This is a genomic window from Geobacillus sp. G4 (assembly GCF_040327975.1).
Lineage (GTDB): Bacteria > Bacillota > Bacilli > Bacillales > Anoxybacillaceae > Geobacillus > Geobacillus thermoleovorans.
Window position 1 is genome coordinate 224,188 of sequence record NZ_JBEPJY010000003.1, and the last position, 109,325, is coordinate 333,512.

General features: G+C 53.6%; 121 protein-coding genes and 1 rRNA gene (1 of these 122 running past the window's edge). 104 read left to right on the forward strand and 18 right to left on the reverse strand.

Going from position 1 to position 109,325, the window contains the following annotated elements:
• The 11 genes from cobD to ABS784_RS05405 form a co-directional block, all read left to right on the forward strand.
• Positions 1–362 carry the final stretch of a threonine-phosphate decarboxylase CobD gene (gene cobD / locus ABS784_RS05355; protein WP_011231745.1) on the forward strand. 709 nt of this gene lie to the left of the window's left edge, so the window shows 362 of its 1,071 coding nt (coding positions 710–1,071); its start codon lies off the left edge, out of view; the stop codon is at positions 360–362.
• A complete protein-coding gene (locus tag ABS784_RS05360; protein WP_011231744.1) occupies positions 359–916 on the forward strand; it encodes a bifunctional adenosylcobinamide kinase/adenosylcobinamide-phosphate guanylyltransferase in 558 nt (185 codons plus the stop codon). The genes cobD and ABS784_RS05360 overlap by 4 nt, the downstream gene beginning before the upstream one ends.
• Positions 913–1,701, forward strand: a complete 789-nt coding sequence (locus ABS784_RS05365) for an adenosylcobinamide-GDP ribazoletransferase (RefSeq protein ID WP_011231743.1) — start codon at positions 913–915, stop codon at positions 1,699–1,701. The genes ABS784_RS05360 and ABS784_RS05365 overlap by 4 nt, the downstream gene beginning before the upstream one ends.
• Positions 1,659–2,291: a histidine phosphatase family protein gene (locus tag ABS784_RS05370; protein WP_014196225.1), complete on the forward strand. Its 633-nt coding sequence runs from the start codon at positions 1,659–1,661 to the stop codon at positions 2,289–2,291. Before ABS784_RS05365 ends, ABS784_RS05370 begins: the two co-directional genes overlap by 43 nt.
• The gene (locus ABS784_RS05375; RefSeq protein WP_011231741.1) at positions 2,243–2,659 is read left to right on the forward strand and encodes a bifunctional adenosylcobinamide kinase/adenosylcobinamide-phosphate guanylyltransferase; all 417 of its coding nucleotides are present in this window, start codon (positions 2,243–2,245) and stop codon (positions 2,657–2,659) included. The genes ABS784_RS05370 and ABS784_RS05375 overlap by 49 nt, the downstream gene beginning before the upstream one ends.
• Before the next feature lie 14 nt (positions 2,660–2,673).
• Positions 2,674–3,252 (forward strand): cob(I)yrinic acid a,c-diamide adenosyltransferase, encoded by a 579-nt coding sequence (locus tag ABS784_RS05380; protein ID WP_011231740.1) that lies wholly within the window; start codon positions 2,674–2,676, stop codon positions 3,250–3,252.
• The gene (locus ABS784_RS05385; protein WP_011231739.1) at positions 3,249–3,737 is read left to right on the forward strand and encodes an ECF transporter S component; all 489 of its coding nucleotides are present in this window, start codon (positions 3,249–3,251) and stop codon (positions 3,735–3,737) included. The genes ABS784_RS05380 and ABS784_RS05385 overlap by 4 nt, the downstream gene beginning before the upstream one ends.
• Entirely contained in the window at positions 3,730–4,446 is a 717-nt protein-coding gene (locus ABS784_RS05390; protein WP_352511710.1) for an AIR synthase family protein, read from the forward strand. Before ABS784_RS05385 ends, ABS784_RS05390 begins: the two co-directional genes overlap by 8 nt.
• 113 nt (positions 4,447–4,559) lie before the next feature.
• Positions 4,560–5,105: an RNA polymerase sigma factor SigX gene (sigX, locus tag ABS784_RS05395; protein ID WP_011231737.1), complete on the forward strand. Its 546-nt coding sequence runs from the start codon at positions 4,560–4,562 to the stop codon at positions 5,103–5,105.
• The gene (locus ABS784_RS05400) at positions 5,083–6,177 is read left to right on the forward strand and encodes a GerMN domain-containing protein (protein WP_011231736.1); all 1,095 of its coding nucleotides are present in this window, start codon (positions 5,083–5,085) and stop codon (positions 6,175–6,177) included. The genes sigX and ABS784_RS05400 overlap by 23 nt, the downstream gene beginning before the upstream one ends.
• A gap of 308 nt (positions 6,178–6,485) precedes the next feature.
• Positions 6,486–7,298, forward strand: coding sequence for a histidinol-phosphatase (locus tag ABS784_RS05405; protein ID WP_011231732.1), 813 nt, complete (start codon positions 6,486–6,488; stop codon positions 7,296–7,298).
• Positions 7,299–7,559: 261 nt separating this feature from the next.
• Here ABS784_RS05405 and serA read toward each other — a convergent pair whose 3' ends face one another.
• From serA to ABS784_RS05420, 3 genes are all read right to left on the reverse strand, one after another.
• Positions 7,560–9,134, reverse strand: coding sequence for a phosphoglycerate dehydrogenase (serA, locus tag ABS784_RS05410; RefSeq protein ID WP_012820732.1), 1,575 nt, complete (start codon positions 9,132–9,134; stop codon positions 7,560–7,562).
• Positions 9,135–9,355: 221 nt separating this feature from the next.
• Positions 9,356–9,859, reverse strand: coding sequence for an inorganic diphosphatase (locus tag ABS784_RS05415; RefSeq protein ID WP_011231730.1), 504 nt, complete (start codon positions 9,857–9,859; stop codon positions 9,356–9,358).
• A gap of 164 nt (positions 9,860–10,023) precedes the next feature.
• Positions 10,024–10,272 (reverse strand): ferredoxin, encoded by a 249-nt coding sequence (locus ABS784_RS05420; RefSeq protein WP_011231729.1) that lies wholly within the window; start codon positions 10,270–10,272, stop codon positions 10,024–10,026.
• A 254-nt stretch (positions 10,273–10,526) separates the two neighbouring features.
• Between ABS784_RS05420 and ABS784_RS05425 the strand changes: the two genes are divergently transcribed.
• The 5 genes from ABS784_RS05425 to ABS784_RS05445 all read left to right on the forward strand — a co-directional run bounded on the left by ABS784_RS05425 (position 10,527) and on the right by ABS784_RS05445 (position 14,724).
• Positions 10,527–11,573, forward strand: a complete 1,047-nt coding sequence (locus tag ABS784_RS05425; RefSeq protein ID WP_352511714.1) for a YpbB family protein — start codon at positions 10,527–10,529, stop codon at positions 11,571–11,573.
• Positions 11,561–13,084, forward strand: a complete 1,524-nt coding sequence (locus ABS784_RS05430; protein WP_014196219.1) for a RecQ family ATP-dependent DNA helicase — start codon at positions 11,561–11,563, stop codon at positions 13,082–13,084. Before ABS784_RS05425 ends, ABS784_RS05430 begins: the two co-directional genes overlap by 13 nt.
• Entirely contained in the window at positions 13,068–13,652 is a 585-nt protein-coding gene (locus ABS784_RS05435; RefSeq protein ID WP_011231726.1) for a CPBP family intramembrane glutamic endopeptidase, read from the forward strand. Before ABS784_RS05430 ends, ABS784_RS05435 begins: the two co-directional genes overlap by 17 nt.
• A complete protein-coding gene (locus ABS784_RS05440) occupies positions 13,649–14,179 on the forward strand; it encodes a LysM peptidoglycan-binding domain-containing protein (protein WP_011231725.1) in 531 nt (176 codons plus the stop codon). Before ABS784_RS05435 ends, ABS784_RS05440 begins: the two co-directional genes overlap by 4 nt.
• A gap of 98 nt (positions 14,180–14,277) precedes the next feature.
• Positions 14,278–14,724, forward strand: coding sequence for a YpbF family protein (locus tag ABS784_RS05445; RefSeq protein WP_011231724.1), 447 nt, complete (start codon positions 14,278–14,280; stop codon positions 14,722–14,724).
• A 25-nt stretch (positions 14,725–14,749) separates the two neighbouring features.
• Here the strand turns inward: ABS784_RS05445 and ABS784_RS05450 are convergent, their stop codons facing one another.
• From ABS784_RS05450 to ABS784_RS05460, 3 genes are read right to left on the reverse strand one after another with little or no spacing between them, the layout of a single operon-like run.
• Positions 14,750–15,319, reverse strand: coding sequence for a manganese catalase family protein (locus ABS784_RS05450; RefSeq protein ID WP_011231723.1), 570 nt, complete (start codon positions 15,317–15,319; stop codon positions 14,750–14,752).
• A gap of 34 nt (positions 15,320–15,353) precedes the next feature.
• Positions 15,354–15,614: a spore coat protein CotJB gene (locus tag ABS784_RS05455; protein ID WP_014196218.1), complete on the reverse strand. Its 261-nt coding sequence runs from the start codon at positions 15,612–15,614 to the stop codon at positions 15,354–15,356.
• Positions 15,611–15,841, reverse strand: coding sequence for a spore coat associated protein CotJA (locus tag ABS784_RS05460; RefSeq protein ID WP_014196217.1), 231 nt, complete (start codon positions 15,839–15,841; stop codon positions 15,611–15,613). Before ABS784_RS05460 ends, ABS784_RS05455 begins: the two co-directional genes overlap by 4 nt.
• Positions 15,842–15,944: 103 nt before the next feature.
• Here ABS784_RS05460 and ABS784_RS05465 point away from each other — a divergent pair, with 103 nt between their 5' ends.
• The 13 genes from ABS784_RS05465 (at position 15,945) to rpsA (ending at position 27,561) form a co-directional block, all read left to right on the forward strand.
• On the forward strand, positions 15,945–16,337 hold the full coding sequence (locus ABS784_RS05465; protein WP_352511719.1) for a hypothetical protein: 393 nt from the start codon (positions 15,945–15,947) through the stop codon (positions 16,335–16,337).
• A 157-nt stretch (positions 16,338–16,494) separates the two neighbouring features.
• A complete protein-coding gene (locus tag ABS784_RS05470) occupies positions 16,495–17,085 on the forward strand; it encodes a genetic competence negative regulator (protein ID WP_011231720.1) in 591 nt (196 codons plus the stop codon).
• Positions 17,086–17,245: 160 nt separating this feature from the next.
• Positions 17,246–18,517, forward strand: coding sequence for a Glu/Leu/Phe/Val family dehydrogenase (locus ABS784_RS05475; protein ID WP_011231719.1), 1,272 nt, complete (start codon positions 17,246–17,248; stop codon positions 18,515–18,517).
• Between the two features lie 89 nt (positions 18,518–18,606).
• Complete coding sequence (locus tag ABS784_RS05480) at positions 18,607–19,599, forward strand: YpdA family putative bacillithiol disulfide reductase (RefSeq protein WP_011231718.1); 993 nt, start codon at positions 18,607–18,609, stop codon at positions 19,597–19,599.
• 218 nt (positions 19,600–19,817) lie between these two features.
• The gene (locus ABS784_RS05485; protein ID WP_352511722.1) at positions 19,818–20,789 is read left to right on the forward strand and encodes an asparaginase; all 972 of its coding nucleotides are present in this window, start codon (positions 19,818–19,820) and stop codon (positions 20,787–20,789) included.
• 88 nt (positions 20,790–20,877) lie between these two features.
• Positions 20,878–21,555, forward strand: coding sequence for a glutamic-type intramembrane protease PrsW (gene prsW / locus ABS784_RS05490; RefSeq protein WP_012820744.1), 678 nt, complete (start codon positions 20,878–20,880; stop codon positions 21,553–21,555).
• 90 nt (positions 21,556–21,645) lie between these two features.
• The gene (gene sleB, locus ABS784_RS05495; protein ID WP_011231715.1) at positions 21,646–22,440 is read left to right on the forward strand and encodes a spore cortex-lytic enzyme; all 795 of its coding nucleotides are present in this window, start codon (positions 21,646–21,648) and stop codon (positions 22,438–22,440) included.
• A 15-nt stretch (positions 22,441–22,455) separates the two neighbouring features.
• Entirely contained in the window at positions 22,456–23,799 is a 1,344-nt protein-coding gene (ypeB, locus tag ABS784_RS05500) for a germination protein YpeB (RefSeq protein WP_041467891.1), read from the forward strand.
• A 153-nt stretch (positions 23,800–23,952) separates the two neighbouring features.
• The gene (locus ABS784_RS05505; RefSeq protein WP_041468023.1) at positions 23,953–24,621 is read left to right on the forward strand and encodes a flagellar brake protein; all 669 of its coding nucleotides are present in this window, start codon (positions 23,953–23,955) and stop codon (positions 24,619–24,621) included.
• A gap of 53 nt (positions 24,622–24,674) precedes the next feature.
• Positions 24,675–24,854, forward strand: a complete 180-nt coding sequence (locus ABS784_RS05510) for a YpfB family protein (protein ID WP_011231712.1) — start codon at positions 24,675–24,677, stop codon at positions 24,852–24,854.
• Between the two features lie 99 nt (positions 24,855–24,953).
• Positions 24,954–25,628: a (d)CMP kinase gene (cmk, locus tag ABS784_RS05515; RefSeq protein ID WP_011231711.1), complete on the forward strand. Its 675-nt coding sequence runs from the start codon at positions 24,954–24,956 to the stop codon at positions 25,626–25,628.
• Positions 25,625–26,218: a lysophospholipid acyltransferase family protein gene (locus ABS784_RS05520; RefSeq protein WP_011231710.1), complete on the forward strand. Its 594-nt coding sequence runs from the start codon at positions 25,625–25,627 to the stop codon at positions 26,216–26,218. Before cmk ends, ABS784_RS05520 begins: the two co-directional genes overlap by 4 nt.
• Before the next feature lie 179 nt (positions 26,219–26,397).
• Positions 26,398–27,561 (forward strand): 30S ribosomal protein S1, encoded by a 1,164-nt coding sequence (rpsA, locus tag ABS784_RS05525; protein WP_011231709.1) that lies wholly within the window; start codon positions 26,398–26,400, stop codon positions 27,559–27,561.
• Between the two features lie 358 nt (positions 27,562–27,919).
• On the opposite strand, the gene ABS784_RS05530 is transcribed toward rpsA, so the two are convergent.
• The gene (locus tag ABS784_RS05530) at positions 27,920–28,054 is read right to left on the reverse strand and encodes a YpzI family protein (RefSeq protein ID WP_013524139.1); all 135 of its coding nucleotides are present in this window, start codon (positions 28,052–28,054) and stop codon (positions 27,920–27,922) included.
• 125 nt (positions 28,055–28,179) lie between these two features.
• Between ABS784_RS05530 and ABS784_RS05535 the strand changes: the two genes are divergently transcribed.
• From ABS784_RS05535 to ypjB, 36 genes are all read left to right on the forward strand, one after another.
• Positions 28,180–28,776: a YphA family membrane protein gene (locus ABS784_RS05535; RefSeq protein WP_011231708.1), complete on the forward strand. Its 597-nt coding sequence runs from the start codon at positions 28,180–28,182 to the stop codon at positions 28,774–28,776.
• Positions 28,773–29,675, forward strand: a complete 903-nt coding sequence (locus ABS784_RS05540; protein WP_020754085.1) for a YIEGIA family protein — start codon at positions 28,773–28,775, stop codon at positions 29,673–29,675. The genes ABS784_RS05535 and ABS784_RS05540 overlap by 4 nt, the downstream gene beginning before the upstream one ends.
• On the forward strand, positions 29,665–29,850 hold the full coding sequence (locus tag ABS784_RS05545; protein ID WP_011231706.1) for a capping complex subunit for YIEGIA: 186 nt from the start codon (positions 29,665–29,667) through the stop codon (positions 29,848–29,850). The genes ABS784_RS05540 and ABS784_RS05545 overlap by 11 nt, the downstream gene beginning before the upstream one ends.
• A gap of 208 nt (positions 29,851–30,058) precedes the next feature.
• Complete coding sequence (der, locus tag ABS784_RS05550; RefSeq protein ID WP_013144887.1) at positions 30,059–31,369, forward strand: ribosome biogenesis GTPase Der; 1,311 nt, start codon at positions 30,059–30,061, stop codon at positions 31,367–31,369.
• 331 nt (positions 31,370–31,700) lie between these two features.
• Positions 31,701–32,735, forward strand: coding sequence for an NAD(P)H-dependent glycerol-3-phosphate dehydrogenase (locus tag ABS784_RS05555; RefSeq protein ID WP_011231704.1), 1,035 nt, complete (start codon positions 31,701–31,703; stop codon positions 32,733–32,735).
• 181 nt (positions 32,736–32,916) lie between these two features.
• Positions 32,917–33,120 (forward strand): DUF2768 domain-containing protein, encoded by a 204-nt coding sequence (locus tag ABS784_RS05560; RefSeq protein ID WP_011231703.1) that lies wholly within the window; start codon positions 32,917–32,919, stop codon positions 33,118–33,120.
• A gap of 17 nt (positions 33,121–33,137) precedes the next feature.
• The gene (locus tag ABS784_RS05565; protein ID WP_021321982.1) at positions 33,138–33,860 is read left to right on the forward strand and encodes a hypothetical protein; all 723 of its coding nucleotides are present in this window, start codon (positions 33,138–33,140) and stop codon (positions 33,858–33,860) included.
• Between the two features lie 156 nt (positions 33,861–34,016).
• Positions 34,017–35,495 carry a stage IV sporulation protein A gene (gene spoIVA / locus ABS784_RS05570; RefSeq protein ID WP_011231701.1) on the forward strand — a complete coding sequence of 493 codons (1,479 nt, stop codon included), beginning with the start codon at positions 34,017–34,019 and terminating at the stop codon, positions 35,493–35,495.
• Between the two features lie 650 nt (positions 35,496–36,145).
• The gene (locus ABS784_RS05575; RefSeq protein WP_008879623.1) at positions 36,146–36,418 is read left to right on the forward strand and encodes an HU family DNA-binding protein; all 273 of its coding nucleotides are present in this window, start codon (positions 36,146–36,148) and stop codon (positions 36,416–36,418) included.
• Between the two features lie 128 nt (positions 36,419–36,546).
• Positions 36,547–37,113: a GTP cyclohydrolase I FolE gene (folE, locus tag ABS784_RS05580; protein ID WP_011231699.1), complete on the forward strand. Its 567-nt coding sequence runs from the start codon at positions 36,547–36,549 to the stop codon at positions 37,111–37,113.
• A 12-nt stretch (positions 37,114–37,125) separates the two neighbouring features.
• Positions 37,126–37,350: a trp RNA-binding attenuation protein MtrB gene (gene mtrB / locus ABS784_RS05585; RefSeq protein WP_011231698.1), complete on the forward strand. Its 225-nt coding sequence runs from the start codon at positions 37,126–37,128 to the stop codon at positions 37,348–37,350.
• Positions 37,351–37,465: 115 nt separating this feature from the next.
• Entirely contained in the window at positions 37,466–38,245 is a 780-nt protein-coding gene (locus tag ABS784_RS05590; RefSeq protein ID WP_031206406.1) for a heptaprenyl diphosphate synthase component 1, read from the forward strand.
• A gap of 4 nt (positions 38,246–38,249) precedes the next feature.
• A complete protein-coding gene (menG, locus tag ABS784_RS05595) occupies positions 38,250–38,954 on the forward strand; it encodes a demethylmenaquinone methyltransferase (protein ID WP_352511730.1) in 705 nt (234 codons plus the stop codon).
• Positions 38,955–38,969: 15 nt separating this feature from the next.
• Complete coding sequence (hepT, locus tag ABS784_RS05600; RefSeq protein WP_352511732.1) at positions 38,970–39,932, forward strand: heptaprenyl diphosphate synthase component II; 963 nt, start codon at positions 38,970–38,972, stop codon at positions 39,930–39,932.
• Between the two features lie 98 nt (positions 39,933–40,030).
• A complete protein-coding gene (gene ndk, locus ABS784_RS05605; protein WP_066229112.1) occupies positions 40,031–40,480 on the forward strand; it encodes a nucleoside-diphosphate kinase in 450 nt (149 codons plus the stop codon).
• 72 nt (positions 40,481–40,552) lie between these two features.
• Positions 40,553–41,323 carry a CheR family methyltransferase gene (locus tag ABS784_RS05610; RefSeq protein ID WP_352511734.1) on the forward strand — a complete coding sequence of 257 codons (771 nt, stop codon included), beginning with the start codon at positions 40,553–40,555 and terminating at the stop codon, positions 41,321–41,323.
• Positions 41,324–41,416: 93 nt separating this feature from the next.
• The gene (aroC, locus tag ABS784_RS05615) at positions 41,417–42,583 is read left to right on the forward strand and encodes a chorismate synthase (protein WP_352511736.1); all 1,167 of its coding nucleotides are present in this window, start codon (positions 41,417–41,419) and stop codon (positions 42,581–42,583) included.
• A 2-nt stretch (positions 42,584–42,585) separates the two neighbouring features.
• Positions 42,586–43,686: a 3-dehydroquinate synthase gene (gene aroB / locus ABS784_RS05620; protein ID WP_352511737.1), complete on the forward strand. Its 1,101-nt coding sequence runs from the start codon at positions 42,586–42,588 to the stop codon at positions 43,684–43,686.
• Complete coding sequence (aroH, locus tag ABS784_RS05625) at positions 43,683–44,063, forward strand: chorismate mutase (RefSeq protein ID WP_015375269.1); 381 nt, start codon at positions 43,683–43,685, stop codon at positions 44,061–44,063. Before aroB ends, aroH begins: the two co-directional genes overlap by 4 nt.
• Before the next feature lie 235 nt (positions 44,064–44,298).
• Complete coding sequence (gene trpE, locus ABS784_RS05630) at positions 44,299–45,825, forward strand: anthranilate synthase component I (RefSeq protein WP_011231689.1); 1,527 nt, start codon at positions 44,299–44,301, stop codon at positions 45,823–45,825.
• Complete coding sequence (gene trpD, locus ABS784_RS05635) at positions 45,819–46,838, forward strand: anthranilate phosphoribosyltransferase (protein WP_352511741.1); 1,020 nt, start codon at positions 45,819–45,821, stop codon at positions 46,836–46,838. The genes trpE and trpD overlap by 7 nt, the downstream gene beginning before the upstream one ends.
• Positions 46,831–47,607 carry an indole-3-glycerol phosphate synthase TrpC gene (trpC, locus tag ABS784_RS05640; protein ID WP_033005824.1) on the forward strand — a complete coding sequence of 259 codons (777 nt, stop codon included), beginning with the start codon at positions 46,831–46,833 and terminating at the stop codon, positions 47,605–47,607. Before trpD ends, trpC begins: the two co-directional genes overlap by 8 nt.
• Entirely contained in the window at positions 47,594–48,238 is a 645-nt protein-coding gene (locus ABS784_RS05645; protein ID WP_011231686.1) for a phosphoribosylanthranilate isomerase, read from the forward strand. The genes trpC and ABS784_RS05645 overlap by 14 nt, the downstream gene beginning before the upstream one ends.
• 360 nt (positions 48,239–48,598) lie before the next feature.
• Positions 48,599–49,813: a tryptophan synthase subunit beta gene (gene trpB / locus ABS784_RS05650; RefSeq protein ID WP_013524128.1), complete on the forward strand. Its 1,215-nt coding sequence runs from the start codon at positions 48,599–48,601 to the stop codon at positions 49,811–49,813.
• Positions 49,797–50,603 carry a tryptophan synthase subunit alpha gene (trpA, locus tag ABS784_RS05655; RefSeq protein WP_023634341.1) on the forward strand — a complete coding sequence of 269 codons (807 nt, stop codon included), beginning with the start codon at positions 49,797–49,799 and terminating at the stop codon, positions 50,601–50,603. Before trpB ends, trpA begins: the two co-directional genes overlap by 17 nt.
• 31 nt (positions 50,604–50,634) lie before the next feature.
• Positions 50,635–51,732 (forward strand): histidinol-phosphate transaminase, encoded by a 1,098-nt coding sequence (gene hisC / locus ABS784_RS05660; protein WP_069304383.1) that lies wholly within the window; start codon positions 50,635–50,637, stop codon positions 51,730–51,732.
• Between the two features lie 87 nt (positions 51,733–51,819).
• A complete protein-coding gene (locus tag ABS784_RS05665) occupies positions 51,820–52,923 on the forward strand; it encodes a prephenate dehydrogenase (protein ID WP_025039235.1) in 1,104 nt (367 codons plus the stop codon).
• A 27-nt stretch (positions 52,924–52,950) separates the two neighbouring features.
• Positions 52,951–54,234 carry a 3-phosphoshikimate 1-carboxyvinyltransferase gene (gene aroA, locus ABS784_RS05670; protein WP_011231681.1) on the forward strand — a complete coding sequence of 428 codons (1,284 nt, stop codon included), beginning with the start codon at positions 52,951–52,953 and terminating at the stop codon, positions 54,232–54,234.
• A 270-nt stretch (positions 54,235–54,504) separates the two neighbouring features.
• Positions 54,505–55,761: a tetratricopeptide repeat protein gene (locus ABS784_RS05675; RefSeq protein ID WP_352511745.1), complete on the forward strand. Its 1,257-nt coding sequence runs from the start codon at positions 54,505–54,507 to the stop codon at positions 55,759–55,761.
• Positions 55,762–55,817: 56 nt separating this feature from the next.
• Positions 55,818–56,351, forward strand: a complete 534-nt coding sequence (locus tag ABS784_RS05680) for a ReoY family proteolytic degradation factor (RefSeq protein WP_013144907.1) — start codon at positions 55,818–55,820, stop codon at positions 56,349–56,351.
• An 88-nt stretch (positions 56,352–56,439) separates the two neighbouring features.
• Positions 56,440–56,895, forward strand: a complete 456-nt coding sequence (locus ABS784_RS05685) for a YpiF family protein (RefSeq protein ID WP_011231678.1) — start codon at positions 56,440–56,442, stop codon at positions 56,893–56,895.
• Positions 56,896–57,039: 144 nt separating this feature from the next.
• Positions 57,040–57,549, forward strand: a complete 510-nt coding sequence (locus ABS784_RS05690) for a Rieske (2Fe-2S) protein (RefSeq protein ID WP_352511748.1) — start codon at positions 57,040–57,042, stop codon at positions 57,547–57,549.
• 3 nt (positions 57,550–57,552) lie between these two features.
• The gene (qcrB, locus tag ABS784_RS05695) at positions 57,553–58,227 is read left to right on the forward strand and encodes a menaquinol-cytochrome c reductase cytochrome b subunit (protein ID WP_011231676.1); all 675 of its coding nucleotides are present in this window, start codon (positions 57,553–57,555) and stop codon (positions 58,225–58,227) included.
• 49 nt (positions 58,228–58,276) lie between these two features.
• Positions 58,277–59,041 (forward strand): menaquinol-cytochrome c reductase cytochrome b/c subunit, encoded by a 765-nt coding sequence (locus ABS784_RS05700; protein WP_011231675.1) that lies wholly within the window; start codon positions 58,277–58,279, stop codon positions 59,039–59,041.
• 78 nt (positions 59,042–59,119) lie between these two features.
• Complete coding sequence (lhaT, locus tag ABS784_RS05705; protein WP_011231674.1) at positions 59,120–59,740, forward strand: lipoprotein heptaprenylglyceryl N-acetyltransferase LhaT; 621 nt, start codon at positions 59,120–59,122, stop codon at positions 59,738–59,740.
• 349 nt (positions 59,741–60,089) lie between these two features.
• On the forward strand, positions 60,090–60,878 hold the full coding sequence (gene ypjB, locus ABS784_RS05710) for a sporulation protein YpjB (RefSeq protein ID WP_015375261.1): 789 nt from the start codon (positions 60,090–60,092) through the stop codon (positions 60,876–60,878).
• A 137-nt stretch (positions 60,879–61,015) separates the two neighbouring features.
• On the opposite strand, the gene ABS784_RS05715 is transcribed toward ypjB, so the two are convergent.
• On the reverse strand, positions 61,016–61,888 hold the full coding sequence (locus ABS784_RS05715) for a YitT family protein (RefSeq protein WP_352511751.1): 873 nt from the start codon (positions 61,886–61,888) through the stop codon (positions 61,016–61,018).
• A 159-nt stretch (positions 61,889–62,047) separates the two neighbouring features.
• Here ABS784_RS05715 and ABS784_RS05720 point away from each other — a divergent pair, with 159 nt between their 5' ends.
• From ABS784_RS05720 to nth, 18 genes are all read left to right on the forward strand, one after another.
• Positions 62,048–62,383: a nucleotide pyrophosphohydrolase gene (locus ABS784_RS05720; RefSeq protein ID WP_011231671.1), complete on the forward strand. Its 336-nt coding sequence runs from the start codon at positions 62,048–62,050 to the stop codon at positions 62,381–62,383.
• Positions 62,380–63,177: a 4-hydroxy-tetrahydrodipicolinate reductase gene (gene dapB, locus ABS784_RS05725; RefSeq protein WP_014196195.1), complete on the forward strand. Its 798-nt coding sequence runs from the start codon at positions 62,380–62,382 to the stop codon at positions 63,175–63,177. Before ABS784_RS05720 ends, dapB begins: the two co-directional genes overlap by 4 nt.
• 31 nt (positions 63,178–63,208) lie before the next feature.
• Positions 63,209–63,643 carry a methylglyoxal synthase gene (locus tag ABS784_RS05730; protein ID WP_013144914.1) on the forward strand — a complete coding sequence of 145 codons (435 nt, stop codon included), beginning with the start codon at positions 63,209–63,211 and terminating at the stop codon, positions 63,641–63,643.
• A 5-nt stretch (positions 63,644–63,648) separates the two neighbouring features.
• Complete coding sequence (gene bshB1, locus ABS784_RS05735) at positions 63,649–64,359, forward strand: bacillithiol biosynthesis deacetylase BshB1 (protein WP_014196194.1); 711 nt, start codon at positions 63,649–63,651, stop codon at positions 64,357–64,359.
• Positions 64,356–65,492 (forward strand): N-acetyl-alpha-D-glucosaminyl L-malate synthase BshA, encoded by a 1,137-nt coding sequence (gene bshA, locus ABS784_RS05740; protein ID WP_011231667.1) that lies wholly within the window; start codon positions 64,356–64,358, stop codon positions 65,490–65,492. Before bshB1 ends, bshA begins: the two co-directional genes overlap by 4 nt.
• Positions 65,489–66,703 carry a CCA tRNA nucleotidyltransferase gene (locus ABS784_RS05745; protein WP_352511754.1) on the forward strand — a complete coding sequence of 405 codons (1,215 nt, stop codon included), beginning with the start codon at positions 65,489–65,491 and terminating at the stop codon, positions 66,701–66,703. The genes bshA and ABS784_RS05745 overlap by 4 nt, the downstream gene beginning before the upstream one ends.
• Positions 66,661–67,650 carry a bifunctional biotin--[acetyl-CoA-carboxylase] synthetase/biotin operon repressor gene (locus tag ABS784_RS05750; RefSeq protein ID WP_014196192.1) on the forward strand — a complete coding sequence of 330 codons (990 nt, stop codon included), beginning with the start codon at positions 66,661–66,663 and terminating at the stop codon, positions 67,648–67,650. Before ABS784_RS05745 ends, ABS784_RS05750 begins: the two co-directional genes overlap by 43 nt.
• Positions 67,651–67,916: 266 nt before the next feature.
• Positions 67,917–68,756 (forward strand): 3-methyl-2-oxobutanoate hydroxymethyltransferase, encoded by an 840-nt coding sequence (panB, locus tag ABS784_RS05755; protein WP_011231664.1) that lies wholly within the window; start codon positions 67,917–67,919, stop codon positions 68,754–68,756.
• Entirely contained in the window at positions 68,753–69,655 is a 903-nt protein-coding gene (gene panC / locus ABS784_RS05760) for a pantoate--beta-alanine ligase (RefSeq protein WP_014196191.1), read from the forward strand. Before panB ends, panC begins: the two co-directional genes overlap by 4 nt.
• Positions 69,637–70,020 (forward strand): aspartate 1-decarboxylase, encoded by a 384-nt coding sequence (gene panD, locus ABS784_RS05765; RefSeq protein ID WP_013144919.1) that lies wholly within the window; start codon positions 69,637–69,639, stop codon positions 70,018–70,020. The genes panC and panD overlap by 19 nt, the downstream gene beginning before the upstream one ends.
• A gap of 47 nt (positions 70,021–70,067) precedes the next feature.
• Positions 70,068–72,797 (forward strand): ATP-dependent DNA helicase DinG, encoded by a 2,730-nt coding sequence (gene dinG, locus ABS784_RS05770; protein WP_352511757.1) that lies wholly within the window; start codon positions 70,068–70,070, stop codon positions 72,795–72,797.
• A gap of 338 nt (positions 72,798–73,135) precedes the next feature.
• Positions 73,136–73,306, forward strand: a complete 171-nt coding sequence (locus ABS784_RS05775; protein WP_011231659.1) for a YpmA family protein — start codon at positions 73,136–73,138, stop codon at positions 73,304–73,306.
• A gap of 5 nt (positions 73,307–73,311) precedes the next feature.
• Positions 73,312–73,788, forward strand: a complete 477-nt coding sequence (locus tag ABS784_RS05780) for a cell wall elongation regulator TseB-like domain-containing protein (RefSeq protein WP_031212755.1) — start codon at positions 73,312–73,314, stop codon at positions 73,786–73,788.
• 21 nt (positions 73,789–73,809) lie between these two features.
• On the forward strand, positions 73,810–74,991 hold the full coding sequence (locus ABS784_RS05785; protein WP_352511760.1) for a pyridoxal phosphate-dependent aminotransferase: 1,182 nt from the start codon (positions 73,810–73,812) through the stop codon (positions 74,989–74,991).
• A gap of 24 nt (positions 74,992–75,015) precedes the next feature.
• Positions 75,016–75,168 (forward strand): hypothetical protein, encoded by a 153-nt coding sequence (locus ABS784_RS05790; RefSeq protein ID WP_352511761.1) that lies wholly within the window; start codon positions 75,016–75,018, stop codon positions 75,166–75,168.
• A gap of 28 nt (positions 75,169–75,196) precedes the next feature.
• Positions 75,197–76,525 (forward strand): asparagine--tRNA ligase, encoded by a 1,329-nt coding sequence (gene asnS, locus ABS784_RS05795; RefSeq protein WP_352511790.1) that lies wholly within the window; start codon positions 75,197–75,199, stop codon positions 76,523–76,525.
• Positions 76,526–76,592: 67 nt separating this feature from the next.
• Positions 76,593–77,294 carry a DnaD domain-containing protein gene (locus ABS784_RS05800; protein ID WP_352511763.1) on the forward strand — a complete coding sequence of 234 codons (702 nt, stop codon included), beginning with the start codon at positions 76,593–76,595 and terminating at the stop codon, positions 77,292–77,294.
• Between the two features lie 103 nt (positions 77,295–77,397).
• Entirely contained in the window at positions 77,398–78,069 is a 672-nt protein-coding gene (nth, locus tag ABS784_RS05805) for an endonuclease III (RefSeq protein WP_014196182.1), read from the forward strand.
• Positions 78,070–78,172: 103 nt separating this feature from the next.
• Here the strand turns inward: nth and ABS784_RS05810 are convergent, their stop codons facing one another.
• A complete protein-coding gene (locus ABS784_RS05810; protein ID WP_352511765.1) occupies positions 78,173–80,863 on the reverse strand; it encodes a PBP1A family penicillin-binding protein in 2,691 nt (896 codons plus the stop codon).
• 33 nt (positions 80,864–80,896) lie between these two features.
• Positions 80,897–81,499 (reverse strand): Holliday junction resolvase RecU, encoded by a 603-nt coding sequence (recU, locus tag ABS784_RS05815; protein WP_011231652.1) that lies wholly within the window; start codon positions 81,497–81,499, stop codon positions 80,897–80,899.
• A gap of 224 nt (positions 81,500–81,723) precedes the next feature.
• On the opposite strand from recU, the gene ABS784_RS05820 reads away from it, so the two are divergent.
• Both ABS784_RS05820 and ABS784_RS05825 read left to right on the forward strand, forming a co-directional pair.
• Positions 81,724–81,966 (forward strand): hypothetical protein, encoded by a 243-nt coding sequence (locus ABS784_RS05820; protein ID WP_014196179.1) that lies wholly within the window; start codon positions 81,724–81,726, stop codon positions 81,964–81,966.
• Between the two features lie 116 nt (positions 81,967–82,082).
• Positions 82,083–82,466 (forward strand): YppE family protein, encoded by a 384-nt coding sequence (locus ABS784_RS05825; protein ID WP_013144929.1) that lies wholly within the window; start codon positions 82,083–82,085, stop codon positions 82,464–82,466.
• Positions 82,467–82,547: 81 nt separating this feature from the next.
• Here the strand turns inward: ABS784_RS05825 and ABS784_RS05830 are convergent, their stop codons facing one another.
• Both ABS784_RS05830 and ABS784_RS05835 read right to left on the reverse strand, forming a co-directional pair.
• On the reverse strand, positions 82,548–82,718 hold the full coding sequence (locus ABS784_RS05830; protein ID WP_013144930.1) for a hypothetical protein: 171 nt from the start codon (positions 82,716–82,718) through the stop codon (positions 82,548–82,550).
• Between the two features lie 119 nt (positions 82,719–82,837).
• Positions 82,838–83,038, reverse strand: coding sequence for a YppF family protein (locus ABS784_RS05835; protein WP_011231648.1), 201 nt, complete (start codon positions 83,036–83,038; stop codon positions 82,838–82,840).
• Between the two features lie 285 nt (positions 83,039–83,323).
• On the opposite strand from ABS784_RS05835, the gene ABS784_RS05840 reads away from it, so the two are divergent.
• Entirely contained in the window at positions 83,324–83,671 is a 348-nt protein-coding gene (locus ABS784_RS05840; protein ID WP_011231647.1) for a YppG family protein, read from the forward strand.
• Positions 83,672–83,754: 83 nt separating this feature from the next.
• On the opposite strand, the gene ABS784_RS05845 is transcribed toward ABS784_RS05840, so the two are convergent.
• Positions 83,755–84,009: a sigma-G-dependent sporulation-specific acid-soluble spore protein CsgA gene (locus ABS784_RS05845; protein ID WP_011231646.1), complete on the reverse strand. Its 255-nt coding sequence runs from the start codon at positions 84,007–84,009 to the stop codon at positions 83,755–83,757.
• Positions 84,009–84,194, reverse strand: coding sequence for a hypothetical protein (locus tag ABS784_RS05850; RefSeq protein WP_011231645.1), 186 nt, complete (start codon positions 84,192–84,194; stop codon positions 84,009–84,011). The genes ABS784_RS05845 and ABS784_RS05850 overlap by 1 nt, the downstream gene beginning before the upstream one ends.
• A 110-nt stretch (positions 84,195–84,304) precedes the next feature.
• Here ABS784_RS05850 and ABS784_RS05855 point away from each other — a divergent pair, with 110 nt between their 5' ends.
• Positions 84,305–84,442 (forward strand): hypothetical protein, encoded by a 138-nt coding sequence (locus tag ABS784_RS05855; RefSeq protein ID WP_162467483.1) that lies wholly within the window; start codon positions 84,305–84,307, stop codon positions 84,440–84,442.
• A gap of 115 nt (positions 84,443–84,557) precedes the next feature.
• Here the strand turns inward: ABS784_RS05855 and ABS784_RS05860 are convergent, their stop codons facing one another.
• Entirely contained in the window at positions 84,558–85,022 is a 465-nt protein-coding gene (locus ABS784_RS05860; RefSeq protein ID WP_011231644.1) for an Hsp20/alpha crystallin family protein, read from the reverse strand.
• A 230-nt stretch (positions 85,023–85,252) separates the two neighbouring features.
• Between ABS784_RS05860 and ABS784_RS05865 the strand changes: the two genes are divergently transcribed.
• The 7 genes from ABS784_RS05865 (at position 85,253) to ABS784_RS05895 (ending at position 92,474) form a co-directional block, all read left to right on the forward strand.
• Positions 85,253–85,375, forward strand: coding sequence for a hypothetical protein (locus ABS784_RS05865; RefSeq protein ID WP_011231643.1), 123 nt, complete (start codon positions 85,253–85,255; stop codon positions 85,373–85,375).
• A 170-nt stretch (positions 85,376–85,545) separates the two neighbouring features.
• Complete coding sequence (locus ABS784_RS05870) at positions 85,546–86,220, forward strand: response regulator transcription factor (protein ID WP_011231642.1); 675 nt, start codon at positions 85,546–85,548, stop codon at positions 86,218–86,220.
• A complete protein-coding gene (locus tag ABS784_RS05875; RefSeq protein WP_011231641.1) occupies positions 86,217–87,614 on the forward strand; it encodes a HAMP domain-containing sensor histidine kinase in 1,398 nt (465 codons plus the stop codon). Before ABS784_RS05870 ends, ABS784_RS05875 begins: the two co-directional genes overlap by 4 nt.
• Positions 87,615–87,631: 17 nt before the next feature.
• The gene (locus ABS784_RS05880) at positions 87,632–87,787 is read left to right on the forward strand and encodes a hypothetical protein (protein WP_011231640.1); all 156 of its coding nucleotides are present in this window, start codon (positions 87,632–87,634) and stop codon (positions 87,785–87,787) included.
• 15 nt (positions 87,788–87,802) lie between these two features.
• Positions 87,803–88,357 carry a glycerol-3-phosphate responsive antiterminator gene (locus ABS784_RS05885; RefSeq protein WP_352511770.1) on the forward strand — a complete coding sequence of 185 codons (555 nt, stop codon included), beginning with the start codon at positions 87,803–87,805 and terminating at the stop codon, positions 88,355–88,357.
• A gap of 157 nt (positions 88,358–88,514) precedes the next feature.
• Positions 88,515–90,173: a glycerol-3-phosphate dehydrogenase/oxidase gene (locus tag ABS784_RS05890; RefSeq protein WP_352511771.1), complete on the forward strand. Its 1,659-nt coding sequence runs from the start codon at positions 88,515–88,517 to the stop codon at positions 90,171–90,173.
• Positions 90,174–90,284: 111 nt separating this feature from the next.
• The gene (locus ABS784_RS05895; RefSeq protein WP_352511773.1) at positions 90,285–92,474 is read left to right on the forward strand and encodes an alpha-galactosidase; all 2,190 of its coding nucleotides are present in this window, start codon (positions 90,285–90,287) and stop codon (positions 92,472–92,474) included.
• A 58-nt stretch (positions 92,475–92,532) separates the two neighbouring features.
• Here ABS784_RS05895 and ABS784_RS05900 read toward each other — a convergent pair whose 3' ends face one another.
• Positions 92,533–93,318: an EcsC family protein gene (locus ABS784_RS05900; RefSeq protein WP_352511775.1), complete on the reverse strand. Its 786-nt coding sequence runs from the start codon at positions 93,316–93,318 to the stop codon at positions 92,533–92,535.
• Positions 93,319–93,785: 467 nt separating this feature from the next.
• Between ABS784_RS05900 and ABS784_RS05905 the strand changes: the two genes are divergently transcribed.
• From ABS784_RS05905 to ABS784_RS05945, 9 genes are all read left to right on the forward strand, one after another.
• Positions 93,786–95,804 carry a beta-galactosidase gene (locus ABS784_RS05905; protein WP_352511777.1) on the forward strand — a complete coding sequence of 673 codons (2,019 nt, stop codon included), beginning with the start codon at positions 93,786–93,788 and terminating at the stop codon, positions 95,802–95,804.
• A 201-nt stretch (positions 95,805–96,005) separates the two neighbouring features.
• Positions 96,006–97,295 carry an ABC transporter substrate-binding protein gene (locus ABS784_RS05910; RefSeq protein ID WP_013524099.1) on the forward strand — a complete coding sequence of 430 codons (1,290 nt, stop codon included), beginning with the start codon at positions 96,006–96,008 and terminating at the stop codon, positions 97,293–97,295.
• Positions 97,296–97,533: 238 nt separating this feature from the next.
• Complete coding sequence (locus tag ABS784_RS05915; protein ID WP_013524098.1) at positions 97,534–98,469, forward strand: carbohydrate ABC transporter permease; 936 nt, start codon at positions 97,534–97,536, stop codon at positions 98,467–98,469.
• Entirely contained in the window at positions 98,462–99,286 is an 825-nt protein-coding gene (locus ABS784_RS05920; RefSeq protein WP_025949019.1) for a carbohydrate ABC transporter permease, read from the forward strand. Before ABS784_RS05915 ends, ABS784_RS05920 begins: the two co-directional genes overlap by 8 nt.
• A gap of 21 nt (positions 99,287–99,307) precedes the next feature.
• Complete coding sequence (gene lacZ, locus ABS784_RS05925) at positions 99,308–102,349, forward strand: beta-galactosidase, LacZ type (RefSeq protein ID WP_352511778.1); 3,042 nt, start codon at positions 99,308–99,310, stop codon at positions 102,347–102,349.
• A gap of 486 nt (positions 102,350–102,835) precedes the next feature.
• The gene (locus ABS784_RS05930) at positions 102,836–104,026 is read left to right on the forward strand and encodes a galactokinase (RefSeq protein WP_352511779.1); all 1,191 of its coding nucleotides are present in this window, start codon (positions 102,836–102,838) and stop codon (positions 104,024–104,026) included.
• Entirely contained in the window at positions 104,023–105,009 is a 987-nt protein-coding gene (gene galE, locus ABS784_RS05935) for a UDP-glucose 4-epimerase GalE (protein ID WP_011231634.1), read from the forward strand. The genes ABS784_RS05930 and galE overlap by 4 nt, the downstream gene beginning before the upstream one ends.
• 2 nt (positions 105,010–105,011) lie before the next feature.
• On the forward strand, positions 105,012–106,538 hold the full coding sequence (gene galT, locus ABS784_RS05940; RefSeq protein WP_011231633.1) for a UDP-glucose--hexose-1-phosphate uridylyltransferase: 1,527 nt from the start codon (positions 105,012–105,014) through the stop codon (positions 106,536–106,538).
• 56 nt (positions 106,539–106,594) lie between these two features.
• Entirely contained in the window at positions 106,595–107,617 is a 1,023-nt protein-coding gene (locus tag ABS784_RS05945) for a LacI family DNA-binding transcriptional regulator (protein WP_042382431.1), read from the forward strand.
• Between the two features lie 16 nt (positions 107,618–107,633).
• Here the strand turns inward: ABS784_RS05945 and ABS784_RS05950 are convergent, their stop codons facing one another.
• Entirely contained in the window at positions 107,634–108,077 is a 444-nt protein-coding gene (locus ABS784_RS05950; protein WP_011231631.1) for an Hsp20/alpha crystallin family protein, read from the reverse strand.
• Positions 108,078–108,141: 64 nt separating this feature from the next.
• The gene (locus ABS784_RS05955; RefSeq protein ID WP_011231630.1) at positions 108,142–108,432 is read right to left on the reverse strand and encodes a hypothetical protein; all 291 of its coding nucleotides are present in this window, start codon (positions 108,430–108,432) and stop codon (positions 108,142–108,144) included.
• 725 nt (positions 108,433–109,157) lie between these two features.
• On the opposite strand from ABS784_RS05955, the gene ABS784_RS05960 reads away from it, so the two are divergent.
• Positions 109,158–109,325 (forward strand): 16S ribosomal RNA (locus tag ABS784_RS05960); the annotation flags it as partial.

The following is a 109,325-nucleotide window of genomic DNA, read 5'->3' on the forward strand; positions in this document are numbered from 1 at the left end:
TGAAAACGCATCAGCCGCCATGGAGCACAAACTGCATCGCCCAACAATTGGCGCTTCGTTTCATGGCGATGGAATCGTTTGTCAAGTGGACGAAAGAACGGATCGCCGCCGAGCGGGAGCGCGTGTTTCGGTCGCTGCCGGCCGGCCGGTATGCCGTCTCGCCGTCGGTCGTCAATTTTTACTTGCTGCGTCCGCTCTCCGGACGGACAGAGGATTTGTTTTTCTATTTATTGCAGCAAGGAATCGTCCCGCGGCATACAATGAATTTTCCTGGACTGGACGGACGTTACGTGCGGCTTGCGGTCAAAACGCAGGTGGAAAACGATCGGCTTCTTGAAGCGCTTGCGAGGTGGAGCGGATGATGGTGTTTGTCAGCGGCGCCGCGCGCAGCGGAAAAAGTGAAGCGGCGGAAATATGCGCCATCCGGCTTTCTCGCGGCGGTCGGCTTCACTATATCGCCACCGCGCAGGCAATGGATGAAGAAATGACGGAGCGCATCCGCCGTCATCAAGAGCGGCGCGCGGCGCAGGCCGCGCATTGGACAGTGTGGGAAGCCCCGTTCTCTTCTCAGGAGATTGCCGCTTCCTTGCACCCTGATGATGTTGTTCTGCTTGATTGCTTGACCACATGGCTCGCCCACGAGCTGTTCTTTGGTGAAAATTGGAAAACAGACGCAACCGCTCAAGCTGTTGCTTGCCGCATGCTCGATGAAGTGCGGGCGTGGGCGGATGCCTGCCGTGCGGTCGTGATTGTATCGAACGAGCTGTTTGCCGGGGGTGTTCCGGATGATCCTGGCACATTTCGCTACATGAAAACGCTTGGCTTGCTTCACCAACAGTTGGTCGCGGAAGCGGCGGCCGCCGCGGTCGTTGAATGCGGCCTTCTCCGCGTGAAAAAAGGGCGGTGGCCGGGATGAAGCAAGCATGGAACGGATGGTTGTTGGCGCTGCAGCTGTTTACCACGATCCCGATTCGGCGCTCGATCGCATGGAACGCCGCCCATGTCCGCTGGCTCGTGCGCTGTATGCCGCTTGCGGGGGCGCTGATCGGGGCGCTTTCGGCCGGAGTGTATGCACTCTTTTCCACGTTTTCATTCAGCTCGCCGCTTGTTTGGGCGCTTCTTCTTCTTTGGCTCGGCATTTGGATGGCCGGGGGGATGCACGCTGACGGCTTTATGGATGTGAGCGACGCGTTTTTTTCGTACCGCGACGTCAAGCGGCGGCAAGAGATCATGTCCGATCCGCGCGTCGGCGCGTTTGCGGTGTTGTCGCTTATTTGTTTGTTGTCATTTCGTTGGCTGTTTCTGTACGAATCGCTCCAGACAGGCATTCCGCCGGCGCTGTTCGCCGCCGTTCCGCTGTTGTCGCGGGCCGGGGCTGCCTGGCTTCTTTCCGTCGGCAAGCTGGCAAAGCCGACAGGAATGGCTGCATCGCTTCGCGAATATAGTTCATGGCGTGATGCCATTTGGGCGCTTGGACTCGCTTTTGTATTGCTTTCGCTTCTTTGTGCATCCACCGCCATTTCGGTGCAAACAGGGGCGGCGCTGGCTGCAGCGGCTGTCGTTTTGGCGGCGGCGGCAAAGCCGTGGGCGGAAAAACAGTTTGGCGGCATCACCGGTGATGTGCTCGGCGCGCTGATCGAAGGAGGAGAGACGGTGCTATGGGGCGTCATTTGGCTCTTACACTCATCCGTCATGGGATGACGGAACAAAACCGACGTCGGGCGTATATCGGCTGGACGGACGCGCCGCTTGCGGCCGCGGAGCGCAATCGGTTGTGCCGCTTGCAGCTTGAGCGGCCGTATCCGGTCGACTGCATGGTTACAAGCGACCTTCACCGCTGTCGAGAAACGGCCGCCTTGCTGTTTGGCGGACGCGGGGCAGATTGGTGCACCAGCCGTTGGCGCGAGCTTCACTTTGGCGCTTGGGAAGGAAAAACGTTTGCTGAGCTGGAAGCGGAGCCCGCCTACCGCCAATGGCTTGCGTCGCCCTTTTCTGCGGCGCCGCCCGGCGGGGAGCGTTATGCCGACTTTCAAGCGCGCATCAAACAGGCGCTTGCGGAGACGATTGCTTTCGCTGAGCGGGCGGGCGCCCGTCATGTGGCTGTCATCACCCATGGCGGCCCGATTCGCCTCCTGCTCGAGCAGTATGCGCCCGATGCTCGTTCGTTTTGGGAATGGGAGGTGCCATTTGCCGGCGGATATACATTGGAATCGACGATCGAGCGTTGGAAAGGGGGAGAGCGGTGCATTTCGTTATCGGTGGTGCGTTTCAAGGAAAACGAAAATGGGTGAGGGAACGGTATGGAATAAATGATGGAGTTCATATTGTATGGCATAACGGTTATGTGGAGCCGTATAGGCCGCCGGATGGCATCGAAACGGCAAAAACGGTCGTCTTTGACGGGTTGGAAGCCGCCATCCGCCCCCGTCCGGACCCAGACGAGTGGGAATCCTATTTCCGCGCTTGGCAGCGGTGGGAAGCGGCAGCGCCTAACCGCACGGTCGTTTGGATCGGCACCGATGTGACGCAAGGCGTTGTTCCGGTTGATCCGCAAGAGCGGCGCTGGCGCGACGCCGTGGGAATGTGCTACCAGCGACTAGCTTCCTTGTGCTGCCGCGTCGACCGGCTTTGGTGCGGACTGGCGGAACAATTGAAATAAGGGGGAGAGGAACAGTGAAATTGTATACGCGAACAGGAGACCAAGGGAAAACGAGTTTAGTCGGCGGGCGCGTGGACAAAGACCATTTGCGCGTCGAGGCGTACGGAACGATTGACGAGGCGAATTCGTTCATCGGATGGGCGCTTGCGTTATTGGCCGGCGATGAACGGTTTCGCGACCTTTGCGCTGAGCTGCAAAAAATCCAGCACGAGCTGTTTGACTGCGGCGGCGACCTGGCCATCGTCAACGGCAAGCTTCCGTATAAGGTGACCGAGGCGATGGTCACATTTTTAGAAGAGCGCATTGATGCGCACGTGCAAGAAGCGCCGCCATTGCAAAAATTCATTTTGCCGGGCGGCTCCAAGGCGGCTGCGGCGCTCCATATGGCGCGTACGGTGGCAAGACGGGCGGAGCGGTGCATCGTTTCCTTGCAAAAAGCGGAGCCGATCAACGATGTTGTGCTCAAATATATGAACCGCCTGTCCGATTATTTGTTCGCCGCTGCCCGGGTCGTGAACGCGCGTTTAGGGGTGAAGGACATCGAGTATGAACGGAGCGCGATTGTGTTCCGCGACAAGGAGGAGAAACAATGAACCGCCGCTTGGCTTGGACGGCCGTTTGTTTGGCGCTTTCGGCGATCGGATCGTTCATCAAGCTGCCGACGTTTGTCGGCAGCATCGCTTTGGACAGCGCACCGGCGCTTGTCGCCGCCGGGGTTCTTGGCCCGCGCGCCGGAGCGGCGGTCGCTGGGCTTGGGCATTTGGTTTCGGCGTTGATCGGCGGTTTTCCGCTCGGCCCAGTTCATTGGTTTGTCGCTCTTGAAATGGCGGGGCTTGGCGCCCTGTTCGCCGTGCTGCATCGGCGGGGATGGAAAATCGGCAGCGCTGTCGTCTTTTTCATCGGCAATGCGTTTTTGGCGCCGTTGCCGCTTGCCGTTTCGTTCGGCTGGCCGTTTGTTTTTGCCGTCATTCCGCCGCTTTCGGCAGCCGCGGCGGTCAACGTGTTGATCGCTTTGGCCGTCATGCCGGTTGTCGTCCGGTTGGCGGCGAAAGCGGGGGTGGAGGCGCCGCATGCGTGATGTGCTTTTCCTTCCGTTTGTCGACGGCATGGAGCTCGCCGTTGCGGCCGACGGTTTGGCGGCGGTCGGGGACAAGCCGGGTGATGTGGTGTCCGTCTCGGTGGATGTTGTTGCGTATTTTTCCGCCCGCGTTGCCTTGATGGAGCTGTTGAGCGTCGGAGCGGAAGCGAGGGTCGTCGTGCTGCAAAACTTCATCGCTGATGACCGGTGGGAAGCTCTTTGCCGCGGTGTCAGGAGAACGTGCCGCGAGCTGGGGATTGATCTCCCGATCACCGGCAGCACGGAATCGAATTTTCCCACCGTGCAGTCGGCGCTTGGAGTGACGGCCATCGGGACGGTGGCCAACGAACGGAAACGAATCGGCATCACACCCGAAGAGGCGAAGTTTGCCGTCATCGGCCGTCCTCTCGTCGGCTCGGCCGTGCTTTCGCATCCGGAATGGGTTGCGCCGCTTCCGCTGTTTGCCGCGCTTCTCCGCACACCATACATTTACGAATTGATTCCCATCGGCTCGAAAGGTATTTATTACGAATGGACACAGCTGTTAGCCGCTAACGGCCGCCAAGGGCGGGCCTGCGCATGCCCGCTTCCGCTCTTTTCCTCCGGCGGCCCGGCGACGTCGGTGCTTGTCAGTTATGATCCAGATGGCGAACGTGAAATCAAAAAGCAAGCCGGCTCTCTCTTTTTTCCACTGCACGTCGAGTGGTAAAAGCCGGCTGCTTTTGGTGAAAAAATCATTCCCTTTTTCGCTCGGACCCGTTATCATGAAGATAATGGGATTTTTTTGTCGTGGTCCATGGAGGAGATAGGGGGAGAGAAGCGATGGACCCCGTCTTTGAACAGTTGTATGAAAAGTACCATCATGATTTGTTTAATTTTTTATTCTACATGGTGCGGAATCGAGAGCAGGCCGAAGATTTGGTTCAGGAAGTGTACGTCAGAGTGCTGCGCTCATACAAACGATTTAAAGGGCAGTGCAGCGAAAAAACGTGGCTGCTGTCCATTGCGCGCCATGTGGCCATTGATTTTTTTCGCAAGCAAAAACGCCGACGCCAATGGGCTGGTTCGGCGGAATGGAGCGAGGAACAAATCGGCGCCGACGAGCCGATTCCTGAGGAAATGGCGATTCAAAAAGAGGAAATTCAGCTTATGTACCGTGGTTTGGCGCGCTGCACGGTTGATCAGCGGCTTGTGCTCGTCCTTCGATTCATCCAGTCGCTGTCGATCGCGGAAACGGCGGAAGCGCTCGGCTGGACGGAAAGTAAAGTGAAAACAACGCAGCACCGCGCACTAAAGGCGCTCAAGCAATATATGGAGGAAGAGGCAAAACAGGAGGGGTGGCGGTGTGAAAAAGCTCAATTGGAATGAGCGATGCATTGAACATGGCCTTGAACAGTTGCCCGTCATCAAAGACCGGCGCACGAAAGAAGAAGTGTATGTCCGGCTGGTGCGCGCTCAGCGGATGGCGCGCTGGAAGCGGCGTTGGCTCCCAGCGGTTGCATCGGCGGCCGTGCTTGCATTGGCGGTTTATGCCGGTCCGCATTTTATCGTTCCAACACGTTCGGACAAAAACGAGGCTTCCTCATCCCCTGTTCAGACGCTAGAGGCGGATGGCGCTTCCTCTCACCCAAAAGCGATGATGGCCGCCAGCGAACCGGCGAATGCAGTGGTGATTGCCTTGCCCGATGAGCGAATCGGCCAAGTGGTGCCAGTGGTTGTTCCCCTTCCTGGCCGTTTTGCGCCGAAAGAACGGCTGTCCGCGGCGCTCGGTGAGCTTGCCCGTTCCCCGTTGCGTGAGGCGTCCGCGTGGCTCGACGGTGTGAAGATGGCCCCGGCGGCAGGCGATGGGCGCGTATGGGTTGTTCGCGTTCCAGCGAGCCATCGCGTGTTTGCCGCCAGCCATGAGGAACAGCGCCTCTTTTTCGACGCGGTCATGGAAACAGTGCGGCAGATGGGCGGGCGAAGCATCCGCTTTTTCACTGGGGAGGAGGAGGGGCTCGATTTGCCAGTGTTGGGTCGTCTAAAAACGACAAAAATCAATGAGCAGAAGCGAATGTATTATCAAAACCGCTCCTCCTCCTTCGGCTATCCGGTGCTCATCCCGGCGCTAGGCAGCGCCCGCTCGTTTCCTGAGGCGCTGCAGCAGATGAAAAAATCGACGATCCACGGGCTTGAGCCGGCCATTCCACCAGGGGTGGAAGTTGATTCGGTCGATGTCGATGCGCGCCATGCTACGGTCCGGCTTCATTTGTCCGCTCGGCCAAGCGCGGAAGAAGCGGCGAGCATGGCGGAGGCCGTGCTGCTGACGGCGAAAGAGTTTGGGCTGCTTGACGTCACATTCGAATCGAGCGGGTTATCGACTCTTGGCCCGTATCCGCTTGGGAAGCCGATCAACGTGCCGGCCGGACCGAACGCCGCGTTGCTGGCAACCGGCCCGTAGCCGCCAGCGTGAGCTCTTAGCGGTTTTTAGACGGTATCATTTTGTTACATTTTTGGTAATGTCGACGCGAGGCCGTTCTATCGGCGTTCGTTTTGACATAAGACATATATGGTGCGACATAGGCAAGGAGGGATGGAAATGGGCGATGTGATGAGACGCCTTTTGGCGGTGGCTGGTGTGGCGGTATGCGTCGGACTGTTGTTTCTTGTCGGCGCCAACGGATGATTGGATGAATATTCGCAAAACGGTTGTCCTTTCTTGCGGTAATGCGTTATAATGAGAAAAACAGCAGGAGAGGAGAAACACCGATGTTGACCGATTATCATAACCATTTGGAACGAGGGGCGTTGACGCTTGATTATTTGCGCCAGTTCACGGATGCAGCGGTCAAAAAAGGCATCCAGCATTTCGGCATTTCCGAGCACGCGTACCATTTTTACCAAACGAAAAACATTTTGTCCAACCCGTGGGTCGACGCGCGCCGCTGCTACGATATGGACGATTATGTCCGGCTGTTCCACGAAGCGTGGGATGCGGGCCTCGATGTGAAAATGTCGATCGAAATGGATTATACGCCGGGCAAACACGAGGAAATGGCCGCCTTTATCCGCTCATACGAGTTTGACTATGTCATCGGTTCGATCCATTGGGTCGACGATTTCGGCATCGACTTAGCCGAATATCGCCACGAGTGGGAACGGCGCGATTTGTACGATACATACCGCAAATATTTCGATCAAGTCGTGACGCTCGCCGAGTCGAATTTGTTTGACATTATCGGCCACCTCGATTTGGTGAAAATTTTTAAATACGTCCCGGAAGATGAGGAATTTTTGCTTGAACAATACGACCGGGCGACAACAGCGCTCGCCAATTCGAAAACGTGCGTCGAAATCAGCACCGCCGGGCTGCGCAAGCCGGTTGGCGAACTGTATCCGGATCCGCGCCTGCTCCAAATGTGCTATGACAAAGGCATTCCGATTGTGTTGTCGTCCGACGCGCACGTGCCTGAGCATGTCGGCGCCGATTTTGACAAGGCGGTGGAACTCGCCCGCAGTGTCGGCTACACCGAGCTGATGACGTTCTCGAAAGGCGAGCGGAAGGCGGTGCCGCTCGGCTGAACGGAACTGACAAAACACGAGGGTGTCCCAAAAGGATCGGGACACCCTTTCTTAGTATGTAGGCGTAAAACAATCATGAAGAAACGATGCATTGTGTTTGGTTTAAGGAAAAACAACCTTTTGGGTCATGATCATCGCCTTTTCGCAAGAGGGAACTATACGATGCGAATGGCTGCTGTGGGGCTTGCTCGAACGAAAAACGCAGGCTCCTTTCTGGGAAGGCCTGCGTTTTTTGTATGATCTGCCCGCAGAAGCGGGTGGTTACGCTTCGAGCCGCTTCACCGTTTCGATGTCATCAATTTGCGCCAACGCCTGCAATACCTCATCATCAACCGGTTTGTCAAGCGATAAGATCATCATCGCCTTGCCCCCCGCTTCTTGGCGGCCGACTTGCATGGTGGCGATGTTGACATCGTGCGCCCCAAGCACGTTCCCGACTTTGCCGATCATCCCCGGCCGGTCTTGGTGCTGGATATACAGGAGATGGCCTTCCGGGGCAAAGTCGATGGCGACGCCGTCAAAATGGACGATGCGGTCGCCGTAGTTCGGCACGTGCGTCCCTTTGATGGTGAACGTTTTGTTTTCGCCATGGACGGTGAGCGAAATGCAGTTCGCATAGCCGTGCGTTTCATCGGAAAATTTTTCGCCGTATGTGATGCCGCGCTCTTTGGCGACCATGGCGGCGTTTACCTCGTTGACGGTTGAGGCGACGCGCGGCCGCAGGAAGCCGGCGAGCAGGCTGCGGGTGATGTACGTCGTCTCCAGATCAGCGACCGTGCCGGCGTAGGTGACCGACAGCTCTTGCACCGGGATGTTCATAAACTGCGATGCAATCAAGCCGAGCTTCCGGCCTAAATGATAGAATGCTTGAATTTTTTCATAGACGTCTTTCGACAACGCCGGCAAGTTGATCGATGAGGTGACGGGCCGCCCTTCAAAAAAGTGGAGCAGCTCTTCCGCGACTTGGGTGGCGACGTTCAGCTGCGCTTCGACGGTCGACGCCCCTAAATGCGGCGTGACGATCACATTGTCAAACGCTAAAAGCGGATGATCCCCTGGCGGCTCTTGTTCAAAGACGTCGAGGGCGACGCCGGCGACATGCCCGCTTTCCAAGAACGGGATGAGCGCCTGTTCGTCGATGATGCCGCCGCGGGCGCAGTTGATCAAATAGACGCCCTTTTTCGTTTTCGCCAAGTTTTCCGTGCCAAGCAACCCGCGCGTTTCTTTCGTGAGCGGCGTATGAACGGTGATGATGTCAGCCACGGCCAGCACTTCGTCAAGCGAGTGAATCGAGACGCCGAGTTTTTCGGCGCGTTCTTTCGTTAAAAATGGGTCGTACACGTGCACGCTCATGCCAAAGGCGCGCGCCCGTTTGGCGACTTCCGAGCCGATGCGGCCGAAGCCGATGATGCCCAATTTTTTGCCAAACAGCTCGTTGCCGACAAACGCCGAGCGGTTCCACTCCCTCGATTTGACGGAAATGTGCGCCTGCGGGATGCGTCGGACGAGGGCGGCCATCATGGCAAAGGTATGCTCAGCGGCCGAAATCGTATTGCCGTTTGGCGCGTTAATGACGACGATGCCGCGTTTCGTCGCTGCATCGACATCAATGTTGTCGACGCCCACCCCGGCGCGGCCGATAATTTTTAAGTTCGGCATTTTTTCCAATAGTTCTTCCGTCACTTTGGTGGCGCTGCGCACGAGCAAAGCGTCAAAGGTGTGCAATTCCTCTTCCGCTTCGGTTGTTTTCTTTTGCACGATGTCGATCTGCGCCGATGCGCAGAGCGGCGCCAAACCTTCTTCACTGATGGCGTCGGAAACGAGTACGCGAAACACAGTGGGTGCCCCTTTCTGTTTCAAGGATGTTAAATTTCTGATAATTTAACATGCGAAAGCGGTTTCTGTCAATGGGGGAAAAAGAAGTCATACCAATGAAAACGTTTTTTTGAGCAGGAATGTTCGGGGTTTGAAAAAGAAAAGCGCCCATATCAAACGACATGGGCAAAATTGTTCGGAAATAGAAAAACGGCGTCTGGTGAAATGAGATGTTGGACGGATTACTTGTTTTTCTGTTCGTTGTAGCGGGCGATGCATTCGTCGATCAATTTGGCGGCTGCTTCCGGCCCCTCCCATGTGCCGATTTCCGTCCGTTTCCCTTGCAAGTCTTTGTAGCGTTCAAAGAAGTGGGCGATTTCTTTCAGTTTGTGCTGCGGGAGGTCTTCAATCGATCTCACTTCGTCAAAGCGCGGATCTTCGACCGGAACGCCGATCAATTTCGCATCTTCTTCGCCGCTGTCGACCATGTTCAAATAGCCGATGACGCGCGTGTCGATGACGCAGCCCGGGAACGTCGGGTTTGTCGTGATGACCAAAATGTCGAGCGGGTCGCCATCCAGCGCCAACGTATTTTGCAAATAGCCGTATTCAGCCGGATAAAACATCGGTGAATATAGGACGCGGTCGAGCTTGAAAATGCCCCGTTCTTTGTCGAATTCGTATTTGTTTTGGCTCCCGGTTGGAATTTCGATAAACGCTTCGACAATTTTATTTTCGAATGCCATAACCCGTTCCTCCTTTGTTGGTTATGTATACATGAAAACTTGTCCACCCAGCAGGCGCGGCGGACAAGCCAATCTTATTGTAGCACGTTCGTTCAAGATGCGCCACTTGTGATTTCACGCTTGCATCAAAAAACCCTCTTGCCGGCAAGGCAAGAGGGGGAATGTCAGTCGAATTTATTCGGATCGCCGTCAAACGGCTCGTCAGCAACTTTGATCGATTCAGTCGGACAGCCTTCGAAGGCGTCCATCATATCGTCAATCAAAATCTCCGGCACTTCGACGATGCCTTGGTTGTCATCAAGGGTGACGTAGGCAATGCCGTCCTCGTCGTAGTCGTAAATGTCGGGAGCGGCGGCGCCGCAAGCTCCGCAGGCGATGCAAGTCTCTTTATCCACAATCGTATACTTTGGCATAAAAATCGAACCTCCCCAAGTTTATTGGAAACGGACGGGCCATCTCCGTGTTGCCTGCTCGGAAATGAACTTTTCACTTTTAATAATAAGACCGTACGGCCGGCTTTTCAACAAAAAAATCGCTCTCTTGTATTTTTACACATATGCATCTTATTTAGTTTTGTTATCATATGGCGGAACTGTCAACCGATCGATTTTTTCTGCCGACCGGTTGGGCGATTTTTGCTACAATAGAGGCGAGGGAGGAACGCAGGATGCGGCATGGCTATGCCTCATTTTTGCTCGCCCATTGCTTGCGCCGCTTCAACGGCGAACGGACGCTGGCGGCGGTGTATCATTTATTTTCGGGAAAAAAATCGGCGCAGACGCTCCAAGACAGCAAATGGTTTCAGCTTGAGCCGCTGTTTGGCACATGGAAGAATGTGACGATGGCGGCGCTCGAGGAAGCGGCAATGGCGCTTGTCGAACAGCGACTCGCTTTATCCGCGAAACAGCGGACATACACGTTGACCGCGGCAGGGGAAGAATGGCTTGCCGAGCAAGCAGCGCTTTTCCCCCGCCATCTGAACGGCTGGCGCTATCATGAGGCGGAACCGCTGTTTTGGCAGCGTCTTTCCTTGATCGGGCAGACATTGTCAAACCTCGTCTATGGGCGGCGTTTTGCACCGATTTGCCGCGACGAGCGGACGCTTCAATGGGTGAAGCAATATTTGCTTGCAAAAGGATCGAGCCAGATGTTGGCCGAGACGCTGTATCAAGAGCTCATCCGGCTGCTTGAAGCGGTTTCGGAAGAGGCGGCGGTGATCTTTACGCTGCGTTTGACGAGCGCGGTCCGCATCGGCTGGACGATGGAGCAAATCGCGGCCTATTTGCAAAAGGACGCGCTCTACGTGCAGTTTCAATTCCGCAACGTGCTTCATTACATCATGGCGGAAGCTGAGGCTGGACGCGTTCCGATGATGGCCGAATTGATGAGCGGACTGACGCCGGCGGTGCTGACACAATCGGCGCAAAAAACGTACGAATGGCTGCGGAAAGGAAAAACGATAGAAGATATTTCCAATCTTCGCCGCTTGAAGCGAAGCACGATTGAGGATCACGTTGTCGAAATCGCTGCCAATGTGTCCGGTTTTTCGATCGCCCCGTTTGTCGACGATGAAAAGGCGGCGGCCATTCGAGCGGCGGCGCAGGCGCTTAGGACGAGGAAATTGAAAGAGATTCGCGAGGCGCTTGATGGCAAAGTCAGCTATTTCGAAATTCGGCTCGTGTTGGCAAAGGAAGTGGGACGTTGGACGAGTTGACGAAAACGCTGCGCATGAAGTTCGGACATGCTTCATTCCGCCCGGGTCAGCGGGAAGTGGCGGAAGATGTGCTTGCTGGGCGCGACGTGCTGGCGATGCTGCCGACCGGAAGCGGCAAGTCGCTTTGCTATCAGCTGCCAGCGTATTTGCTTCAAGGCAGTGTGCTGATCGTTTCGCCGCTTGTGTCGCTCATGGAGGACCAAGTCGAGCAGTTGCGCCGGCGCGGGGAAAAGCGAGTGATTGCTTTTCACAGCCTGCTTGATGCCGAAGAAAAATGGCAGGCGCTCGCTTCGCTTGCGGAGTTTCGCTTTATTTACGCGTCGCCGGAGATGCTGCAGTCGGCAAAATTTTTAACGGCGCTTCGGCGCGTATGCATTTCGCTTTTTGTCGTCGATGAAGCGCACTGCATTTCTCAATGGGGATATGACTTTCGCCCGGACTTTTTAAAGCTTGGGGAGATCCGGCGCGCGCTCGGGGCCCCGCCGTGTTTGGCGTTGACGGCGACGGCGCCGCCCGAGGTGCAGGAGGATATTATTCGCACGCTCGGGATGGATGGCGCCCGCCGCCATATTCATTCCGTCGATCGTCCGAACATCGCCTTGTGCGTGGAGCATTGTTCATCAACGGAGGACAAAGCGGCGCGCTTGGCCGATTATGCCAAGCGTCTCGAAGGCCCGGGAATCATTTATTTTTCGAGCCGTCAATGGGCGGAAGAGATGGCGCGCCGGCTCGAACAGTGCGGCGCGGGGCGGGTCGCCTATTACCATGCCGGCATGGACGGGGAGCAACGGCTGCTCGTGCAGCAGCAATTTGTCTACGGTCAGCTTGACATCGTATGTTGTACAAGCGCATTCGGCATGGGCGTGAACAAAGAAAACGTCCGATTTGTGCTTCATTTTCATATGCCGGCCCAGCTCGAGGCGTACGTGCAGGAAATCGGGCGCGCGGGGCGCGACGGAGCGCCAAGCCTTGCTGTGTTATTTTATGCGGACGGCGACCGGGCCATGGCCCAGGCGGTGGCGGAGGCCGAGCTGTTAAGTCCGCGCGAGCTGCGTGAGTGGTGTTGGCGGCTGCCGGAAGGAGCCGGATGGGAAGCGGCGATGGCGACGCTCGAGGCTGCCGGATTCACCGACGTACAAAAGCGGCTGTTGGCGTATTTTTTAGAACGGGAACAACGGGCGATGCCTGGTTGGCTGACAGCGGAGGCGAAAGAGCGGCTGTACGGCAGGATGGCAGCCGCCATCGAGGCGCGGCGGCGCTGGAAGCGGAAAAAACTGCAGGAAATGGATGAATGGGTGCACTTGTCTTCGTGCCGGCGTCAAGCGCTTGTCCGCGCGTTTGGCGAGGAGCTGACGGATCAGCAGAATGTCTGCTGCGATCGCTGCGGGCTTTCGCTTGACGGCTATGAACGAGCCGTCCGCCGTCCGGAGGAGGCGCCGGTTCGCCATTGGCGCGAGGAGTTGTGGGACATGCTTTTTGGCGGGGGGCGGACGAATGAAACGGCAAAGTGAACAAATCCGGCAGATGACAGAGCGCGAGCTGCTTTTTCATCTTTATGTAACGCAAGGGTTGCTGCTTCTTGCCGCCGGCGGCTGTTCGCTCTTTTTGTTCGATTGGGCGGAGTGGCGCCGGCTTTGGCGGTTCGATCTCACCGATGTGCTGCTATACGGAGCGGGCGGGGCGGCGCTCGTGCTGGCGGTCGATTTTTTGGCCATGCGCTATTTGCCGGATGATTGGCATGACGACGGCGGGGTGAACGAAAAAATATTCCGCGGCCGCTCGATTCCGCATCTCTTTTTTTTATGTGCGCTCATCGCTGTGACGGAAGAATGGCTGTTTCGCGGTGTTGTGCAGACGCATTGGGGGCTTGGAGCGGCAAGCGTCATTTTTGCTGTGCTGCATGTGCGCTATTTGGAAAAATGGTTTTTGTTTCTGATGGTTGTGCTCATCAGTTTGTTTCTCGGTGCGCTTTACGAACAGACCGGGAGTTTATGGGTGACGGTTGTCGCCCACTTTTTGATCGATGTGGTGCTCGCTTTGCATATTCGGTTGCAGCGGGAGGAAGGGGTGAAGCGATGAAAGGAACACAGGAGCGCCGAGCTGGGCGGCGCTTGCGGATCGATGAGAGCGCGCCGTCCTCGCGCATCAAACGGCGGAGGGAAAAAGAAGAACAAAAGCGAAAATACGTCCCGGCCCGCCTGCTCGTGTTCTTGTTTTTGGCGTTGCCGGCAGTCGTGCTGGCCATCCACCATGTCCAATCGAAGTCCGACACGGTCACAGTCGTTCGTCATGAAGATCAAAGCGGCCGCGAGACGGTGCGCATTATTCAAGACGACGAAGTCAAGAGGACAGAACAGGCGGCCAAATCGAAGCAGAAGAGCGCCGCCGACCGAGGAAGCGTCGGCGGCCGGGAAAAGAAGACCGATGATGAACAAGGAAAAATCATCACCCATGTCGTCGCAGCCAATGAGACGCTCTACAGCATCGCCATGAAATATTACGGCACGCCTGATGCGATCGATCTCATTAAAAAGGAAAACGGCTTGTCGACGGGCCGCCTTCAGCCAGGGCAAACGCTGCGCATTCCGCTTGACGAAAACCATTGAGCGAAACAAAGCATTGTCTGCCGCTCCCCTTTCTTTGTTCTAATGCTGCCTTCTGCGGCATATGATGGACAATAAAAACAGGACAAGGGGGAGAGGAGATGGTCCATTTTCCAGATGAATTTCCCCTCGATGAAGTGGCGAAGGAAATGTTGATGGCCGTCATCGAAAAAAAGAAAAAATGGGAGCGGCTCGAAAAGCGGACGTTGCTCTTGCAGGCGGCCGCGTTTTCCGGTTTGGCCGTTTTCCTGCTTTATCTTTTGGCCAAGGCGGCGGCTTTCGGGACGTGGGGAGAGCGGATCGCCTGGTTTTTCGCTGCGCCTGCCCATGTGTTGATTCTGCTTCTTTTAAGCACCGTTTATTGGGCAGCCGTCTACTACAAAGGAAAAAGCGAAAAGGCGGAAGACGATTTTCACGCCCTTCGCTGTGAGATCATTCAAAAAAGCATCGATTTATGGCAGGACCAAGAACAGTGGAACGGGCGCCATCGGCTGTTTGAATGGATGAAGCGGGAGTATGGCATCAATCTTTATTATGAACAAAGTTGAGCGGGGGTTCCGCTCAGCTGCTGGCTTAGAAAACCTTTTTATGGTTGCGCTCCTCTTTTAAAATTTCCACCGCTTCACGGAACCGTTGGGCATGGATGATTTCCCGCTCGCGCAAAAAGCGGAGTCCGTCGTTTAAATCCGGGTCGTCGCTCATATTGATGATCCACTGATATGTCGCGCGCGCTTTTTCTTCGGCCGCGATGTCCTCATACAAGTCGGTGATCGGGTCGCCTTTCGCTTGGATGTACGTCGCCGTGAATGGAACGCCGGCGGCGTTATGGTAAAAGAGGGCGCGCTCATGGTCGACGTAATGCGGCTCCAGCCCGGCTTCTTTTAGCTGCTCAGGCGTCGCGTCTTTCGTCAGTTTGTACACCATCGTTGCGATCATTTCAAGGTGGGCGAGTTCTTCCGTACCGATGTCGTTTAGCAGCCCGATGACTTTCGGCGGCAGCGTATAGCGCTGGTTTAAGTAGCGGAGCGCCGCTGCCAGCTCCCCGTCTGCACCGCCGTATTGCTCGATCAAATATTTTGCCAGCCGCGGATTGCACGTGCTGACGCGGACCGGGTATTGCAATTTTTTTTCATAAATCCACATGATCCGTTCCCCCCTTGCGTTCGTGATGGATCGGCTACACTTGCCAAGGCCATGGCGTGTCGTCCCAGTTCCACGGGTAGTTGGAATAGCTATGGCCAAACTGTTCAAGCGGACCATAGGCGGCTTCAAATTGTTTTTTCAGCTGTTTCCGTTTTTTGGCGAGTTGATTAAATTGTTGAATCGCTTGATAGTCGGTCGGATGGGTGTCCAAGTAGAGTGTCAGTTCGACGAGGGCAAAGTCGACGGCTTGCAGCTCTTCAAGCTGTTCATAATACTCCTTTGGCATTTGTTTCATGAGCCATCACCTTTTGTCTTTGTTTCGTAAGGGCTGTAGTACGGATCGTAAAACACTTGCCAAAGCGTCCCTTTCATCAACGCTTCACGAAGAGGGAATTGCGGCAAGTTGGGCGGCTGGAATCCGACGTATAAGTTTGGTGCGGTGACGTATGTTTTCACGCGGATCGGCGGGCATGGGTCAAACGGGCTTGTATACGGCTCATATTGTTTGCGCGTTGTAAACATGAAACCCCTCCTTTTTTGGCAAAGTTCAGTCTATATTATGATAGAGCAGTACCGTTCATGCCTGTTTGTCATGGCGAATCATGGCAATAATAAGGAGGAAAAAATGTGCCGCCTATGGATGATCGCCTTTGTCGCTGTCTTGTGCACGTATTTGTTTTTTCGCTGGCTGCCGCCCCTTGAGCCGTTTTCCCCAACCTTGTTTTTGACGCAGCTGTTGTTTTCCCCGTTTCGAACATGGCTTGCTTTTGCTTGTTTTTTGCTCGGCGTCGCTGCCAACGGAACGCTTCTTAGCATCGCTGTAACCGGGACGATGCGTTTGTTGTCCGGTCGGCTGCCCCGTTTAGGCCAATGGTTGCTCAGCTTGGCGGCGCTCGGCCATTTTTATTGGGCGTTTCAGTTCCATTGGCGGCTGGCGGCGCTTTTTTTCGTTTTTTCCTTTTTTTATGGTATGATGACGTTGAGAGGCCGCCAGACGATGCCGCATCGCTGGCCATGATAGGAGGAAGTATGCTGATCGGGGAGCAACCGAGAAAAAATGCTTGTCTAAAACGGGGAAAACGATGTAAACTCATTAATAACAACAAACGAACCAATTGCCGCTTGCGTCATACAATAACGGTAAGAGATGGCTCTGTAGGTAAGGAGGGGTGCCGATGCGTCTTGAGCGCTTGACCCACAACAAAATCAAAATTTTCCTGACGTTTGACGATTTGCTGGACCGCGGGTTGACGAAAGACGATTTATGGAAAGATACGTTTAAAGTCCATCAGCTGTTCCGCGATATGATCGAGGAAGCAAGCGAAGAGCTCGGTTTTGAAGTGAACGGATCGATCGCGGTCGAAGTGTACTCTTTACCGGCGCAGGGCATGGTCGTTATCGTTACGAACGAAGGCGACTACGACGACATGGAAGAAGAATTCGCCGACGATTATATCGAAATGCAAGTAACGCTCGATGAGAGCGATGACATATTTTACGAATTCCAAACGTTTGAAGATGTCATCCAGCTCGCTCATCGCCTGCATGCGGTCGGCTGCCTCGACGGCACGCTTTATTCCTATCAAGGCCGCTTTTACTTGCATGTTCCCGAAGAGCCCCCAATTCCGCTCGACAACTTTGTCGCCTTGCTGGCCGAGTTTGGCAACCCGGCTACGATAACGATACATCGTGTGCAAGAATATGGGAAGCGGCTGATTGAACGCCGCGCGATCGAACAGCTCGTTCGTTATTTCCGCGCCAATTAAAGGTATAGAAAGGCTCCTTGAAATGGACAAGGAGTCTATTTTTTTGCGCCAACTGTTCGACGCCGCTTCGCCATTTTTCCTTTGCATCCGGCCACAGAAGGTGTATACTATGACATGAAAGGCGACAAATTATTATAGCGAGCTTATAGGAGGTTTACGTATGGCAGCCGATAAGCATACGGAAGAGAAAGAACAACAATACGACGTGCTGGCGTCGACACAAATTGTTATACATAGAGCGTTGGAAAAGCTCGGCTACCCGGAAGAAGTGTATGAGCTGTTAAAAGAGCCGATCCGCGTGTTGACAGTCCGCATTCCGGTGCGCATGGACGACGGGTCGGTGAAAATTTTTACCGGCTACCGCGCGCAGCATAACGATGCGGTCGGTCCGACGAAAGGCGGCGTGCGTTTCCATCCTGATGTGACGGAACGAGAAGTGAAAGCGCTGTCGATTTGGATGAGCTTAAAGTGCGGCATCGTTGACTTGCCATACGGCGGCGGCAAAGGCGGCATCGTCTGCGACCCGCGCACGATGTCGTTCCGCGAGCTCGAGCGGCTAAGCCGCGGCTACGTGCGCGCCATCAGCCAAATCGTCGGACCGACAAAAGACATTCCGGCGCCGGATGTGTTTACGAACTCGCAAATTATGGCGTGGATGATGGATGAGTACAGCCGAATTCGCGAGTTTGATTCGCCAGGGTTTATCACCGGGAAGCCGCTTGTCCTCGGCGGTTCGCACGGCCGGGAAACAGCGACGGCCAAAGGAGTGACCATTTGCATCCGCGAGGCGGCGAAAAAACGCGGCTTGTCGCTCAAGGGAGCGCGCGTCGTCGTTCAAGGGTTCGGCAACGCCGGCAGCTATTTGGCCAAATTTATGCACGACGCCGGGGCGAAAGTCGTCGGCATTTCCGATGTGTACGGCGCGCTGTACGACCCGAACGGGCTCGACATCGACTATTTGCTTGAACGGCGCGACAGCTTTGGCACGGTGACGAAGCTGTTTAAAAATACGATTTCGAATCAAGAGCTGCTTGAGCTCGATTGCGATATTTTGGTGCCGGCGGCCATCGAAAACCAAATTACGGCCGAAAACGCTCCGCGCATTAAGGCGAGCATCGTCGTCGAGGCGGCGAACGGGCCGACGACGCTTGAGGCGACGGAAATTTTGACGCAGCGCGGCATTTTGCTCGTTCCGGACGTGCTTGCAAGCGCTGGGGGCGTGACTGTGTCGTACTTCGAATGGGTGCAAAACAACCAAGGTTACTATTGGACGGAAGAAGAAGTGGAACAGCGGCTTGAAAAAGTGATGGTCAAAGCGTTCAACAACGTGTATGAAATGGCGCAGACGCGCCGCGTCGACATGCGCCTTGCCGCCTACATGGTCGGCGTCCGCAAAATGGCGGAAGCGTGCCGGTTCCGCGGCTGGGTGTGAGGCGAGCAAGCGCCGATGTTTGCAAGCTTTGGTGAAATCCCCTATCATAAGATAGGGGATTTTTTGCTTCATGCGAGGTGGCAAAAACGATGAAAGAGGAGAAAATCATTATTGTCGGCGGCGGTCCGTGCGGGCTGGCGGCGGCGATTGCTTTGCAAGACGCCGGATTTTCGCCGCTGGTGATCGAGAAAGGAAACATCGTCCATTCGATTTACCGTTTTCCGACGCATCAGACGTTTTTCAGCACGAGCGACCGGTTGGAGATCGGCGGCGTGCCGTTTATCACGGAAAACCGGAAGCCGACGCGAAATCAAGCGCTCGCTTATTACCGGGAAGTCGTGGTTCGCAAGCAAGTGCGCGTCAATACGTTTGAAGAAGTGAAAACCGTCAAGCCGCAGGAAGATGGAGCATTTCTTATTGAAACGACAAAAGGGACGTACCGCGCGCAGTACGTCGTCATCGCCACCGGCTATTACGACCATCCAAACTATATGAACGTGCCGGGGGAAGAGCTGCCGAAAGTGATGCATTACTTTAAAGAAGCGCATCCGTACTTCAACACCGACTGCGTTGTCATCGGCGGGAAAAACTCGAGCGTCGACGCGGCGATGGAGCTTGTGAAAGCTGGGGCGCGCGTGACAGTGCTGTATCGCGGCAACGAGTATTCGAAAAGCATTAAGCCGTGGATTTTGCCGGAGTTTGACTCTCTTGTGAAGAAAGGCGTCATCCGCATGGAGTTTCGCGCACATGTGAAAGCAATTACCGAAGATGCGGTCGTGTATGAAGTGGACGGGGAAACGAAAACAATCAAAAACGACTTTGTGTTTGCCATGACCGGCTACCATCCGGATCATCGCTTCTTGATGAACATCGGGGTGCAGATCGACCCGGAAAGCGGCCGGCCGCATTATGATTCAGAGACGATGGAAACAAACGTGCCGGGGGTGTTTATCGCCGGGGTGATCGCCGCTGGCAACGATGCGAATGAAATTTTTATCGAAAACGGCCGCTTCCATGGAGACGCTATTGCCGCCTGCATCGCCAAGCGCGAACGGGAGGGGTCGGCCAAGCAGCTGCAGTAGCGCTTCTTGGCCAATACATCGACTGGGCATATGACGGCATGCCCTCCTCGAACAATGAACGCCTTGCGGGCAAATGACATTTGCCCGCCGGCGTTCTTGTTCGAGGGAAGAGGCAGAAAAGCGTGTGTTCAGCCATACCATTCTTTGTTTTTTAGTAAAATAATGGATAATCAACATTCGTGTAATGATGCTAAAGCGAGAAAGCGAGGGTGGCTTGCGTGACGAAACGGAAAGTGGTGCTCCTGACAACCGGCGGCACGATTGCGAGCAAGCGAAACGAACGCTCCGGCCGCCTGCGGGCCGGGGCGCTAAGCGGTGAAGAACTTGCGGCGATGTGCCATTTGCCGAAAGAAATTGAAATCATCGTGGAAAGCGTATTTCAATTGCCAAGCATGCATTTGACGTTTTCGCATTGGCTTGAGCTGAAAAAACGGATTGAGGCGCATTTCACCGATCCATCCGTTGATGGCATCGTCGTCACTCACGGAACCGATGCGCTCGAAGAAACGGCCTATTTCCTTGATTTGACGATCGATGACCCGCGGACGATCGTCGTCACCGGTTCGCAGCGGGCGCCGTCTGATTTGGGCAGCGATGTGTACATCAACATCCGCCATGCCATTTACGCCGCGTGCGCCGAGTCGTTGCGTGGGGCGGGGACGGTCGTTGTGTTCAATGAACGCATTTTTGCCGCGAAATACGTGAAAAAAGAACACGCCTCGAACATTCAAGGATTCAACGCTTTCGGCTTCGGCTATTTAGGCATCATTGACAACGATGAGGTGTACGTGTACCAAAAGCCGATCCGACGCGAATATTACAAGCTTGTGCGCCCGCTTCCGCCGGTGGACATTGTGAAATGCTACTTGGAGGCGGACGGCAAGTTCATTAAAGCGGCTCGAGAAAGCGGCGTCGCTGGCATTGTGCTCGAAGGGGTCGGCCGCGGGCAAGTGGCGCCAAAAATGGTCGATGAAATCGTCAAAGCCATCGAAGCGGGGATCAAAGTCGTTGTGACGACGAGCGCCGAGGAAGGGGCGGTGTATACAACGTACGATTACCCCGGCAGCGCCTACGATTTGCATAAGAAAGGGGTTATTCTTGGCAGCGCCTACGATGCGAAAAAGGCGCGCATCAAGCTCGCTGTCGCTCTTGCTGCCGACGCCGCCGTTGATGGCTTGTTCGCTTATTAGGCAACAAGCGGCCCAGCAATTCCTCTTTTTTTCTCCCCTGTTTCGTGGTACGATGAAGTTAAAAATGCCAAAGAAACGGGGATCGAGGATGTTTTCGTTGATTTCCGCCGGCGTCGCCCCCGGGGTGGCGCTGCTTAGTTATTTTTATTTAAAGGACGAGTATGAGGCTGAGCCGCTTTCGTTTGTGTTGCGCATGTTTTTGTTCGGCGTCTTGCTTGTGTTTCCGATCATGTTCATCCAATACGTGCTGGCGGCAGAAGGGATCGTCGCGTCGCCGGCAGCCGAGGCGTTTCTTTCCGCTGCGCTCCTTGAGGAGTTTGTCAAATGGTTTGTCGTTTATTTTTTTGTGTATGACCACGACGAATTTGACGAGCCGTATGACGGCATTGTGTACAGCGCCAGCGTCTCGCTTGGGTTCGCGACGCTGGAAAACATTTTGTACTTGTTGGCCAACGGAGTGGAGACGGCCATTGCCCGTGCGCTTTTGCCGGTGTCCAGTCATGCGCTCTTTTCCGTCATCATGGGGTTTTATTTCGGCAAGGCGAAGTTTGCCGTAAAAAAGCGCCGCTATTATTTATGGGCGTCGTTTTTGTTGCCGTTTTTCCTTCATGGCGTCTATGACTGGCTGTTGCTCGCCAAAGAGCGATGGGGCTATTACATGGGGTTGTTTATGCTCGCCTTATGGTGGGCGGCGTTGCGCAAAGTAAAACAAGCGAAAGGATACGCCCGCCCTCAAGCGGTGCCGCCTGTGAAAAGCCAAGCGTAAAAGCTTTGGCTTTTTCTTTTTTTCGCATAAAAAAGGGAAACGGAAGGAAAATAGGGGTAAAAACGGTGAGTGTTGACGGGAGGTTCACATATGGCAAGAAAATGGGTTCTATTCATCGCATTGGCTGTTTGGACGTGCATTTACCCATCAGGCCATGCTTTCGCGTTTTCCCCGCAAGTGATTCAGCGTGGAGCAGTTGGCGATGATGTCATTGAACTGCAGGCGCGGCTGCAATACCTTGGGTTTTACAACGGCAAAATTGACGGCGTGTTTGGCTGGCGAACGTATTGGGCGCTGCGCAATTTCCAATACGAATACGGCTTGCCGGTCGATGGACTAGCCGGATCGGAGACGAAACGGAAGCTTGTGAACGCTTCAAAATATTACGAGCAGTTTGTGAAAGAGCAAATCCGCCAAGGAAACGATTTCACCCATTACGGCGGCATTCCGCTCAGCCAGCAGGTGAAAAAACGCGGCGGAGGATCGTCGCGGGCAGCGAAAACGACGGCGTCGAACGTGCCGAAAGGGTTTTCGCAAAACGATATTCGGCTGATGGCAAACGCCGTTTACGGGGAAGCGCGCGGGGAGCCGTACATCGGACAAGTGGCGGTTGCCGCCGTTATTTTAAATCGGCTGGAGCATCCGTCGTTTCCGGATACGGTCGCCGGGGTGATCTTTCAGCCAGGCGCGTTTACCGCGGTCGCCGATGGGCAAATTTGGCTGACGCCGAATGAAACGGCGAAAAAAGCGGTGCTTGATGCGATCAACGGCTGGGACCCAACCGGCGGAGCGATTTACTACTTTAACCCAGCCACGGCGACGAGCGCTTGGATTTGGAGCCGCCCGCAAATCAAGCGGATTGGAAACCATATTTTTTGCAAATAAAAGGAGGGAGACGAGATGGTGCGAAACTTACTGATTGCAGCGCTTGTCGTCGCTGTCGTCGGCACTGGTTACTGGGGCTACCGGGAGCATCAGGAAAAAAACGCGATCTTAATTCATGCGGAAAACAATTACCAGCGCGCGTTCCACGATTTGGCCTACCAGATCGATTTGCTGCATGACAAGCTTGGAGCGACGCTGGCGATGAATTCGCACGCCTCATTGTCGCCGGCGCTCGCCGAAGTGTGGAAAATCGCATCTGAAGCCCATTCCGATGTCGGCCAACTGCCGCTGTCGCTTTTGCCGTTTAACAAGACGCAAGAGTTTTTATCGAAAATCGGCGAGTTCAGCTACCGGACGGCTGTGCGCGATTTGGAAAAAGAGCCGTTGACCGAAGAAGAGCACAAGACGCTCGAGGCGCTGTACAAAAGCGCCGGCGCGATCCGCCAAGAATTGCGCAACGTGCAGCATTTAGTGCTGGAAAACAATTTGCGCTGGATGGACGTCGAACTGGCGCTGGCGACGAACGACGAGAAAGGCGACAACATCATTATTGACGGCTTAAAAGCGGTGGAGAAAAATGTTGATACATTCTCAAGTTCGTCCGAGTTCGGCCCGTCGTTCATCGGCCTCGCCAACGAGGAAAAAGGCTTTGTCCGCGCGAAAGGGCGCCCGATTTCCAAAGACGAGGCGAAACGGATCGCCCGCGAGTTTCTCGGCTTAAAAGGAACAGAGAAAATCAAGGTGACGGACAGCGGCAATGGGGCGGATGAGCGTTTTTACAGTTTAACGATTCACGATCCGAAAACAAAGGGCGACATTTATATGGATGTGACGAAAAACGGCGGATATCCGATTTGGGCGTTAAACAGCCGGCCAATCGGCAAGCCGAAGGTCAGCTTGCATGAGGCGGCCAACCGCGGGATGGCGTTTTTGCGACGGCATCAATTCGCCGGCTTTGAGTTGTACGACAGCACGCAATACGATAATGTCGCCGTGCTGACGTTTGTTAAAAGCGAAAACGGCGTCCGCATTTACCCGGAAGCGATCCAAATGAAAGTGGCGCTTGACAACGGCCATGTCGTCGGCTTTACGGCGCGCGACTATTTGTCATCGTCCATTCCGCGTCCGTTGCCCAAACCGACGCTCACCGTCGAGGCGGCGAAGAAAAAGTTAAACCCACATTTGAAAGTGATGGAAGAGCGCCAGGCGGTCATTATGAACGATTTGCAAAAACCGGTGCTTTGCTATGAGTTTTTAGGAACGCTTGGCGATGAAACGTATCAACTGTTCATTAACGCCGCAACCGGCCTTGAAGAAAAAGTCGAGAAGCTCGAAAGCGTGGAGCCGAATTACAGATGAAAACAAGGGAGGAAAAGCTGGCGCTGTCGGCTTTTCCTCTTTTTTTGGTCAAAGGCAGTCGGACGGTATGGTATAATCGTCATGGGACATCATGCGGGTCAGCGAAACGATCGCCGGTTCGGCAGCTGACTGAAAAGGAGAAAAGGAAACATGATGATCAAAATCGGAGATTCGATCCGGCTTGAGCCGTCGGACGGCTCAGCGCGGCAATACCGAAGCAAAGCGCTCGCTGTTGCTGACGGGGCGGTTCATATCAGCTATCCGATCGATGAACAGAGCGGAAAAACCGTTTATTTGTTGAACGGGATGCAGTTTAAAGCGACTTTTGTCGGGCAAGACGGCGGTTTATACATGTTTGATACCGAAGTGAAGGGGAAAATCCGCGATCCGTTGCCGATGGTCGTCTTGGCTTACCCGGGCGAGGAATACGTCGTGCGCATCCAGCGCCGCCGTTATGTACGGGTGAAAGCCAATGTCGATGCGGCCGTCCATCCGTCTGACAGCGAGTTCGCTCCGTTTGTGACGAAGACGGTGGATATCAGCGCCGGCGGTGCCGCCCTCCTTGTGCCGCCGGCGCACGCTCCGCTTCTTCGCCCCGGCATGGCGGTCGAGCTTTGGCTCGTGTTGGCGATGCGCTCCGGCGAATACCATTACGTGCAAACGAAGGCGTCGATTGTGCGCATGGCTGATGACGAACGCGGCATGGCGAAAATGTCGGTGGAGTTCACAAACCTCGCCCCCCAAGACCGCGTTCGGCTCATTCGCTACAGCTTTGAACGGCAGCTTGAGGAGAGAAAATGGGAGAACGAACAGAATAAATGAGCTGGGCGCGTGGAATACTGCTAGAAAAAATGGGAAAGCAGGAGGCTTGCGCCATGAAACGGATCGAACAGCTGTTGTGGAAGCTTGTCGTCATCCAGACGATTTGCCTGTTGATCGCCCAATGGCTTGTGTTGTACACGCCAGCGGCGTTGTATATCGGCAAGGTGTATGAATACGAAGGTGTAGCCAAGCCAGAAAAAACGAAAACAGTTGAAACGGCCGTCGACCGTTGACGGCGGATATGGTACAATGAACATGGAGACATGCAGGGTTTTCCTGCATTTTTCTTTGTGCACTCATCAAGCGATTTTCGGTAAAGCTAGGAGGAAATGATGAAACGACGAATCAGCATCGCAATCGACGGACCCGCCGCGGCGGGGAAAAGCACGGTCGCCAAACGGATCGCTGAGCGGCTTTCCTACGTATACATCGATACCGGCGCCATGTATCGCGCGCTGACGTACCGGGCGCTTGCATGCGGCGTCGACATCCATGATGAGCAGGCGCTCCTGTCGCTGCTTCGCGATACATCGATTGAGTTGAAACCGTCGCCGCATGGACAGATCGTCCTAGTCAATGGCGACGATGTGACCGACATCATCCGCGGTGAGGCGGTGACGAATGCGGTGTCGCTTGTTGCGAAGCATCCGCTTGTGCGCGAGGAGATGGTCGCCCGCCAACGCGCCTTGGCGGAAGGGGGCGGCGTCGTCATGGACGGGCGCGATATCGGAACGCATGTGCTGCCAAACGCTGAAGTAAAAATTTTCCTGAAAGCTTCGGTCGAGGAGCGGGCGCGGCGCCGGCATGAGGAAAATCTCGCGCGCGGCTTTCCATCCGATCTTGAAAAGCTGAAAGAAGAGATCGCCCGCCGCGACCGGCTCGATTCGGAACGGGAGACAGCGCCGCTTCGCAAGGCGCCGGATGCGGTGGAAATCGATACGACATCGCTGTCGGTTGAGGAAGTGGTGGAGCGGATTATGGAGATTGTCAACGAAAGGATTGGATGACGGTGGACTTTTATTCATTCGCCAAGGGGATCGTCAAGGGAGTGCTCACCCCTTTTTACCGCATTCAAACGATCGGGATTGAACAATTTCCAAAGGAAGGCGGCGTGCTTCTTTGCGCCAACCATATCAGCAACCTAGATCCGCCGGTCATCGGCATTACGGCGCCGCGGCCGATTCGGTTTATGGCGAAAGAAGAGCTGTTTCGTGCTCCGGTCGTGAAAACGCTCGTCAAAAGCTTGCATGCCTTTCCGGTCAAGCGCGGCATGAACGACCGCCAGGCGCTGCGCACGGGGCTTGAGGTGCTGAAGCAAGGCGAAGTGCTCGGCATTTTTCCGGAAGGGACGCGCAGCAAAGACGGCCGGCTGAAAAAGGCGTTGCCCGGCGTTGGCTTTTTCGCTTTGCGCACCGAGGCCGCCGTTGTCCCGTGCGCCATTGTCGGCCCGTACCGTCCGTTTGTGCCGCTTAAGGTTGTGTACGGAGCGCCGATCGATATGGCGCCGCTGCGCGCGCGGAAAGCGAGCCCGGAAGAAGCGGCCGATTACATTATGGATCATATCCGCCGGCTGCTGGAAGAGCATCAGCGAGCATGAAAGGAATATGCTGTTCGAGGCATCCCTTCCGCCGCCTCAATGAGCATTATAGTACATGTTGATTGAGAAAATATGGTATACTAACTAGAAAAGCGTCCTTATTTTGCCGACAGCCGGCCGCGGCCTCGGCGCGAGGCGCGCTTTTGACAGTTGTCAGTCGATGAAGGAGGGTTTTTGCGATGACAGAAGAGATGAATGTGCAAGTCAATGTGTATGAAGTGGGCGATATCGTCCGCGGCAAAGTGGTGAAGCTTGAGGACAAGCAAGTGCTGGTCGAGGTGGAAAACAGCAAGCAAAGCGGCATCATTCCGATCAGCGAGCTGTCGAACTTGCATATTGAAAAACCGAGCGATGCCGTCGCTGTCGGCGATGAAGTGACGGCCAAAGTCAAAAAAGTGGAAGAAGGAAAAGACGGGGAAGAAGGGTTGCTCATTTTATCGAAAAGAGCGGTGGACGCCGAGCGGGCGTGGGAAGATCTTGAGCGCAAATTTGCAAGCGGCGAAACATTTGAAACAGTCATTAAAGACATCGTCAAAGGCGGTCTTGTCGCCGATGTCGGAGTGCGCGGCTTCATCCCGGCGTCGCTTGTCGAACCGCATTACGTCGAAGATTTTTCCGATTATAAAGGAAAAACGCTCGCCGTGAAAGTCGTCGAGCTTGACCGCGAGAAAAACCGCGTCATTTTGTCGCATCGGGCGGTCGTTGAGGAAGAACAAGCGCGGCAGCAAAAAGAACTGCTCTCCCGCCTTGAGCCGGGGCAAGTGTTGGATGGCGTCGTCCGCCGCATTGCCGATTTCGGCGTCTTTGTCGATGTCGGCGGGTTTGATGGGCTCGTACATATTTCCCAGCTTTCCCATACGCGCGTCGCTCATCCGTCGGAAGTGGTGAAAGAAGGCGATGCGGTGAAAGTGAAAGTGTTGGCTGTCGACCCGGAACAAGGCCGCCTGTCGCTGTCGATCAAAGAAGCGCTGCCGGGCCCATGGGAAGGCCTCGGCGAAAAAGTGAAACCGGGTGATGTCGTCACCGGGACGGTGAAACGGCTCGCTTCATTCGGCGCGTTTGTGGAAGTCTTCCCAGGCGTCGAAGGATTGGTGCATGTGTCGCAAATCGCCAACCGCCGCATCGGCTCGCCGCATGAAGTGCTGAAAGAAGGCGACGTGGTGAAGGCGAAAGTGCTCGACGTCAACGAAGCGGATCACCGCCTTTCCCTCAGCATCCGCGCGCTGCTTGAGGAAGAGGCGGCCGCGCCGGCCGAGGATTACAGCCAATACACAAGAACGTCGGAAACGCGCGGCTTTCAGCTCGGCGAAGTGATTGGCGAGCAGCTGAAAAAATTGAAATGACGAACTGTGAAGCAACCCCATTTTGGTGGCAGCCGCCATCAAGGTGGGGTTTTTTGTTTAGCCAAAAGTTGATGCCTTGTTCTATCTAGTTGAACCTGCCATCAACAGAAGTTGTTTGTTTTGCATCGGGAAGGAGGTTGCGGTAGACTACACCGAAAAACGAATGTTCAATCTTTAAGGAAGATCCTTGACACATAGAGGAGAATAGACCATTTTTCGTTCGAAATCGTTTTTTCGCCGTAAACGAAAGCTAGCCGTCCTTATTGGCGCGGCTAGCTTTTCATCATTGGCAATGGAAATGCCGTTTTTTTGGAATCAAACGAACAGAGTGGTTGTAGAGAAAGGCCTTTCGTCATTTTTAGTGCTCGTTCCGTTCCCGCGCTTCCTCCGGCGTGTCGAGCCGAGCCGCTCCTTTATAGGAGAGGGACTGATCTCGATCTGACTCGACGCGCCGCGATTGCTTCAGCTTTTTTTCCTGTCGATCTTTTCCCATTTCGCCATGGCTCCTTTCTGCTTCGGTACAGCGATCATTTTTACTATGAACGAATGCTGTTTTTTCTATACGGGAATGAACGTTCATAAAAGATGACATAATGAACATAATAAGGAGTGGAAAAGATGGAAGGAGCTTATTTTTATTTCTTTTTTTGGGCGTTATGGATTGCAGCGACATTTTTGATGAAAAAGACCGTCGAGCGGACGAAGCTGGCTGCATTTTCGCTTTTCATGATCAGTTCGGCCTCGATGACGGTGAAGATCAGTCCCATTCATATGGCGGCGTCCTTTTTTGTGCTTTTTTTCTCCTCTTGTTACGTGGCGGTCACACAGCGGCCATGCGGATGGCTGCGGATGGCGCTGTCAGCGTCCGGCTTGGCGTTTGCCTATGCCGCTTTTCGTCTGCTTGCCTTGTTTGATCCGGTCTGGATTTGGCTTGATGGCCAATGGATGCTTGGCTGGTGGATGGCCTTGATCAGCAGTCTGTTCCACCGCCGCATATCCGCCCGCCTTCTTTGTCTGGCGCTCGGCGGCTGTCAAGGGGAAGTGGTGTACGCCATGTCCATCTTGCGCATGGCGCCGGGTTATGTGCTTGGGTCGTTTTCCTTTTTGGATGCGCTCGCCATTAGCGCATCATCTTTGCTCGTTTGGGAATCGATCCGCTTCTTCTCGCTGCAGCTTGAGGAAAAACGGCCTGTAAGGAGGACGAGGCAGCCGTGAACGAATACACGTTTCCGATTTTATACGGTGTTGCCGCTGGGGTGTTGACGCGGCTTTATTTGTTGCGCACCGATTACCGGCAATACCCGACGTATTTGCACGGTCGGACGATCCATATCGCCTTAGGGGCCATTGCCGCCGGCCTGGGAACGGTCGCCGTGCCGGCGATTATGGAAAAAGAGTTCGCAGCGATCACGTTTTTGGCCTTGGCCGCCTCACAATTTCGCGACGTACGCAATATGGAGCGCAATACGTTGAACGAGTTGGATCAGTATGAGCTGGTGCCGAGAGGAAAAACATACATCGAAGGCATCGCGATTGTGTTTGAAGGGCGGAACTATTTAGTCATTTTCGTCTCCTTTTTATCGACGCTCTTTTATTTAGTATGGGACATTTGGGCCGCGCTTGCCGCCAGTATCATCGGCCTTATGACGGCGCGGCGGTTTATGAGCGGAAGCCGGCTGAAAGACATTGCCGAGGTCCAATATGTCAAGCCGCATTTTGAAGGGGCAGGGCTGTATGTTGACAACATCTATATCATGAACATCGGCTTGCCGGCGCGGCGCGAAGAAATTTTGCGCTATGGAATGGGGTTTATTTTAACGCCGAAAAATTTCAACGCCCGCACGACGATCGCCAATCTTGGGCAGCGGCAGGCGATTTTGCATGATGTATCGACCGCCCTCGGCATTTACCGCGACTCGGGAACGCCGGCGCTCGTGCCGCTCGCCAAGCGCGATTTGAATGACGGACGCGTCGGCATTTTTATTTTGCCGCAAGTCGAGGATGTCGAGAAGGCGAAGGCTGTCATCGAAAACGTGCCGGTGCTTGAGAGCGCCATCCGCATGCCGAAGAAACGGCGTTGGAAGCGGAAGGGGTGGAGCGGCGATGACGCATGAAAAAATAATTTTGGCCGTCATTACGATGAACGGCGGGCGCGTCGCCGGCGGTGCGCCGATCTTTATTTGCCAAACGAAAGAGGAAATGGAACAGATCGCCGCGAATTTAGAGGCGATTTTGGATGGCATCGCCCATGAAGTGGGCGAGGGGCTTCTTATTATCGTCAAACATTAGTTGTTGAGCGTTTCGCTTTTTGATAAAATAAAGCAGTTGTAGCCTACCCTGGTTCATCGCTAAAAGATGCACTTGATTGGTAAAAAGTCATTTCCTTCCTAGCCTCGCAGTCAAGTGCCCTTGGCGTTGATGGACCGATGCCCTTCCGAAAAGGGCGTTTTTTTTCAGCGACAAAGGTAAGGAGAAAACGAAGATAAAGGGTGGTAGCATGGCAAATCCAGTCGTGGCCATTGTCGGCCGTCCAAATGTAGGAAAATCGACGATTTTCAACCGCATTGTCGGGGAACGCATTTCCATCGTCGAAGACGTGCCTGGAGTGACGCGCGACCGCATTTACAGCCGAGCCGAATGGCTGAACCATTCGTTTTATTTGATCGATACCGGCGGCATTGACATTGGCGACGAGCCGCTGCTTGTGCAAATTCGCCAGCAGGCGGAAATCGCCATCGATGAGGCGGATGTCATCATCTTTATGACGAACGGCCGGGACGGTGTGACTGCGGCTGATGAAGAGGTGGCCAAGCTGCTCCGCCGGTCGAATAAGCCGGTTGTGCTCGCGGTGAACAAAATCGACAATCCGGAAATGCGTGATTTGATTTACGACTTTTACGCTCTGGGCTTTGGGGAGCCGTATCCGATTTCCGGAGCTCATGGGACAGGGCTTGGCGATTTGCTTGATGCTGTTGTCCGTCATTTTCCAAAGGGCGGTGGACAAGAGTATGAAGAAGACGTCATTAAGTTTTGCCTCATTGGCCGGCCGAATGTCGGCAAATCGTCGCTTGTCAACGCCATTTTAGGTGAGGAGCGGGTCATCGTCAGCGACATCGCCGGTACGACGAGGGACGCCGTCGACACCTCATTTGTGCGCGAAGGGCAGGAATATGTTATCATTGATACGGCAGGGATGCGCAAACGAGGGAAAATTTACGAAAGCACGGAAAAATATAGCGTCTTGCGCGCGTTAAGGGCCATTGAGCGCTCGGACGTCGTGCTTGTTGTGTTAAACGCTGAGGAAGGCATCATCGAGCAGGACAAAAAAATCGCCGGATACGCGCATGAAGCGGGTCGCGGTGTCATTCTTGTCGTCAATAAATGGGATGCGATTGAAAAGGACGACAAAACGATGGTCGAATTTGAGCGGAAGATTCGCGATCATTTTCCGTTTTTGGACTATGCGCCGATTTTGTTCGTATCGGCGAAAACGAAGCAGCGGCTGCATAAGCTCTTGCCGCTCGTCCGGCTTGTGAGCGACAATCATGCGATGCGCGTCCAGACAAATGTGCTCAATGAAGTCATCATGGATGCGGTGGCGATGAATCCGACGCCGACGCATAACGGGCGGCGTCTGAAAGTTTATTACATGACGCAAGTCGCCGTCAAACCGCCGACGTTTGTCGCGTTTGTCAACGACCCGGAACTGATGCATTTTTCATATGAACGGTTTTTGGAAAACCGCATCCGCGATGCATTCGGTTTTGAAGGCACGCCGATTAAAATCATCGCCCGCCCGCGGAAATAAGAAAAGCGGAGGCCGCGCGCCAAGCTCCCGAGGCAAAATGTTCTCCGCGCCGAGAAGTGCTTGCACTTCGAGGGCGGAGGTTATTTTGCGGAAGGGAGCTAGCGGCCGCAGCTAGACAGGAAGAAAAGCGGAGGCCGCGCGCCCATCGGCGATACGCGTTGCGAGGCCGGCGAAGAGGCTCGAACCAAGGAAAGCTTGGTTCTGTGTGGGTGGTGTCACAGGAGCGTAAGCCATGTGTCGCCGCCGCGAAAGTCGGACGAACAGGAGCGAAGAGGCGGCGCGATTGCTATTTTTCAAGGTTGCGACAATCGGATAAAGGAAGTGGAAAATGATGGAGAACATCGCCGTATTGGGGGCTGGAAGCTGGGGAACGGCGTTGGCGCTCGTGCTGGCTGACAATGGGCACCACGTCCGGCTCTGGGGTCATCGGACCGAGCAGATCAGCGAAATCAACGAAAAGCGGACAAATGAGAAATATTTGCCAGGCGTTCGCCTGCCGGACGCCATTATCGGCTATGACGACCTTTGCGCTGCGCTTGACGGCGTTGCGATCGTTGTGCTCGCCGTGCCGACTAAAGCGATCCGCTCGGTGCTTGCGGACGTGCGCGCCTGCTTGGCCAAGCCGATCACCATTGTTGCCGTCAGCAAAGGAATCGAACCAGGGACGCATAAGCGGGTGTCGGAAATGGTCGCCGAGGAAATGGGGGAATGGCTTGCAGATGTTGTCGTTCTCTCCGGGCCGAGCCATGCCGAGGAAGTCGTGCTCCGCCACCCGACGACCGTGGCGGTATCGTCGCCAAATATGGAAGCGGCGCGCCGCATTCAAGACATCTTTATGAACCATCACTATTTTCGCGTGTATACGAACCCGGATTTAATCGGCGTCGAAGTCGGCGGGGCGCTGAAAAATATCATCGCCTTGGCCGCCGGAATCAGCGACGGGCTTGGCTATGGGGATAACGCCAAAGCGGCCCTCATCACGCGCGGGCTCGCCGAGATTGCCCGCCTCGGCTGCGCCCTCGGCGCTAATCCGTTGACATTCGCTGGTTTGACGGGAGTCGGCGATTTGATTGTCACGTGCACGAGCGTCCATTCCCGCAACTGGAGGGCCGGCTACATGCTCGGCCAAGGAAAAAAGCTGGACGAGGTGCTTGAGAGCATGGGGATGGTCGTCGAAGGGGTGCGAACGACAAAAGCCGCCTATGAGCTGGCGAAAGAGCTTGGTGTGAAGATGCCGATCACCGAAGCTCTCTATGACGTATTGTTTGCGGGAAAAGACCCGAAAGAGGCGGTCGATTCGCTCATGGCGCGCGGAAAAAAAGAGGAAATGGATGACTTAAACAACATTTTTGCCGAACAAGAATGATGAAAATAGGCCAATGGCGGTACAAGTCGTCTTCGTTCTGCATACAATATGGCGAACCATCATCGGCTTGAGCTTCCGGAAGGGTATGAGGGGATGCTGAAGTAAAGAAAGCCCCGCTTTACTTCAGCTTTTTTTTTGCCAATGCTATAATTATAGTTGTCGAAAAAAAGGAGGAGCGTCCATGTCACCGGCGTTAGCGAAAATGTGGATCGCCATCGCCTCGATGGTGTTTATGTTTATTTCCGTCGGCTTCATTTACTTAAGCCGCTACAAAGTCAAGATGAAATGGCTTCGCTTTCTGTTGGCGCTCGTCGCCTACATTCTTTTGATTTTCGCCGGCATCATCATCATTTTCGTCGTATTCAGCGGACCGACACCGCAATAGGCAAAAAGGTGGGAAAGATGAAACGAATCGCTCGCTTGTTGTTGTCATGTATATGTTTGGCGCTGCTTTCCGGCTGCTTGTATCCACAAGAGCGGCTGAAACAAAACCAAATTCCTTACAAAGACCAAGTGGCGGCCGTCCAATCGGCGGTGGATGAGTACCGGAAGGCGACCGGCGGGCTTCTGCCGATTAAAACACGCGACATGAACACGCCGATGTATTTGAAGTATCCAGTCGATTTTCAAAAGCTCGTTCCCCGCTATATGCAGGAGCCGCCGGGAAACGCCTATGAAAGCGGGGGCGTCTTCCAGTATATGATCATCGATGCGGAAACGAACCCGACGGTCAAGCTGCTTGATCTGCGCTTAGCCGAACGCATCCGTGATCTGAAGCTGCGGCTTAGCATGTACACGGACAAGCATAAATATCCGCCGTTTCAAGACGTCGTTGCGCCGGGCGTATTTACGCTCGATTACAAAAAGCTCGGCTATAAAGAGCCGCCTTATGTCGTCAGCCCGTTTTCCGGCAACAACTTGCCGTTTGTCATCGACGGGAATGGAGAAATTTACATTGACTACCGTTCTGATTTGTATGCGGCGTTGAAAAAATATCCGCACCACTACAAGCCGGGTGACGATATTCGCTCGATTTTGACCGACCATTCGCTGTTTGTGCCGGCGTATTCGTTGCCCTATACGATCGACGCCAAGACGAATGAACCGATTTTTTTTACAAAATGAGTCATCTTCCCTTCTCTAGGAAAATACATTCTAGAGAAGGGATTTTTTCTATTTTAGTCATAACCGAATCGGACAACATCATATGCATATAGTGTCCGACTATGCTAGCTCATTCCACTGTTTCTTATAACGACCGAAGGACTGGAGGGGAGTTATTTGGAAAAGGTCGATATTTTTAAAGATATCGCCGAGCGGACCGGCGGCGACATTTATTTAGGGGTCGTCGGCGCCGTCCGCACCGGAAAATCGACGTTTATTAAACGGTTTATGGAGTTGGTCGTGATTCCGAACATTAAAAACGAAGCCGATAAAGCGCGCGCCCAAGATGAACTGCCGCAAAGCGCCGCCGGCAAGACGATCATGACGACAGAACCGAAATTCGTGCCAAACCAGGCGGTGACGGTGAAAGTGGATGAGGGGCTTGAAGTCAACATCCGTCTTGTCGACTGCGTCGGCTACGCCGTGCCCGGCGCAAAAGGGTATGAAGACGAAAACGGGCCGCGGATGATCCACACGCCTTGGTATGAAGAGCCGATCCCGTTCCAAGAGGCGGCGGAAATCGGGACAAGAAAAGTCATCCAAGAACATTCGACGATTGGAGTCGTCATTACGACGGACGGCACGATCGGGGAAATTCCGCGCCAAGACTATGTCGAAGCGGAAGAACGGGTCATTAGCGAGCTCAAAGAAGTCGGCAAGCCGTTCATTATGATCGTCAACACCGTTCGGCCGCACCATCCGGAAACCGAGGCGCTTCGCCGCGAGCTCGCCGAAAAGTACGACATTCCGGTGCTCGCCATGAGCGTGGAAAGCATGCGCGAAGCCGACGTGTATAACGTGCTTCGTGAAGCATTATATGAATTCCCGGTGCTTGAAGTGAACGTCAACTTGCCGAGCTGGGTGATGGTGCTGCGCGAAGATCATTGGCTGCGCGAAAGCTATCAAGAAGCGGTGCGCGACACCGTCAAAGACATCAAACGGCTGCGCGACGTCGACCGGGTTGTGCAGCAGTTTGCCGAGTACGATTTCATCGAAAAAGCGGCGCTTGCCGGCATCGAAATGGGGCAAGGGATCGCCGAAATTGACTTGTATGCACCGGATGAGCTGTACGATCAAATTTTAAAAGAAATCGTCGGCGTCGAGATTCGCGGCAAAGACCATCTGCTTCAGCTCATGCAAGACTTCGCCCATGCGAAAGCGGAATATGACCAAATCGCCGACGCGCTGAAAATGGTCAAACAAACCGGCTACGGCATCGCTGCGCCCGCTTTGTCTGACATGAGTCTTGACGAACCGGAAATCATCCGCCAAGGGTCGCGCTTTGGCGTCCGTTTGAAAGCTGTGGCGCCGTCGATTCATATGATCAAAGTTGACGTCGAATCGGAGTTTGCACCGATCATTGGCACGGAAAAGCAAAGCGAAGAGCTCGTCCGCTATTTAATGCAAGACTTCGAAGACGATCCGCTGTCGATTTGGAACTCTGACATTTTCGGCCGCTCGCTCAGCTCCATCGTCCGTGAAGGCATCCAAGCGAAACTTGCGCTCATGCCGGAAAACGCCCGCTACAAGCTGAAAGAAACGCTTGAGCGCATCATCAACGAAGGCTCCGGCGGCCTCATCGCGATTATTTTATAGAAAAGCGGAGGCCGCGCGCAAGCTCCCGAGGCAAAATGTTCTCCGCCCGCAGAAGTGCTTGCACTTCGAGGGCGGAGGTTATTTTGCGGAAGGGAGCTAGCGGCCGCAGCTAGACAGAAAGAAAAGCGGAGGCCGCGCGCAAGCTCCCGACAAGGGAGCTTTTTTTGATGCCATTTTTTCAGTTGCTAAGCGGCAAAGGGAAAAAATCGCCAAAACCCTTGAGAAATCAGGATTGGCACTTGATTATAGGCATGGCGTTATGGTAATCTTTTATCTGAAATCGTTGTTTTGGTGAAATATGCCTAAAATTGGCCGTTTTTGCGAAAAAAGATGTTGAATTTCCGCGGTCAATTGGTTAAGATTAGGCATGTCACCGCCTGTTGGCGGGAAGAAGGCGGCTTTCCTCGCCCTTGGCTTCGTTTGCGCCCGGCGAAAACAGGAGGAGCCCAAACTGTTGGGAAGGGGCTTCAGCCGGCGGCATAGGCGCATCTCCTGCGGACTGTCGCGAGGCAAACATAGAATGATTGGCTGCGCCGGCGCGGCGCGCGGGCCTTCTTGCCGCTGGAATTGGATGTCTATGTATAGAAAAGCAGAAAAGTGTGCACAAATGGTAGTAAACAAGACCAGCCCCTTGGGAGGAGGTGAATGGCATGAACAAAACGGAATTGATCAACGCGGTCGCTGAAACAAGCGGTCTTTCCAAAAAAGATGCGACAAAAGCCGTTGATGCGGTGTTTGATTCGATTACAGAAGCGCTGCGAAAAGGCGATAAAGTGCAATTAATCGGTTTTGGAAACTTTGAAGTGCGCGAGCGCGCCGCCCGGAAAGGACGCAACCCGCAAACGGGCGAAGAAATGGAAATTCCGGCAAGCAAAGTTCCTGCATTCAAACCGGGCAAAGCATTGAAAGATGCCGTCAAGTAAGCCTACATAGCAGGAGCGCAGGAGGGAAGGGCAGGTGATCCACCGGCCCTTCTTTTTTGTTTTTTTTGGCTCCCTATGCTAGAATCGGATTACATGCAGCTTTTATGATGCAGGAGGATGTTGTTTGTATGCCAGAGATCAATTTTGCGCAAATTGAATATGCGGTCCGCCTCATTCTTGAGGCGATCGGGGAAGATCCAAACCGCGAAGGGCTCGTCGATACGCCGAAGAGGGTGGCGAAAATGTACGCCGAGGTGTTCGCTGGGCTGCAGGAAGACCCAAAGCAGCACTTTCAAACCGTATTCAGCGAGGAACATGAGGAGCTTGTGCTCGTCAAAGATATTCCGTTTTATTCGATGTGCGAACACCACTTAGTGCCGTTTTTTGGCGCTGCCCACGTCGCCTATATTCCGCGGGAAGGGAAAGTGACCGGGCTGAGCAAGCTCGCTCGAGCCGTTGAGGCGGTGGCGCGCCGCCCGCAGCTGCAAGAGCGCATCACGGCAACGATCGCTGATTCGATCGTCGAGGCGCTTGAGCCGCATGGGGTGATGGTCGTCGTTGAGGCGGAGCATATGTGCATGACGATGCGCGGGGTGAAAAAACCGGGGTCCAAAACAGTGACGACAGCGGTGCGCGGCGTGTTTGAAACAGATGCCAACGCCCGCGCTGAAGTGCTTTCGTTAATCAAAGCGTAAGGAGGGAAGAGGATGTACACAAACAGCGATTTTGTCGTCATTAAAGCGCTCGAAGACGGGGTGAACGTCATCGGGCTGACGCGCGGCGCGGACACAAGATTTCACCATTCGGAAAAGCTTGACAAAGGCGAAGTGTTGATTGCTCAGTTCACGGAACATACGTCGGCGATCAAAGTGAGAGGAAAAGCGTATATTCAAACGCGCCACGGTGTGGTTGAATCGGAAGGGAAAAAGTAAACCAGCAAATTTCTAGCAAACTAGAGCGTTTTCGACAAAATTATGTTATAATTGAGTCCGTCATGGCGGTGCGGATATTTTTTGGGGGACAAGGGTGAGAAGAGTGAATGACATCATGGTGAAATTGTCGTCATTGAAGGAACAAATCGAACGGCTGCTTGACCATCCGTATTTGCGCGCGCATGTGCCGGCGCCGGCTGTTGATGAAGACCGGCTGCTGCTTTCGCTGTCGATGATGACTGATGCTCCGGCGGCGCCAAATGAGCCGGACCGGTGCATCATCGCCATGATGCTCATGCAAATCGCCCTTGACACCCATGATCAGGTGACAGACCGCGGCGGCGATTTGCGGACGCGGCAGCTTGTCGTTTTGGCCGGCGACTTGTACAGCGGGCTTTATTACGACTTGCTGGCGCGCTCGGGCGATGTTGCGCTCATCCGTTTGTTCGCCGAAGCGGTCCGCGAGATTAATGAGCAAAAAGTGCGGCTGTATGAAAAAAAGGTGGAGCGGATCGAGACGCTGTTCGCCGCGGTCGGCACGATCGAGTCGGCGTTGCTTGCGAAGCTTGCCGAGCGCATCGGGGCGCCGCAATGGGGGCGATTTTCCGGCCATTACTTGCTGTTGCGGCGCTTGCTGCTCGAGCAGGAAGCGTTCGTCCGCACGGGGTCATCCATGCTGTTTGAGCAAATGGCGCATATCGCCTTTCCATGGGCCAAAGGGCTGACGAAAGAACAAAGGCGGCATTTGCTTCGCCTTTGCGAGCGTTATATTGACCATTGCAAGGAAGCGCTGCTGGCGGCGAATTTGCCGATGAACGACCTGCTGCGGTTTCGCATGGCGGAACTTGCCGGCGGATTTCAAGCCATCGTCAAAAAGTCGGTGGAAGAAGGGTAGAACGATGCATCAATCGAAAGAAGAGCGAGTCCATCGCGTATTTGAAAAAATTTCTGCACATTATGACCGGATGAATTCTGTCATCAGCTTCCGCCGCCATTTGAAATGGCGCGAAGACGTCATGCGGAGGATGAATGTGCAAAAAGGGAAAAGGGCGCTCGACGTTTGCTGCGGAACGGCCGACTGGGCGATCGCGCTGGCTGAGGCGGTCGGGCCGGAGGGGGAAGTGTACGGCCTTGACTTCAGCGAAAACATGCTGAAAGTCGGCGAACAAAAGGTGAAGGCGCGCGGCCTCGGCAATGTCAAGCTCATTCACGGCAACGCCATGCAGCTGCCGTTTCCCGACAATTCGTTCGATTATGTGACGATAGGCTTTGGCTTGCGCAACGTTCCTGATTATATGACGGTGCTTAAGGAAATGCACCGCGTCACCAAGCCGGGCGGCATGACCGTCTGTCTGGAAACGTCGCAGCCGACGCTGTTTGGCTTCCGCCAGCTTTACTATTTTTATTTTCGGTTTATTATGCCGCTGTTTGGCAAGCTGTTGGCGAAAAGTTACGAAGAATACTCGTGGCTGCAGGAGTCGACGCGCGAATTTCCAGGGCGGGACGAGCTGGCTGAGATGTTCCGCGAAGCCGGTTTCGTTGATGTCGAGGTCAAACCGTACACGTTCGGTGTAGCGGCCATGCATTTAGGCTATAAACGATGAGTCAAGGTGAACACCATGAAGTTAAAGGCGATGTATTCGTTTTTAAGCGATGATTTGGCGGCGGTCGAAGAGGAGCTGGAGCGGACGGTCCGATCCGAATACGGGCCGCTCGGGGAAGCGGCGCTCCATTTATTGCAAGCGGGCGGAAAGCGAATCCGTCCCGTTTTTGTCTTGCTGTCCGCCCGCTTTGGCCATTATGATTTCGAACGGATTAAACATGTAGCCGTAGCGCTCGAACTCATCCATATGGCATCGCTCGTTCACGATGATGTCATCGATGACGCCGACGTGCGGCGCGGGCGACCGACGATCAAGGCGAGATGGAGCAACCGCTTTGCCATGTATACAGGCGATTACCTCTTCGCCCGTTCGCTTGAGCGGATGGCGGAGCTTGAGAGTCCCCGCGCTCATCAAGTGTTGGCGAAAACGATCGTTGAAGTGTGCCGCGGGGAAATCGAGCAGATCAAGGATAAATACCGATTTGATCAGCCGCTTCGCACGTACTTGCGGCGCATCCGCCGAAAAACGGCGCTATTGATCGCCGCCAGCTGCCAGCTTGGCGCCTTTGCCGCTGGCGCCCCGGAAGCCGTGGCCAATCGGCTGTATTGGTTCGGCCATTACGTCGGCATGTCGTTTCAAATTACCGATGACATTCTCGATTTCACCAGCACGGAAGAGCAGCTCGGCAAGCCGGCTGGAAGCGATTTGCAGCAAGGAAACGTCACTCTCCCGGTGCTGTATGCCCTTTGTGATGAACAGGTGCGGGCAAAAATTACGGCCGTCAACGCGGACACGGATGCCGAGGAGATGGCGGCGGTGCTAGCGGCCATTAAACAGACAGACGCCATCGAACGATCGTATGCGCTAAGCGATCGCTATTTGGAAAAGGCGCTCGGCCTGCTTGGCGAGCTGCCGGCCAACGAAGCGCGCACGCTGCTTCATGATCTCGCTCTCTACATCGGAAAAAGGGATTATTAGCGCTTTCAAGGACGCTGTTGCCAACGACGGAAAACAATGATACTATGATGGGTGGGAATCCGTTTCCCAGTACATACGACAGTAGAGGTGGAGAGCGAATGGCAGAACGGACATTTGTGATGGTGAAACCGGACGGGGTTCAGCGCAATTTGATCGGCGAGATTGTCGCCCGTTTTGAAAAAAAAGGCTTCCAGCTTGTCGGCGCGAAACTGATGCAAGTGTCGCGCGAACTCGCCGAGCAACATTACGCGGAACATAAAGAGCGCCCGTTTTTCGGCGAGCTCGTCGACTTTATCACTTCGGGGCCGGTGTTTGCGATGGTGTGGGAAGGCGAAAACGTGATCGCCGCCGCCCGGCAAATGATGGGGAAAACGAATCCGCAGGAGGCTGCTCCTGGCACGATTCGCGGCGATTTCGGCCTCACAGTCGGCAAAAACGTCATTCACGGCTCCGACTCGCCGCAAAGCGCCGAACGCGAAATCAACTTGTTCTTCAAAGAAGAAGAACTCGTCAGCTATTCCAAACAAATCAATGCATGGCTGTACTGATGCGAAGACCGGCCGCGACTCGGCCGGTTTTTGCCGTTTTTGTACATTGACAGGGGAGAGGAACAGGCGACGATGGACGATTATGCGCAGTTCATTGCCAAAGTGAAGCGAAAAACAGGCATTGACTTATCGCTATATAAGGAAGCCCAGATGAGGCGGCGTTTGGCGTCGTTGTACATGAAAAAAGGGCTAAAGAGCTTTGCCGAGCTGTTTGCAGCGATGGAAAAAGAGCCGGCGCTATGGCATGAATGTTTGGACCGGATGACGATCAACGTCTCGGAGTTTTACCGCAACGCCAAGCGTTGGGAAGTGCTTGAGGGCGTGATTTTGCCGCGGCTTTTGGCGGAAAACCCGCGCCCGAACGTATGGAGCGCCGCCTGCTCGACGGGCGAGGAGCCGTATACGCTTGCGATGGTGCTCGCAAAACGGCTGCCGCTTCACCGGGTGTCCGTATTGGCGACCGATATTGACGACAATGCGCTCGCCCGCGCGCGCCTCGGTTTGTACAGCGAACGGTCGCTCGTGGAGCTGCCCGAGGAAATGAGAAAAAAGTTTTTTACGAAAGACGGCGAGTATTATAAAATAGACGAAAAGATCAAACAGACAGTCAAGTTTCAAAAGCACAACTTGCTCGCGGATCCGTTTCCGCGCAACATCGATTTGATCGTCTGCCGCAACGTGCTCATTTATTTTACCGAAGAGGCGAAGCGGATGCTGTATGGCAAATTTCACGACGCGCTTCGGCCGGGCGGCGTGTTGTTTGTCGGCAGCACCGAGCAGATTTTCAATCCCGGCTTGTACGGCTTTGAAGTCGAGGAGACGTTCTTTTACCGGAAGAAGTAGCCGGCTTCTTTTTTTGCAGAAACTATTTTCATTTTTCAAATTTATGATATATTTTTACTTAAACGCGTTAAAGAACTGAAGGGAGAGACAAATATGCGGTATTTGACAGCAGGGGAATCGCACGGGCCGCAATTGACGGCCATTTTGGAAGGAGTGCCGGCCGGGCTTGAGCTGTGCGCCGAGCATATCAATACAGAGCTGGCGCGCCGGCAAAAAGGATATGGACGCGGCCGGCGCATGCAGATCGAAAAAGATGAGGTAAAAATCGTCGGCGGCGTCCGGCACGGGAAAACGCTCGGCTCGCCGATTGCGCTCGTGGTTGAAAACCGTGATTTTACACATTGGCGAACGATTATGGCGGTCGAGCCGATCGAGGACGAAGCGGAAGTAAAACGGAAAGTGACGCGTCCGCGCCCAGGGCATGCCGATTTAAACGGCGCCCTGAAATACGGACATCGCGATATGCGCAACGTGCTGGAGCGCTCGTCGGCGCGTGAAACGACGGTGCGCGTGGCGGCTGGAGCGGTGGCGAAACGCATTTTGGAGGAGGTCGGCATCCGCGTCGCCGGGCATGTCATCGAAATCGGCGGCGTGCGCGCAAAGAAGCTCGATTATCGTTCGCTTGAAGAATTGCAGGCAGTGACGGAAGAATCGCCGGTGCGCTGCTTTGACCCGGAGGCGGGGCAAAAAATGATGGAAGCGATCGATTGGGCGAAGAAAAACGGTGATTCGATCGGCGGCATCGTTGAGGTGATCGTTGAAGGCGTTCCGGCCGGAGTCGGCAGCTACGTCCATTACGACCGAAAGCTTGATGCGAAAATCGCGGCCGCGATCGTCAGCATCAACGCGTTTAAAGGCGTTGAATTCGGGATCGGCTTTGAGGCGGCGCGCCGCCCGGGAAGCGAAGTGCACGATGAAATCATTTGGAGCCCAGAACAAGGCTTTTCGCGCCGGACGAACCGGGCGGGCGGCTTTGAAGGCGGGGTGACGACCGGGATGCCGATCGTCGTGCGCGGAGTGATGAAGCCGATCCCGACGCTGTACAAGCCGCTTCAAAGCGTGGATATCGAGACGAAAGAGCCGTTTGCGGCAAGCATTGAGCGATCGGACAGCTGCGCCGTGCCGGCGGCGAGCGTCGTCGCTGAGGCCGTTGTCGCCTGGGAAGTGGCGGCGGCGATCGTTGAGCAGTTTGGGCAGGATCGGATGGACTTGATTAAGGAAAATGTCGAGCGCGCCCGCCGTTATGCAAAGGAGTTTTGACGATGATCGAACGGACGATTGAAACGGCGACAAAGCGTTATCCGCTTCTGTTGGGCGACGGAGCGGCCCACGAGCTGCCAAGCTTGCTTCGGTCGCTCGCCTGCCCGCCGGGGACGAAGCTTTTCATCATCACCGACGATACAGTAGCGCCTCTTTATTTGGACGAGGTGCGCGCGACGCTCGCCGCCGCTGAGTATGATGTGTACGCCTACGTCATTCCAAGCGGGGAGGCGGCCAAGTCATTTGATCATTATTACGCTTGCCAGACAGCGGCATTGCAGTGCGGCCTCGACCGCCGCTCGGTCATCATTGCGCTTGGCGGCGGCGTTGTCGGCGATTTGGCTGGGTTTGTCGCCGCCACCTATATGCGCGGCATCCGTTACATTCAAATGCCGACGACACTCTTGGCCCATGACAGCGCCGTCGGCGGCAAAGTCGCCATCAACCATCCGCTCGGCAAAAATATGATCGGCGCCTTCCACCAGCCGGAAGCAGTTGTGTATGACACCTCCTTTTTGCGCACGCTGCCCGAGCGCGAGCTTCGGTCCGGGTTTGCCGAAGTGATCAAACATGCGCTGATCCGCGACCGCCGCTTTTACGACTGGCTGCGCGCGGAAATCAAGACGCTCGCCGACTTGCGCGGCGAGAAACTCGCCTATTGCATTGAAAAGGGCATTGACATTAAGGCGTCCGTCGTGCGTGAGGATGAAAAAGAAACCGGGGTGCGCGCCCATTTGAATTTCGGCCATACGCTCGGCCATGCGCTGGAAAGCGAGTTAGGCTACGGCGCGCTCACTCACGGGGAGGCGGTTGCGGTTGGCATGCTGTTTGCCGTCTTTGTCAGCGAACGGTTTTACGGCCGGTCGTTCGCTGAGCATCGATTGGCCGACTGGTTCGCCGGATACGGCTTCCCGGTGTCGCTGCCGACAACGGTTCAGACGCGCCGCCTGCTTGAGAAGATGAAAGGCGACAAAAAAGCGTACGCCGGAACAGTGCGGATGGTGCTTCTCTGTGAGATCGGCGACGTGGAAGTGGTGGAACTCGAAGACGACAACCTGCTCACGTGGCTGGACGAGTTTGCCAGACAGGGGGGGAAAGGATGATTCGCGGCATTCGCGGAGCGATTACAGTGGATCGAAATGACGCCGAGGAAATCGTGGCGGCAACTGAAACGTTGCTTCGTGAAATGATCCGCGCAAACGATGTCGCCGCTGCCGATGTGTCGTTTGTGCTCATTTCCGTCACCGACGACATCACCGCCGCGTTTCCGGCGCAGGCGCTGCGCCGTTTGGACGGCTGGACATATGTGCCGGTCATGTGCACGAGGGAAATTCCGGTGCCCGGTTCATTGCCGCGCTGCATTCGCGTCATGATGACGGTGGCGACTGAGAAACAGCAAGAAGAGATCTGCCACGTGTATTTAAAAGGGGCGGTCGTGTTGCGCCCGGATTTGTCGTTGACAAAAAAAACAGAAATGTAATATAGTTAAAATAACCTCTTTGCCCCCTGAGACATCGGGGGGCGTTAGAAGTGGAGCGAGAGTGGAGAGCGAGCGTAGGGTAGATGAGAATGAGCGAGTTTAGCTGAGGTGAGCGTTTTTTCATTCGCCGACATCTGCCCAAAGACGGTCGTCTTTGGGCGTTTTATTTTCCCTCTCTTTTTTCGCCTCATAAACCCTCATTCTCCGCCCGCTGATCATGAAGGGAGGAGAAGTGATGTCTGCTGATGGGCTGGCCGCTTTTTTGACGGAAGCGAACGAATTTCGAACCATCCCGATTGTGCGCAAATTTGTAGCCGATGTCATTGAGCCGCTCGGCGTGTTTGCCAATTTGCGCGAGGAAGCCGTGTTTTTGCTTGAAAGCAAGGATGACGAATCGCCGTGGGCGCGCTATTCGTTCATCGGTGTGGCGCCGTTTTTGACGCTGGAGAGCGAAACCGGCGAAACGTTTTCGGTGAAGGACGAAAACGGGAACGAACAAATCACCGCACCGACGCTGAAAGAAGCGTTTCAATGGGTCGAGCGGACGCTTGCCGTCAAGCCGCTTGCCGAGACGGTGCCGTTTACAGGCGGTGCAGTTGGGTTTTTAGGCTACGATTTCATTTCCGCCATCGAAAAAGTGCCGCGCCACAAAAACCGCGATGTGCCTATGAAGACGGCCTATTTCGTGTTTTGTGAATCGCTGTTTGCGTTTGACCAAAAAAAGCGTGAGTTGCTCGTCATTCACTATATTCGGTTGAGCGGCAACGAAACGGAGGAAGAGAAAATCGAAGCGTACCGCGCGGCCGAACGGCGCATGGCCGATCTCGCGGCGAAAGCGGCCCGCCCTCAAGCCGAGCAGCCGCTCTTGCCGGCGGAAAGCGAATCGGGGCGGACCGCCTCGTTTGCCAAAGCGGTGTCCAACTATGACAAAAAACAGTTTTTGCGCGATGTGGAGGCCGTGAAACGGTACATCGCGGCCGGCGATGTGTTTCAAGCGGTTCTGTCGCAGCGCTTCTGCGTGCCGGTTCAAGCCGGAGGCTTTGCCATTTATCGTCTGCTCCGATACATCAACCCGTCGCCGTACATGTTTTATTTCCAGCTTGACGGTGTGGAAATTGTCGGCAGTTCGCCGGAAAAACTGATTCAAGTGCACCGTCGGCGCGTTGAAATCGATCCGATTGCCGGCACACGGCGGCGCGGCCGATCGCCGGAGGAAGACGAGAGGCTGGCTGATGAGCTGTACCACGACCCGAAAGAACGGGCTGAGCATTATATGCTTGTCGATTTGGCGCGCAACGACATCGGCCGGGTCGCCAAGTACGGAACGGTCGAGGTGCCGGTGTTGCTTCAGATCGGCAAGTTTTCACACGTGATGCACTTAATTTCCAAAGTCGTCGGTGAACTGGACGACAACGTCCACCCGATCGATGCACTCCTTGCCGCCTTTCCGGCTGGAACGGTGAGCGGGGCGCCGAAAGTGCGGGCGATGCAAATTTTGCAGGAACTCGAGCCGACAGCGAGGGGGCTGTATGCCGGAGCGATTGCCTATATCGGGTTTGATGGCAACATCGATTCGTGCATCGCCATCCGGACAGCGGTCGTGAAAGACGGCTATGCCTATGTGCAAGCCGGCGCCGGCATTGTCGCCGACTCCGTTCCGGAACTGGAGTGGAAAGAGACGCGCAATAAGGCGAGCGCCTTGATGAATGCGATTGAACAAGCGGAACGACTATTTGCTAAAGGGGAGAGGGCCGTATGTTGAAGCAGCTGCTTTCGAAATGTGCGGAAGGGAAAGCGTTGACGGAAGACGAAGCGTATGCGGCGATGAATATCATCATGTCCGGCGAGGCGACGGACAGTCAAATCGCAAGTCTGTTGTCCATGCTCCGCCTGCGCGGAGAGACAGTCGATGAGCTCGTCGGATTTGTGCGGGCGATGCGCGACCGGATGACTGCCATTGAGGCTAGTGATGATGTCATCGATACGTGCGGCACGGGCGGCGATGGGGCGGCGACATTCAACGTTTCCACCGCCGCGGCGATCGTCATTTCATCGCTTGGCGTCAAAGTCGCCAAGCACGGCAACCGCGCTGTTTCGTCAAAAAGCGGCAGCGCTGATGTGCTCGAGCGGCTCGGCATCGACATTCAAACGTCGCCGTCGGCCGCCAAACAGGCGTTGGAAACGAAAGGGCTGGCGTTTTTGTTCGCCCCGCTCTATCACGCGGCGATGAAACACGCCGCCGGGCCGCGGAAGGAAATCGGTTTCCGCACCGTTTTCAACTTGATCGGCCCGCTCGCCAATCCGGCGCGCTGCAAGCGGCAAGTCGTCGGCGTCTATTCGACCTGCTACGCTGAGAAATTGGCGGAGGCGATGCGCCGCCTCGGCTCGGAACATGTGTTGTTTGTCACCGGGCGCGATGGGCTTGATGAATGCAGCATCGCTGCAGAAACGGATGTCGTGGAGTTGAAAGACGGTGCGATCCGCCGCTTTGTCATCGCACCAGAAGACGCCGGCTTGCCGCGCGGCGAGCTTGCCGATGTGCAAGTGCGCGATCCGGAAGAGAGCGCCGCGCTTCTTGAGGCGGTGATGGCGGGAACAGCGCCGGAGAGCGCCATCAATATCGTTGCGCTGAACGCCGGCGCCGCCCTGTATGCCGCCGGCAAATCCAAAACGATTGCCGAAGGAGTGGCGATGGCGAAAGAGGCCATTTTGTCCAAAACCGCATACGAACAACTGCAACGCCTGCGGGCGAAGGAAGTGGTTCATGATGCTTGAGCAAATTTTAGCAGCCAAACGGGAAGAAGTGGAAACGTTGACGCTGCCGGCGCCATTGCCAGAGCGAAAGCGCCGGCCATTTGCGGCGGCGCTCCGTCGGCCGCGGCGGATGCTTGGCTTGATCGCTGAAGTGAAAAAAGCATCGCCGTCAAAAGGCATCATTCGCCCGGATTTTGACCCGGTGGCCATCGCGAAAGCATATGAGCGCGCCGGTGCCGACGCGATCAGCGTGCTGACGGATGAACGGTATTTCCAAGGGCATCGCCGCTATTTGCGAGCGGTGAAAGAAGCGGTTAACGTTCCCGTGCTGCGCAAAGATTTCATCATCGATCGGCGGCAAGTCGAGGAAAGCGTCCGACTCGGGGCGGATGCGATTTTATTGATCGGCGAGGCGCTCCCGCCGGAAACGCTCGAGGAGCTCTATCATGAAGCGTACAGCTTGGGGCTCGAATGTCTGGTCGAGGTGCATGCGAAAGAGACGCTCGAGCGGATTTTCGATCGGTTTACGCCGGAGATCGTCGGCATCAACAACCGCGACTTGCATACCTTTGTGACAACACTTGAGGCGACCAAAACGCTCGCTCCGCTCATCCCGCCATCGTGCGTCATCGTCAGCGAAAGCGGGATCGGTTCCTTCAATGATGTGAAGACGGTCAAATCGTACGGAGCGCAGGCCATGCTCGTCGGCGAGTCGCTCATGCGCCAAGATGATGTGGAGCGAGCGGTCTACCGGCTGTTTGGGGAGGAAGATGGGGATGATTCGAATTAAATATTGCGGCAACCGTTCGGCTGAAGACGTGCAGGCCGCTATCGCGAGCGGGGCTGATTACCTCGGCTTTATTTTCGCCGAAAGCAGGCGGAACGTCTCTCCGAGTGAAGTGCAGCAATGGCTTGAGCCCCATAAGCTTGGCGCAAAGCAGCTTGTCGGCGTCTTTGTCAACGCCCCCGTTAGGCGGATCGCCGCTGTCGCCGCCGAGCTGCCGCTTCATGTCATCCAATGCCACGGCCGTGAAACGCCGGCGGAGCTGGCGGCGGTGAAAGAGGCGGTGCCGCTTTCCGTCTGGAAGGCGATCCACCATGGCGACGGTGCGCTTGCGGCGATGAGGCAGTACGCTGGCATTGCCGATGGCTACGTCGTTGACAGCCGCGCCGCCGGCGCCTGGGGGGGGACGGGCGTCGCTTTTGATTGGGAGGCGGTGCCGCACTATTTGGAAGAGGCGGCCCGCCAAGGCGTGCCGTGCTTCATCGCCGGCGGCATCACTCCGGACAATATCGAGCGGCTGCTTGTCTACCGCCCGGATGGCATCGATATCAGCAGCGGCATTGAAACGGACGGACGCAAAGATCCAACGAAGATGAAACAAATCGAAGAAAAAATAAAACATCACGGGTGTCGATGATCCGTTATGTACGAAAAAACAGAGAATGATATGGCTGAACACAATTTTCTGCCTCTTCCCTCGAACAAGAACGCCGGCGGGCGAATGACATTTGCCCGCAAAGCGTTCATTGTTCGAGGAGGGCATGCGGCAGCATGCCCGGTCGGCAAGCGAACCGCTTGCCGACTACGGCAGAAAAGCTCGGACTAGAGCCTTCTCAACAGACTTTTTATTGGTTCATCAACACGCCTGATAAAAAAATAACAAAACGAAGGGCCAAAAGACGGCGCTGACGCTCGGACGATGAACAAACGCAGGCACTTTGAAGAAATGCGGCTCTTCGTCTTTCAACTTTTATGAAGAAGAAGGTGGGGTTAGATGATGGAACGCGTTCCGAATGAATACGGCCGGTTTGGCGATTTCGGCGGCAAGTTTGTCCCTGAGACGCTCATGCTTCCGCTTGAGGAAATCGAAGCGGAGCTTGACAAAGCGCTTGCCGATGAATCGTTCAAACAAGAATACATCCGCATTTTGCAGCATTACTCCGGTCGCCCGACCCCGCTCACGTTCGCGCCGAATTTGACACGGCAAGTCGGCGGCGCGAAAATTTATTTAAAGCGCGAAGATTTAAACCATACGGGCGCCCATAAAATCAACAACGCGATCGGCCAGGCGCTTTTGGCAAAACGGATGGGCAAGAAAAAGCTGATCGCTGAAACCGGAGCCGGCCAGCACGGCGTCGCCGCGGCGACGGTGGCCGCCCATTTCGGCATGGATTGCATCGTTTTTATGGGCGAAGAAGACATCAAGCGGCAGGAGCTGAACGTGTTTCGCATGAAGCTGTTGGGCGCCGAAGTCGTGCCGGTGTCAAGCGGCAACCGAACGTTGAAAGATGCGACGAACGAAGCAATTCGCTATTGGGTCGCCCACTGCGACGACCATTTTTACATGATCGGCTCGGTCGTCGGTCCGCATCCGTACCCGAAAATGGTGCGCGAGTTTCAGCGCGTGATTGGCGATGAAGCGAAAGAACAGTTTCTCGCCCGTGAAGGGAAGCTGCCGGATGTCATCGTTGCCTGCGTCGGCGGCGGCAGCAACGCCATCGGCATGTTTTACCCGTTTTTGCAAGATGACGTCCGCCTCGTCGGCGTCGAGGCGGCCGGCAAAGGGATCGACACTCCGCACCATGCGGCGACAATCACAAAAGGGACGAAAGGGGTCATACACGGGGCGATGACCTACCTGTTGCAAGACGAGTACGGACAAATTCTCGAACCGTATTCGATCTCAGCCGGCCTTGATTACCCCGGCGTCGGCCCGGAACATGCGTATTTGGCGAGCATTGGCCGCGTCCGCTACGAAAGCGCGACCGATGACGAGGCCGTCGCTGCGTTTCAATTGTTGGCGCAAACGGAAGGCATCATTCCGGCCATCGAGTCGGCCCATGCGGTGGCGAAAGCCGTCGAGCTCGCCCGCGAGATGCCGCCGGATGAAACGGTGCTCATTTGCCTGTCCGGCCGCGGAGATAAAGATGTGCAAACGATGATGCGCCATCTTGGTGCGAGGGAAGGTGAAGACATTGCCACTGTCCGTTAATCCGCCGCTATTTATCCCGTTTATCGTTGCCGGTGATCCGGCTCCCGATGTGACGATCGATCTCGCCTTGGCGCTTGAGGAGGCCGGCGCTGACATATTGGAGCTTGGCGTGCCGTACTCCGACCCGCTCGCTGACGGACCGACGATTCAACGCGCCGCCGCAAGGGCGCTTGACGGGGGCATGACGCTGCCGAAAGCCATTCAGCTTATTGGCGAGATGCGAAAAAAAGGGGTAAACATTCCGATTATTCTCTTTACGTATTACAATCCTGTGTTACAATTAGGAGAAGAATCCTTTTTTGCTTTAGCGCGGGAAAATGGCGCCGACGGCGTGCTCATTCCCGATTTGCCGTTTGAGGAAAGCGGTCCGCTCCGCGAACTTGGCGAACGGTTTGGTCTCCCGCTCATTTCGCTTGTTGCGCCGACGTCGAAGCAGCGGATCGAGCGGATCGCTTCGGCGGCGCAAGGGTTTTTGTATTGCGTCTCCTCGCTAGGCGTTACAGGCGTGCGTGAGACGCTGCCGGAGACGCTCGGCGATTTCCTCCGCGAAGTGAAGCGGCATAGCCGCGTCCCGGTCGCCGTCGGCTTTGGCATTTCGGCGCCGGAGCAAGTCGCGATGTTGAAAGAGGTGTGCGACGGCGTTGTCGTCGGCAGCGCGCTCGTGCAAAAAGTCGAGCAGCTGGCTCCGAGGTTGCAGGCGCCGGACGAAAGGGAAGCGGCCGTCGCCGAGTTTGCTGCCTACGCCCGTTCGCTTGCCGCGCCGCTTCGGGAGCCGTGTTCTTCGCGCTAAAAGTTCCGAATTGAAGGAGTTGGCGACAATCATGCAAGTAAAGGAATCGCTCCGGGGTCTTTCTCCGTACCAGCCGGGAAAATCGATCGAAGAAGTCAAACGGCAATATGGCTTGCCTGAGATTATTAAACTTGCTTCTAACGAGAATCCGTACGGTTCGTCGCCATCGGCAAAAGCGGCCATCGCCGCTGAGCTTGACCGCCTCGCCGTCTATCCGGACGGCTGCGCCCGCACGTTGCGCGAAAAGGTGGCGAAGCATCTTGGCGTCAAGGAAACACAGCTTCTGTTTGGCAACGGTTCGGATGAGGTGGTGCAAATTCTTTGCCGCGCCTTTTTAGAGCCGGGGGCGAATACAGTGATGGCGGCGCCGACATTCCCGCAATACCGGCACAATGCCATCATCGAGCGGGCCGAGGTGCGCGAAGTGCCGCTTGTTGATGGGCGTCATGATTTGGAGGCGATGCTTGCGGCGATCGATGAAAACACGCGCATCGTCTGGATTTGCAATCCGAACAACCCGACGGGCACGTATGTGAATGACATCGAGCTGCGCGCCTTTTTGGATCGCGTGCCGCCGCACGTGCTCGTCGTCGTGGACGAAGCGTACTACGAATATGCGACGGCGCCCGACTACCCGCAAACGGTGCCGCTTTTAAACGAGTACGAGCAGCTTGTCGTCATGCGCACGTTCTCGAAAGCATACGGGCTCGCTGCGCTCCGCGTCGGCTACGGCGTGGCGAGTGAGACGCTCATCCGCGCCGTCGAGCCGGCGCGCGAGCCGTTTAACACGTCGACCATCGCCCAAGCGGCCGCGGCGGCCGCACTTGACGATCAAGCGTTCATCCGCGCCTGCGTCGAACGAAATCGCGCCGAGCTTGAGCGGTATTATCGCTTTTGCGAGGAGAACGGCCTGAAGTATTACCCGTCGCAGACAAACTTTTTGTTCATTGATTTCGGGTTGGATGGCGACGAAGTGTTCCGCTATTTGCTGGAGCGCGGCGTCATTGTCCGCTCGGGCCAAGCGCTTGGGCTGCCGACCGGCGTGCGTGTGACTGTTGGCACGAAAGAGCAAAACGACCGGGTGTTGGAACTCGTTTCGCAACTGCTTCGGGAAAAACAGCTCGCCTGACCGTTCAGCGGCGGGATGGATAGAAAAGATCGGCCCGTTGCTTTTCGAAAGCAGCGGGCGCACGTTTACATAAAGTAGGTGGGACGATTGGAAGGAAAAGTGTTCATTGTCGGCCTCGGCTTGATCGGCGGATCGATTGCATTGGCGATTAAAAAAGCGCATCCGGAGGCGATGATCATCGGCTACGACGTCAATGAGCGGCAGCTCGGCTTGGCGCGTTCGCTCAAGGTGATCGACGAAGCCGCCCGTTCGCCCGAAGACGGATACGGACAGGCGGATTTGATCGTTCTGGCCGTTCCGGTCATGCAGACGGAGGCGCTGCTTTCATCGATGCCGCTCGAGCGGTTGAAGCGCGGCGTTATCGTTACCGATGTCGGCAGCACGAAGCAGCGCATCGTCCAAGGCGCCCGCCGCCTGTTGGATCACGGCGTAGCGTTCATCGGCGGCCATCCGATGGCCGGGTCGCATAAAAGCGGTGTGGCGGCGGCAAGGGCTCATCTGTTTGAAAACGCCTTTTACATTTTGACGCCGACGGACGATGTGCCGCCGCAGCAAGTCGAGGCGTTGAAACAGTGGCTTGCGGGAACGAAAGCGCAGTTTGTCATCTTAACGCCGGAAGAACATGACCGCATCACTGGCGTAATCAGCCATTTTCCGCATTTGATTGCGGCGAGCCTCGTTCATCAGGCGCGCGAATACGAGTGCGAAAACGCCCTCGTCAGCCGGCTGGCGGCCGGCGGCTTCCGCGACATCACCCGCATCGCGTCGAGCAATCCGGAAATGTGGCGCGATATTTTTATCCATAACAAGCATGAACTGCTTGCGCTCTTTGACCGCTGGATCGCCGAAATGGAGCGGCTGCGTTCGTTTGTCGAAGAAGAAAACAGCATCGCTATTTACCATTACTTTTTGGAGGCGAAACAGTTTCGCGACGGGCTGCCGTCGAGAACGAAAGGAGCGATTCCGTCGTTTTACGATTTGTATGTCGACGTGCCGGATTATCCGGGCGTCATCTCCGAAGTGACCGGCTATTTGGCCGAAGAAAACATCAGCATCACGAACATCCGCATCATTGAGACGCGCGAAGAAATTTACGGCGTGCTCCGCCTCAGCTTCCAAAGCGAAGACGATCGGGCGCGGGCGAAAGCGTGCCTCGCCAAACATACGAACTATGCCACCTATGAAGGGTAGCAAGGAAAAACAATGGAGGGATTTTGCATGCAGTTGCCAACCAACGTGTCGTCGCTCCGAGGAATGATCGAAGTCCCTGGCGACAAATCGATTTCCCATCGCGCCGTCATGCTCGGGGCGCTTGCTTCTGGACGGACGGTGATTGACCATTTTTTGCCTGGGGCGGACTGTTTAAGCACGATCGACTGTTTCCGGAAACTCGGCGTTGACATTCGCCAGGACGGGACGACAGTCGTTGTCGAAGGAGCCGGCCCCGGCGGGCTGCGCGAGCCGGCTGCGGTGCTTGATGTCGGCAACTCGGGAACGACGGCGCGCCTGTTGCTCGGCATTTTGGCCGGCCAGCCGTTTCACGCCTGCCTTGTCGGCGATGAATCGATCGCCAAGCGACCGATGGGGCGGGTGACGAAACCGCTTCGCGAAATGGGAGCGCGTATTGACGGGCGTGAGGGCGGCAATTATACGCCGCTTTCCATCCGCGGCGGCGCGCTTCGCCCGCTTCGCTACACTTCGCCGGTGGCGAGCGCGCAAGTAAAATCGGCCATTTTGCTCGCCGGCTTATTCGCTGACGGTGTGACGTCTGTTGCTGAGCCGCACCGCTCGCGCGATCATACCGAGCGGATGGTTCGGTTGTTTGGCGGTGAAGTGAATGTGGATGGCTTGACCGTCTCGGTGGCCGGTCCGCAACGCTTGCGCGGGACGCACATTTACGTTCCCGGCGATATTTCGTCAGCCGCCTTTTTCCTTGTCGCCGGCGCCATTGTGCCGAACAGCGAAATTACGCTGAAAAACGTCGGCTTAAATCCAACGCGGACCGGCATCATCGATGTGCTTACACAAATGGGGGCGGATATTGCGATTGACAACGTCCGCAACGAGGAAACCGAGCCGGTCGGTGATATTACGGTCCGCACGTCGACGCTTCGGGCGGTCGAAATCGGCGGGGATCTGATTCCAAGATTGATCGACGAAATTCCGATCATTGCCTTGCTCGCGACGCAGGCGGAAGGAACGACCGTCATCAAAGACGCGAGCGAACTGAAGGTGAAAGAGACGAATCGGATCCATACGGTCGTCACCGAGTTGAAAAAACTCGGCGCTGACATCGAAGCAACCGACGACGGCATGATGATCCGCGGCAAAACGCCGCTTTATGCCGACGGGATTGTTGTCGACAGCCATGGCGACCACCGCATCGGCATGATGCTCGCCGTTGCTGCCTGCATCGCCAAAGGGACGGTCCGCCTCGAGCGTTCGGAAGCGGTCGCCGTTTCCTATCCGGCGTTTTTTGCCGACCTCCGTTCGCTACTGTAAAAGGCCTCCCGCCCCAAGCGGGCGGGCGGTCATATTTTGCGTTGTTCGTTCATATATTGTCAGTGAGAGGAAGGGCTCCGTATTTTTTGAAAGCGGATACATTTCCTGTTTCTGGATGAAAAAACGACGCACCTTCCAGACGGCGAGCGGTTTGGTTGCGGAAACGGCCATGATCGATTATCATCATTCATGTTCCCATTGTAACAGTACATAACGATTTGAATGGCAAAGGCGGATGGCCGCCTGCCGCAAGAGAGGGCTGACGAAACGATGACACGCGTCGAACAAATCATTCGCTTAGTGGAAAACGGAAACGTCGACCAAGCGTTGGCGCTCGTGCCGAAAGTGAAAAAATATGGAAGTGATGAAGAAAAATACGCGCTTGCCGACTGCTTGTACGGATGGGGAATGCCGGAAGAGGCGAAGGAGCTGCTTGAGGAGCTGGCTGCCCGCTATCCGGATGACGGCGACATTCGCCTGTTTTTGGCGGAAGTGTATACGGAGCTTGAAGCCGAAGAGGAAGCGCTCGCCATTTTGTCGGAGATCGACGAAGACGATCCGCAGTTTGTCCGCGCGTGCCTTCTTGCCGCCGATTTGTACGAAATGCAAGGGCTGGCGGAAGTGAGCGAGCGGAAGCTGCGTCAAGCGTACGAGAAAGTTCCAGATGAGCCGATCGTGCAGTTTGCGTTGGCTGAGTTGTATTTTTCGCACGGGGAATACTCAAAAAGCGTGCCGCTTTATGAACAGGTGCGGAAGACGAATAAGGAGATGGCCGGCGTCTTGATCACTGAGCGGATCGCTGAGGCGCTCAGCCGTTCCGGGGAATTCGAGGCGGCGCTTCCGTATTATGAGGAGGCGCTCAATGAAAAAATGGACAGTCGGACGCTGTTCGCCTACGGATTCACCGCGTTGCAGGCCGGCTATACACAAACGGCCATCGATAAGCTCAGCGCTTTAAAAGAGCTCGATCCGGACTACACTCCGCTTTACCTTTATTTGGCGAAAGCGTATGAACAAGAAGGACGGCTCGTGCAAAGCTATGAGACGGCGCTTGAGGGCATCGGCGTCGACGAATGGAACAAAGAGCTCCGCCTTTACGCAGGCAAGCTGGCGCTCAAGCTGAACAAGCCGGAGGAGGCAGAGGAACATTTGAAAAAAGCGCTTGAGATCGATGGCGGGTACATCGAGGCGCTCACGGTTTTATCGGCGCTTTGGCTAAACGAACAGCGCTATGAGGATGTCGTCGCGCTTCTTGAGCAGGCGATGGCCGATGGCGAGTACGATCCGCAGTTTGAATGGGACCTTGGGCGCGCCAAACATCGGCTTGAGATGTACGACGATGCATTAAATCATTACGGCGAGGCATATAATTTCTTTAAGCACAATGTCGAGTTCCTCGAAGAGTACGGATATTTTCTCATCGAGGAAGGAAATCGGGCGGCGGCGAAAGAAATATTTCAACAGATCGTCCGTCTCGACCCAACCCATACGGAGGCGGCGGAGATGCTGCTTGAGCTCGAAGAGTAGGGGAGAAGCGGTGGCCCAACCTCTTTCTTGGAAACCGATCGAGGGGGAAGCGCACAATGACGCACGTATCCGTCAATGAGAAAAAAGAGTTTATCCGTTGGTTTTTAAGCCACTATCAGTTGAAGCGGCGCGAGTGTGTCTGGATTTTAAACTATTTGATGAGCCATGACCAGCTCATGCAAAAGGTGCATTTTGTCGAGAATGCCCAATATTGCCCGCGCGGCATCATTATGTCGACTCACTGCGTCGACGATGTGCCGTTCCGTTTTTACAAAGGCAATGTGATGACAACCGATGCAGAGAAATCGTTCCATGACATCCGTTTAAACCGCGACGAAGATATTTACATTCAACTGAATTTCCGCGCTTCTTTTCACTCGCCACAATATGTCGCTGTGCTTGAGGAAAACCCGTATGCGCCGAAGCAGGCGCAAGTGAGCGAAAACGACCAGCGCCTCGCCGAGCAGTTTTTGGAACGCTCCATTTACGAGTTCCGGCGCGGGCGGCTCATGAAGCTGATCGATGAGGCGCTTGACCGCCATGATGAAGAGGCGTTCCGCCGCCTGACCGATGAATTAAACAAATTGTAAAAACCTTGCCGCCGGCAAGGTTTTTCTTTTGCCGAAAAATATGGTATGGTGATGAAGGGAAGAAACTTTGAGGAAAAGGAGAGTACGAATGAAGTGGACAGGCGAGGACGTCGCCCTCTATGAACGAGAGCGCGACTACATCGACACGGCGCTCCTTCCGCTTTTGCCGGTGGCTTTCGGCCAAGGAGCGAAGCGGCTCGCTTCCGGCGGGGAGCTTGTCGGGCTCATCGCGGCCGAGGTCGAGCGGCAGCTGAAGGGCCGGTTGTTTTTGATGCCGTCGTTTGTGTATTTTGCCGATGAGCCGCGGGCGCTGCTTACCGAAAGGCTGGCGGATTGGACCAACCGGCTTAAGCGGGAAGGAATGAAGCATCTGTTTTATGTGACGTGCGACCGTGCGTGGCAAGAGGGCGAAGAAGCTGACCGCGTTTGGTTCGTTCCGGTTGTTCCGCTCGAGAGCATGGGTGAATCGTACAAGCACGAGCTTGTCAGAGAGCAGGCCGCCGAGCTGCTCCGCTTTCTCATCGGTCGATGGGCGCAAGAGTAGACGCGGCAAAGTCCGACGTTTTGCCGCCTGCGATATTGACCTTGTCCAGCAATTGAGCTATCATTAGAATGTCCTAGTTTTCCATATGTGTTATACATACAATCGTCCGGTGCGGACTTGACTTTGCATAGAGGGGGGAAGACGATGAGCGACAACAAACATCGTGTAACGAGACGTCAGTTTTTAAACTACACGCTGACCGGCGTCGGCGGCTTTATGGCAGCAGGGATGCTCATGCCGATGCTCCGCTTTGCCTTTGACCCGATCTTGAGAGAGACGGCGGGCACAGAGATGGTCGCGGTAGCAGACGTCAAAGAGATTACGACCGAACCGAAGCGCTTCGACTTTAAAGTGAAGGTGAAAGACGCTTGGTACGAGTCGGAAGAGCCAAAATCAGCATGGGTGTATAAAACGGACAAAGGGGAGATCATCGCCCTGTCGCCGATCTGCAAACACCTTGGCTGTACGGTCGACTGGAACACGGACAAAGAGCATCCGAACCAGTTTTTCTGCCCATGCCACTATGGGCGCTATGAGAAGGACGGCACGAACGTTCCGGGGACGCCGCCGCAAGCGCCGCTTGACCGTTACGAGTACAAAGTGAAAGACGGAAAGCTGTATTTAGGCAAGGCGAAACCAAGAAAGGAGGCGTAATGCGTGTTAAACAAGCTGTATGACTGGGTCGATGAACGCTTAGATATTACGCCTTTATGGCGGGATATCGCCGATCACGAAGTTCCGGAGCACGTCAACCCCGCCCATCACTTTTCCGCCTTTGTCTATTGTTTCGGCGGGCTGACGTTTTTTGTCACGGTCATTCAAATTTTGTCGGGCATGTTTTTGACGATGTACTACGTCCCGGATATTAAAAACGCGTGGGAATCGGTGTATTACTTGCAAAACGAAGTGGCGTTCGGCCAAATTGTGCGCGGCATGCACCATTGGGGGGCGAGCTTGGTCATCGTCATGATGTTTTTACATACGCTGCGCGTCTTTTTCCAAGGGGCTTATAAAAAGCCGCGCGAAATGAACTGGATCGTCGGCGTATTGATCTTTATGGTGATGATGGGTCTTGGCTTCACCGGCTACTTGTTGCCGTGGGATATGAAAGCGCTGTTTGCGACGAAAGTTGGTTTGCAAATCGCGGAAGCGACGCCGCTCATTGGCCCGGCCATTAAGACGCTGTTAGCTGGGGACCCGGAAATTGTCGGCGCGCAAACGTTGACGCGCTTTTTTGCCATTCACGTCTTCTTCTTGCCGGCCGCTTTGCTCGGCTTAATGGCAGCGCACTTTTTAATGATTCGCAGACAAGGCATTTCCGGTCCGCTATGATCGGTCGGCCCGCGTTTAGAGGCGATAGAAAAAAGGAGGGAACCACGCAATGCATCGCGGAAAAGGAATGAAATTCGTCGGCGATTCCCGTGTTCCCGCGGTGAGAAAACCGAATATTCCAAAGGACTATTCGGAATATCCCGGGAAAACGGAAGTGTTTTGGCCGAACTTCCTGCTCAAGGAATGGTTGGTCGGATCGGTCTTTCTCGTCGGTTTCTTATGCTTGACGGTCGCCCATCCGTCGCCGCTTGAGCGGATCGCCGACCCGACGGACACGACGTACGTGCCGCTGCCTGACTGGTATTTCTTGTTCTTATACCAATTGCTCAAATATTCGTATGCGTCTGGTCCGTATACGGTCGTCGGCGCGATCATCATCCCGGGGTTGGCGTTCGGCGCGCTCTTATTGGCGCCGTTTTTGGACCGCGGCCCAGAGCGCCGTCCTTGGAAGCGTCCGGTCGCGACCGGGATGATGCTGTTGGCGCTTGCGGCGATGATTTATTTGACATGGGAAGCGGTCGTCACACACGACTGGAAAAAAGCGGCTGAACAAGGGAAAATTCGGGCGGAAGTGAAAATTGACACGAACGCGGAAGGCTATAAAATCGCCCAAGCGAACACATGTACATCGTGCCACGGACAAAACTTGTCCGGCGGTGCTGGTCCGTCGCTCATCGGCACCGGCTTGAAACCGGAAGAAATCGCGAAAATCGCGAGAGAAGGGAAAGGCAACATGCCGCCCGGCGTCTTTAAGGGCACGGATGAAGAGTTGAAAAAACTGTCCGAATTCATCGCTGGACTGAAAGCGGAATAATCGTTTCGACACGAAAAAGCTGACTCGCGTTAGTCAGCTTTTTTCGTGCCAACATGAAACCGAGGCGAGGTGCAGATGATGGCATGGCTTTATGCGCTGTTGGCTTCCCGGCCGGTTGTTTGGCTGCTCTTGTTCGTCAACGCGGCCGGCACCATCTATGGATATTATTGGTATCGTTATCAACTTGCCGATACGCCGCCCATCTTTTTGCCGTTTGTTCCCGACAGTCCGACGGCGAGCCTTTTTTTTCTTGTCGTCCTTGTGGCATGGCTTTTCGGCAGGTCGGCGCCGCTTTTTGAAGCGTTGGCTTTGGTGACGCTTGTTAAGTATGGAATTTGGGCGGTCGTTATGAATGTGCTCGTTTGGCGCGTCACCGGCACGCTCGATTGGGCCGGGTGGATGCTGATCGTTTCGCACGGGGCGATGGCGATCGAAGGAATGCTGTACGCCCGGTTTTATCGATTCCGCTTCCTTCACCTTATGCTGGCGGCCGTGTGGACGCTGCATAACGATGTCATCGACTACGTTTTTGGCATGATGCCGCGCTATAGTGTGCTGGCTGACTACGCCAACGAAATCGGCTATTTTACGTTTTGGTTGAGCATCGCATCGATTGCCGCTGCGTATCAGCTTGGCGTCCGCCTCCGGCGCCAGCCGCTTCTGCCGGGCGGCATGTCTTTCCGGCAGGCATCAGAGTAGAGCGTTGAACACAAGGAGGAACGTTGGGCGGCAGCTTTCTATTATAGATGCAACGAAGAAGTTTAACATATCCTTGACGGAAAAGCGGTTTGTCCATTTTCGACTGTCGAAGGCAAGCCACAGGCTTGCCTCCGTCACGCCAAGGCGTGACGGAAGACCGAACAACCGCCTGCCCTAAAGACCCATATATGGGTCTTTAAGCGGCGTTGTTCGGTCTCCCGACAGTCGATCAGATACTCGGTAAAAGCTGCAAATGGTAAAGCTTCGAATTGCATCTATATAGCAGTTGCCTGGTCTACTCTTGTCCACTCCTTCATACATTGTACTAGTGGATGAGGGAGGGACGATGATGAAGCGAATCGGGCTAGCCATGTTGTTGTCGCTCGCCTTTTTATGGCCAGCGCCCATTGGCGCGGCTGGACAAACAAACGGTTGGGAGCAGTTGGACGATATTTCCGACGAGGCGCTGCAATTGGCGAAAAACGGTCGTTTTGCCGAAGCAAAAGAAGTGCTCCGCTATTTTTCCAAGCGGTTTTTCGCCCTTGGGGCAAAAGAACGGTTGAAATCGGCCGATGAATTGCGGGCGGTGACCGTGACGCATGAGCAGGCAGTCAAGGCGATGACGGCGCCGATCTCCGCGGAAGACAAAGTGGCGGCGATCACCCAGTTTCGCCTTGTTGTTGACGCCATCCATTCGACATACCAGCCGCTTTGGACGGAGATGGAGCCGGCTGTCATGGAGGCGTTTGCCGCGGTCGAAAAGGCGGCACAACAAGGCGAGCAGAAAGCGTATGCCGCTGCCCTCCGCCAGTTGCTTGACCGCTATACATTGATCGAGCCGAGTGTGAAAATCGACGTGCCGCCGGATATCGCGACAAAGGTCGATGATGATCTTGAGGCGTTGCAGGCCGCCGCGTTTTGGCAACGCGGCGAAGACGAGCAGCGCGAGCAACTTGCCGATGCGCGTCAAGATCTTGAAGCGCTGTTTGCCGGGGTGAAAAAGGACGAAGCTGATCCGTCGCTGATTTGGGTGATGATTTCCACTGGCGGAGTGATCGTGTTGACGCTGACGTACGTTGGCTGGCGGAAGTACAAAGGAGAAAAGGAAGAGAAGCGGGCGCGGCAGCCGGAAGACTAAGCACCGGCGCTTTTTGCGAGGGGGAAACGTTTCCCCCTCTTTTTTGTTTTCCCGTCGCTTTGTGCAAGCACCGCCCCGGCACTTTCAAGCGGCGCTTGCCGGGCTTGTCCCGGTTGGGCTTTCGCGCCAGCGGCTTTTCATGGTTCCAGCGGCCGCTTTTGTTCATCGAGCGTAAACCCTTCGCCGAGCACATCATGCACATCGGTGACGGCGACGAACGCATGCGGATCAACGGATATAATGACACTTTTTAAGCGCGGCAGTTCGTTTTTGGCGACGACGCAATACAAGACGTCGCGGTCGCGCTTCGTATACGAGCCGCGCCCTTTCAGCACGGTGACGCCGCGCTCCATCTCTGTCAAGATCCGGTTGGCGATCTCTTCGCTTTTTTCTGAGATGATGGTCGCCCCTTTTGCCGCATAGCCGCCTTCCTGCAGAAAATCAATGACCCGGGCGGCGATAAAGACGGCGACCAACGTATACATCGCCTCGCGGTATGACAGGTAAAGAAGAAGCGACAATGTGATGACGGTGGCGTCAAAGGCAAACATCGTTTTGCCCATGCTGATGCCTTTATATTTATGGACGAGGCGCGCGATAATATCGACGCCTCCGGTTGTGCCGCCGTAGCGGAAAATAATGCCGAGGCCGACGCCGATAAAGACGCCGGCAAACAAGGCGGCGAGCGTCATGTCATGTCGAAGCGGCATATGAATCATGTAGCGTTGAAAGATGGTCAAAAAGACGGAAACGGCGACCGTGCCGATGACGGTATAGAGAAACGTTTGGCGGCCGAGCAGCTTCCAGCCGATGAAAAAGAGCGGAATGTTGAGCGCCAAGTTGGTGATCGCTGGATCCAGTCCGAACAAAAAATAAAGAAGAAGCGTAATGCCGGTAAACCCGCCTTCCGCCAAATTGTTTTGCATGTTGAAATGAACGAGCCCGAAGGCGAAAATAGCGGCGCCAAGCAAAATAAACAGGCAGTTTTTGATCTTTAGTCCAAAAATCATACCGTCCCTCCGTCCGCAAAAATAGTCGGCGCCCTTAATTATAGAGGAACTTGTCCATATAGGCAATGACGAGCGAAAACGGGCGGATTGACAGCGGGCGAAAACATTTGTCAAATGCGCCGCTTTTCGCTAACATGAAAACAGACGAGGTGACAAGCCATGCAGGAGAAAACGATGAAACAAATGCAACAGGAAGTGGATGACTATATCAGTCAATTCAAAGAAGGCTATTTCAGCCCGCTCGCCATGCTGGCGCGGCTGACGGAAGAGCTCGGCGAGCTGGCGCGCGAGGTGAACCATTACTACGGGGAAAAACCGAAAAAGGCGACCGAACAAGAAAAAACGGTGGAAGAAGAGCTGGGCGATTTGCTGTTTGTGCTCATTTGCTTCGCCAATTCGCTCGGCATTGATTTGCAGGCGGCGCACGACCGGGTGATGGACAAGTTTCGCACCCGCGACCGCGACCGCTGGACGCGGAAGGAGGAAGGATCATGACGATTCGCATTGTCATCGCGGGGCCGCGCGGCCGCATGGGCCGAGAAGCGGTTGCGCTCGTGCAGCAAACCGATCACTTTGAACTGGCTGCGGTCATCGACCGCCGTTACGATGGACAAAATTTAGCGGAGATCGACCGATTTTCCGGCGTCAACGCCCCGATTTACACCGATGCGGCCCGCTGTTTTGCGGAGGTGAAGCCGGATGTATTGATCGATTTGACAACGCCGGAAGCCGGAAAGCGGCACACCGAGCTGGCGCTGCGTTACGGCGTTCGTCCGGTCGTCGGCACGACTGGATTTACGCCGGAAGATATCGAGCGGCTCACCAAGCTGGCGGAAGAGAAAGAAATCGGCGCCATCATCGCGCCGAACTTTGCCGTCGGAGCGGTGTTGATGATGAAATTCGCCCGCATGGCGGCCAAATATTTCACTGATGTGGAAATCATTGAATTGCACCATGATCAAAAGCTTGACGCACCGTCCGGAACGGCATTGAAGACGGCGCAGCTCATTGCCGAAGTGCGACCGTCGAAAAAGCAAGGCCACCCGAACGAAAAGGAAACGCTTGCTGGCGCGCGCGGCGCCGCTTACGACGGCATCCCGATCCACAGCGTCCGTCTGCCGGGCTTTGTCGCTCATCAAGAAGTGATTTTCGGCGGCAACGGCCAGACGTTGACGATCCGCCACGATTCGTTCGACCGCCGCTCGTTTATGTCCGGGGTGAAGCTGGCAGTGGAAACGGTGATGCATTTACATACGCTTGTCTATGGGCTGGAGCATATTTTGGAATAGTGTGCAAACTGCGCAAACGGGGGAGAATGGAATGAAAATCGCGTTAATTGCCCATGACCAAAAAAAGGCAGAGATGGTCGCATTTGCGACCGCCTATGCGCCTGTGCTTGCAAACCATGAATTGTACGCCACCGGCACGACCGGCTTGCGCATCCAGGAGGCGACCGGTCTTCCCGTTCATCGCTTCCAATCGGGGCCGTACGGAGGCGACCAAGAAATCGGGGCGATGATCGCCCGCAATGAAATGGATCTGGTCATTTTTTTCCGCGATCCGCTCACCGCCCAGCCGCATGAGCCGGACATCAGCGCATTGATGCGGCTTTGCGACGTCTATGCCGTGCCGTTGGCGACGAACATCGGCACGGCCGAGCTGCTCATCCGCGCGTTGGAGCGCGGCGATTTGGCATGGCGCAGCATTGTGCGCGGCCGAACAAAAGGCGGGGAGGAATCGAAAACAGAAAGGTGACAGCGATGATGGAAACGTGTGACTTGTTGGCGTTCGGCGCCCATCCGGATGATGTCGAAATCGGCATGGGAGGGACGATCGCCAAATACGTACGCCGTGGGTACCGTATTGTCATTTGCGACTTGACGCAAGCCGAGCTGTCGTCCAACGGCACGGTCGACGAGCGGCAGAGAGAGGCGGCCGAGGCGGCCCGCCGGCTCGGTGTATCCGAGCGGTTCAATCTTGGGCTGCCTGACCGCGGCCTTTACGTCGAGGAAGAGGCGATCCGCCAGATCACAGCGGTCATCCGCCGCTGCCGGCCGCGCCTTGTATTCGCCCCCTATTGGGAAGATCGACATCCGGATCACGGGCGATGCGCCCGCCTTGTCGAGGAAGCGGTCTTTTCCGCCGGCATCCGCCGCTATGGCGCCGGAGAGCTTGGCGATGCGCACCGCGTTCGGGCGGTGTATTATTATATGATCAATGCCTTTTGCCGCCCGCATTTTCTCATCGATATTAGCGAAACGATCGATGACAAGCTGGACAGCCTGCGCGCGTACGAAAGCCAGTTTCAAAAACGGCCTGGCTCGGTTGACACCCCGCTGACCAACGGCTACATCGAGATGATTGAAAGCCGCGAGCGCTGGTTCGGTCAACAAATCGGCGCGGCGTATGCGGAAGGGTTTTTGACGAAAACGCCGATTCATCTTTCCAATTTGTTTGAGGAGGAGCGATGAAGCTGAAAATCGGGATTGTTTGCTATCCGACGGTCGGGGGCTCCGGAGTGGTCGCCACTGAGCTTGGCAAGCTGCTGGCGGAGCGGGGGCATGAGATTCACTTTATCTCATCGAGCATGCCGTTTCGTTTGAATAAAGTGTACGGCAACATTTATTATCATGAAGTCAGTGTCAACCAATATTCCGTCTTTCAATACCCGCCGTACGATTTGGCATTGGCAAGCAAAATTGCTGAGGTGGCAAAGCGGGAACGGCTCGATGTGCTTCATGCCCATTACGCCGTTCCTCATGCCGTCTGTGCGGTGTTGGCGCGGCAAATGGTCGGCGAGCTGCCGATCATCACGACGCTGCACGGCACGGATATCACCGTGTTAGGCTATGATCCGTCGCTTTCCGATATGATCAAATTTGGCATCGAGCAGTCGGATATCGTTACGGCGGTGTCTGACGCCCTTGCCCGGCAGACGTATGAACTGCTCGATGTGCAAGCGACGATCCATACCGTCTACAATTTTGTCGATGAACGCGTCTACCGTCGCCGGGAAGCGGGCCATTTACGGCGCGAGTACGGCATTCGCGACGATGAACGAGTTGTGATCCATGTCTCGAATTTCCGGAAAGTGAAGCGTGTGCCTGATGTAGTGCGAGCGTTTGCCATCGTGCGCCGGCACGTGCCAGCCAAGCTCTTGCTTGTCGGCGACGGTCCGGAAATGACCGTCGTCTGCCGGCTTGTGAAAGAGCTTGGGCTGCAAGATGATGTCCGCTTTTTAGGAAAACAGGATAAACTCGAAGAGCTGTATTCGATCAGTGATGTGATGATGCTTTTGTCGGAAAAAGAAAGCTTCGGGCTCGTATTGCTTGAAGCGATGGCGTGCGGCGTTCCGTGCATCGGCACGGCCATCGGCGGGATTCCGGAAGTGATTGAGGATGGGAAAACCGGGTTTTTATGCCCGCTTGGCGATGTCAAAGAGGCGGCAAGACAGGCGATGGCGCTGTTGACAGACTGCCGGTTGCACGCTGAGATGGCAAGACAGGCGGTGCAAACGGTCGAGCGCAAGTTCCGCTCGGCCGACATCGTCGGCCAGTATGAACAGCTGTACGCTTCGCTTGCGGCAAGGAAGGTGAAACGATGAAACCGCCGTTTGAACAGGCGCTCGGCATTATCCGACAATTGAAGCGGCATGGCTATGAGGCGTATTTTGTCGGCGGCGCGGTGCGCGACTTGTTGATCGGGCGTGCGATCGGCGACGTCGATATCGCGACAAGCGCTCTGCCGGAAGAAGTGATGCGCTTGTTTCCGAAAACGATCGACGTCGGTTCGAAACACGGCACGGTCGTCGTCGTGCATGAAGGAACGGCGTACGAAGTGACGACATTCCGCACGGACGGCGATTATGAAGACCATCGCCGTCCGGAGTCGGTGACGTTCGTTCGTTCGCTTGAGGAAGACTTAAAGCGCCGCGATTTCACGATGAACGCCATCGCCATGGATGAACGCGGAACGATCATTGATCCGTTTGGCGGACAAGAGGCGATCGAGCGGCGGCTCATTTGCACGGTCGGGGCGGCGGACGAACGGTTTCGCGAAGATGCGCTCCGCATGATGCGGGCTGTTCGCTTCGTCAGCCAACTTGGATTTGCCCTTGCTGAGGACACGAAGCGGGCGATCGTCCAAAACGCACCGCTTATGGCCCACATTTCTGTCGAACGGATGACCATGGAAATGGAAAAACTGCTCGCCGGTCCGTTCGTTGCCGAAGCGCTGCCGCTGTTGGCCGATACCGGGCTGTTCGCTTATTTGCCTGGGCTGGCCGAAAAAGAGCAGCTGCTGCGCTCGGCCGCCGCCTCTCGCTGGCCGTGGCTTACAAAGCGTGAAGAGCGCTGGGCGCTTCTTTGCCGCGCGCTTGATGTCAAAGACATTCGTCCGTTTTTGCGCGCCTGGAAGCTTCCCAACAAAGTAATCGATGAAGCTGGCGCCATTTTGGCGGCGCTCGATGATGTCCCTAGGCCGGAGGCGTGGACGAACGAACAGTTGTTTTTGGCCGGCCTCGAGCGAGCGCTATCGGTTGAAGCGGTGCGCGCCGCGCTTTGCGGCGCGCCGTCTGAACCTCATCATGAGGAGCTCCGCCGCCGCTTTGCGGCGCTGCCGATCAAAACGAAAGGGGAGCTTGCCGTCAACGGGAAAGACGTCATTCGCTGGGCTGGAAAACCGGCCGGTCCGTGGGTGAAAGAGACGCTGGATGCCATCTGGCGGGCGGTCGTCAGCAGCGAAGTCGAAAATGAGAAGGAGCGGATTTACGCATGGCTCATGGAGCGCAATCGGACACACGAAAAAAACTGTTAGAGTTGTTTGCCGAAGCGAACGGCGAGTTTTTGTCCGGGCAAAAAATCAGCGAACAGCTCGGCTGTTCGCGGGCGGCGGTATGGAAGCATATCGAGGAGCTACGCAAAGAAGGATTTGAACTCGAAGCAGTGCGCCGCCTTGGCTACCGGATTATCAGCACGCCGGATAAAGTGACGGCCAACGAAATCCAGCTCGGCTTAAAAACGGAAAAACTTGGCCACACGATCCACTTTTTTGACGAAGTCGATTCGACGCAGCGCATTGCGGCAAGGCTCGCGTATGAAGGGGCGCCGGAAGGAACGCTCGTCGTCGCGGAAGAGCAAAAGGCTGGGCGCGGGCGTTTGGATCGGAAATGGTTTTCCCCAAAAGGGACGGGCATTTGGATGAGCCTCATTTTGCGGCCGGCCATCCCGCCGCAGCGGGCGCCGCAGCTGACACTGCTTGCCGCGGTGGCCGTCAGCCAGGCGATTCAGGAAGTGACCGGGCTTGTCCCAGACATTAAATGGCCGAATGACATTTTGCTTGACGGCAGAAAGTGCGTCGGCATTTTAACGGAGCTGCAAGCCGACCCTGACCGCGTCCATTCGGTCATCATCGGCATCGGCATCAACGTCAACCAAACGATCGAGCAGTTTCCGGAGGATATCCGGGCCATCGCGACATCGCTGGCCATTGAAAAGGGCGGGCCCGTAAAGCGCGCCCCGCTCATTCAAGAAATTTTGTTCCGGCTTGAGCGGCTGTATGAGCAATATTTGGCGCATGGCTTCCGTCCGATTAAGCTTCTTTGGGAAGGGTACGCCGTTTCGATCGGCAAGCCGGTGACAGCGAGAACGCTGAACGGCGTGATTCGCGGCATCGCCCGCGGCATCACTGACGACGGGCTGCTCATCCTTGAAGATGAGCAAAAGAACATCCATTACATCCATTCTGCCGATATTCAGTTCTAATTTGCCACTAGAAAAATTGTAACAATTTTGTTAAAATACAAAGCGAGGAAAAGGGCAGTATCTTTCGCAAGAAGAACTGCACCGAGGCCGACAGCACGAATAGGTGAAGGAAATGATCTGCCTTGATCCTTTTTTGAAGGACTAGGACAGAGGGATGAACGAAACCGACGGCGGTTTTATGGCGTCCTTCTTTCTCAAGGCGGGAAAGAAGGACGTTTTGTTTCGGGCGGTTCATCTCCTCTGCAGTCAAAGAGGAGGGAACGAAAATGAAAGCGAAAACCGATTTTTTCCACATGAAGCAGGCGGGCGAGCCGATCGTGATGGTGACCGCCTACGATTTTCCGTCCGCGAAGCTTGCCGAGCAAGCCGGCGTCGACATGATTTTGGTCGGCGATTCGCTCGGCATGGTTGTGCTCGGGTATGATTCAACGATCCCGGTGACGGTCGATGATATGATCCACCATACGAAGGCGGTTCGCCGCGGTGCGCCGAACACGTTTATTGTCACCGATATGCCGTTTATGTCGTACCATGCGTCCAAAGAAGAGGCGCTGCAAAACGCCCGCCGCATCATGCAAGAGTCAGGGGCGAACGCCGTTAAAGTCGAAGGGGCGGATGAAGTCGTCGACATGATTGCCGCGCTGACGAAAGCCGGCGTGCCGGTCGTTGCCCATCTCGGGTTGACGCCGCAATCGGTCGGCGTTCTTGGCGGCTATAAAGTGCAAGGCAAAGATGCCGAAAGTGCGAAAAAGCTGCTCGATGATGCGAAACAATGCGAGCAGGCGGGAGCGATCGCCCTTGTCTTAGAGTGTGTTCCGAAGCAGCTCGGGGCGGCCATGGCCCGGGAACTCACCATTCCCGTCATCGGCATCGGCGCTGGGGCGGAAGTCGACGGTCAAGTGCTCGTGTATCACGATTTGCTTGGCTACGGTGTCACCCGCGTGCCGAAGTTTGTGAAACAATACGCGTCCATCCAAGAGACGATCGTCGAGGCGTTAGCCAACTACGTCGCTGATGTCAAACTGCGCCAGTTCCCGGAGCCGGCGCACACGTTTACGATGAAGGAAGAAGAATGGGTGGCGCTTTACGGAGGAAAGCAAGGATGATCGTGATGGATCAGATTGCAGCGATGCAGGCGCTCATGCGCCAATATCGCCGTGAAGGAAAGACGATCGGGTTCGTTCCGACGATGGGCTATTTGCATGAAGGGCATACCTCCCTCATCGATCGGGCGCGCGCGGAAAACGACATCGTCGTCCTAAGCGTTTTCGTCAACCCGCTTCAGTTCGGACCGAACGAAGACTTTGCCCGCTATCCGCGCGATTTCGAGCGCGACCGGCGCATCGCCGAACAGCATGGAGTCGACGTCTTGTTCCATCCGGAAGCGGACGAGATGTATCCGGAGCCGCTTACCGTACGAGCGATCGTTCAAGCGCGCGCCGACGTGCTGTGCGGACGGTCGCGCCCCGGCCATTTTGACGGCGTGGCGACGGTGCTCATTAAGCTGTTCAACATTGTTATGCCCGACCGCGCGTACTTTGGGATGAAAGATGCCCAACAGGTGGCGGTCGTCGACGGCTTGATCCGCGATCTCAATTTTCCGATCGAGCTCGTGCCGGTGCCGACGGTCCGCGAGGCGGACGGGCTGGCGAAAAGCTCGCGCAACGTCTATTTGTCGCCGCAAGAACGGAGTGAGGCGCCGGCGCTGTATGCAGCGCTTCAAGCGGCCGCTTCCGCCGTCGAACGAGGAGAGCGGAGCGCAGCGGCCATCCGCCGGATGGTTAGAGAGCATATTGAAGCGCATACGCACGCTGAGATCGATTATGTCGAAGTATGTTCATATCCGGATTTGACGCCGCTTGAGACGCTCGCCGGGACAGTGCTGATCGCTGTCGCCGTCCGATTTGCGAGCGCCCGGTTGATCGACAATATCATGATTGAGTTGCCCAAAACCGGCGAACAAGGGGATGGAAAGGGGGAGCAAGCATGTTTCGCACGCTCATGAACGCCAAAATTCACCGCGCTCGTGTAACAGAGGCCAATCTCGATTACGTCGGCAGCATTACGATCGATGAAGATATTTTGGATGCCGTCGGCATTGTGGCTAATGAAAAAGTACAGGTAGTGAACAATAATAATGGAGCCCGTTTTGAAACATACGTCATCCCCGGCGAGCGCGGCAGCGGCGTCTTTTGCCTAAACGGCGCCGCCGCCCGCCTTGTGCAAAAAGGGGACGTTATTATCGTCATCTCATATGTGCTCGTTCCAGAGGAAAAAATCGCCGCCCATCGACCGAAAATCGCGATTATGGACGAAAACAACCGGATTGTGCAGCTCATCGCCGAAGAGCCGGCGCATACGGTTTTATGAGGGCAAAAAGGGGCTTTCCGCCCCTTTTCGTTTTGAGGTGATCGTTTATGGCAACGCGCTTTGTCATCATTGACTTGGAGACAACCGGAAATGGGCCGAAAAAAGGCGATCGGATCATCCAGCTCGGCATGGCGGTCGTCGAAGATGGCCTGATTGTCGAACGGTTTGCCAGCTTTTTTAACCCGGAACGGCCCATTCCGCTGTTCATTCAGCAGCTGACGAACATCAACGAACAGATGGTCGAAGGAGCGCCGCTGTTTGCTGACAAGGCGGGCGAGATCGCCGCCTTGATGCACGGTGCTTACTTTGTCGCCCATAACGTCGACTTTGATTTGCCGTTTTTGCAGGCCGAGCTTGAACGGGCTGGCTGGCCGCCGTTTTCCGGTCCGACGATCGATACGGTCGAGCTCGCCCGCATCGTGTTGCCGACTGCCGAAAGCTATAAGCTCGGCGATTTGGCGAGGCAGCTCGGCCTCCACCACAATCGTCCGCATCAAGCGGACAGCGATGCGGAAGTGACCGCCAAGCTGTTCATTGCCTTGCTCAAGCGGCTCTCCCGTCTGCCGCTTATGACGCTTGAGCAACTGCGCGGTCTTGCCCGCCACTTGAAAAGCGATATTTACTTGCTCCTTGATGCGGTCATCGCCAAAAAGCGGAACAAGGCGCCGGCCGACCGCGCTGTCGCCGTATACCGCGGCATTGCGTTGAAACAACCGGCGCCGGAGCCAGATGAGAGCGATCGGCGCCCCGCTTTGGCTTCGTTCGCTGCCTTTTGCGAACAGGAGCCGCCCCTTCCGCTTCCCGGCTACAAGCGGCGCGCGGGGCAGTGGGAGATGATGCGGCTCGTTTATGAGGCGCTGTCGACGTCCCAGCACGCGCTCATTGAAGCAGGGACCGGACTTGGCAAATCGCTCGCCTATTTGATTCCCGCTGCTTTTTTTGCCTGTGAGCAGCAAGAGCGGGTCGTCATCAGCACGCATACCCTCCAGCTGCAGGAGCAGCTCATTCGCCGCGATTGGCCGGTATTGCGGCAAATCGCGCCGTTTCCGCTCCGCGTTGCCGTTTTGAAAGGGAAGCAAAATTACTTATCCCTTGACAAGTTCGCTTCGTTTTTGTCGGAGCCGTCTGACACGTACGATGCGGCTCTCTTGAAGTGCCAGGTGCTCGTTTGGCTGCTTGAGACCGACAGCGGCGACTTGGACGAATTGAATGTGTCATCCGGCGCCCGTCTCCTATTGTCCGCGCTTGCCATCGGCGAAGAGGAAGACGGCGGGCGGCATCATTTTTTCGCCCGGGCGAAAGAGCGCTCCGAACGGGCGGATGTGGTCATTACCAACCATGCGCTTTTGCTTCATGATTTGACCGGCCCGGCGCCGCTTTTGCCGCCGTTTCGCCATCTGATCATCGATGAGGCGCATCGGCTTGAAGATGCCGCCGCCCGGTGTTTTGGCGAGCAGATTAGCTATGTGTCGTTTCGCCTGCTGACCGCCAAAATCGCGCAGACGATCGCGAAATGGGTAGAAGCAGAACAGGACGCACCGAATGGGGCTCTTGTCCGTTGCCAGCAACGCCTTGAGGAGCTGCAGTTTGAAGGGGACGAGCTGTTCCGCCTGTTGCGCCGCTATGCGTTGGACAAAAAGCCGGCTCGCGCTGGACGTTGCCGCTATCGCTTTTCGCCGACGGACGAACAGAGCCGGGCGTGGCAGGCGGCGGTGGAGTTATGCTGGCGCCTGCGCGATTTGGCGGCGGCGCTATCCGCTGAAGCGAAGCCGCTTCTATCCGCTGATACGAGTGGCGATTTCCCACCATCCGCCTTGCTGTCGGCTGATTTGGCGGCTCTCAACCGGCAAATGGCTGCGCTCGTGCGTTTGCTGACCGAAAAGGAGCCGGGTGTCGTCCGGTGGATCGAAGCGGACGAAAAAGGGGCGGCGAACGCTGTCCGCCTTTACTCGCAGCCGGTTGACCTTGCTGACTTTTTCGCCGATCAACTGTTTATGAAAAAACGGAGCGTCGTTTTGACGTCGGCGACGCTCACTGTCCGCGGCCGGTTCACGTATATGGCGGCGCGTCTCGGTCTTGAGGATTTTTATCCACTTTGCCGCTCGTTTCCGTCGCCGTTTCGTTACGAGGAGCAGGCCGCGCTCTTCGTGCCGGCGGACATGCCGCTCGTTTCTGCCGTGCCGCTTGAAGATTACGCCGAAGCGGTCGCCGCTTCGGTGCTTGCGATCGCCCGACGCCTCGGACGGCGGGTGCTTGTGTTGTTCCCTTCGTATGAACTGTTGAAACTGACGGTTGATGCGTTGAAGACGGAGGAAGAAGGCGAGCCGTTTGTTTTGATCGCTCAAGGGGTGCAAAGCGGCAGTCCGGCAAAGCTCTTGCGGACGTTTTTGCAGTTTGAGCATGCGGTGTTGTTTGGGACGAGCAGCTTTTGGGAAGGGGTCGATCTGCCAGGTTCAGCGCTCGATGTGCTTGTCATCGCCCGCTTGCCGTTTGCGCCCCCGGACGATCCCGTGATGGAGGCAAAAAGCGAGCGCATTCGCCTAGGAGGCGGCGATCCGTTTTCCGAGCTGGCGCTTCCTGAGGCGGTGCTTCGTTTTAAGCAAGGGTTTGGCCGTCTCATTCGCACTGAAGACGACAAAGGAGCCGTATTTGTGCTGGATCGGCGGCTGATGTCTTCCCTGTACGGCGCGGATTTCCTCGCTTCCTTGCCGCCGCTTTCGGTGCATGAAGGCGCGCTTTCTGAGCTGCTCGACGAAGCGGAAACTTGGCTTTCTTAAAGCGCGCTTTTTATTTCTCATAAAGATGGACGAAACGGCGCAATCTAAAGGTGTCAGGCGGCAAAAAACCCCGCATGAAGCGGGGGCAAAGAAGCAAATTGGCGTTGACGGTGTAGGCGGGCAAATTTGTTATGAAATGATCGGACAAACCTGCTATAATAGGAAAGAAGCACAACTGCGATGACAGTTTGCGCCTTGCCGTTTGGCTTTGTCGGCTTGGCCGCAGAGGTGCGAAGAAGCACGCCTTTGATGTCACCTTCGCTGTATTTGTATTGTTGCCGGAGCCGCCGGCGTGTATAAGTAACAAAATTTGCGCCGCACAGGAGGAAACGACGAAAATGGAAAGCAAAATCGAAGTGCTCGCTACCGTCAAAGTTCAGCACTCCGACGACTTGTACAAAATTGTCGACTGCTTGAACCGAACGCTAAAGCGCGACAATTTGATGTTTGGCCTTGCCTTGGATGAAAACGACAAGCGCCAGGCCATCTTTACGATTTATCGGACGTGATCACGATGAAAAAGTGGGGTTGGTTCACTCTGCTTTTTTTTGGATTCCTCATTTGGCAGGCATGGTCGATTTATGACGAGGCGATGGCGCCCAAACGGCTGATGGTGGAACATGCATTGGCGCGGGCGAAGGAAGCCGCCGGGCTTGCTGATGTGAAGAAAGTCTATACATATTATGGCGACGAAGCGTGCACCGTATTCATCGGAAGAACAAAACAAGGGAAAGCGGTCGTCGTTTGGGTGCCTGAAAAAAAGGGGAGTGTCGTCGTCAAGGGCGTGGACAGCGGCATCAGCGAGGCGGAAGCGCGCGCCATTTTGCAGCGCGACCGCCGACCGCGGCGCATCATCGACGCGACGCTTGGCATGGAAAAAGGCGTGCCTCTTTGGGAGTTGACATATATTGATGCGCAAGGAAGGTATTCGTTTTATTATCTTCACTTTGCGGATGGGGCCTTCCTGAAGAGGTACAGTTTTCAACAGTGAGGACGTGAGGGGGAAGAAGCGATGAAGCTGGCAAAACGGGTGGCGTCGCTGACGCCATCGGCGACATTGGCCATTACGGCGAAAGCAAAGGAACTGAAAGCGGCCGGATACGACGTGATCGGCCTTGGGGCCGGCGAACCGGATTTCAACACGCCCCAGCACATTATCGCGGCGGCCATCAAGGCGATGAATGAAGGGCATACGAAATATACGCCATCAGGCGGGCTGCCGGCGCTGAAAGAGGAAATCATCAAAAAGTTTGCCCGCGATCAAGGGCTTTCGTACGAGCCGGCGGAAATCATCGTCTGTGTCGGGGCGAAGCATGCGCTTTATACGCTCTTTCAAGTGCTGCTTGATGAAGGCGATGAGGTCATCATTCCGACGCCGTATTGGGTGAGCTACCCGGAACAAGTGAAGCTGGCTGGCGGCGTTCCGGTTTACGTTGAAGGGCTGGAAGAAAACGACTTTAAAATGACGCCGGATCAGCTGAAACAGGCGATTACCCCGAAGACGAAGGCGGTTATTATCAACTCCCCGAGCAATCCGACCGGCATGATTTATACGGCCGAGGAGCTGAAAGCGCTCGGGGAAGTATGCTTGGCGCATGGCGTGTTGATCGTTTCGGACGAAATTTATGAAAAATTGATTTACGGCGGGGCGAAACATGTGTCGATCGCCGAACTGTCGCCGGAGCTGAAGGAGCAGACGATCATCATCAACGGCGTATCGAAATCGCACTCGATGACAGGGTGGCGCATCGGCTACGCGGCTGGACCGAAAGACATCATTCAAGCGATGACCGATTTAGCAAGCCATAGCACATCGAATCCGACATCGATCGCTCAATATGCGGCCATTGCCGCCTACAGCGGGCCGCAGGAGCCGGTCGAACAAATGCGCCAAGCGTTTGAAGAACGGCTCAACATCATTTATGACAAGCTTGTGCAAATTCCAGGCTTCACCTGCATCAAACCGCAAGGAGCGTTTTATTTGTTCCCGAACGCCCGAAAGGCGGCGGATATGGCCGAATGCCGCACGGTCGACGAGTTCGTCGCCGCCTTGTTGGAGGAAGCGAAAGTCGCGCTCGTGCCTGGTTCTGGGTTTGGGGCGCCGGATTACGTCCGCTTGTCGTACGCGACCTCGCTTGAGGCGCTCGAGACAGCGATCGAACGCATCCGCCGGTTTATGGAGGCGCGGGCCTAAGGCGCTTTGCGCCAAGGTGTCAGAGTGGAAAGAAAAGGGCGGCTTTGTTTGGCGCAAAGCCGCTTTTTCCGCGTCGGTGGGAGCGGCGGACTGTCGGCTGGCTCCGGGCGGCTGCGCCGAAGGGCGATTGGTGGGGGCAGCGTCGTTTTGCGCTGCTTTGGCTGGTCGTTGCCGTGACGCCGACGGAACGGTATAATAGCGAATGATGGACGTGTTGATTATTGGAGGGAATCAGTGCGTGAAAACGACGACGATTGCGGAAGTGAATCAATACGTAGGACAACAAGTGACGATCGGCGCTTGGCTCGCGAACAAGCGCTCAAGCGGGAAAATCGTCTTTTTGCAGCTGCGCGACGGCACTGGCTTTATTCAAGGCGTCGTCGAAAAGGCGAACGTCTCGGAAGAGGTGTTTCAACGCGCAAAAACATTGACGCAAGAAACGTCGCTCTATGTGACGGGCACGGTGCGCATCGACGAGCGCTCCCCATTTGGCTACGAGCTGTCGGTTGCCGATTTGCAAGTCATTCAAGAAGCAGTTGACTATCCGATTACGCCGAAAGAGCATGGCGTCGAATTTTTGATGGACCATCGCCACCTTTGGCTTCGGTCGCGGCGCCAGCACGCGATCATGAAAATTCGCAACGAAATCATCCGGGCGACGTATGAGTTTTTCAACGACCGCGGGTTTGTGAAAGTCGACGCCCCGATTTTGACTGGCAGCGCACCGGAAGGAACGACCGAACTGTTTCATACGAAATATTTTGATGAGGATGCCTATTTGTCGCAAAGCGGCCAGCTCTACATGGAAGCGGCGGCGATGGCGCTCGGCAAAGTGTTCTCATTCGGCCCGACGTTCCGCGCCGAAAAATCGAAAACACGCCGCCATTTGATCGAGTTTTGGATGGTGGAGCCGGAAATGGCGTTTTATGAGTTTGAAGACAATTTGCGGCTGCAAGAAGAGTACGTCTCCTACCTTGTGCAGTCGGTGCTCGAGCGCTGCCGGCTTGAACTCGGGCGGCTCGGGCGCGACGTGTCGAAGCTTGAGCTGGTCAAACCGCCGTTTCCGCGCCTAACGTATGATGAGGCGATCAAGCTGCTTCATGAAAAAGGATTGACCGACATCGAGTGGGGCGATGACTTCGGTGCGCCGCATGAGACGGCCATCGCCGAAAGTTTTGACAAACCGGTGTTCATCACCCACTATCCGACCTCTTTGAAGCCGTTTTATATGCAGCCGGACCCGAACCGCCCCGACGTTGTGCTATGCGCCGATTTGATTGCGCCGGAAGGATACGGGGAAATCATTGGCGGCTCGGAACGGATTCACGATTATGAGCTGCTCAAGCGCCGCCTTGAAGAGCACCATTTGCCGCTTGAAGCGTATGAATGGTATTTGGATTTGCGCAAATACGGTTCTGTGCCGCATTCAGGGTTCGGGCTCGGCTTGGAGCGCACCGTCGCTTGGATTTGCGGCGTCGAACATGTGCGCGAGACGATTCCGTTCCCGCGGCTGCTCAACCGGCTTTATCCGTAAAAAACCCCCTGCAAAAAGGGGGTTTTTTCGCCGCCGTCATGTTATACTATAGTTGAGGTGCATCGGCATGGAAAAGAAAAAGGTGGCCGAATGGCTGGCGCAAGGAAGCATCGCCGTCCCGAAGCTGCTGCTTGGCCACTACAAGCAGCTTGGGTTGGGCGAGGGGGAGCTCGTCTTGCTTTTGCATATGCAGTCGTTTTTCGAAGAAGGCGTCTTGTTTCCGACGCCGGCCGAGCTGGCCGAAAGAATGACGGTCTCGGCAGCGGAATGCATGGATATGGTGCGTCGGCTCTTGCAAAAAGGGATGATCGCGATTGAAGAGCATACGGATGAACAAGGCATTCGCAACGAAAAATATACGCTTGAACCGCTTTGGGAGAAGCTCGTGCATCATTTGTACACCCACGCGGCTCAACAGGGGGAACTCGGCCGGCAGGAGGAAGAGGAGAGCTTATACACCGTTTTTGAGCAGGAGTTTGGCCGCCCGCTCTCCCCGTTCGAGTGTGAAACGCTTGCGATGTGGATCGATCAAGACGGCCATGAGCCGGCCATCATTAAAGCGGCGCTGCGCGAAGCGGTGCTGTCGGGGAAGTTGAATTTCCGCTACATCGATCGCATCTTGTTTGAATGGAAAAAGAATGGCATTCGCACGATTGAACAGGCGCACGACTACGGCAAAAAGTTTCGCAAGCCGTCCTCCCGTTCGGCGAAACAGACGGCGGGAGAATTTAAACAGACGATCCCGTTTTTCAATTGGCTCGACTCGTAACGAGAGGCGCTGTCTCTCGTTTTTGTTTGTCCAAAAATGGCCAATCGAACCGGTAAAAGGCGTCGTTTTATTCGGGCCAATATGGCAATAAGGAGGAGACGAGGTGCTGACAAAGCAACAAATCCGCTACTGTTTGGATGAGATGGCAAAAATGTTTCCGGATGCGCATTGCGAGCTTTTGCACCGCAATCCGTTTGAGCTGCTGATTGCGGTTGTTTTGTCGGCGCAATGCACCGATGCGCTCGTCAACAAGGTGACGAAACGGCTGTTTGAAAAATATCGGACGCCGCACGATTATATTGCGGTGCCGCTTGAGGAGCTTGAGCAAGATATCCGCTCAATCGGCTTATATCGGAACAAAGCGCGAAACATTCAAAAGCTGTGCGCGATGTTGATTGACAAGTACAACGGCGAAGTGCCGCGCGACCGCGATGAGTTGATGAAGCTGCCGGGCGTCGGGCGGAAGACGGCGAACGTCGTTGTGTCCGTTGCGTTCGGCGTGCCGGCCATCGCTGTTGATACACACGTCGAGCGCGTCAGCAAACGGCTTGGCTTTTGCCGCTGGGACGACTCGGTTTTGGAAGTCGAGAAGACGCTGATGAAAATCATTCCAAAAGAAGAATGGTCGATCACCCACCACCGAATGATTTTTTTCGGCCGCTACCATTGCAAGGCGCAGTCTCCGCAATGTCCGTCATGTCCTCTTCTTCATTTATGCCGTGAAGGAAAAAAACGGATGCGAAAACGGGAGGAAAAAGCGGCAAATCAGAAGTGAACGGAACCGCGAAAGGGCTTGGTGAAGAAGGGCCAGCAGCATGCCGGTCGGTCATGAAAAAACGGATGGCGCAAAAGCCATCCGTTTTTTGGGAATGCAGCTGTTATGGACGGGTGCCAAGACCCGCTCCGGATCCGTTTTTTAACGGCGGGGAGACAGGCGGCGTTCCGCTGTTTGCACCTGTTCCGCCGTTCGTTCCGTTCGTTTGGCCGCTGTTGTTCGTTCCTTGGTTGTTTGTTCCATCCGTTTGGCCATTGTTTTGGTTGGCCCCGCCGCTGTTGCCATTTTCTTGTCCGCTGCTTGCGCCGCCGTTTTGTTCATTGTTGTTTCCCTGACCGTTTTCGTTTCCGTTATTCCCGCTGTTGCCTTGATCGGTGCCGCCGTTTTGCCCGCCGCTGCCTTGGCTGTCATCCCCCGGTTGTTGTGGCGCGGGAGTTTGATCTTCTCCGCCGGGGACATGAACGCTGGCTATGGCCGGTTTGCTCATTCGTTCGCCGTCTTTTGCGTACACGGCGATTGTGTACGTCCATCCTGGCGTCGGATTGGAAATCGTGATCGAACGGTCTTTTGTGGTGATCGTATTCGTTTGACCTTGGCCATCTTTGACGCGCACCTCGAAGATCGTCTCATCGGTTTGCTCATCGTATGACCACGAAACCGAGATGGCGTTCGCCGCTTGGTCGTACACAGCGGTCAACCCTTTCACCGCCGGCAGTTCTTCCGGCGCGTCGTTCGCCGTCTCCGTCGGCTCAGTGCCGCGCACGAACAATTCATACGTAATTTCGCTTTCCGGCGTGTATTTGCCGGCAAGTTTCGGCGGATTTGTGCCTTTTTTGATCGGCAGTCTGACGACGCTCTCCGGCTGCTTGAAGCTTCCGCTGCCGTCATCGATATGGGACATTAAGTTTTTCAACAAGTATTTCGGGATTTTTTGTTCCTCTATACTAAGCTTTGCCGTGCTGCTTCGCTTGCTGAAGCCGACCCAAATGGCCGCCGTATAGTTTGGCGTATAGCCGACAATCCAGCTGTCCGGCACATCGTCTCTTTGGAGGCCAAATTTGGCGCCGTCTTCGCCGTAGTTCGTCGTTCCTGTTTTGCCCGCGAGCTCAAGCCCTGGGACATTAGCCAACACGCCGGTTCCGGAGCGGATGACCGTTTTCAGCACATCGGTGATCATATAAGCGGTATAGTCGTGCATCACCCGTTTCGGCTTTGGCTGCAAATCCATTTCCGTGCCGTCTGGGAAGACGATTTTCGTCACGGCATACGGCTTTGTGTAAATCCCGTTGTTGCCAAAGGCGGTGTAGGCCCCGGCCATTTGCAACGGTGACACATAGTTGGATACTCCCCCGATCGCATATGGCTCATATACTTCACTAAAGCCCATCCCAAGACGATTGGCAAACTCCATCGCCCGTTCTTTGCCGACGGCTTGGAACGTTTTTAACGCCGGGATGTTGCGTGATTTTGCCAGTGCCGTCCGCAAGGTGATCGGCCCCATATATCCCCCGCCGGCGTTGCGGATCGGCGTGCCGTCCGAATACGTATACGGCTCGTCAACAAGAATGTGCGCTGTTGACCATTTTAAATATTCGATCGCTGGACCGTAATCCAAAATCGGTTTGATCGTCGAACCGGGCTGGCCGACCGGTTTGATGGCGTAGTTGAAGCCAAATTCGACGTGGTCGCGGTGGCGACCGCCGCCTAACGCGCGAATGGCGCCTGTTTTTGTGTCGACGACGGCGATGCCGGATTGCAAATCCTTCTTATTGGTAAAGTATTTGTCAGAGTTTAATAGCTTTTCTACGTATGTTTGAACGTCTTGGTCGAGCGTTGTATAAATTTTCAGCCCATCTTCAAAGACGTTGACGTTCGCTTTGTCGGTCACTTCTTTGATCACTTCGTCAATGAAGGCGTCATACGGCACGGAGCTTTGCGATTTTTTCCGCTCAGCGAGCATCGACTGGATCGGCACTTGTTTCGCTTTTTCCGCTTCTTCCTGGCTGATAAAGCCATGTTTCGCCATGAGCGACAATACGGTATCGCGCCGTTTTTTCGCCGCCTCTGGATGGTCATACGGATTATACCGGTTTGGACTTTGCGGCATGCCGGCGAGCAAGGCCGCTTCCGGAAGAGTGAGCTTTTTCAAGTCTGTCTTGCCAAAATAATATTCGGCGGCGCGAGCGACGCCATAAATGCCGTCTGAATAATAAATTTTGTTCAAATACATTTCCAAAATTTCATGCTTCGAATATTTTTGTTCAAGCTGCAGCGCGAGCCATGCCTCTTGCGCTTTTCGCTTCAACGTTTTTTCTGACGACAAAAACGTCATTTTGACGACTTGCTGGGTGATCGTGCTGCCGCCTTCTGCACCAAATCCTTCCTTGATGTTGGCGAGGACGGCGCCAGCCAAGCGGACGACATCGATGCCGTGATGTTCATAAAAGCGGGCGTCTTCCGTTGCCAGCACGGCATCTTCAAGCACTTTGGGCACGTCTTTATACGAAATGTACGTTCGCTTGTAGCCGCCAAGTTCGGCGACTTTCTTCCCATTCATATCGTACACGACGGAAGAGAGCGGGTCTTTAATTTTCGCCTCATCAAGCGGGGGAGCGTCCTTGACGAAGTAGGCGAACGCCGCCACGCCGCCGACAGCGGCGATCACGATGATGAACAATATCGCAATGGCGACTGTTTTCAGCCACGCGATCCCTTTTTTCGTTTTCGCTTTCTGCTGTTTCGTTTGTTTCGCTGCCTGCTTTCGTTCTACGCGAGAACGATATTCACCAGACATAAGCAAATCCTGCCTTTCTTACAAGTTTTCACTTCAACGGGTGAAGTACACGTTGTCTACTACACTAATATAATCAATTCTCGGCTGGTAGCCAAGCGGAATGGAATGTCCATGCCGTTCGATCTCTTGTTTCGGAATTGACTTTCGTCCGCCGGCTTCCTGTTTGTTCCACCAAGCGATCAAATGAGAGGCGTCAAGCAAATACGTTTCATTGAGCAAAGAAAAACGCAAAATCGCAAAACAAATGCCGCCGTGGGCGACGACTTGCTCCATATGGCGGATTTGATGAGCGTGGAAATTTTTCAGCGGAAACGCCGTTTTGTTTTTTGTCTCTTTCGCCTCAAAGTCGATGTACTTGCCGCGGTACACACCGTTGTAGTCGGTCGTCGACGCTTGCCGGAAGTAGGCTTCGGTAATGACGGCGGCGCTCCGTTTCGGATAGTCGACGCGCACGATTTGCACCGGGGTCGGCTTTTTATGGATGACAGCGATGCCGCGTTCCCGGTAATATTCATTCGTCGCGTTTAAGTCGTCTTCGAGCGTCATGCCGCGATTGGCATAATCGGCCGCCGGCCGGCGCGCGGCGTTCGGCTTGTTTCCGCGATACTCTTTTCCGCTCGGGTATTTGAGTGCCATCGCGTTCATCTCCTTTGAATGGTTTTTATTATACCATACGCTCCGGTCATATGCGCTCTTTTTCTTTTCCTCCTTTCGACTGAAGGCAAGCGAAGGAGGTCAATGTCGAATGGCGGCTGCTTGCCACTTTCTTTGCCGAATTCGTTCTACTTTTGTCGCCGCAGCAGGAGTCGTCCTTCCCGCCGCGAATGGAATATCATCATGCGAGAAATGGGGGAGAGGGAATGGAAAAACGGCTCGTGAAAAAAGAGGAGATCGAAAAGCAGCTGCAGGAAATTGTTGCACTCATCGAGCAGGTCGATGCGAAAATGGAAAAAGTGATCGCCGATGTCATCGAAGAGCGTTATACGCAAAATCAAGCACAGCTCGGGCGGCTTGAAGGGCAGATCGCCGGCGTGGAACAGCGGCTTGAGAAGGAGAAGCAGCGTGCTGCACTTCCGCTTTCGTCGAAACTGTATTTGGTGTGAGCCGGTCGGTATGGTATCATCAAACAGAAGCGCATCGCGGCAAAACGCATCCGTTCTCCGGGCCATAGGGCACATGGGCAAACCGGATTTGCCGGCATGGATAAGGAGGAGGCGCCATGGAAAAAGAGCTTAAGGCGTTGACGAAGCGGCTGCAACAATACAACGAACAGTTGCTTTTGATCGCCCGGCGCGCCCGCGAGCGGAACGAGGAGCCGGATTTTTTTGGCGACGTGAAACCGATGGCCGAAGAGGTGCAGGCCGTTGCCGAACGGTGGAAGGACGCCGCTTCCCGCTGGGTCCGCCATGCGCGGCCGAAATATGTCCATGAGCGGCAAATTGAAGCCGCCGCCGACCATATGGCGAAGCTGTGCGTTGAGGCATTTTATCCATCCGTTCCTGAGCGCCGCATCAAGCAATACAGCCAGGCCGTCGCTTATACGCTGGCGCTTGTCAAGGAACGGCTTGACGACACGAGCGAAGCAGGCAAGGAGAGGCTTTGACGGGGCAGGAGAAAGCGGCCGCACGGAAAAAGGGGCTGACCCAAAACGCGAGTGCGTTTTGGATCAGCCCCCTTTTTTGTTTTATGTGTCTTTGCCTGTTGTGATCGAGACAGGGCCGCCTTCTGCAGTAGCGACGGTGTTGATCTCGTATTCGACCCGCTCCGTATGCTTGGGCGGCGCTGGTTTTCCATGTTTCGGCTTTTCATGGTCATGGCCTTTCAATTTATGGTTAAAGTGGACGCCTCGACCCATCGCCAATCCCCCCTTGCACGACAATTCCTCTTGCCTCTTTAGGGTGGGAAGAAACATCGTTTTTTATGCGTCTTGAGGAACAGGGGCAAAAAAAAGAAGGGAAAAGCTCCCTCATCGTCCTACAGCCCAGCGTATTCCCCTGCTTCATCCGGCTGAGAGGCGCCGGCTTTTTCGAGCTCACGCACGAGATCACGGTACTCGGCGAGCGAAATTTCCCCGCGCAAATACAGACGGCGGGCAAAATCAAGCAGTTCGTTCGCCTCAGCCGGTTCGCAATGTTTGACCGCCATAAACTTATGCTTTAACTCCGTCACGTTCATTGATGCTTTTCCCCCTTCCCCCTTTTTTACATCGTACCATGAAAATAGGAAGAAAGAATGATTTCGGAAAATTAAAACTTCCGACAAGAGATGACATGTCCGTACACGCCATCGGGCGCCGTCACATATACTAGTGGCAGCCCACCTCTTCGGCCTGGAAGGTTGGTGGCTCATCAGCATGAATGTTGTTCGTTTGCGTGCGAAACAGCGCACGGCCGCATCTTGCCTGTACGAGCCGCTTTCTAGGCAAGGGGGAATGGACACCAACAATGGGGGAGAAGGAATATGCATCGTTACTCGCGCCCGGTTTTACCACCGCCCACGTATGGTCCCTATGGCTTAGGCAGCCATTATCATCCTTACTTCCACTATGGAGGTTCATCTTTTCCATCGGCGCCGGGGCACTGGCCCTTTTTTCCGTCCACCCATGCCGCCCCGCCTCCCCATCCGGCGTCATACCCAAAGCCGGGGCCGCTTTTGCCGCCGCCGCGCCCGTCGTTTCTCGCCCAGTTTAAAAACAGCGACGGAACGTACGATATCAACAAAATGATGAGTACCGTGGGGCAAATGATCAATACGGTCAATCAAGTGAATGGCGTGTTGAAAGGATTGCTCGGTACGTTTAAAAAATGAAACCGCGTCATGGCGCGACGGTCGAGCGCGCTTGAAAAAGGGAAACCGCTCCGCCGTTTGCACGGGGAGCGGTTTTCACGTTGTCAAATGAGCAACTCATACACTTCATTGAGCTGATACACGCGCTCATAATCGCGTTCATCCATCGCATAGCGGATTTCATGGGGCAAAATGCGATCCAAAAAGGCGCTTTCTTCTTGCGTCAAGTCGCGGACAAATTCCCCTTCGCCTCGGTATGGTTTGCTGATCAGTTTTTTGTAAATGCGTTTTGGGGTGTCGCCGTGGTGATCCAAATAGTTGGACAGCACTTCGCGCAAGTAAGCGAGTGTTTGTTCCATCATCGTCCGCCCCCTTCAAAAAAAGAGACAAACTCTTTGCTTGTGTTTGTGCGGCCTTGGACGTACGGATTTTCTTCCGTCACGCGGTCCGGGTCGAGGTTTGTTTTGATGACAAGCATCGGCTCATCCGACGGCTCGTTGATCAGTCGGTCGTTCAATTGTTTGAAATCGGGCAGTTTCGCCATTCGTTTTGCACCTCCTATCAGTAGCGTAGCTTGTCAGCCGAGAAAGTATGTATGCATCGTGTTGGCCGCAGCAAGGCAAGCGAATGGCAAACAATAAGGGGGTGATGGCGGTGACAGACCACAACGACAACTGGAAGCGGAAAAACAAATACACGAACAACCGTGAGGAAATCGCCAACGAATGGGTGATCAAAAAAGGAACGCCGGAAGAGGGCGAACGTTCCGGAAATTCACCCCATAAACAATAGAAGCTGGATAAGAAACAAGCCGCTCCCCATGAAGGGAACGGCTTGTTTCACGTCCAAGCGCGGCGCTGGCCGCTGCCAAAATGGTTTTTGAACGCACACACAGGCTGGATCGTCTTCAATCGATATCGATATATTTCCGTTTTTGCGGCAGCTGGATGGTGAGCGTCCCATTTTGAAACGAGGCTTTCACCTCATGCTCAGCGACCGGATACGGAAACGGAATCAGCCTCGCCACGCGCCGCCGTGCGTGGCGGCGTTCGTATACATGGCCGTGATGATCTGCCGATTCAATCGTTTCATTGTGATCGACGATCAGCTGCAGCCCATCTTCCTGCCATTGCAAGCTGATTTGTTCCCTTTTGATGTCAGGCAGCCGGACAATGATTTGGTAATCGTGCTTCGTCTCTTTCACCTCGATCGGAATGTACGCTGCAGCAAACGTTTGTGCGAAATAGTCATCGAGCGTTTCAAACAGTTTTTGCAGCGGCCGTTCATCAAACCATTGATTCATCATTTTCCGCAAATGATGGAACGGGTGATGGCCTCCCCCATTGGCTGGTGGTTGAAACGATTCATTCATTGCGCTCTCCTCCTTTTTTCAAAACAGCGAAATGGTTCTGTCGGGACGCTGCCGATTGGCAAAGCGATTCACTGTCAATGTATGTACAGAGCGCAAAAAAAGCTACTTCATACTTTTTTAGAGAGTTTTCATCTTGTTTTAACCCGGATGGAATATAATGACACCACCATCCATGAGATGCACATCAATAACGCTGTCGGTTGCCCGGCGGCGGGAGGAGGGATGGCGCGATGCATTGGGTTCATTGGCTGGTGACATTGTTTTTTTCGGGAACAGCCGTGTCGCTTCTTTCTTATCAAGTGTTTGAAATCGTTCAAGCCATTGTTGACTGGATCGTTGACCGCCATTCATAAACAGCTGCCTGCGCCGCTTTTTGCCGATTCATTTTTGAGGGCGTCCCTAACAGGCGCCCCATTCCTTTTTTGACTGCTGGCTGCCCGTTGGCGGTGAACGATTTGTTGTGTATAGTTAAAGATGTATAAAGGTGGAAGCAGCAACAGCCGCAAGAGAGGAGGAGCAACTGATGAACGGACGTATTTTATTGATTGAAGATGAAGCCGGGCTCGCCCGGTTTTTGGAGCTTGATTTAAAGCACGAAGGCTTTGACGTGCATGTATGCGCCGATGGACGCGAAGGGCTCGAGCTCGCTCTTTCGGAGCAGTGGGATCTCATTTTGCTTGATGTGATGCTGCCGCGTTTAAATGGCATGGAAGTATGCCGCCGCATCCGGGCAGCGAAATCGACGCCGATCATCATGATCACAGCGCGCGACAGCGTGTTTGACCGCGTCATGGGGCTCGATAACGGGGCCGATGACTACATCGTCAAACCGTTTGCCATTGAAGAGCTGCTCGCCCGCATCCGCGCCTTGTTCCGCCGCGTTCATCCGGAAGCGAACGCCCAAGTGTTGACGTTTAAAGATTTAGTCGTTGACGTGCAGGCGCGCACAGTGAAAAAAGGAGACGAATTTATTGAGCTGACGAAGCGCGAATACGATTTGCTCGTCGCCTTTATGCAAAACATCAATGTTGTCTTGACGCGTGATGCGCTCCTTGACAAAGTGTGGGGGTTCGACGCCGAGGTTGAGACGAACGTCGTTGACGTCTACGTTCGCTATTTGCGGCAAAAGCTTGACGAACACGATAAAGAGCGGTATATCCAAACGGTGCGCGGCACGGGATATGTGATGCGGCCATGAAGAGGGAGGCGATTCGCCGGCTTTCGCTGAAAGGGAAGCTGACCGTTTTGTCGGCCGGGGCGATTTTCATTACGTATTTTGTGTTTACGTTTTTGCAATATCATATGGTCAAACAATGGCTGCTGAAGGAAGAAGAAAAAACGATGGAACAAACGGTGGCGGAAATTGAAACATATTACGCGGAAAAACGTAATCTATCATGGGAAGGGATTCGCCGCAGCCGCGCGTTTTTGGAAAAGCTGAATGAACGCTACCAGCTCATTCGCGTTACGGATGAGAAAGGAAACGTCATCGTCTCCGTTTCAAATGGGGCGGCGGTGTCGCTATCGCCAAGCGAGATGCCCGACAAGCGGAAGATGGATGAGCATTTCATCAACAATGAGCGATTTTTGCTGCTCCGTCAGCCGCTGCATATCGGCAACTTGCATGGAACGATCGAGATCGCCCGTCGGCTGGCGAGGTTCCAGCAAGTGACCAACACACTCTTTCTCATCATGACGGCGATCGGCTTTTTGGCCATGGCGGCAAGCGCTGTCGCCGGCCGGTTCGTGGCGCAAAGCTTCGTCCGGCCGTTGCAAACGCTGGCCAAAACGATGGCGGACATTCAAAACAACGGGCTGAAACGGCGCATTGATGTGCCTCCGGCGCGCGATGAAATCGCGGAACTGATGGTGATGTTCAACGGCATGATGGATGAAATTGAGCGGTCGTTCGCCATGCAGCGGCAATTTGTCGAGGATGCGTCCCATGAACTGCGCACGCCGCTCGCCATTTTGCAAGGCCATCTTTCGTTGCTGCAACGATGGGGAAAGCACAATCCAGAGATTTTAGAAGAATCGCTCGAGGCGGCGGTGAAAGAAGCGGAGCGGCTGAAGCGGCTCGTTCTCGAGCTTCTTGACTTGTCGCGCGCCGAGGCGATCACGGTGCCGGATGAGGTCGCGCCGATGGATGCCGCGGCGGCTGTCGGACAAGTCGTCAAAAATTTCCGCGTCTTGCACCCGGACTTCCAATTTCTGATTGACCAGCCGGATAAGCCGATTGCGCGCGCGGCGATGGCGAAGCATCATTTTGAACAATTGCTGTTCATTTTGCTTGACAATGCGGTAAAATATTCTCAGCGAGTGAAACAAATCGCGATTTCCTTGCGCGAGGAAGGGCCGTTTGTCATCGTGTCCATCCGTGATTATGGCATCGGCATTCCGAAAGAAGAGCTGAAAAACGTTTTTTTGCGCTTTTACCGCGTCGACAAGGCGCGCAGCCGCGAACAAGGCGGCGCCGGGCTCGGCCTTTCGATCGCCAAGGAGATCATCGATAAGTACGGCGGGCAAATTGCGTTGGAAAGCGAAGTTGGGAAAGGAACGACGGTGGAGCTCGCCATTCCGAAAGCGGAATAGGAGAGGAGCGTGAGGCAATGGGACATCCCCATGAGGAAGAGGCGGCAAGCAAAAAAGTGATTCATCACCTCGTTGAAAAATTCCGCAAGCGCGGGGTGAAAATCGCGACATGCAAACCGCGGACGATGATGTCACTGTCATGCTTAGATGAGATCGACAAAATGAGAGGATGAATCGAAGAAAAGAAAATGGAAGCGAAACAGCGCATCATTCCGGCCATTAAAACGATGAAGCAATTTGACGCCTTTTTGTCAAGCGGTTACACGGTCGGCGTGTTGCTTGAGGTGCATATTGCCCAGTTAAAAAGCATCTTTGCCTATGCGCGCCGGCATGGCAAGGAGTTGATCATTCACGTCGACTTGGTGCAAGGGCTGAGTCATGATGAACATGCGGCGGAATACCTTTGCCAAGAGTTCCGCCCTCATGGCCTCATTTCCACGAAAGCGGGCGTCATTATGAAGGCGCGTCAAAAACGCGTCTTGGCCGTGCAACGCATCTTTTTGCTTGATTCACACGCGTTGGAGAAAAGCTATCAGATGATTGCGAAAACGAATCCGGACTGCATCGAAGTCATTCCGGGCGCCATGCCGCACATCATCCGCGAAGTGAAAGAACGGACCGGGAAGCCGATTTATGCCGGTGGACTTATCCGCACGGTCGACGATGTCGAGCAGGCGCTTGCAGCTGGGGCGGTGGCGGTGACCACGTCCAACGAAACATTATGGCGCCACTACAATGGATAATGCGTTGAGCTGGCCAAATCGGCCGCAGTCTGCTATAATAAAAGCAACAAGTTAATCATCAGTCAGGAGACAAGGAGAGACCATGCACACATGGTAGGCGAAGGCTTATCGTGTTTGCACTGGTCTCTTTTTGTCTTTTTCCAAGGAGGAGTCAAGCATGGCATTCTCAAGCAAACAGCGGAACAACGTTCTCGAAGCGATGAGCGAAAAGCCATACGATCTGTTGGTGATCGGCGGGGGAATCACCGGGTGCGGCATCGCCTTGGATGCCATCTCGCGCGGCATGACGGTCGCGCTTGTCGAGATGCAAGATTTCGCCGCAGGCACGTCGAGCCGCTCGACCAAACTCGTCCACGGCGGCCTGCGCTACTTGAAGCAGTTCGAGGTGAAGCTTGTCGCGGAAGTCGGGCGCGAACGGGCGATTGTGTATGAAAACGGCCCGCACGTCACCACACCGGAGTGGATGCTGCTGCCCATTTATCGCGGCGGGACGTTCGGAAAATGGAGCACGTCGATCGGCCTTTGGCTGTATGACCGGCTGGCCGGCGTCAAGCCAAGCGAGCGGCGCACGATGCTTGATGCCCGGCAGACGTTGGAAAAAGAGCCGCTCTTAAAGCGCGATGGCCTCCTTGGCGGCGGCTATTACGTCGAGTATCGGACCGACGATGCCCGCCTGACGATCGAAGTGATCAAAAAAGCGGTCGAGCTTGGCGCCGACGCCGTCAACTACGTAAAAGCCGAACAGTTTTTGTACGACGAGCGCGGCCGCGCGATCGGCGCCCGCTGCCGCGACCTGATCGGCGGACGAGTGTATGACATCCGCGCCAAAAAAGTCGTCAATGCCGCCGGACCGTGGGTTGATGCGCTGCGCGACAAAGACGGATCGAAAACCGGCAAGCGGCTTCGGCTGACAAAAGGCGTCCATATCGTCATCGATCAAAAGCGTTTTCCGCTCAAGCAGGCAGTCTATTTTGACACCCCGGACGGCCGGATGGTGTTTGCCATTCCGCGGGATGGGAAAACGTATGTCGGCACGACCGATACATTTTATGACGATGATCCCGCTCATCCGGCCATGACCGAAGAAGACCGTGATTACTTATTGCAGGCGATTCACTACATGTTCCCGTCCGTCGGCGTCACTGCCGACGATGTCGAGTCGAGCTGGGCTGGCGTCCGTCCGCTCATTTATGAAGAAGGGAAAAACCCGTCGGAAATTTCCCGCAAAGACGAGATTTGGACATCGCCATCCGGCCTCATTACGATCGCCGGCGGCAAGCTGACCGGCTACCGGAAAATGGCCGAGACCGTCGTCGATCTTGTCGCCAAGCAGCTGGAGAAAGAAGAAGGAAAAGCGTTCGGACCGTGTCGAACGAAACAATTGCCGATCTCCGGCGGCGATGTCGGCGGCTCGCACCGCCTCCCTGCCTTCATCGCCGAAAAAGCGGACGAAGCGGTGCGCTATGGATTGACGAAAGAAGCGGGAGCGCGGCTGGCGAGACAATACGGCACAAATGTCGACCAGCTGTTTGCTTTAAGCCAGCAATACGACCGTTCGTCTGGCTTAACGCGCGAAACGTTCATCCGCCTCGTCTACGCCATGGAGGAAGAAATGGCGGCCAAACCGGTCGACTACTTCATCCGCCGCACCGGAGCGCTGTTATTTGACATCGATTCTGTCCGGCGGGAGAAAGAGGCGGTTGTTGCGTTTATGGCGCGGTATTTAGGGTGGACGGGGGAAGAGCGGGACGTGTATGAGAAAGAACTCGACAAGGAACTGCGACGAGCGGTGTTGGCAGAGGAAGGAGCGAAGTGAACCAATGATCATAAAGGAAATGATGAGCGCCTGAATCCAGGCGCTTTTTTGATGGATCTTTTCATAAAAATTAAGTAAAATTTAAATAAAAAATCAAAGTGAGGGAAGAGGATGGCGGTTACATACAATCCGCAAACGAAGCAGTTTCATTTGCGGGCGGGCAAGGCAAGCTACGTGATGCAGCTTTTCCGCTCCGGCTATTTGGCTCATATCTATTGGGGAAAAGCGGTGCGCGATGTTCGGGGGGAGCGGAGGTTTTCGCGGCTGGACCGCGCGTTTTCCCCCAATCCCGACCCATCGGACCGCACGTTTTCGCTCGATACGCTGCCGCAAGAATATCCGGCCTATGGGAATACCGATTTCCGTGCTCCAGCGTATCACGTGCAGCTTGAGAACGGTTCGACGGTGACGGATTTGCGCTACAAGACGCACCACATTTACAAAGGGAAGCCTAGACTGAACGGACTGCCGGCGACATACGTGGAACACGAGAATGAAGCGGAAACGTTGGAAATTGTCCTCGAGGATGCGCTGATCGGTCTAGAGGTCACGTTGCAGTATACGGCGTATGAAAAATGGAACGTCATCACGCGCGCGGCCCGTTTTGAAAACAAAGGCGGCGAGCGGTTGAAACTGCTGCGTGCGCTCAGTATGAGCGTTGATTTCCCAACTGCTGACTATGATTGGATCCATCTCCCCGGAGCGTGGGGGCGCGAGCGCTGGATCGAGCGCCGCCCGCTTGTGACCGGCGTGCAAGCGGCGGAAAGCCGCCGCGGCGCAAGCAGCCACCAACAAAACCCATTTATCGCGCTCGTCGCCAAAAACGCCGATGAACACCAAGGCGAAGTATACGGGTTCAGCTTTGTGTACAGCGGCAATTTTCTCGCCCAAATCGAGGTGGACCAGTTCGGCACTGCCCGCGTCTCGATGGGGATCAACCCGTTTGATTTCACATGGCTGCTTCAGCCGGGTGAGTCGTTCCAAACGCCGGAAGTGGTCATGGTTTACTCCGACCAAGGGTTGAACGGGATGTCGCAAACCTACCACGAACTGTACCGCACCCGCCTGGCGCGCGGCGCGTTCCGCGACCGCGAACGTCCGATTTTAATCAACAATTGGGAAGCGACGTACTTTGATTTTAACGAAGAAAAACTCGTCAACATTGCGAAAACGGCAGCGGAACTAGGCATCGAACTGTTTGTGCTTGACGATGGCTGGTTTGGCAAGCGCGATGACGACCGTCGTTCGCTCGGCGATTGGATCGTCAACCGGCGCAAGCTTCCGAACGGCTTAGACGGGTTGGCGAAACAAGTGAACGAACTCGGGATGCAGTTCGGCTTATGGATCGAACCGGAAATGGTGTCGCCAAACAGCGAGCTGTACCGGAAGCATCCCGACTGGTGTCTCCATGTGCCGAACCGTCCGCGCTCTGAAGGGCGGAACCAGCTTGTGCTCGATTATTCCCGCGAAGACGTTTGCGACTATATCATCGAGACGATCTCGAACGTCCTCGCAAGCGCGCCGATCACGTACGTGAAATGGGACATGAACCGCCATATGACGGAAATCGGCTCGGCTGCCCTGCCGCCTGAGCGCCAACGCGAAACGGCGCACCGCTATATGCTTGGACTGTACCGCGTCATGGACGAGATGACCTCGCGCTTTCCGCACATTTTGTTTGAAAGCTGCTCAGGAGGCGGGGGGCGGTTTGACCCGGGGATGCTGTATTATATGCCGCAAACATGGACGAGCGACAATACCGATGCCGTCTCACGCCTGAAAATTCAATACGGCACGAGCCTCGTCTATCCGATTAGTGCGATGGGCGCCCACGTCTCGGCGGTGCCGAACCACCAAGTCGGGCGGGTGGCGTCGCTCAAGACGCGCGGCCATGTCGCGATGTCAGGCAACTTCGGCTATGAGCTCGATATCACGAAATTGACGGAAACAGAAAAACAAATGATTAAGCAACAAGTCGCGTTTTACAAGGACGTGCGCCGCCTCGTCCAGTTCGGCACGTTTTATCGACTGCTAAGCCCGTTTGAAGGCAACGAGGCGGCGTGGATGTTCGTCTCTGCCGACCGCTCGGAAGCGCTCGTCGCCTACTTCCGCGTTCTGGCCGAAGCGAACGCGCCGCTGTCATACCTGCGCTTAAAAGGGCTTGACCCGAATCAAGACTACGAAATCGAGGGACTTGGCGTTTACGGCGGCGACGAGCTGATGTATGCCGGAGTGGCCTTGCCGTACCGCTCTGGCGATTTTATCAGCATGATGTGGCGATTGAAAGCTGTTCAACGATAAGAAGGGATGCTGTCGCTCGAGTCTATGCACCAGTCATAAACGAATTGAACCCGGTGTCTTAGATGCCGGGTTCAAACTGTTTGAGCTTCTCGATGATGCGACGCTTCCGATAGAGCATCTTCCCGGTTTCGGCGATGTCTTCCATAAACGATTTGTTAAACAGCGAACCGAAAATGACACCGATGATCGGAACGGCTTGAAACAGCTTTTTCCACCCGTATTGGTCGCGGAACGTCATCATCACTTCCCGCCAGCCTTGCAGTTCGGAAAAGACGCGCCCGCGTTCATTGGAGAACGACGAAAGTTCGTCCAAAATCGCTTTTTTCCCGACGATGTCCGCCGCGGCAAACTGCAGGCATTTGACGACGAACACGCGCTCCTCTTTTTCCTTCGGGTCATATCCGTACACGATGGCGATCTCTTGCAGCGTTTTCAGCGCTAAGCCGAGAAGCGCTGGAATGTCTACCGCCAGCGTCAGCGCCCCGCCAATTCCAGTTGCCGCCCCTTGCAGCTGGGCGAACGTGACGCGCGCATCGATCAATTCATCGCAGACGCGATCCATTGTCTCAAGCGGCAAGTGCGGCACTTGCGCAAGCGACGATACCCCGAGCCGAGTGAATATTTTCTTTTCATTCACTAAATATTGCCCGCCGCTTTGAATATAGCTGCCCAACTCATCAAGCAGCTGCCCGAGTTTTCGATGGACGACTTTTGGCGTCAGCTTATCCAGCACTTGAAACGGCAAGCGGCCAAGCTTTTCCCAAAACCATAGGTCTTTTTGGGAGTGTTCCCAGTGGGTGATGGTTTGGAGTTCTTGTTTTAGTGATTTTACTGTATCCTTCATAAATTTGTCCTCCGAACATTGTTGAATCACTTGTTCTTAGGTTGAGGATTAGGTGCATTTTTTATACATTTATTAAAGAAGAAGGGCTTATTAATAAGGGTTATACTAAAAACTGAATCTTGTTTTTATCTACTCTGAAAATACCTAAACTCCTAAATGCACCAATTCACGATGTTCGACAGAAAAATATTTTTATCCTGCCAATGACGACGAAATTTTTCCGTCGTGAGAGTCTATATAGACTCCCATGCCCAAAAATTTCGTCACCATCGGAGGGATGAAAATATCCCTATGTTGAACGCTGCCACTTTACGCATTTTGGAGTTCGTGTATTTTCAGGATAGACGTGTAATTTGGTTAGTCTTTAATTAAAAAAATATATATATTTAGTAAAAGTTTATTGTTGACGAATATTGAATTTTAACTTAATTTATAATTAGATAAAAATTTATCTGGGGGGAATAACTATGAACGTTTTATCCTCAATTTGTTACGGAGGAGATTACAACCCAGAGCAATGGCCAGAGGAAATTTGGTATGAAGATGCTAAGTTGATGCAAAAAGCGGGGGTGAATTTAGTATCTTTAGGGATTTTCAGTTGGAGCAAGATCGAACCGTCTGATGGAGTGTTCGACTTTGAATGGCTAGACAAGGTTATAGATATACTATATGACCACGGTGTTTATATTAACTTGGGGACGGCGACTGCAACTACTCCAGCTTGGTTTGTAAAAAAGTATCCAGATTCTTTGCCGATCGATGAAAGCGGTGTCATTCTCTCGTTTGGCAGTAGACAACATTATTGTCCTAATCATCCTCAATTAATTACGCACATAAAGAGACTTGTGAGGGCTATAGCAGAACGGTATAAAAATCATCCGGCACTCAAAATGTGGCATGTTAATAATGAGTATGCATGTCACGTTTCCAAGTGTTTTTGTGAGAATTGTGCTGTCGCGTTTAGAAAGTGGCTAAAGGAAAGATATAAAACAATCGATGAATTAAATGAACGTTGGGGTACAAACTTTTGGGGACAGCGATACAATCATTGGGATGAAATTAATCCCCCTAGAAAGGCACCAACTTTTATTAATCCATCCCAAGAACTTGATTACTACCGTTTTATGAATGACTCAATTCTCAAGTTGTTTTTAACAGAAAAGGAAATTTTACGTGAGGTAACACCAGATATTCCAGTATCAACTAATTTCATGGGTTCATTCAAACCGTTAAACTATTTTCAATGGGCTCAGCATGTAGATATTGTGACATGGGACTCATATCCTGATCCCAGAGAGGGCTTGCCAATTCAGCACGCCATGATGAATGACCTTATGCGTAGTTTAAGAAAAGGTCAACCGTTTATTTTGATGGAGCAGGTAACCTCACATGTTAACTGGCGCGATATTAATGTTCCAAAACCGCCAGGTGTAATGCGTCTATGGAGTTATGCAACTATTGCCCGTGGTGCAGATGGTATTATGTTTTTCCAGTGGCGTCAAAGTAGCGCAGGAGCTGAAAAATTCCACGGTGCAATGGTGCCCCACTTTTTGAACGAGAATAATAGAATTTATAGGGAAGTTACACAGTTAGGGCAAGAGCTGAAAAAGTTAGATTGTTTGGTCGGATCTAGAATCAAGGCAGAGGTCGCGATCATTTTTGATTGGGAAAACTGGTGGGCTGTCGAACTAAGTTCCAAACCACATAATAAACTAAGATATATTCCTATAGTTGAAGTTTATTATAGGGAATTATATAAACGTAATATTGCTGTCGATTTTGTAAGGCCATCTGATGATCTAACAAAATACAAAGTAGTTATCGCTCCAATGTTATATATGGTTAAAGAGGGAGAAGATGAAAACTTACGGCAATTTGTTGCTAACGGTGGCACTTTGATTGTCAGTTTCTTCAGTGGCATTGTAGATGAAAATGACCGTGTACATCTAGGCGGATATCCTGGTCCTCTGCGAGATATTTTGGGGATTTTTGTTGAGGAATTTGTACCATACCCAGAAACAAAGGTAAACAAAATATATAGTAACGATGGGGAATATGATTGTACGACGTGGGCGGACATAATCCGATTAGAAGGGGCAGAACCTCTAGCGACATTTAAGGGGGATTGGTATGCAGGACTTCCGGCGGTTACACGTAACTGCTACGGTAAAGGAGAGGGGATTTACGTCGGTACTTATCCAGATAGTAATTATTTAGGCAGGCTTTTAGAACAGGTTTTCGCTAAACATCATATTAATCCCATTCTTGAAGTAGCTGAAAATGTAGAGGTGCAACAAAGAGAGACTGATGAATGGAAGTATTTAATTATCATCAATCATAATGATTACGAAGTGACGCTGTCACTGCCAGAAGATAAGATATACCAGAATATGATTGATGGGAAATGTTTTCGAGGAGGTGAATTGAGGATTCAAGGGGTTGATGTAGCAGTGTTAAGAGAGCATGATGAAGCCGGGAAGGTTTAGAGAAGTCTCGTTCCGACAGTTGGCAACATAATATGCATAAGATGACAATGTCTATAAACATTGGATCTTACGCACTTAGTGAAAAGGCTCATTTCATTAAGACAACAACTGAAAAATGTATGTTTTTCGGCTGTATATTCTTAATTAGACTCCTTTTTCACCAAAAGTTCATAAGAATTAAAAAAACAGGAGGGATTTTCTTTGAAAAAGATTTTGACACTATTTTTAGTAAGTATTCTTCTATTAACTGCTTGTTCTTCAAAAACGAAAAACGGTGGAGCTGCAGATAGCACAAAAAGTACGAATGAAATAACAGTGTGGACGTGGGATCCAAATTTCAACGTAAAAGCGATGAAAATTGCAGAAGAGTTTTATAAGAAAGAGAATCCTAATTTTAAATTAAAAATTATTGAAAATGCTCAAGAGGATATCGTTCAAAAGCTTAATACAAGTTTAAGTTCTGGCACAACAAAAGGCTTGCCAAATATCGTATTAATTGAAGACTATCGTGCACAGAGCTTTCTTAAAGCGTATCCTGATGCATTCTATGACCTATCAAAATATTTCAAAGCGGAAGATTTTGCTGAATATAAGCTTGCTCCTACTAGCTTAAATGGTAAACATTATGGACTTCCATTTGATACAGGGGTTGCTGGATTATACGTGAGAACAGATTATTTACAAAAAGCAGGATATACTGTTGATGATTTACAAGGATTGGACTGGAACAAATATATTGAAATCGGGAAAAAGGTAAAACAAGCAACGGGTAAATATATGCTTGCACTCGATCCTAAAAATCTAGGGATTATTCGTGAGATGATTCAAACTAGTGGTTCATGGTATGTGAAAGAAGATGGTGTAACCCCGAATTTGGCAGACAATGAGCCGCTGAAGGAAGCATTTAGAACTTACAAAGAGATTGTAAACGCAGGGATATCGAAACCTATTTCCGACTGGAGTCAATTTGTTGCCTCTTTTAATAGTGGAGCAGTTGCATCGATTCCAACGGGAAACTGGATTACGGCTTCTGTTAAAGCCGAAGCTTCTCAAGCCGGTAAGTGGGCTGTTGTGCCTTTTCCAAAACAATCGGGCATTCCTAACTCTGTTAATGCTACGAACCTAGGTGGAAGTTCTTGGTATGTACTTAACATTCCTGGAAAAGAAAAGGCAGCAGAATTTCTAGCTAAAACGTTTGGATCAAATGTTGAGTTTTATGAAGCACTAAACAAAGAGATTGGTGCAATTGGCACATACAAACCAGCTGCTAATAGTGAGGCCTATAAGGCTGCAGATGAGTTTTTTGGAGGCCAAAAAGTAACAGCTGATTTCTCCAAATGGATGAAAGAAATTCCTCAAGTAAACTACGGTGCACATACGTATGTGATCGAAGATATTTTAGCAGCTGCGTTGCAAGATTACTTAAAAGGCAAAGATCTTGATAAAGTGTTGGAAGATGCACAAAAACAGGCAGAACAACAAGTTAAATAAATATAGCACGCCTATTATGTTAAGGGAAACATAAAAAATTAAGCCCCGAGAGTCCGCTGGCCTTCCTGGTTGTCATAGTAGAAGCATTCTGTGTAACAGGAGAAGTGGTTCGGGGCTCTTCTATGAAGATGCCCGCTCCTCGACGCCTTGATCGGTCATTTTCATGCTTGAATAAAGAGCAAGACCCTCTCACCGATGTTGCTTTCTATTTATCAACATGTTAAGGAGTTGATATAGAGTGATTCCCCCGACAAAAGTGAATCTAGATTTGATAATAAAAACGGATCGAAACATTAATCAGAAACACCGCATAAAAAACACAATAATTGGATGGTCTTTTGTGATACTAGCTACTATTATGATTTGCACATTTTATTTTTATCCAATGGCTCAAGCCCTAATTCTTTCGTTACAATCGGGTTCGGGTACGAATCTAACCTTTGTCGGATTGAAAAATTATGCTCGTTTATTTAGTGATCCTACCTTTTTGACAACCGTAAAAAATACAGTGATATATCTTATTATTCAAGTTCCGATTATGATTATTCTCGCCTTATTTTTAGCCGTATTATTGAATAATCCGAAATTAAAGCTGAGAGGATTGTTTCGAACAGCAATTTTTTTACCATGTGTCACTTCCCTAGTTGCGTATTCTGTCATATTTAAATATTTGTTTAGTCAAGATGGCTTAATCAACGTTATGTTGATGAAATTCTCTCTTATATCTGAACCAATCAACTGGCTAGCTGATCCTTTTTGGGCTAAAGTGACCATTATTATTGCTCTTACGTGGAGATGGACAGGCTATAATATGATTTTTTACTTATCTGCCCTACAAAATATCGATCACTCGATTTATGAAGCGGCTAAAATTGATGGTGCTTCGCCAGTTCAGCAGTTTTTTAAAATTACGATTCCATTGTTAAAGCCCATGATTTTGTTTACATCAATCACTTCAACAATCGGTACGCTCCAGCTGTTCGATGAAGTAATGAACATTACGCAAGGGGGGCCGGGAAATGCAACGATGACGATTTCTCAATATATCTACAATCTTTCATTTAAATATACCCCTGATTTCGGTTATGCAGCAACAGTTTCGTATGCGATTGTGATTATGATTGTATTTTTTTCTATTATTCAGTTTAAAGTGGCAGGTGATAAAAATGAGTAATCTCAAAAACGTATTCAACTATACTGTTTTAACCATTGCATCTATTGTTTCCGTGTTTCCATTTTTGTGGATGGTTGTTAGTGCGACGAATAAATCAGTAGAAGTGACGAAAGGACGGTTATTGCCAGGTAGTCATTTTATGGAAAACTTCCGCAACCTGCTTGATAGCACTAATCTAGTCAATGCATTAATGAATTCAGCGAAAATCGCGATTATAACAACTTTACTCGCAATGTTGGTCTCCTCTTTGGCTGGTTACGGATTTGAAATTTTTAAAAGCAAAACAAAAGATTTTGTATTCAATTTCTTGTTGCTTTCAATGATGATACCTTTTGCTGCTTTAATGGTCCCGTTGTTTAGAATGTTTGGGACAATATCACAAATATTTCCAAGCATCGGTATTGATACAATGACGGCCGTTATTTTGCCGACAGTCACAACGGCATTTCTGATTTTTTTCTTCCGCCAAAGCACGAAAATGTTCCCGAAGGAAATTATTGAAGCGGGCCGAATTGATGGATTGTCTGAATGGGGGATCTTCTTCAGGCTTTATGTCCCTACGATGAAAACAACCTATGCGGCCGCGGCGATTATTACATTTATGTCGAGCTGGAACAGCTATTTATGGCCACTTGTCATATTACAGTCCCCGGAGAACCAGACGGTGCCATTGCTTATATCAAATCTTGGATCGAGTTATTCTCCGGACTTTGGAATGATCATGACCGCTATTGTGATCGCTACCTTGCCGACGGCGCTGATCTTCTTTTTCATGCAAAAGCACTTCGTTGCCGGGATGCTCGGTTCAGTAAAATGATGAGTAAGGAGTGTGGAAATAATGAAAAAAACATTAACAACCCCCACATTAGAATGGCTTTCGGATCCTCGTGTGTTCGGTGTTAATCGCCTGCCTGCTCATTCGGACCATATTTATTATGAGACGTTGGAAGAAGCAAAAAGTGGAGTTTCCATGTCGATGCGCTATGAGTTGAATGGAAATTGGAAGTTTCACTATGCGGTCAATCCAGCTAGCCGCCCCGCGAAATTTTATCAACTTGATTTTGACTGCTCAAACTGGGGCGATATTTCCGTACCAGGGCATATTCAGTTGCAAGGCTATGGAACTCCCCAGTATGTAAATACGATGTATCCGTGGGACGGTCATTGCGATGTTCGTCCTCCAGAAGTTCCTATGGATTATAATCCAGTAGGAAGCTATATAAAAATTTTTAATCTTCCTGAACGTATGAAAGGTAAACCGGTGTATATTTCTTTTCAAGGAGTGGAGTCGGCGTTTTATGTTTGGTTGAACGGGCAGTTTGTCGGGTATAGTGAGGACTCTTTCACGCCGGCAGAATTTGAACTTACACCTTTTATAAAGGATGGAGAGAATAAGCTCGCGGTTGAGGTTTACCAGTACAGCACCGGAAGTTGGCTTGAGGATCAGGATTTCTGGCGTTTTTCTGGAATCTTTCGCGATGTATACCTTTATACAGTGCCAGATATTCATGTCTATGATTTACATGTTCGCGCCGAATTGGATTCGTCCTATACGAGAGGCATGTTAACGGCGGACCTTACCTTTTTGTCTCCGGTACCTGCCGGCTCTAGGTTTATCGCTGAACTGTATGATGCGAAAGGCGACCTTGTCGCCAAAAAAGACGGAGAGCTTCATGGTGGAAAGGGAACATTTTCCATTTCGGTCGATGAACCGGAATTATGGAGCGCGGAGAAACCGTATTTGTATAAGCTATATATTCAGATTTTTAACGAGTTTGGCCAATTGGTAGAGGTTGTTCCACAGAAGGTCGGTTTTCGAAGATTCGAGATCATCAATAAAGTTATGCACCTTAACGGAAAACGGATTGTATTTAAAGGCGTTAACCGACATGAATTTCATTGCCGAAGAGGCCGGGCGATCACAAAGGAAGATATGCTATGGGATATTAAAACGTTGAAGCGTCATAACATTAACGCAGTCCGTACGTCACACTATCCGAATCAAAGCTATTGGTATGAACTATGCGATGAATACGGCATCTATGTCATTGATGAAATGAATTTGGAAACGCACGGAACGTGGAAAAAAATGGGCCGTGTCGACCCCACATGGAATGTTCCGGGGAACAATCGAGAATGGCAAGACATTGTTATGGACCGGGCGATTTCAATGTTTGAAAGGGATAAGAACCATCCTTCCATCCTGATTTGGTCATGTGGAAATGAATCGTATGCTGGGGAAGTTCTGTTAAACGTCGCCAACTATTTTCGGTCAGTCGATCCGAGCCGTCTTGTCCATTATGAAGGAGTATTCCATGCCCGCGAGTACAATGATATAAGCGACATAGAAAGTCGTATGTACGCAAAGCCTCATGAAATTGAAAAGTATTTAACAGAAAATCCGGATAAACCGTATATCAGCTGCGAATATATGCATGCAATGGGGAACTCGCTCGGCGGGATGTACAAATATACGGATTTGGAACAAAAGTATCCGATGTATCAAGGTGGTTTTATTTGGGATTTCATTGATCAAGCCCTTGTGAAAAAAGATCGTTATGGAAAAGAATTTTTGGCATATGGAGGGGACTTTGGCGACCGTCCAACCGATTACAGTTTCTGCACGAACGGAATTGTCTATGCCAACCGGGAGTTGTCACCGAAGATGCAGGAAGTAAAATATCTTTATCAAAACTTTAAGCTTTCACCGGATCAATACGGTGTCAATATTAGAAATGAAAGTCTTTTCACTGACACAAGTGAATATGATTTAGAATACGTCCTATTCCTTGAAGGGAGAGAGTTGTATCGAAGCAAGCTGAATGTATCGGTAGCACCGCAGGAAGAGAAAAGAGTCGAGTTCGACTGGCCCCTTGGGATGATGGCAGATGCAGGTGAATATTGCATTCATGCGTCATTTAAATTGAAAGAAAAAACACTTTGGGCTGATGCTGGTTATGAGGTGGCATTCGGCCAGTTTGTATTCCAGATTGGTTCCAAGGAATTCGTTGTTCCTAGCGGAAAGTTAAAAGTTGTCCATGGTGATGTCAACATTGGGGTGCACGGCAAAGATTTTACGATCATGTTTTCCAAACAGGCAGGAAGCCTAGTTTCAATGAATTATGCAGGCAAGGAGATGATTGCGGTCCCTCCTGCACCATTGTTTTGGAGGGCCACGACTGATAATGACCGAGGTTTTTTGCAAGACTTCTATTCGGGGCTTTGGTATGCGGCGAGTTTGGCACGTAAATGTGTAAAAGTCGATGTGAAAGAGGAAGCGGCCCAAGTAAATGTCACCTTTACCTACAAATTTTCCATTAACCCTGAATTGGAAGTGAAAATTGGTTATACCGTTTATGCTGATGGCAGCATTCGCGTGAAGGCGGTCTATCATGGAGTCGAGAATCTTCCGTCAATGCCGATTTTTGCGGTATCATTCAAGGTTCCAGCCGACTATAATCAACTCGAGTGGTATGCAATGGGGCCCGAAGAAAACTATGTCGACCGCTCAAAGGGGGCAAGACTTGGAATTTTTAGAAATCAAGTATCTGACAATGTATCGCGCTATCTCAAACCGCAGGAATCAGGAAACAGAACAGGTGTTCGTAAAGTAAGCTTAACGAACAACAATGGACAGGGAATAAAAATTTCTTCTATAACTGAACCGTTGGAGTGCAACTTTTCGCCATACACAGCTTTTGAACTTGAACATGCCAATCATCATTACGAGCTGCCCAATATTCATTATACGGTTGTCACGGTAGCAGGTCGACAAATGGGAGTTGGCGGGGACGACAGCTGGGGCGCCCCAGTTCACGATGAATACGTCATAAAGGCAGATCAAGACATGGAATTTGAGTTTATGATTCATAAAGTTTAGCGACAACAGCATCATGATGTAAACTTCTCATCTTAGCGTTTTTATTTATCTCGAAAAATAAAAATGCCATCACTGATATACTTACTAGGTGGATCAAACAAAAATGAAAAGTGGTTGAAGCTATGTTTTCTGTTCTGATTGGCCAATATGGCACAAGAGAAATTGGAGGCGATTCAATTATCGAATTTGAAAGTGATACCCGGTATATTTTATCGTATTTATTTGTTGCTTTGGATTAGCTGAATACTAAGATTTGGACAATACTGCGAGTTGTTTTTGGGTTAAGGTTAGGAAATAAAAATATGAGGTAATTTTACTTTTTTAAGGGATGGAGGGATAAGACGTTGATTAAAGGAAAGAAAGGCATAAGACCGTAATTTTAAGTTACATGTCAAATAAGCAACTAATAAAAATTCTTTTTTATTGTTTTTAGTAAAATTTATACTAAAATATATACTAGCGATTGATTGTTTAGGAGGCGTAATCATGGCTGTTAGTTTCGGTTTGACAGAAACCTTTAAAAATGTATTTGGTGGGGGTGAAGAACGAGTTCGTATCTTCTTCGCCCCCGGCCGCGTCAATTTGATCGGTGAGCATACGGATTACAACGGCGGGCATGTGCTGCCGTGCGCGCTCGAGATCGGCACGTATGCGCTTGTCCGGCAAACGGATGAGCCGTTTGTCCGCCTTTACTCCCAAAACTTCCCGGAAACAGGAGTCATCACCGTCTCTTACGATGACTTGTCATACCGGAGCGAGCACGGCTGGGCGAACTACCCGAAAGGGATCTTGGCTGCGTTTCAAGCGCTCAGCCCGCTGGAGACCGGATTGGACATTTTGTATTACGGCACGATCCCGAACGGCGCAGGACTGTCGTCATCCGCGTCGATTGAGCTCGTGACCGCGGTCATGCTCAATGAACTGTTCAGGCACGGGCTTGACCAGCTGGAACTTGTGAAAATGAGCCAAACCGTAGAAAATAAATACGTTGGCGTCCATTGCGGCATTATGGATCAGTTTGCCGTCGGCATGGGGAAACAAGATTGCGCCATTCTATTGAACTGCCAGACGCTCGAGTACCGCTATTTGCCGCTCGTGCTCAACGATTGTTCGATTGTCATCGCGAACACAAACAAAAAGCGCGGCTTGGCGGACTCGGCGTACAACGAGCGGCGGGCGACGTGCGAGGCGGCTCTCGCGAAGCTGCAAAGCGTGCGGAACATCGCCTCGCTCGGCGAGCTGACAAGCGCAGAGCTGGCCCGTTATGAACATCTTCTTTCCCCGCTTGAGCAAAAACGGGCCCGCCATGCGGTGACGGAAAACGAGCGGACTCTTGAAGCCGCCCGGGCGCTTGAGCGCGGAGACCTGATCCGCTTTGGCGAGTTGATGAAACAGTCGCATTTGTCGCTGCGCAATGATTACGAAGTGACAGGTGTTGAACTCGACACGCTCGTTGAAGCGGCATGGTCGCACGAAGGAACGGTCGGGGCGCGCATGACCGGAGCAGGATTCGGCGGCTGCACGGTGAACATTGTGAAAAAGGCATGCGTTCAAGATTTCATTGAACGGGTCGGAAACGCGTATGCCGAAAAAATCGGTTATGAAGCAAGCTTTTATGTCGTTGAAGTTGGTGACGGGGCGAGAGAACTCACGGAACTGGAGGAGATGAGCCGATGATTTTGGTTTGCGGAGGGGCAGGGTATATCGGCAGCCATGCGGTGTACCGTCTGCTTGAAAAAGGGGAGCGCGTGGTCGTGGTGGATAACTTGCAGACGGGGCACCGGGAGGCGGTTCACCCTGATGCGGTGTTTTGCCAAGGCGATATTCGCGACCGCGATTTTTTGCGCGAGGTGTTTCGCCAGCACGACATTGAGGCGGTCATTCATTTTGCGGCGAACTCATTGGTCGGCGAAAGCATGGAAGAGCCGCTGAAATATTACGACAACAATGTGTACGGCACACAAGTGCTGCTTGAAGTGATGAGAGAATTTGGCGTCAAGCAAATCGTCTTTTCTTCAACCGCCGCGGTGTATGGGGAGCCGAAACAAATCCCGATCGTCGAAACCGACCCGACGGAACCGACGAACGCGTATGGAGAAACGAAGCTGGCGATGGAAAAAATGATGAAATGGGCGGACCGCGCCTATGGCATCCGCTCGATTTCGCTCCGCTACTTTAATGTCGCCGGGGCGTACGGCACGACAATCGGTGAGGACCACAACCCGGAGACGCATCTGATTCCATTGATTTTAAAAGTGCCGCTTGGCCAGCGCGAGGAAATCTACATTTTCGGCGATGACTACGACACGCCCGACGGCACGTGCATCCGCGACTACATTCATGTGCTTGATCTCGTCGATGCCCATTGGCTGGCGCTCGAGAAATTGCGGAGCGGGGCAGACAGCGATGTATACAATTTAGGCAACGGAAATGGATTTAGCGTCAAAGAAGTGATCGAAGCGGCTCGGCAAGTGACCGGACACCCGATCCCCGCCCGCGTCGTGGCGCGGCGCCCGGGCGATCCGGCGAGACTTGTCGCTTCATCGGAAAAAGCAAAGCGCGAGCTCGGCTGGGAGCCGAAATACCCGTCCATTACGGATATCGTCGCGTCGGCATGGGAATGGCATCAAGCGCGGCCAAACGGATATCGGGGTGTGTAAACATGGAAACGATTTTTGCGGCGATTGAACAACTGATCCGTTATGCCGAGCAACGCGGCCTTTTAGCGCCGGAAGATGTTGTGTACGCGCGCAACCGCCTGCTGGCAACGCTCCGACTCACGGAATGGCAGCCGGCCGAGGTCAAGGACGTTCCCTTGGCCTCGCCGGCCCCGGTATTGGACGCTATGATTGATTGGGCGTATGAACAAGGATTGTTGGAAACGAATACAACGACCGAGCGCGATATATGGGATGCGAGACTGATGGACTGCGTCATGCCGCGGCCGTCGGAAGTGATCCGCGCCTTTTACGAGCGATACCGCCGCGACCCGCAGGAGGCGACGGACTGGTTTTATTCGTTGAGCCAAGCGTCCAATTACATTCAAACGGCGCGCATCGCCAACAATCAGCACTGGAAAGTGTCAACCATCTATGGAGAATTGGATATCACCATTAACTTGGCGAAGCCGGAAAAAGACCCGAAGGAAATCGCCAAATTAAAAGAGATGCCGTCATCCTCGTATCCAAAATGTGTATTATGCAAAGAAAACGAAGGGTATGAAGGAACGTGGCGTCATCCAGCCCGTTCCAATCACCGTGTCATCCCGATCACGTTATTGGATGAACAGTGGTATTTCCAATATTCTCCCTACGTGTACTATAATGAACATTGCATCGTCTTCCACGCCGAACATGTGCCGATGAAAATGGAGCGGAAGACGCTTGAGCGTTTGCTCGATTTCGTCGAAAAGTTCCCGCACTATTTCATTGGCTCGAACGCCGATTTGCCGATTGTCGGCGGCTCGATTTTAGTGCATGACCATTTCCAAGGCGGGTGCTATACGTTTGCGATGGAAAAGGCGGAGATCGAAGAGTGTATCCCGCTTCCATCGTTTCCGTCGGTCACAGCCGGCATAGTGCGCTGGCCGATGTCCGTCATCCGTTTGACTGGACCAAAAGAGGACGTGTTGGATGCGGCTGCCTTTTTGTATGAAACATGGCGGACGTACAGCGACTCAAGTGTCGAGATTATGGCCTACAGCGGCGATGTTCCGCATAACACGATCACCCCGATCGCCCGGCGGCGCGGCGATTTGTTTGAGTTGGACATTGTTTTGCGCAACAATCGGACATCAGCGGAACATCCGTACGGCATTTTCCATCCGCATGAAGAATTGCATCATATTAAAAAAGAAAATATCGGCTTGATCGAAGTGATGGGGCTGGCGGTGCTGCCGGCACGGCTTGCCGTGGAACTGGAGACGCTGGCCGATTATCTCGTGCATCGGACAAAAAAAGAAGACTGGGACGAGTCGATGCATAAACATTGGGATTGGTGCGAAGCCATTCACTCGGCCTATCCGGACATCACGAAGGACAACGTCCATGACATTTTGCGGCACGAAGTCGGGCAACGGTTTGTGACCGTGTTGGAACATGCCGGGGTGTTTAAGCGGGACAAGCGAGGGAAGGACGCGTTTCGCCGCTTTATGCAGCACGCTGTGGAGCGCATGTCGTCTCTTGTTTAAATGCGGCGAAAAAACGCGTTTCATATGAAACATAAGGAAGGGATTGCAAACAGACTATGGCTACGTTAAAAGAAATCGCGGAAAAAGTCGGCGTTTCGGTCGCGACGGTGTCGCGCGTGCTTAATTACGATACGACGCTGTCCGTTTCCGATGAAACGAGAAGGCGCATTTTTGAAGTCGCCCAAGAGCTGAACTACAAAACATTGCGGGAACGAAGCCAGCAAGCGCGCGAATCGTTTCGCTTCGGGCTCATTCACTGGTATTCGGAGCGCCAGGAAATCGATGACCCCTATTATATGGCGATTCGCCTCGGAGTGGAAAAAGAGTGTTTTGACCGCGGCATCGAACTCGTCAAATTGTTTAAACAGCACGGCGCCTATCCGATCGAACGGATGGAGGCGCTCGATGGCATCATCGCCGTCGGAAAATTCGGGCCGAAGGAAGTCGAGGTTTTTGCCGCCGGGGCCAAACAAATTGTGTTTGTCGACTGTTCGCCTGATGAGCATCGGTTTGATTCAGTCGTCATCGACTTGCGTCAAGCGACGGTGACAGTGCTTGATTATTTGCTTCGGTTGGGGCATACGAAAATTGGCTATATCGGCGGCCGTGAATATGTCGACGGGGAAACGCCGATCCGCGATGAGCGCGAAGCGGCGTTTTACGAATATTTGTATGTCAAAGGGCTGTATGATTCCCGCTATGTATGGATCGGTGCCTTCACTGCTGAAGATGGCTATCGGCTGATGAAAGAGGCTGTTTCAGGCGGCGACTTGCCGACGGCGTTTTTCATTGCCAGTGATTCGATGGCGATTGGCGCCCTGCGTGCGCTGCATGAAGCCGGGATCGCTGTTCCGGAAGAGGCGGCGATTGTCGGATTCAATGATATTCCGACGGCAGCATTTCTTCACCCGCCGCTTTCGACGGTGAAAGTATACACAGAATTTATGGGTGAAACAGCGGTTGAGCTGCTCATCGAACGGTTGACGACGAAACGAGCGATTTGCAAAAAGGTCGTCGTGCCGACAGAGCTCGTCATCCGCTCAAGCAGCGAGGGCAACGAAAAGGGGAGCGGTCGATAAGCCGCTCCCTTCTGCATTAATGGAACTCGATATCAACGCGTTTTTTCGTTCCTGTCGTTGTTTTCGGGATATGAATGTCAAGCACGCCGTTTTTGTACGTCGCGCGAATGTTTTCCGTCGCCGCATCCGCCGGCAGGGTGATCGAACGCTGGAAGCGACCAAAGAAGCGTTCGCGCCGGTGCATTTGTTCTTCTCTTACATCGTGGTGGCGTTGAATCGTGCCGCTGATGGTCAACATGTTGTTCTGCACGTCAATGTGCACATCCTCTTTCCGCTCCAGCCCCGGTAAATCGCACGAAACGACGTATTCGTTGGCCGTTTCATGCATGTCGATGCGCGGCATCCAGTGCTGCTCATCCATATGAGTGAACAGCGATGGAAAATCACTAGCAAAAAAGCGGTTCATATCCCGGCGAATCGATTCCAAGTGCCGGAACGGGTCATACGGAATTAACGCCATAACTGCCATCCTCCTTAACAAGAAATGTTTTTTCGCTCAGTAGTGTGAACCGGATTCGTCTGTTTTATGTATGATTGGCTTGCAATTGTTCCATCACCGTCAAATACGCTTGAATGAGTGCTACTTTCATGCCATCCGGCAAGTCAGAAGCGGCCACCCGCTTAACGGCGTAATAAAACTTCACTTCGGACGATTGCCGCACGCGCGGATGCGTCCATTCATCGCGCAACTCTTGCCTTATCGTTTCATACAAAAGAGTTTGGCTTTCTTGTTCATCAAGCGGTCCGGCCGCCAGCGATCGGTTCGGCCAAAGTCGGCGGTAGCCGTCAAGCAGTGCAGAAAATGGATAGGTCACGGCTGTTTCCCTCCTTAAAAAATATACATAGCGATCCTCGAGGTCTGCTCCTTGCAACATATTCTTTTTAAGAAATTATATCATACAGCAGTCGAAGCGATTCGGGAGGCCAAGTCGAATGTAGATAGTGGGGGCTGGTTTCGTTTGCTGTCGTTGTAAGGCAGCCCAACCGTGGGACGCACGGGGATGGCTTGGTTGACAGCCTGCCGTGGGGCGGGTGTTCCCAAGAATCTCCCACCTCTAAGCGTTAGCGTAGGTGGGAGAGCGTTCAACCTAAAAAAGTAGTTGACATAAGGTGAGATAGTGTATAAAATAAAAATCGCCGCTTCGACGGAATGTCGGAGTGCAACGATCGAACAATCATGAAATAAAAAAACTATTGACAAATAGTTAACACTGCGTATAATGAATAATTGCCGCGACGAAATGAACGCGGTAATAATTAAACGCGGTAATAATTAGAAGAGAATCAGTAGTTGACATTTTTGAAAGATTGTTTATAATAGTAACTGTCGTTCCTTGAAAACTGAACGAAACGAAGCGCGAAAGAAAAGCGAAGGCCGCTTTGGCCGAAGCTGGACAATACGGAAAAGCTGAGGCCCGCGGGTCGCCGCGATGGGCAAATGTTCTTCGCCTGCAGGGATTTACAATCCCGAAGGCGAAGGTTATTTGACCCCGAGAGGCGGCGGGCAGAAGCTGGACAATGCGAAAAGCCAATCAACTTTCTTTTGGAGAGTTTGATCCTGGCTCAGGACGAACGCTGGCGGCGTGCCTAATACATGCAAGTCGAGCGGACCGGATCGGAGCTTGCTCTGATTTGGTCAGCGGCGGACGGGTGAGTAACACGTGGGCAACCTGCCCGCAAGACCGGGATAACTCCGGGAAACCGGAGC

Coding starts and splice junctions, on each gene's coding strand:
- ABS784_RS05360 (WP_011231744.1), top strand. CDS start 359: ATGATGGTGTTTGTCAGCGGCGCCGCGCGCAGCGGAAAAAGTGAAGCG.
- ABS784_RS05365 (WP_011231743.1), top strand. CDS start 913: ATGAAGCAAGCATGGAACGGATGGTTGTTGGCGCTGCAGCTGTTTACC.
- ABS784_RS05370 (WP_014196225.1), top strand. CDS start 1,659: ATGGGGCGTCATTTGGCTCTTACACTCATCCGTCATGGGATGACGGAA.
- ABS784_RS05385 (WP_011231739.1), top strand. CDS start 3,249: ATGAACCGCCGCTTGGCTTGGACGGCCGTTTGTTTGGCGCTTTCGGCG.
- ABS784_RS05390 (WP_352511710.1), top strand. CDS start 3,730: ATGCGTGATGTGCTTTTCCTTCCGTTTGTCGACGGCATGGAGCTCGCC.
- sigX (WP_011231737.1), top strand. CDS start 4,560: ATGGACCCCGTCTTTGAACAGTTGTATGAAAAGTACCATCATGATTTG.
- ABS784_RS05405 (WP_011231732.1), top strand. CDS start 6,486: ATGTTGACCGATTATCATAACCATTTGGAACGAGGGGCGTTGACGCTT.
- ABS784_RS05415 (WP_011231730.1), bottom strand. CDS start 9,859: ATGGCATTCGAAAATAAAATTGTCGAAGCGTTTATCGAAATTCCAACC.
- ABS784_RS05420 (WP_011231729.1), bottom strand. CDS start 10,272: ATGCCAAAGTATACGATTGTGGATAAAGAGACTTGCATCGCCTGCGGA.
- ABS784_RS05425 (WP_352511714.1), top strand. CDS start 10,527: ATGCGGCATGGCTATGCCTCATTTTTGCTCGCCCATTGCTTGCGCCGC.
- ABS784_RS05435 (WP_011231726.1), top strand. CDS start 13,068: ATGAAACGGCAAAGTGAACAAATCCGGCAGATGACAGAGCGCGAGCTG.
- ABS784_RS05440 (WP_011231725.1), top strand. CDS start 13,649: ATGAAAGGAACACAGGAGCGCCGAGCTGGGCGGCGCTTGCGGATCGAT.
- ABS784_RS05445 (WP_011231724.1), top strand. CDS start 14,278: ATGGTCCATTTTCCAGATGAATTTCCCCTCGATGAAGTGGCGAAGGAA.
- ABS784_RS05450 (WP_011231723.1), bottom strand. CDS start 15,319: ATGTGGATTTATGAAAAAAAATTGCAATACCCGGTCCGCGTCAGCACG.
- ABS784_RS05455 (WP_014196218.1), bottom strand. CDS start 15,614: ATGAAACAAATGCCAAAGGAGTATTATGAACAGCTTGAAGAGCTGCAA.
- ABS784_RS05460 (WP_014196217.1), bottom strand. CDS start 15,841: ATGTTTACAACGCGCAAACAATATGAGCCGTATACAAGCCCGTTTGAC.
- ABS784_RS05465 (WP_352511719.1), top strand. CDS start 15,945: ATGTGCCGCCTATGGATGATCGCCTTTGTCGCTGTCTTGTGCACGTAT.
- ABS784_RS05470 (WP_011231720.1), top strand. CDS start 16,495: ATGCGTCTTGAGCGCTTGACCCACAACAAAATCAAAATTTTCCTGACG.
- ABS784_RS05475 (WP_011231719.1), top strand. CDS start 17,246: ATGGCAGCCGATAAGCATACGGAAGAGAAAGAACAACAATACGACGTG.
- ABS784_RS05480 (WP_011231718.1), top strand. CDS start 18,607: ATGAAAGAGGAGAAAATCATTATTGTCGGCGGCGGTCCGTGCGGGCTG.
- prsW (WP_012820744.1), top strand. CDS start 20,878: ATGTTTTCGTTGATTTCCGCCGGCGTCGCCCCCGGGGTGGCGCTGCTT.
- sleB (WP_011231715.1), top strand. CDS start 21,646: ATGGCAAGAAAATGGGTTCTATTCATCGCATTGGCTGTTTGGACGTGC.
- ypeB (WP_041467891.1), top strand. CDS start 22,456: ATGGTGCGAAACTTACTGATTGCAGCGCTTGTCGTCGCTGTCGTCGGC.
- ABS784_RS05505 (WP_041468023.1), top strand. CDS start 23,953: ATGATCAAAATCGGAGATTCGATCCGGCTTGAGCCGTCGGACGGCTCA.
- ABS784_RS05510 (WP_011231712.1), top strand. CDS start 24,675: ATGAAACGGATCGAACAGCTGTTGTGGAAGCTTGTCGTCATCCAGACG.
- cmk (WP_011231711.1), top strand. CDS start 24,954: ATGAAACGACGAATCAGCATCGCAATCGACGGACCCGCCGCGGCGGGG.
- ABS784_RS05520 (WP_011231710.1), top strand. CDS start 25,625: ATGACGGTGGACTTTTATTCATTCGCCAAGGGGATCGTCAAGGGAGTG.
- rpsA (WP_011231709.1), top strand. CDS start 26,398: ATGACAGAAGAGATGAATGTGCAAGTCAATGTGTATGAAGTGGGCGAT.
- ABS784_RS05530 (WP_013524139.1), bottom strand. CDS start 28,054: ATGGGAAAAGATCGACAGGAAAAAAAGCTGAAGCAATCGCGGCGCGTC.
- ABS784_RS05535 (WP_011231708.1), top strand. CDS start 28,180: ATGGAAGGAGCTTATTTTTATTTCTTTTTTTGGGCGTTATGGATTGCA.
- ABS784_RS05545 (WP_011231706.1), top strand. CDS start 29,665: ATGACGCATGAAAAAATAATTTTGGCCGTCATTACGATGAACGGCGGG.
- der (WP_013144887.1), top strand. CDS start 30,059: ATGGCAAATCCAGTCGTGGCCATTGTCGGCCGTCCAAATGTAGGAAAA.
- ABS784_RS05555 (WP_011231704.1), top strand. CDS start 31,701: ATGGAGAACATCGCCGTATTGGGGGCTGGAAGCTGGGGAACGGCGTTG.
- ABS784_RS05560 (WP_011231703.1), top strand. CDS start 32,917: ATGTCACCGGCGTTAGCGAAAATGTGGATCGCCATCGCCTCGATGGTG.
- ABS784_RS05565 (WP_021321982.1), top strand. CDS start 33,138: ATGAAACGAATCGCTCGCTTGTTGTTGTCATGTATATGTTTGGCGCTG.
- ABS784_RS05575 (WP_008879623.1), top strand. CDS start 36,146: ATGAACAAAACGGAATTGATCAACGCGGTCGCTGAAACAAGCGGTCTT.
- folE (WP_011231699.1), top strand. CDS start 36,547: ATGCCAGAGATCAATTTTGCGCAAATTGAATATGCGGTCCGCCTCATT.
- mtrB (WP_011231698.1), top strand. CDS start 37,126: ATGTACACAAACAGCGATTTTGTCGTCATTAAAGCGCTCGAAGACGGG.
- ABS784_RS05590 (WP_031206406.1), top strand. CDS start 37,466: ATGGTGAAATTGTCGTCATTGAAGGAACAAATCGAACGGCTGCTTGAC.
- menG (WP_352511730.1), top strand. CDS start 38,250: ATGCATCAATCGAAAGAAGAGCGAGTCCATCGCGTATTTGAAAAAATT.
- hepT (WP_352511732.1), top strand. CDS start 38,970: ATGAAGTTAAAGGCGATGTATTCGTTTTTAAGCGATGATTTGGCGGCG.
- ndk (WP_066229112.1), top strand. CDS start 40,031: ATGGCAGAACGGACATTTGTGATGGTGAAACCGGACGGGGTTCAGCGC.
- ABS784_RS05610 (WP_352511734.1), top strand. CDS start 40,553: ATGGACGATTATGCGCAGTTCATTGCCAAAGTGAAGCGAAAAACAGGC.
- aroC (WP_352511736.1), top strand. CDS start 41,417: ATGCGGTATTTGACAGCAGGGGAATCGCACGGGCCGCAATTGACGGCC.
- aroB (WP_352511737.1), top strand. CDS start 42,586: ATGATCGAACGGACGATTGAAACGGCGACAAAGCGTTATCCGCTTCTG.
- aroH (WP_015375269.1), top strand. CDS start 43,683: ATGATTCGCGGCATTCGCGGAGCGATTACAGTGGATCGAAATGACGCC.
- trpE (WP_011231689.1), top strand. CDS start 44,299: ATGTCTGCTGATGGGCTGGCCGCTTTTTTGACGGAAGCGAACGAATTT.
- trpD (WP_352511741.1), top strand. CDS start 45,819: ATGTTGAAGCAGCTGCTTTCGAAATGTGCGGAAGGGAAAGCGTTGACG.
- trpC (WP_033005824.1), top strand. CDS start 46,831: ATGCTTGAGCAAATTTTAGCAGCCAAACGGGAAGAAGTGGAAACGTTG.
- ABS784_RS05645 (WP_011231686.1), top strand. CDS start 47,594: ATGATTCGAATTAAATATTGCGGCAACCGTTCGGCTGAAGACGTGCAG.
- trpB (WP_013524128.1), top strand. CDS start 48,599: ATGGAACGCGTTCCGAATGAATACGGCCGGTTTGGCGATTTCGGCGGC.
- hisC (WP_069304383.1), top strand. CDS start 50,635: ATGCAAGTAAAGGAATCGCTCCGGGGTCTTTCTCCGTACCAGCCGGGA.
- aroA (WP_011231681.1), top strand. CDS start 52,951: ATGCAGTTGCCAACCAACGTGTCGTCGCTCCGAGGAATGATCGAAGTC.
- ABS784_RS05675 (WP_352511745.1), top strand. CDS start 54,505: ATGACACGCGTCGAACAAATCATTCGCTTAGTGGAAAACGGAAACGTC.
- ABS784_RS05680 (WP_013144907.1), top strand. CDS start 55,818: ATGACGCACGTATCCGTCAATGAGAAAAAAGAGTTTATCCGTTGGTTT.
- ABS784_RS05685 (WP_011231678.1), top strand. CDS start 56,440: ATGAAGTGGACAGGCGAGGACGTCGCCCTCTATGAACGAGAGCGCGAC.
- ABS784_RS05690 (WP_352511748.1), top strand. CDS start 57,040: ATGAGCGACAACAAACATCGTGTAACGAGACGTCAGTTTTTAAACTAC.
- ABS784_RS05700 (WP_011231675.1), top strand. CDS start 58,277: ATGCATCGCGGAAAAGGAATGAAATTCGTCGGCGATTCCCGTGTTCCC.
- lhaT (WP_011231674.1), top strand. CDS start 59,120: ATGGCATGGCTTTATGCGCTGTTGGCTTCCCGGCCGGTTGTTTGGCTG.
- ypjB (WP_015375261.1), top strand. CDS start 60,090: ATGAAGCGAATCGGGCTAGCCATGTTGTTGTCGCTCGCCTTTTTATGG.
- ABS784_RS05715 (WP_352511751.1), bottom strand. CDS start 61,888: ATGATTTTTGGACTAAAGATCAAAAACTGCCTGTTTATTTTGCTTGGC.
- ABS784_RS05720 (WP_011231671.1), top strand. CDS start 62,048: ATGCAGGAGAAAACGATGAAACAAATGCAACAGGAAGTGGATGACTAT.
- dapB (WP_014196195.1), top strand. CDS start 62,380: ATGACGATTCGCATTGTCATCGCGGGGCCGCGCGGCCGCATGGGCCGA.
- ABS784_RS05730 (WP_013144914.1), top strand. CDS start 63,209: ATGAAAATCGCGTTAATTGCCCATGACCAAAAAAAGGCAGAGATGGTC.
- bshB1 (WP_014196194.1), top strand. CDS start 63,649: ATGATGGAAACGTGTGACTTGTTGGCGTTCGGCGCCCATCCGGATGAT.
- bshA (WP_011231667.1), top strand. CDS start 64,356: ATGAAGCTGAAAATCGGGATTGTTTGCTATCCGACGGTCGGGGGCTCC.
- ABS784_RS05745 (WP_352511754.1), top strand. CDS start 65,489: ATGAAACCGCCGTTTGAACAGGCGCTCGGCATTATCCGACAATTGAAG.
- ABS784_RS05750 (WP_014196192.1), top strand. CDS start 66,661: ATGGCTCATGGAGCGCAATCGGACACACGAAAAAAACTGTTAGAGTTG.
- panB (WP_011231664.1), top strand. CDS start 67,917: ATGAAAGCGAAAACCGATTTTTTCCACATGAAGCAGGCGGGCGAGCCG.
- panC (WP_014196191.1), top strand. CDS start 68,753: ATGATCGTGATGGATCAGATTGCAGCGATGCAGGCGCTCATGCGCCAA.
- panD (WP_013144919.1), top strand. CDS start 69,637: ATGTTTCGCACGCTCATGAACGCCAAAATTCACCGCGCTCGTGTAACA.
- dinG (WP_352511757.1), top strand. CDS start 70,068: ATGGCAACGCGCTTTGTCATCATTGACTTGGAGACAACCGGAAATGGG.
- ABS784_RS05775 (WP_011231659.1), top strand. CDS start 73,136: ATGGAAAGCAAAATCGAAGTGCTCGCTACCGTCAAAGTTCAGCACTCC.
- ABS784_RS05780 (WP_031212755.1), top strand. CDS start 73,312: ATGAAAAAGTGGGGTTGGTTCACTCTGCTTTTTTTTGGATTCCTCATT.
- ABS784_RS05785 (WP_352511760.1), top strand. CDS start 73,810: ATGAAGCTGGCAAAACGGGTGGCGTCGCTGACGCCATCGGCGACATTG.
- asnS (WP_352511790.1), top strand. CDS start 75,197: ATGGACGTGTTGATTATTGGAGGGAATCAGTGCGTGAAAACGACGACG.
- ABS784_RS05800 (WP_352511763.1), top strand. CDS start 76,593: ATGGAAAAGAAAAAGGTGGCCGAATGGCTGGCGCAAGGAAGCATCGCC.
- ABS784_RS05810 (WP_352511765.1), bottom strand. CDS start 80,863: ATGTCTGGTGAATATCGTTCTCGCGTAGAACGAAAGCAGGCAGCGAAA.
- recU (WP_011231652.1), bottom strand. CDS start 81,499: ATGGCACTCAAATACCCGAGCGGAAAAGAGTATCGCGGAAACAAGCCG.
- ABS784_RS05820 (WP_014196179.1), top strand. CDS start 81,724: ATGGAAAAACGGCTCGTGAAAAAAGAGGAGATCGAAAAGCAGCTGCAG.
- ABS784_RS05825 (WP_013144929.1), top strand. CDS start 82,083: ATGGAAAAAGAGCTTAAGGCGTTGACGAAGCGGCTGCAACAATACAAC.
- ABS784_RS05830 (WP_013144930.1), bottom strand. CDS start 82,718: ATGGGTCGAGGCGTCCACTTTAACCATAAATTGAAAGGCCATGACCAT.
- ABS784_RS05835 (WP_011231648.1), bottom strand. CDS start 83,038: ATGAACGTGACGGAGTTAAAGCATAAGTTTATGGCGGTCAAACATTGC.
- ABS784_RS05840 (WP_011231647.1), top strand. CDS start 83,324: ATGCATCGTTACTCGCGCCCGGTTTTACCACCGCCCACGTATGGTCCC.
- ABS784_RS05845 (WP_011231646.1), bottom strand. CDS start 84,009: ATGGAACAAACACTCGCTTACTTGCGCGAAGTGCTGTCCAACTATTTG.
- ABS784_RS05850 (WP_011231645.1), bottom strand. CDS start 84,194: ATGGCGAAACTGCCCGATTTCAAACAATTGAACGACCGACTGATCAAC.
- ABS784_RS05860 (WP_011231644.1), bottom strand. CDS start 85,022: ATGAATGAATCGTTTCAACCACCAGCCAATGGGGGAGGCCATCACCCG.
- ABS784_RS05865 (WP_011231643.1), top strand. CDS start 85,253: ATGCATTGGGTTCATTGGCTGGTGACATTGTTTTTTTCGGGAACAGCC.
- ABS784_RS05870 (WP_011231642.1), top strand. CDS start 85,546: ATGAACGGACGTATTTTATTGATTGAAGATGAAGCCGGGCTCGCCCGG.
- ABS784_RS05875 (WP_011231641.1), top strand. CDS start 86,217: ATGAAGAGGGAGGCGATTCGCCGGCTTTCGCTGAAAGGGAAGCTGACC.
- ABS784_RS05880 (WP_011231640.1), top strand. CDS start 87,632: ATGGGACATCCCCATGAGGAAGAGGCGGCAAGCAAAAAAGTGATTCAT.
- ABS784_RS05885 (WP_352511770.1), top strand. CDS start 87,803: ATGGAAGCGAAACAGCGCATCATTCCGGCCATTAAAACGATGAAGCAA.
- ABS784_RS05890 (WP_352511771.1), top strand. CDS start 88,515: ATGGCATTCTCAAGCAAACAGCGGAACAACGTTCTCGAAGCGATGAGC.
- ABS784_RS05895 (WP_352511773.1), top strand. CDS start 90,285: ATGGCGGTTACATACAATCCGCAAACGAAGCAGTTTCATTTGCGGGCG.
- ABS784_RS05900 (WP_352511775.1), bottom strand. CDS start 93,318: ATGAAGGATACAGTAAAATCACTAAAACAAGAACTCCAAACCATCACC.
- ABS784_RS05905 (WP_352511777.1), top strand. CDS start 93,786: ATGAACGTTTTATCCTCAATTTGTTACGGAGGAGATTACAACCCAGAG.
- ABS784_RS05920 (WP_025949019.1), top strand. CDS start 98,462: ATGAGTAATCTCAAAAACGTATTCAACTATACTGTTTTAACCATTGCA.
- lacZ (WP_352511778.1), top strand. CDS start 99,308: ATGAAAAAAACATTAACAACCCCCACATTAGAATGGCTTTCGGATCCT.
- ABS784_RS05930 (WP_352511779.1), top strand. CDS start 102,836: ATGGCTGTTAGTTTCGGTTTGACAGAAACCTTTAAAAATGTATTTGGT.
- galE (WP_011231634.1), top strand. CDS start 104,023: ATGATTTTGGTTTGCGGAGGGGCAGGGTATATCGGCAGCCATGCGGTG.
- galT (WP_011231633.1), top strand. CDS start 105,012: ATGGAAACGATTTTTGCGGCGATTGAACAACTGATCCGTTATGCCGAG.
- ABS784_RS05945 (WP_042382431.1), top strand. CDS start 106,595: ATGGCTACGTTAAAAGAAATCGCGGAAAAAGTCGGCGTTTCGGTCGCG.
- ABS784_RS05950 (WP_011231631.1), bottom strand. CDS start 108,077: ATGGCGTTAATTCCGTATGACCCGTTCCGGCACTTGGAATCGATTCGC.